Raw genomic sequence first — 115,343 nt, forward strand, 5'->3', positions numbered from 1 at the left:
CCCTTTTGCCGGTTGTTGTTTCATAGTGTTTCGGTGGTCATAGCGTGAGGGAAACGCCCGGTTACATTCCGAACCCGGAAGCTAAGCCTCACAGCGCCGATGGTACTGCAGGGGGGACCCTGTGGGAGAGTAGGACGCCGCCGAACAATCATTGGGAAAGCCCCCGCACCTTGGTGCGGGGGCTTTCCGCATTTCCGGGCGGGGAGAACGGCCAGGCCGCCCGCAGCCGCGACCGCGGTCGCACAATTCCGGGCAATTGTGGGCGGAAGTCCACGTCGCCGGGCCGGCGCTCCGTCCGGAGTTGGAGTCCCCGCAGGTCGTGGGTTAGTATTCATGTGTCGCCGCGAGGGAAACCTCAAAACGACAAGGCCCCTATAGCTCAGTCGGTAGAGCGTCTCCATGGTAAGGAGAAGGTCAACGGTTCGATTCCGTTTGGGGGCTCAGCCAAGAAGAGGCCCCGCCCATTCGGGCGGGGCCTCTTTTGCGTTTCCGGGAGGGGCGAGCCGGCTCGCGCCGACCGGCCCCCGGGTCAGTCGGCCTGCAGTCCCGGTACCCGCATCGCCAGGATGGCCATGTCGTCCGACGGCGGCTCGGAGGCGAAGCGCTCCACGGCCCGCAGGACCCGGGCGGCGACCGCACCGGCGGTGAGCCCGGTACAGGTCGTCAGGACGTCCGCCAGACCGTCGTCGCCCAGCATGCGCATCCCCTCACGGCGCTCGGTGACGCCGTCCGTGACGCACAGCAGGACGTCGCCCGGGTCGAGGACCCGGGTCTCCTCGTAGAGCTCCAGGTCGTCCATGACGCCGAGCAGAGGCTGCGGCTCCGCCGCGGGCTCCACCGTGCCGTCCTGGCGCAGACGCAGCGGGAGCGGGTGGCCGGCACAGACCACCTTCAGCAGGGCGCTGCCGTCCTCCTGCGGCCACAGCTCGCCGTAGAGCAGCGTGAGGAAGCGGCTGCGTTCGCCCTCGTCGAGGATCGCGGAGTTCAGCCGCTGCAGCACGGCGGGGCCGCTGAGGCCCTCACGGGCCAGCAGGCGCAGCGCGTGCCGGGCGAGGCCGGTGACGGCCGCCGCGTTGGGCCCGGTGCCGCAGACGTCGCCGATGGCGAAGCCGTAGGCGCCGTCCCGGATGGGGAAGAGGTCGTAGAAGTCGCCGCCGACCTCGTTGCCCTCGCCGGCCGCCTGATAGATGACCTCCACCTCGACGCCGTCGATCCGGGGGAGCTCCGGCGGGAGGAGGCTGCGCTGAAGGGACTGGCTGATGGCCGTGCGCTCCGAGTACAGGCGCGCGTTGTCCAAGGCCAGGGCGGCCCGGCGGCTGAGGTCCTCGGCCAGCTCCAGGGACTCCTGGCGGAAGTGCTCGTCGGTGGGCTTGCCCAGGGTGAGCATGCCGATGACCCGGTTGCGGGCGACCAGCGGCAGGACGACCGTCTCGCCGCCCACCGCGGAGGCGGTGGCGAGGGTGGGGCCGATGCCGGCGGAGACCGTGGTGGGCCCGCCCAGGCCGAGGCTGCGCATGGAGGTGCGCAGGGCGGCCTCGTGGGCGGCCTCGAACGGGGCGGTCCAGACGCGGGCGCCGGGGGTCGGCACCGGGTCCGGGGGAGAGATCTTGGAGAGCAGGGCCTTCAGGCCGTCGATCCGGTCCTCGTCCTCGTGCAGGACGTACGACAGGTAGGGGTCGGAGGACGGGTCGTTGATCGTGTAGACGGCGCACCAGGTGGCCAGCGTCGGCACGGTCATCTGGGCCATCAGGGCGAGCGTCTGGTCGCGGTCGAGGGTGCCGGCCAGCAGGTCGGAGGCCTCGACGAGGAAGCTGAGCGAGCCGCGGCGGAGCCGCTCCAGCTCGCCCAGGCGCGCCGACTCGACGGCCAGGGCGATGCGGTCGGCGGCGAACTGGAGGCGCAGGGCCTCCTCGTTCGAGTAGCGGCCGGAGGACTCCGCGGCGACGCCGAGGGAGCCGGTCAGGCGGCCCTCGACCTTCAGTGGAACCGTCACCACGGAGCGCATGCCGGTGCCGTCGAGCAGCGGGATGGAGCCCGGGGTGGCGGTGAGGTCGTCGTGGACGGCGGGCATGCGGGCCGAACCGTAGCGGCCGGGGCCCGCCTCGACGGGGACGCGGGCGAAGCGCTGGCGGGCCGACGGCAGGCCGGTCGACGCGCGCACCTCCAGCTCGGTCTCGTCGTCGGTGGCCAGCAGCAGGAAGGCGGCGTCGGCGTCGAGCATGTCGCGGGCCCGCTCGACGGTGCGCTGCAGGAGGCCGTCCAGGTCGTCGGGGGCGGGGGAGCCGATGAAGACCTCGAAGGGATCGGCGTCCCGGCCGTCGTGGTGGGCGGTGTCGCCCGCGGCGCCGCGGGAGGGGCTCTGGAGGACCGCGCGCTCCTCGTTGCGGACGAGGAGGCAGACGGTGGAGGGGGCGCCCTCGGGGTCCCGGACGCGCAGGTGCGAGGCGTACACCGGGACGACGCGGCCCACCGCGTCGCGGATGCCGTAGCTGCCTTCCCAGCGGGAGAGCTGGAGGGCCTCGACGATGCCGGTGCTGGTGCCGGGGGTGTGCGGCCAGGCGGCCAGGTCGGTCAGCGGCTTGCCGGTGACCGCGGAGGCCGGGTAGCCGAAGAGCTCCTCGGCGTCCTCGTTCCACGAGCTGACGGCGCCCTCGTGGTCGATCTGGACGACGGCCACCCTGACCCGTCCGTCGGCGGCGGGCAGCAGGTCGACGGGGAGCGCGGGGCCCGCGGAGCGGGTGCCGACGGCGCGGTCGGGGAGGTCGAGCTGGAACCAGACCTGCTTGCGGGTGGTTGTGTAGTCGACGCCCCAGCGGGCGGCGAGGGCGGCGCAGAGCTGCAGGCCGCGGCCGCCCTCCTGGTCCGGGCTGCTCACCGGGAGCGCGGCGGACTGGAGCGGGACCTCCCGCTCGGGGTAGTGGTCGGCGACCTCGACACGGACGCCGTCGTCGGTGCGCAGGCAGGCGACGTCGGCTGCGGTGCCGGCGTGGACGACGGCGTTGGTGACCAGCTCGCTGGTGAGGACGACGGCGTCGTCGATGATGTCGGCGAAGCCCCAGCCCTGGAGGGTGTCGCGGACGAAGGAGCGGGCCAGGGCGACGGAGCGCCCCACTGGCTCGAAGCTGGCGGACGCCCGCGCGGTGATCACAGAACTCCTCGTGCGCTCGTGGGCGGGGGTGCCCGGCGGTGCGTCCTGCGCCTGCCGCTGCTGAGCGGGGAACGCGTCCGTCGGTCCGGTGTGCTCCGGGGTCGGGTCCCCCGAGATCAGTCCGGTCGTCATGTTCTCCGAGGCCGCCCCTCCGATGCCCACACTTCGTCTTACCACCGCCCAGTGCCGGACGGGACCGTTCGGCCGGGACAGCCTCCTGCAAGGTTACTTACCTGAGAGGTCCGCGCGGATGCCGGTTGACGCCGATCACGTCCGCAGTGTGTGCGGACGGTGTGCGGGCTTGCCGAACTGTTATGGCCTGGTTCGGCCGAAGTGAAACACTGGGCAGGCTTGATGCATACACCCCCGGCGCGTGGTTGTGACGGGAGGGCGAAGTGAGCGTGGCCCAGGTTGCGGGCACGTGAGCGGCAGTGGTTGGTCGATCCCTGCGGGAGGGACACAGTGGAGGCTGGCGCGGCGACGCGGGGCACGAGGACGCGTGCGAAGGGCGGAGGCACCACCCAGGTGGACACGGCCGCGCTCAACAGGCTGCTGTCCGGCCTGGTGGCGATGCGGGACGGGAACTTCCGCAAGCGGCTGACGGTGTCCGGCGACGACGTCATGTCGGAGATCGCCGCCGTGTTCAACCAGGTCGCGGACCGCAACCTGCACCTGACGGGCGAGCTGGCCCGGGTGCGGCGGATGGTCGGGCGTGAGGGAAAACTCACCGAGCGGCTGGAGACGGGAGCCTGCGAGGGCTCGTGGGCCTCCGCGATCGACGCGTCGAACGCGCTGGTCGACGACCTGGTGCGCCCGGTTTCCGAGGTGGGCCGGGTGCTCTCCGCGGTGGCGGAGGGTGACCTGTCGCCCCGGATGGAGCTGCGGACCCGCGGGGCCGACGGCAGCGGGCATCCGCTGCGCGGCGAGTTCCTGAAGGTCGCCCGCACGGTGAACAACCTGGTCGACCAGTTGTCGCGGTTCACCGACGAGGTGACGCGGGTGGCCAGCGAGGTGGGCACCGAGGGCAAGCTGGGCGGCCAGGCCCAAGTGCGCGGCATGTCGGGTTCGTGGAAGGACCTGACCGAGTCCGTCAACACGATGGCGCACCGGCTCACCCTTCAGGTGAGGGACATCGCACTCGTGACGACCGCCGTCGCCAACGGTGACCTCTCCCGCAAGGTCACCGTGCACGTCGAGGGCGAGATGCTCGAGCTCAAGAACACCGTCAACACGATGGTGGACCAGCTCTCCGCGTTCGCGGCCGAGGTGACGCGGGTGGCCCGTGAGGTGGGCACCGAGGGTGAGCTGGGCGGTCAGGCGCAGGTCCCGGGTGTGGCCGGCGTGTGGAAGGACCTCACCGACTCCGTCAACCTGATGGCGGGCAACCTCACCGCGCAGGTGCGCGGCATCGCCGAGGTGACCACGGCGGTCGCCAACGGCGACCTGTCGCGGAAGGTGACGGTGAGCGCGCGCGGCGAGGTGGCGCAGCTGGCCGACACGATCAACCAGATGACCGAGACGCTGCGGATCTTCGCGGACGAGGTCACCCGGGTGGCCAACGAGGTCGGCGCCGAGGGCCGGCTGGGCGGCCAGGCGAACGTGCCGGGCGCCGCGGGCACCTGGAAGGACCTCACCGACTCGGTGAACACGGTCTTCCGGAACCTGACGACGCAGGTGCGCGACATCGCAGCGGTGACGACGGCGGTGGCGAACGGCGACCTGTCGCAGAAGGTCACGGTGGACGTGGCCGGCGAGATGCTGGAGCTGAAGAACACCGTCAACGGGATGGTGGACCAGCTCTCGGCGTTCGGCGCCGAGGTGACGCGGGTGGCGCGTGAGGTCGGCGTCGAGGGCGAGCTGGGCGGCCAGGCGCAGGTGCCCGGCGCGGCCGGTACCTGGAAGGACCTGACGGACTCGGTCAACACGGCGTTCCGGAATCTCACCGGTCAGGTGAGGAACATCGCGCAGGTGACGACGGCCGTGGCCAACGGCGACCTGTCGCAGAAGGTCACGGTGGACGTCTCGGGCGAGATGCTCCAGCTGAAGAACACCGTGAACCGGATGGTGGACCAGCTCTCCAGCTTCGCCGACCAGGTGACGCGGATGGCGCGGGACGTGGGCACGGAGGGCCGCCTGGGCGGTCAGGCCCGGGTGGACGGGGTGTCGGGCACCTGGAAGGAGCTCACCGACTCCGTCAACAGCATGGCCGGCAACCTCACCTCGCAGGTGCGCAACATCGCGCAGGTGACGACGGCGGTGGCGCGCGGTGACCTGTCGCAGAAGATCGACGTGGACGCGCGCGGCGAGATCCTCGAGCTGAAGAACACCATCAACACGATGGTCGACCAGCTGTCCGCCTTCGCCGACCAGGTGACCCGGGTGGCCCGCGAGGTGGGCACCGAGGGGCGCCTTGGCGGTCAGGCGCAGGTGCCGGGCGTGGCCGGCGTGTGGCGTGACCTGACGGACTCGGTGAACGGCATGGCCGGGAACCTGACGGCGCAGGTGCGCAACATCGCGCAGGTGGCGACGGCGGTGGCGCGCGGTGACCTGTCGCAGAAGATCGACGTGGACGCGCGCGGCGAGATCCTGGAGCTGAAGAACACCCTCAACACGATGGTGGACCAGCTCTCGAACTTCGCGGAGCAGGTGACGAGGGTGGCCCGTGAGGTGGGCACGGAGGGCATCCTGGGCGGTCAGGCCGAGGTGCAGGGGGTCTCCGGCACCTGGAAGGACCTGACCCAGTCGGTGAACTTCATGGCGAACAACCTCACCATCCAGGTGCGGAACATCGCCGAGGTCACCACGGCGGTCGCCAAGGGCGACCTGTCGAAGAAGATCACCGTCGACGCCAAGGGCGAGATCCTGGAGCTGGTGACCACCGTCAACACGATGGTGGACCAGCTGTCGTCGTTCGCGGAGCAGGTGACGCGGGTGGCCCGTGAGGTGGGCACCGAGGGCATCCTGGGCGGTCAGGCGCACGTGCCGGCTGTCACCGGCATCTGGAAGGACCTGAGCGACAACGTCAACCTGATGGCGAAGAACCTCACCACCCAGGTGCGCAACATCTCGCAGGTCGCCTCGGCGGTCGCCAACGGCGACCTGACGCGGCAGGTGACCATCGAGGCGCGCGGCGAGGTCGCGCAGCTCGGCGACACCATCAACATCATGGTGAAGACGCTGTCGTCGTTCGCCGAGCAGGTCACCAAGGTGGCCCGTGAGGTGGGCACGGACGGCATCCTGGGCGGTCAGGCACACGTGCCGGGTGTGGCCGGCACGTGGAAGGACCTCACCGAGTCGGTGAACCAGATGGCGTCGAACCTGACGGGTCAGGTGCGCAACATCGCCATGGTCACGACGGCGATCGCCAAGGGCGACCTGACCAAGAAGATCGACATCGACGCCCGCGGCGAGATCCTCGAGCTGAAGACGACCATCAACACGATGGTCGACCAGCTGTCGTCGTTCGCCGAGGAGGTCACCCGGGTGGCCCGTGAGGTGGGCACCGAGGGCCGCCTCGGCGGTCAGGCGCGGGTGCGGGACGTGGACGGCACCTGGCGTGACCTGACCGAGTCGGTGAACGAGATGGCCGGGAACCTGACCCGGCAGGTGCGGGCGATCGCCCGGGTCGCCACCGCGGTGACGCGCGGCGACCTCAACCTGAAGATCGACGTCGACTCCTCGGGCGAGATCCAGGAGCTGCAGGACAACATCAACAAGATGATCGCCAACCTGCGCGACACCACCATCGCGAACAAGGAGCAGGACTGGCTGAAGGGCAACCTGGCCCGGATCTCGGCGCTGATGCAGGGCCGCCGGGACCTGGACGACGTGGCGTCGCTGGTGATGAGCGAGCTGACGCCGGTGGTGTCCGCGCAGCACGGGGCGTTCTTCCTGGCCATTCCGCCGGGGGACACCCAGGAGGTCGGCGCCCTCGACGGGGACGCGTTCGAGCTGCGGATGTTCGGCAGCTACGGCTACTCGATGGGGTCGATGCCGACGTCGTTCCGGCCCGGTGAGGGTCTGGTGGGCACGGCCGCGCAGGAGCGGCGGGCGATCCTGGTGGAGAACGCGCCCAGCGGCTACCTGAAGATCGCCTCCGGTCTCGGGGAGGCGCCGCCGGCTCAGGTGATCGTGCTGCCGCTGCTCTTCGAGGGCACGGTGCTCGGCGTGATCGAGCTGGCGTCGTTCACGCCGTTCACGCAGATCCAGAAGGACTTCCTCAACCAGATCGCGGAGATGATCGCGACCAGCGTCAACACCATCTCGGTGAACAGCAAGACCGAGGTGCTGCTGAAGCAGTCGCAGAAGCTGACCGAGCAGCTGCGGGACCGTTCGGCGGAGTTGGAGCAGCGGCAGCTGGCGCTGCAGGCGTCCAACGCCGAACTGGAGGAGAAGGCCGAGCTGTTGGCGCGGCAGAACCGCGACATCGAGGTGAAGAACACCGAGATTGAGGACGCGCGGCAGGTGCTGGAGGAGCGCGCCGAGCAACTCGCCGTTTCCATGCGGTACAAGAGCGAGTTCCTCGCCAACATGTCGCACGAGCTGCGGACCCCGCTGAACTCGCTGCTGATCCTGGCGAAGCTGCTCGCGGACAACGCGGACGGCAACCTCTCGCCGAAGCAGGTGGAGTTCGCCGAGACGATCCACGGGGCGGGCTCGGACCTGCTGCAGCTGATCAACGACATCCTGGACCTGTCGAAGGTCGAGGCGGGCAAGATGGACGTCTCGCCGACGCGGATCGCGCTGGTGCAGCTGGTGGACTACGTCGAGGCGACGTTCCGGCCGCTGACCGCGGAGAAGGGACTGGACTTCTCGGTGCGGGTGTCACCGGAGCTGCCGGCGACGCTGCACACCGACGAGCAGCGGCTGCTGCAGGTGCTGCGCAACCTGCTGTCGAACGCGGTGAAGTTCACCGACAGCGGCGCGGTGGAGCTGGTGATCCGGCATGCCGGGGCGGACGTCCCGTCGGCGATCCGGGAGCAGTTGCTGGAGTCGGGCTCGCTGAGCGAGCCGAACGCGGAGATGATCGCGTTCTCGGTGACCGACACCGGCATCGGCATCGCGGCGAGCAAGATGCGGGTGATCTTCGAGGCGTTCAAGCAGGCCGACGGCACCACCAGCCGCAAGTACGGCGGCACGGGCCTGGGCCTGTCGATCTCGCGGGAGATCGCCCGGCTGCTCGGCGGCGAGATCCACGCGCAGTCCGAGCCGGGGCGGGGGTCGACGTTCACGCTCTACCTGCCGCTGCACCCGAACGAGGTCCCGCAGCAGGGGCCCGGGGAGGGTGAGGCGCTGGAGGGCTCCCCGGCGCGGGCGGAGCTGCCCGCGGGGGAGACGCCGGCGGAGGTGAACTCCTACCGGGAGACGCAGAGCGGTCCGGCGGCCCTCTTCCGGCGCCGGCGCCGGGAGGAGCAGCCGCCGGCGCGGCCGGCGGAGGAGCCGAGGGCGGCGTTCGACGAGGGCGGGGCGGAGCGGTCCGCGGCGCCGTCGGCGGGCGCCCGGCCGGGCGTGCGGTTCCACGGTGAGAAGGTGCTGATCGTCGACGACGACATCCGCAACGTCTTCGCCCTCACCAGCGTGCTGGAGCAGCACGGGGTGGCGGTGCTGTACGCGGAGAACGGCCGCGAGGGCATCGAGGTGCTGGAGCAGCACGAGGACGTCACGATCGTCCTGATGGACATCATGATGCCGGAGATGGACGGTTACGCGACGACCACGGCGATCCGGCGGATGCCGCAGTTCGCCGGGCTGCCGATCATCGCGCTGACCGCGAAGGCGATGAAGGGCGACCGGGACAAGGCGATCGAGTCGGGTGCGTCCGACTACGTCACCAAGCCCGTGGACCCCGATCACCTGCTCGAGGTGATGGAGAGCTGGATGGGGCGGAAGTGATCCGCGCCGGGAGGTGAGAAACCGGCCGGCGCGGGTAAGCGGGCCACGGAGGGTGGCGGAGGCCGCGTGCTGCCCGGTGGGCGAACCGTACGACCGGGAACCATTCGGTCCTGGACCGCGTTTCCGCTGCATGCACAGTGACATCGCGGTGACAGGGTGTGGTGGCACCCGGGGTGCGGCTACGATGACCGGCACAAGGACGGACGGCGCAAGGGAGTCGTCCTCGCGGGCGGCGTCCCAGGACGTCGCCGCGAGTCCTGCGAACAGGGGCGGCCCCAAGCCGGGGCGAGGAGGACGGGCCATGGTGCAGAAGGCCAAGATCCTCCTGGTCGATGACCGGCCGGAGAATCTGCTGGCGCTGGAGGCCATCCTCTCCGCGCTCGATCAGACGCTGGTCCGGGCATCGTCCGGGGAGGAAGCGCTCAAGGCGCTGCTGACGGACGACTTCGCGGTCATCCTGCTCGACGTCCAGATGCCGGGGATGGACGGTTTCGAGACCGCGGCGCACATCAAGCGGCGGGAGCGGACGCGGGACATCCCGATCATTTTCCTGACGGCCATCAACCACGGGCCGCACCACACCTTCCGCGGGTACGCGGCGGGAGCGGTGGACTACATCTCCAAGCCGTTCGACCCGTGGGTGCTGCGCGCGAAGGTCTCCGTCTTCGTCGACCTGTACATGAAGAACTGCCAGCTCAAGGAGCAGGCGGCGCTGCTGCGGCTGCAGTTGGAGGGCGGCGGCGAGCGGCCCGAGGGCGAGGCCGTCAAGGACGGCGTGGCGGGCTCCGGTCTGCTGGCCGAGCTGTCGGCGCGGCTGGCGGCGGTCGAGGAGCAGGCGGAGGCGCTGTCCAAGCAGTTGACCGACGAGGCGGCCGACGCCGCGGCGGTCGCCACGGCGGCGCATCTGGAGCGCAAGCTGAACGGCCTGCGCCGTGCCCTGGACGCGCTGGAGCCGGGTACGGGCACGGCGGCGCCGAGGCTCCCGCAGCAGAGCTGAAGAACTTCGGCCGCCACGGTCGCTGAGGGGGCGTCACCGATGCCCCGCACACCGCCGGCCGGCGGCGTGTCGACCTCGAGGACGACACGAACGGGTGAAGGCCCGTGCAGGCGTGTCCCCGGGCGTCTCCCCCGGTAACCTCACCCTCATGGCCTCACGACCTTCCGCCGCCAAGAAGCCGCCCGCTCCCGCGAAGGCGTCCTCGGCCGCGAGGGCGCCGAGGCCCGCCAGGTCCGCCAAGGCGGGCAAGCCGGTGGCCGGGAAGGTCGCCGCGAAGAAGGCCCCCGCGAGGAAGGCGCCGGCGAAGAGGGCGGCCGCCAAGGCCGCGCCCAAGCCCGCCCCGAGCCCCACCAACGGCGTCTACCGGCTCGTGCGCGCCCTGTGGCTGGGCGTCGCCCACGCCGTCGGCGCCGTGCTGCGGGGCATAGGGACGGGGGCGAAGAACCTCGACCCGGCCCACCGCAAGGACGGCGTCGCCCTGCTGCTGATCGCGCTGTCCCTGATCGTGGCGGCCGGCACCTGGGCCGACCTCCAGGGGCCCGTCGGGGAGCTGGTGGAGATCCTGGTCACCGGCGCGTTCGGCCGCCTGGACCTGCTGGTGCCGATCCTGCTCGCCGTGGTCGCCGCCCGGTTCGTGCGTCACCCGGAGCAGCCGGAGGCCAACGGGCGGATCGTGATCGGACTGTCCGCCCTGGCGATCGGCGTGCTCGGCCAGGTCCACCTGGCCTGCGGGTCGCCCGCGCGCAGCGGCGGCATGCAGGCGATAAGGGACGCCGGCGGGCTGATCGGCTGGGCCGCCGCGACGCCGCTGGTCTACGCGACCGGCGCGGCGCTCGCCGTCGCGCTCCTGCTGCTGCTCACGGTCTTCGGTCTGCTGGTGGTCACCGCGACCCCGGTCAACGCCATCCCGCAGCGGCTGCGCGCCCTGGGCGTCAGGCTGGGCGTGGTGCAGGCGCCCGCGGCGGCGCCCGGCTTCGCCGAGGACGACGTGCTGGGGGAGGACGACGAGCGGTACGAGGAGCAGTGGCGCGAGGCGCTGCCCCGCTCCCGGAGCCGGCGTCAGCTGCCCCCGGCGGACGAGGACGCGGCCGAGGCGGCCGGCCTCGACACGCCGGCCCGCGGCCGGGGCCGCTCCCGCCGTGGCGCCCGCCGCCCCGACCCGAACCGGCCGATGGACGCCGTCGACGTCGCCGCCGAGGCAGCCGCCGCGCTGGACGGGGCGATCATGAACGGGCTGCCGCCGTCGCCGCTGGTCGCCGGGCTCACCCAGGGCGTCACCGAGCGGGGCGGGCGCGGGGAGGACACCGAGCGGTCCGAGCCGTCCGTGCCGACCGCGCGGCCCGAGCCGGAGAACCTGCCGGTGCCGGCGCCCGAGCGGCTTCCGGCCGCCGCCGGTACCGTCCCGGACCTGACCAAGGCGCCGCCGGTCCGCGAGCACGACCTGCCGCCGCGCGCCGAGCAGCTGCAGCTGGCCGGCGACATCACCTACGCGCTGCCCTCGCTGGACCTGCTGCACCGGGGCGGTCCCGGCAAGTCCCGCACCGCCGCCAACGACGCCGTCGCCGCCGCGCTGGGCAACGTCTTCAAGGAGTTCAAGGTCGACGCGGCCGTCACCGGCTTCACCCGGGGGCCGACGGTCACCCGGTACGAGGTCGAACTCGGGCCCGCCGTCAAGGTCGAGCGGATCACGGCGCTCACCAAGAACATCGCGTACTCCGTCGCCAGTCCCGACGTGCGGATCATCAGCCCGATCCCCGGCAAGTCCGCGGTCGGCATCGAGATCCCCAACACCGACCGCGAGATGGTCAACGTCGGCGACGTGCTGCGGCTGGCGGACGCCGCCGAGGACGACCACCCGATGCTGGTGGCGCTGGGCAAGGACGTCGAGGGCGGCTACGTGATGGCCAACCTGGCGCACATGCCGCACATCCTGGTGGCCGGCGCGACCGGCTCCGGCAAGTCGTCCTGTATCAACTGCCTGATCACCTCGATCATGATGCGGGCCACGCCGGAGGACGTCCGGATGGTGCTGGTCGACCCCAAGCGGGTCGAGCTCACCGCCTACGAGGGCATCCCGCACCTGATCACCCCGATCATCACCAACCCCAAGCGGGCCGCCGAGGCCCTGCAGTGGGTGGTGCGCGAGATGGACCTGCGCTACGACGACCTCGCGGCCTTCGGCTACCGGCACATCGACGACTTCAACGAGGCCGTCCGCACCGGCAAGCTGAAGACGCCGCCCGGCAGCGAGCGCGAACTGCAGCCCTACCCGTACCTGCTGGTGATCGTGGACGAGCTCGCCGACCTCATGATGGTCGCCCCGCGCGACGTCGAGGACGCCATCGTCCGCATCACCCAGCTGGCCCGCGCCGCCGGCATCCACCTGGTGCTCGCCACCCAGCGGCCCTCGGTGGACGTCGTCACCGGTCTGATCAAGGCGAACGTGCCCTCCCGGCTCGCGTTCGCGACCTCCTCGCTGGCCGACAGCCGGGTCATCCTCGACCAGCCCGGCGCCGAGAAGCTCATCGGCAAGGGCGACGGCCTGTTCCTGCCGATGGGCGCCAACAAGCCGATCCGCATGCAGGGCGCGTTCGTCGCCGAGGACGAGATCCGCTCCGTCGTCGAGCACTGCAAGGAGCAGATGACCCCGGTCTTCCGGGACGACGTGGTGGTGGGCACCAAGCAGAAGAAGGAGATCGACGAGGAGATCGGCGACGACCTCGACCTCCTCTGCCAGGCCGCCGAACTGGTCGTCACCACCCAGTTCGGCTCCACCTCGATGCTGCAGCGCAAGCTGCGCGTCGGCTTCGCCAAGGCGGGCCGTCTGATGGACCTGATGGAGTCCCGTCAGATCGTCGGCCCCAGCGAGGGGTCCAAGGCCCGCGACGTGCTGGTCAAGGCGGACGAACTCGACGAGGCGCTCGCCCGGATCCGCGGCGAGAGCACCGGGGAGTAGCGGTGCGCCCCACGCTTACGCCGCGGCGCCGCGGCGGAAGCGTGGGGCGGGCGAGCGACCTTCGGGTGGTTTGGCGAGAGCCGGACGTGGAAGGGGACGGGGAATGGGGGATCATCTAGGCGGATGCCCCGCCCGGCACACCGTTCGGCCGTGACCCTCCTGTAACGGGAGGCAGCGCAACCGTTCCCCGCTCACGCACGTCAAACCGGTCACAGGCGGGAGCCCACCGGCGGCCTACAAACCGTCGTCGCCCGCTTGCCCCACCCTTTCGCACCCCCCCTAGACTGAACCTCCAGCACAGGTGGCTACACGCTCGAAAGGCGCCCCCGTGTCCCTCGGCAACCCCCCTGAAGACGAGCGTCCGTTCGAGGACGACACCGACAAGGACCGCCACGACCTGCCGTCGATCGGCGACGCCCTCCAGCGGGCGCGCACGGCGGCCGGACTGTCGGTCGAAGACGTCAGCAACGCCACCCGGGTGCGCGTCGCCATCGTGCGGGCCATCGAGGAGGACGACTTCGGCCCCTGCGGCGGCGACGTCTACGCCCGCGGTCACCTCCGCACCCTGGCCCGCGCGGTCGGACTGGATCCGGAGCCGCTGGTCGCCGCCTACGGCAGGAAGCACGGCGGCCGCCCCGCGCCCACCCCGGCGGCGCCGATCTTCGAGGCGGAACGCATCCGCCCCGAGCGGCGCGGCCCGAACTGGACGGCGGCCATGGTCGCCGCCATCGTCGCCGTGATCGGCTTCGTCGGCTTCACCGCCTTCGGCGGGGACGACGACGGCGCCGACCGCGCCCAGGTCGCCGAGGGCCCCGAGCCCAGCGTTTCGGTGACCGATAAGCCCACCCGTGAGCCCGCCGCGCCCGAGCCCACCGAGTCCGCCATCGCCGCCGCGCCGCGCGACAAGGTCGTGGTGAGGGTGAGCGCCCCCGACGGGCGCAGCTGGATCTCCGCCAAGGACCACAACGGGCGCGTCCTGTGGGACGGCGTCCTGGAGCAGGGCGCCTCGCGCACCTTCCAGGACGACACCCGCGTCGACCTGGTCCTCGGCAACGCCGGTGCCCTCGAGCTCCACGTCAACGGCGAGAAGATCGAGGACGACTTCCGAAACGGCCAGGTGGAACGCCTGTCCTACACCAAGGGAGACCCCGCCGCCGGATAGCCGCCGTGCGGAGGACCGAGGGGAGTGCGCAGACGGGGTTGGTCCGGCCGGGCCAACCCCGTCGGCGTGGGACGCCGACGGAACGAAGTAGTCTAGAGCCCATGCCTGAACGCCGTACCGTCGCACTCGTCACCCTTGGCTGCGCCCGTAACGAGGTGGACTCGGAGGAGCTCGCAGGCCGCTTGGAGGCGGACGGCTGGGCCCTCGTGGAGAACGCCGAGGACGCGGACGTCGCCGTCGTCAACACCTGCGGCTTCGTGGAGGCCGCCAAGAAGGACTCCGTCGACGCCCTCCTCGAGGCCAACGATCTCAAGGGCCACGGCCGGACCCAGGCGGTCGTGGCCGTGGGCTGCATGGCCGAGCGGTACGGCAAGGAGCTCGCCGAGGCGCTCCCCGAGGCCGACGGCGTGCTCGGCTTCGACGACTACGCCGACATCTCCGACCGGCTGCAGACCATCCTCTCCGGCGGTGTCCACGCCGCCCACACGCCGCGCGACCGGCGCAAGCTGCTGCCGATCAGCCCCGCCGAGCGCCAGGCGGCCACCGACGTCGCCCTGCCCGGGCACGGCGCGGCCGCCGACGCCGAGCCGGCCCCGGCCGACCTCCCCGAGGGCGTGGCCCCGGCCTCCGGTCCCCGCGCCCCGCTGCGCCGCCGGCTGGACGGCGCCCCGGTGGCGTCGGTGAAGCTGGCCTCCGGCTGCGACCGGCGCTGCTCCTTCTGCGCCATCCCGTCCTTCCGTGGCTCCTTCATCTCCCGCCGCCCCGGCGACGTCCTGAACGAGACGCGCTGGCTGGCCGAGCAGGGCGTCAAGGAGATCATGCTGGTCTCCGAGAACAACACCTCCTACGGCAAGGACCTGGGCGACATCCGCCTGCTGGAGACCCTGCTGCCGGAGCTCGCCGAGGTCGACGGCATCGAGCGGGTGCGCGTCAGCTACCTGCAGCCCGCCGAGATGCGCCCCGGCCTGATCGACGTGCTGACCTCCACGCCGGGCGTCGTGCCGTACTTCGACCTCTCCTTCCAGCATTCCGCGCCCGCCGTGCTGCGCGCGATGCGCCGCTTCGGCGACACCGACCGCTTCCTGGAGCTGCTGGACACCATCCGCTCCAAGGCCCCCGAGGCCGGCGTGCGGTCCAACTTCATCGTCGGCTTCCCCGGTGAGAGCGAGGCGGACCTCGCCGAGCTGGAGCGTTTCCTCAACCACGCCCGTCTCGACGCCATCGGCGTTTTCGGGTACTCGGACGAGGAGGGCACCGAGGCCGCCGGGTACGACGGCAAGCTCGACGAGGACGTCGTCGCCGAGCGGCTCGCCCGGGTCTCCCGGCTCGCCGAGGAACTGGTCTCGCAGCGCGCCGAGGAACGCGTGGGTGAGACGGTCCGGGTGCTGGTGGAGTCCGTCGACGAGGAGGACGGTGTGTACGGGCGTGCGGCGCATCAGGCGCCGGAGACCGACGGCCAGGTCCGGCTCACCGAGGCCCAGGGCCTGCGGGTCGGAGAGTTCGTCGAGGCGAAGGTGATCGCCACCGAGGGCGTCGACCTGGTCGCCGAGCCGGTGGGCGGCGCGCTGCCGGCCGCCGGCGCCTTCCCGGGCGGCCGGGCGGAGCGCGCGGAGGCGACCGGATGAGCGGCGTACCGGCGTCCGCGGCGGGCGCCTCGCCCGAGACGGAGGTCCTGATGGACGAGCCCGTCGAGCCTCTGGGCGCCCGGCCGGCGGCCAAGGGCGGCAAGATCGCGGCGGCCGCCGTCAACCAGGCCAGCCTGTGGAACGTGGCCAACCTGCTCACCATGTTCCGGCTGGTGCTGGTGCCCGGGTTCGTGATGCTGATGCTGGCCCAGGGCGGGTACGACCCCGCCTGGCGCTCCTTCGCCTGGGCGGCCTTCGCGGTGGCCATGTTCACCGACCTGTTCGACGGCCACCTGGCCCGCACCTACAACCTGGTCACGGACTTCGGCAAGATCGCCGACCCGATCGCCGACAAGGCGATCATGGGCGCGGCGCTGGTCTGCCTGTCCTGGCTGGACGAGCTGCCCTGGTGGGTCACGGCGGTGATCCTGGGCCGGGAGCTCGGCGTCACGGTGATCCGCTTCCTGGTCATCCGGTACGGGGTGATCCCCGCCAGCCGGGGCGGCAAGCTCAAGACGCTCGCCCAGGGCATCGCGGTGGGCATGTACATCCTGGCGCTGACCGGGTGGCTGGCCACCCTGCGCTGGTGGGTGATGGCGGTGGCGGTCGCGCTGACCGTCGTCACCGGTCTGGACTACGTCCGTCAGGCGATCGTGCTGCGCCGGCAGGGAATGGCCGAGCGCCGGGCCGCGTTGAGGGGGAGCAAGGCATGACGTCCGCGGCTGCCGAGGCCGTCCTGATGCTCACCTACCACGGGGAGACCGTCGCTGTCGCCGAGTCCCTCACCGGAGGGCTGGTCGCGGCCGAGCTGACGGAGGTCCCGGGGGCCTCGAAGGCGTTCCTCGGCTCGGTGACGGCCTACGCCACCGAGATCAAGCACCGGATCCTCGGCGTCGACGAGCAGCTGCTCGCCGAGCGCGGGGCGGTGGACGCGCAGGTCGCGGAGCAGATGGCGCGGGGCGTGCGGGAGGCGCTGCGCGCCGACTGGGGCATCGCCACGACCGGAGTGGCCGGGCCCGAGCCCCAGGACGGGCAGCCCGTCGGCACCGTCTACGTCGCTGTCGTGGGCGGTGCGACCGACGGGGAGGATGCGTCCGAGGGCGGGAAAGTGCGCGCTCTGCGGTTGAACGGCACACGGGCGGAAATTCGTATGGAGAGTGTTCGGAGCGTTCTCGCGCTGCTCGTGGAAGCGCTCCTCGACGCCAAGGGAACCGAGCAGACGGGTCAACGGCAAGGAAACGAGCGGACGCAGGATACGGAACGGAACGGGGGGATCTGATGTTTGCAGCCCTGAGTGAACACGACATCGCTCCCCGCACGGCCGCGGCGCGAGGCGGTACGGTGGGGCGAGAAGGATGCGGCTACGCGGTCCGAGGAGGGAGCCACCGATGATTCTGCTCCGTCGCCTGCTGGGTGACGTGCTGCGTCGGCAGCGGCAGCGCCAGGGCCGTACCCTGCGCGAGGTCTCGTCCTCCGCCCGGGTCTCACTCGGTTACCTGTCCGAGGTGGAACGCGGGCAGAAGGAGGCGTCCTCCGAGCTGCTCAGCGCGATCTGCGATGCGCTGGACGTGCGCATGTCCGAACTGATGCGGGAGGTGAGCGACGAGCTCGCTCTCGCCGAACTGGCCCAGTCCGCGGCCGCAACCGACTCCTCCGCCGTACCGGCCCCGGTACGCCCGATGCTGGGTTCCGTCTCGGTGACGGGCGTCTCCCCGGACCGGGTCACCATCAAGGCCCCCGCGGAGGCCGTCGACGTGGTCGCAGCCTGAGCCTGGCCCGAGTCACCGGACGGGGCGTACACGCACCTTGTGCGTGTACGCCCCGTTTGCCGTGCCGCCTGGGCGGGGTCATCGTGAAGTGACACGTCGGCTGACGAGGAGCTGCGCATGTACGTCGTGAAGAGCCCTTTGCCGGATGAGGACCTCAAGGTGGTCGGGGGCGCGCTGCAGGGCGCGCTGGTCGACCTGGTGGACCTGTCGCTGGTCGCCAAGCAGGTCCACTGGAATGTCGTGGGCCCCCGCTTCCGCTCGCTGCACCTGCAGCTCGACGACGTGGTGACCAGCGCCCGCGCTCACTCCGACTCGGTCGCCGAGCGGGCCTCGGCCCTCGGCGTCTCCCCGGACGGCCGTGCGGCCACGGTCGCGTCCGGGTCGGGCATCTCGACGGTCGCGGACGGCTGGATCAAGGACGGCGACGCGGTGCGCGCCCTGGTGGACGCGCTGGGCGCCGTCATCGGGCGCATGCGCGCACGGGTCCAGGAGACGGAGCAGCCCGACCCGATCACGCAGGACCTGCTGATCGGCATCACCGCGGACCTCGAGAAGCACCACTGGATGTTCCAGGCGGAGAACGGGTAGGCCTCCGGTCCGGGCGGCCGCGGGCAGCGGGCTCGCCGTGTCGGGGCGTGAGCCGCCGTCCGGGCGGAGCGGGAGGTGCCGCATGGGCGTGGCGGTGAGGGTGACGCTGGGGCTCCTGTGGTGGTGGGCCGCCCTGCGGCTGGCCCTCGCCCCGCGGGCGTCCGGCGCGGTGGAGGCGGGAGTGGTGCTGGGCGGGTGGACCGTGAGTCTGCTGCCGGTGCACTGTGTCGCCAAGGAGCGGGCCACGGGCGTCGTCGCCACGGGGCGGTGGCTGCGGGCGTGGCGCGGGCGGCGGGCGGGGGACGCGGGAGGATGACGCCCGGGCCCCGGAGCCGGGGGTGCGGTGCAGGGGGCCGACGCCAAGGGCTCGGCAGGCGTGAGGTTCCGTGCGGTGCGGGTGGTCCCGCGTCGGCGTGCGGTGCGGGCACGGTCCGTACGGTGGGGTGCCGGCTCGGGGTGGGGCTCGGGGTGCTAAGGCGTCGGGCCCGACTGGCAGTGGGGGCACCAGTAGCTGGGACGGTCGTCCTGGTCCGCGAGCCGGATCGGCGTGCCGCAGCGCAGACACGGGCGCGAGGCCCGGCCGTAGACGTAGAGGTTCTGCCCCGCCTGGCGCCCCGCGGGCACGGCCGGGCGCGACGGCGGCGTCGTGCGCCTCTGGTGGCGGTTCCGGTTGGCCACCAGCAGCCGTCGCGCCATCTCCGGCAGGGCCGCCGCCCGGTCGGCAGGCAGCATCCCGTACGGCAGCCACGGTGTCACCCCGAGCAGGAAGCACAGCTCGCACTTGTACACGTTGCCGATGCCGGCGAGGTTGCGCTGGTCCAGCAGGGCCTCGCCCAGCGGGCGGTCCGGCTCACGCGCCAGGTTGGCCAGGGCGACGTCGGGGTCCCAGTCCGGGCCCAGCAGGTCGGGCCCCAGATGGCCCACGGCCTTGTCCTCCTCGGCGGTGCGCAGGAGCTCCAGCACCGGCAGCCGGTAGCCGACGGCGGTGTTCTCCGCCGTGCCCAGCACCGCACGGATCTGGTGGTGCGGCCCGGGCAGCCGCAGCCGGGGGCCCGCTCCGGGCAGGACCTTCCAGGAGCCGTCCATCCGCAGGTGCGAGTGGAGCGTGAGATCGCCCTCCAGCCGGGTCATCAGGTGCTTTCCTCGGGCGACGACCTCCAGCACGGTCCGCCCCGTCAGGTCCGAGGTGGCGAAACGGGGCACCCGCAGGTCGCTGCGGAGCAGCACGCGGCCCGCGAGGGCGTCGTGCAGGTGCTTCGCGGTGAGCCATACGGTGTCGCCTTCGGGCATGCCTCAAGGGTGCCCCAGCGGAGGCCGCTCAAGGGGGCCGGCCGGGGGCGCATCGTCACGGGCGTCCGCGGTGAGCCGTGCGCGCGTGCGGCCGCCCTGACGGGTCGGGTCCGCGTGCGCGGCGGCGGCGGGTCGGTTCGGACGCACTGCTGCGGTTGCCCGGGCCGCGGCCGCCTTGATGGGCCGGGTCCGCGTGCGCGGCGGTGGCGGGTGGGTTCGGACGCACTGCTGCGGTTGCCCGGGCCGCGGCCGCCTTGATGGGCCGGGTCCGCGTGCGCGGCGGCGGCGGGTGGGTTCGGACGCACTGCTGCGGTTGCCCGGGCCGCGTTCGCCGCCGCGGGTCGGGTCCGCGTGCGCAGCAGTGGTGGGTGGGGTTAGCAGGTACCGCCGTGGCTGCTCAGGGCGTGTCCGCGTCGCCGTGGGACGGGCCCGCACACGCAGGCCCGACCCGGCGGGAGTCGCACGCACCGTCGCGGTGAGGTCAGGCCCGCATCCGCAGCCCCCGCGGGGTGGCGACGAAGCCGGCGCCCTCCAGGACCGCACCGGGCGGCGCGCTCAACGCGGGCTCACCGTTGACGCGCTCCACCGTGACCGTGCCCAGGGACCCCGCCCGGGCGGCCCCGGCGAGCGCCTCGGCGGCCTCCCGCAGCCGTGCGTCACGGTCGGCGGGGAGGTCCGGCTCGGCGGGCCAGGCGAGCAGGCTCTTGCCGCCGCGCTCCATGTAGAGGACCAGCTCGCCGTCGACCAGGACCACCAGGGAGCCGGCCTTGCGGCCCGGCTTGTGCCCCGCGCCGCCCGGCGGCTCGGGCCAGCCGAGGGCGGCGCCGTAGGCGTTGGCGGGGTCGGCGGCGGCCAGCACCACGGCGCGGGAGGCGCCCGCGTCACGACGGCCGCCCGGACGTCCGGCGAACGTGCCGGGGCCACCGGACGGGCCGGCGATCGGCGCGGGACCCCACGGCTGCGGGAACCCGTCGTCGGAGCCCCCGTCGCCGTCGGTGGCCCCGGGGGCCGTGCCGCCCCACGGGTCGGCGGGCGGGGACGCCTCGCCCCGCTCGCGGGCATTGGCCGTGGCGCGCAGCCGGTCGACGGCGCCCTCCATGGCGAACTGGGCGGCGCCGAGCCCTTCGACCACGTAGCCGCGGCGGGCCTGGCCGACCTCCTCCAGGGCCGCCAGCACCCGGTAGACGGCCGAGAAGCCGCCCTCGACGCCCTCCGCGCCGACCGCGCCCCGCGTCACCACGCCGTGCCGGTCCAGCAGCGTGCGGGCCAGGGCGGTGGAGCGGACGGTGGCGTCGCCCTCCCGCTCGGGCAGCAGCGACCAGCGGCCCGCCACCGTGGGCGGACCCGTGCGGGAGGCGGGACGGTGGGCCGACGCGGCGAGCGAGCCGTACCGCCCCCGGGGCACCGACCGCCTGGCCCGGTGCGCGGTCGACCCCGCCGTCCGCCCCGAGCCCAGCAGCGCCCGCATGGGGGCGAGGGTGTCGTTGGTGAGCCGGCCCGACCAGGCGAGGTCCCACAGGGCGTCCGCGAGCTGAGGGTCCGTGACGTCGGGGTGGGTGGTGGCGCGGACCTGGTCGCCGATCTGCCGGAAGAACAGGCCGTACCCGCCGGACAGGGCGGTCAGCACCGACTCGTGAAGGGCGGTCAGCTCCAGCGGATGGGCGGGCGGGAGCAACAGGGGAGCCGTGTCGGCGAGGTAGAGGGAGACCCAGCCGTCCTTGCCGGGCAGCGAGCCGGCGCCCGCCCAGACCAGCTCACCGGCCGAGGTCAGCTCGTCGAGCAGCGCCGGGGTGTACCCGCTGACGCGGGAGGGCAGGACCAGCTTCTCCAGCGCGGAAGCGGGCACGGAGGCGCCCTGGAGCTGTTCGACCGCCCGGACCAGCCCGTCGACCCCGCGCAGCGTGTGGCCCCTGCCGATGTGCTGCCACTGGGGCAGGAACTGGGCGAGGGCGGCGGGCGGGGCCGGCTCGAGCTCCTCGCGCAGCGCGGCGAGCGAACGGCGCCGCAGCCGCCGCAGCACCGTGGCGTCGCACCACTCCTGGCCGATGCCCGCCGGATGGAACTCGCCCTCGACGACCCTGCCGCTCGCCGCGAGGCGGCGCAGGGCGCCCTCGGTGACCGCGACGCCCAGCCCGAACCGGGCGGCGGCCGAGGCCGAGGTGAACGGGCCGTGGGTGCGGGCGTAGCGGGCCAGCAGATCGCCGAGCGGGTCCTTGACCGGCTCGGTGAACGCCTCGGGGACGCCGACCGGCAGGGCGGTGCCCAGGGCGTCGCGCAGCCGGCCCGCGTCCTCCACGGCGGCCCAGTGGTCGGCGCCGGCGATCCTCACCCGGATCGCGCGGCGGGCCGAGGCCAGCTCCTCGGCCCAGCCCGGCTCGGCTCCCCGCTCGGCCAGCTCCGCGCCGGTGAGCGGGCCGAGCAGCCGCAGCAGGTCGGCGACGCCCTCGCTGTCCTTCACCCGCCGGTCCTCGGTGAGCCACTGCAGCTCCCGCTCCAGCTCGGCGAGCACCTCGGCGTCGAGCAGCTCGCGCAGCTCGGCCTGGCCGAGGAGCTCGGCCAGCAGCCGCGAGTCCAGGGAGAGCGCGGCGGCCCGCCGCTCGGCGAGCGGCGAGTCGCCCTCGTAGAGGAACTGGGCGACGTAGCCGAACAGCAGGGAGCGGGCGAACGGCGAGGGCTCGGGGGTGGTCACCTCCACCAGGCGGACCTTGCGGGACTCGATGTCGCCCATCAGCTCGGTCAGGCCGGGCACGTCGAACACGTCCTGCAGACACTCGCGGATCGTCTCCAGGACGATCGGGAAGGAGCCGAACTCGCCGGCCACCGACAGCAGCTGGGACGCCCGCTGACGCTGCTGCCACAACGGGGTCCGCTTGCCGGGGTTGCGGCGGGGCAGCAGCAGGGCGCGGGCCGCGCACTCGCGGAACCGGGAGGCGAACAGGGCGGAGCCGCCCACCTGGTCGGTGACCAGCTGCGGGACGTCTCCCTTGTCGAAGACGACGTCGGCCGCGCCCACCGGGGCCTTCTCGCCGTCGTACTCCGTGCCCGCCCGGGAGGGCTCCTGGTCCAGCAGGTCCAGGCCCATCAGGTCGGCGTCCGGCAGGCGCAGCACGATGCCGTCGTCGGCGTGCATCACCTGGGCGTCCATCCCGTACCGCTCCGACAGCCGCGCGGACAGGGCAAGCGCCCAAGGGGCGTGGACCTGCGCACCGAAGGGGGAGTGGACGACGACCCGCCAGTCGCCGAGCTCGTCGCGGAAGCGCTCCACCACGATGGTGCGGTCGTCGGGCACGTGGCCGCAGGCCTGGCGCTGCTCGGTGAGGTACGCGATGACGTTGTCCGCCGCCCACGCGTCCAGGCCGGCCGCCAGCAGCCGCAGCCGGGCGTCCTCCTCGGACAGCGCGCCGACCTCGCGCAGGAACGCGCCGACCGCGCGCCCGAGTTCGAGCGGGCGGCCGAGCTGGTCGCCCTTCCAGAAGGGCAGCCGGCCGGGCACGCCGGGCGCGGGGGAGACCAGCACCCGGTCCCGGGTGATGTCCTCGATCCGCCAGGAACTGGTGCCCAGCGTGAACACGTCGCCCACCCGCGACTCGTAGACCATCTCCTCGTCGAGCTCACCGACCCGGCCGCCGCCCTTCTTCGGGTCGGAGCCCGCGAGGAACACGCCGAACAGGCCGCGGTCGGGGATGGTGCCGCCCGAGGTGACGGCGAGCCGCTGGGCGCCGGGGCGGCCGGTGACCGTGCCGGTCACCCGGTCCCAGACCAGGCGGGGCCGCAGCTCGGCGAAGGCGTCCGAGGGGTAGCGGCCGGCCAGCATGTCGAGGACGCCGGTGAACGCGGACTCGGGCAGGGAGGCGAACGGCGCGGCCCGGCGGACCACGGCCAGCAGGTCGTCCACCTGCCAGCCGTCCACCGAGGTCATCGCCACGATCTGCTGGGCCAGTACGTCGAGCGGATTGGCCGGCACGCGCAGCGACTCGATGGACCCGGTCCGCATGCGCTCCGTCACCACGGCGGCCTGCACCAGGTCGCCCCGGTACTTGGGGAACACCACGCCGGTGGAGACGGCGCCCACCTGGTGGCCCGCGCGGCCCACGCGCTGCAGGCCGGAGGCGACCGACGGGGGCGACTCGACCTGGACGACCAGGTCGACGGCGCCCATGTCGATGCCCAGCTCCAGACTGGAGGTGGCGACCACCGCCGGCAGCCGCCCCGCCTTCAGGTCCTCCTCCACCTGGGCGCGCTGCTCCTTGGAGACCGAGCCGTGGTGCGCCCGCGCGATCACCGTGGGCGCGCCCTGCGCGGCGCCCGAACCGCCCATCAGCTCGGCGGGGGCGTGCTGTTCCGGCAGCGGCTCGCCGGTGGCGCGCTCGTAGGCGATCTCGTTGAGCCGGTTGCACAGCCGCTCCGCCAGACGGCGGGAGTTGACGAAGACGATGGTCGAGCGGTGCGACTGGACCAGGTCGGCGATGCGCTCCTCCACGGAGGGCCAGATCGACGGCCGTTCGCCGTCCTTGCCGGCGTCCGAGGCGGGCGAGCCGCCCAGCTCGCCCATGTCCTCCACGGGGACGACCACCGACAGGTCGAACTCCTTGCCGGACGGCGGCTGGACGATCTCCACCCGGCGCTGCGGGGAGAGGTAGCGGGCGACCTCGTCGACCGGGCGGACGGTGGCCGACAGGCCGATCCGGCGGGCCGGGCGCGGCAGCAGCTCGTCCAGCCGCTCCAGGGAGAGCGCCAGGTGGGCGCCGCGCTTGGTGCCCGCCACCGCGTGCACCTCGTCGAGGATCACCGTCTCGACGCCGGTCAGCGCCTCCCGGGTGGCCGAGGTCAGCATCAGGAACAGGGACTCGGGCGTGGTGATCAGGATGTCCGGCGGCCGGTTGGCCAGCGCGCGGCGCTCGGCGGGCGGGGTGTCGCCGGAACGGATGCCCACCCGCACCTCGGGCTCGGGCAGACCGAGGCGCACCGCCTCCTGCCGGATGCCGGTCAGCGGGCTGCGCAGATTGCGCTCCACGTCCACCGCGAGGGCCTTCAGCGGCGAGACGTACAGCACCCGGCAGCGCTTCTTCGGCTCGGCGGGCGGTGGGGTGGACGTCAGCTGGTCGAGGGCGGCGAGGAAGGCGGCCAGGGTCTTGCCGGAACCGGTGGGCGCCACCACCAGCACGTCCGACCCCTCGCCGATGGCCTGCCAGGCGCCCGCCTGGGCGGAGGTGGGCGCGGTGAAGGCGCCCGTGAACCAGCCGCGGGTCGCGGGGGAGAAGCCTGCCAGAGCGGGGTGGGGGGTGCCGGCCATGGATCCATCCTGCACCCCGGCACCGACAGTCGCCGCCCGCCTGCCCGGACGACCGCCGCCGCGCACCTGCCCGAATATCGAACACATCGACCCGCTCGGGGCGCACCTGCCTAGGCTGCGTGTGTGGCACACGAGACAGCACATACGGAACGTCCCGAGCCCGCGGACACCGGCGGCGGCAAGGCCGACGCGGCGGTGGTCCGGGACGCGCTCGGGGTCGGCGTCGCCGTGGGGCTGTCCGGCTTCGCCTTCGGAGTGACCTCCGCGGGCGCCGGACTGACCCTGCTGCAGACGTGCGTGACGAGCCTGCTCATCTTCACCGGGGCGTCGCAGTTCGCCCTGGTGGGAGCGCTGGCGGCGGGTGGCAACCCCTTCACGGCGGCGGCCGGGGCCTTCTTCCTGGGCGTGCGCAACGCCTTCTACGGGCTGCGCCTGTCGCAGTTGCTGGCGCTGCGGAGGCCGGTGCGGCCCGTCGCGGCGCAGTGGGTGATCGACGAGACGACCGCGGTGGCGCTGGCCCAGCCCGACCGGCGTTCGGCCCGGCTCGGCTTCACGGTCACCGGCGCCACCCTCTACGTGCTGTGGAACGTCACCACGCTGCTCGGCGCGCTGGGCGCGGAGGCCATCGGGGACACCGACGCCTGGGGGCTGGACGCCGCCGGTCCCGCCGTCTTCCTGGCGCTGCTGGCGCCGATGCTGCGGGGCACGGTGGAGCGGGCGGTGGCCGTGGTCGCGGTGGTGCTCGGGCTCGGCCTGCTGCCGGTGCTGCCGGCCGGGGTGCCGGTGCTGGTGGCGGGGCTGGCCGCGCCCCTGGTGCTGTACGTCCAGGGGCGACGGGGGGCCCGGCGTGGTGCCGCACCGCCGGCCGCCGGCTCCCGGGGCGCGGTGGACGACGAGGCCGCCGTCGGCTCCGGCGGCGCGGACGAGACCGGAGCAGGACGCGGGGAGGAGCGGGAGTGAACGTCTGGATCGCGATCGGGCTGACGGCGGTGGGCTGCTACGCCGTGAAGCTGGCCGGACTGCTGGTGCCGGGCGCCGTGCTGGAGCGGCCGCTGGTGCGGCGCCTCGCGGCGCTGCTCCCGGTGGCCCTGCTGGCGGCGCTCACGGCGCAGCAGACGTTCGGCGACGGGCGGGAGCTGGTGCTGGACGCCAGGGTGCTGGGCGTGGGCGCGGCGGGGGTGGCGCTGCTCCTGCGGGCGCCGTTCCTCGTGGTGGTGGGGGTCGCGGTGGCCGTCACGGCGGGGGTGCGGGCGCTGGCGTGACCTCGGAGGGCGGATACTGGAGGCATGCGGTTGACGGTCTTCTGGCAGCGGATGGCGGATCACTTCGGTCCGGGGTACGCCGACTCCTTCGCGCGCGACCATGTGATGACGGAGCTGGGCGGGCGCACCGTCCACCAGGCTCTGGACGCCGGCTGGGAGGCCAAGGACGTGTGGCGGGCGGTGTGCGCCGCGATGGGCGTCCCGCCGGAAAAGCGCTGAATCGCCGAGAGGTGTTCCCACCCTCGCGGGGTGGGCGAGACTTGACGCGTGACAGGGCCTGAGGGGACAGAGAGCAGCAAGGGGACGGACGCGACGGCGGCCGCCGCGGACCCCGGAGTACCGCCCCAGCGGCCCGAGGCGCCACCGCCCTCCGCCGAGGTGCCACCGCCCTCCGCCGATGTGCCGCCCGCCGCCCGCGAGGCGTCGCCGGCCGTCCCCGGGGTGCCGCGGGACGCGGTCGCCGCGTCGCGGCCCGCCGGTGGCGAGCCGGGCGCGGCGGACGGGACGCGTGCCGCCCGGATGCCCCGGTGGCTGCCGCGGGCCATGGTGCTCGCGCTGGCCCTGGTCGCCGTGTTCCAGCTGGGCAGCTGGGCCTTCCACCGGCTGACCGGCCTGCTGATCAACGTGCTGATCGCCTTCTTCCTGGCGCTCGCCATCGAACCCGCGGTCGGCTGGATGGCGTCCCGCGGGATCCGGCGGGGCGTGGCGGCCTGCCTGGTCTTCCTCGGCGTGCTGGCCGGCACGGCCGGCTTCGTCACCCTGATGAGCACGATGCTCGCCGACCAGGTCATCCGGATCATCGAGGACTTCCCCGATTACCTGGACTCGGTGATCAACTGGATCAACGTCCACTTCGACACCGAACTGCGCCGGGTCGACGTCCAGGAGAGCCTGCTCAGCTCGGACCGGCTGCGCGCGTACGTCGAGGACAGCGCCAGCGGGGTGCTGGACGTGTCCGCGCAAGTGCTCGGCGGCCTGTTCCAGCTGCTGACCGTCACCCTGTTCTCGTTCTACTTCGCCGCCGACGGCCCTCGCCTGCGGCGCGCGCTGTGCTCCGTGCTGCCTCCCGCCAAGCAGGCCGAGGTGCTGCGCGCCTGGGAGATCGCCGTCGACAAGACCGGCGGCTACATCTACTCGCGGGGCCTGATGGCGCTGATCTCCGGACTGGCCCACTTCTTCCTGCTGCAGGCCATGGAGGTGCCCTACGCGCCGGTGCTGGCGGTCTGGGTGGGCCTGGTGTCGCAGTTCATCCCGACCATCGGTACCTACCTCGCGGGCGCGCTGCCGATGCTGATCGCCTTCACGGTGAACCCCTGGTACGCGTTGTGGGTGCTGGTCTTCGTGGTGGTGTACCAGCAGTTCGAGAACTACCTGCTGCAGCCGAAGCTGACCGCGCGGACCGTGGACATCCACCCGGCGGTCGCCTTCGGCTCGGTGATCGCCGGCACCGCGCTGCTGGGCGCGGTCGGCGCGCTGATCGCGATCCCGGCCGTGGCGACCCTGCAGGCGTTCCTGGGGGCCTACGTGAAGCGGTACGACGTGACGGACGACCCGCGGGTGCACGGCCGTCCGCGGAGGGCCGCGGACGAGGCCGCCCGCGGGCTGTTCCGCCGGGTCCGGGGGCTCCGGCGCGGTTCCCGGGTGTGAATCCGGTGGGGCCGGGCACGCCCTCGTCATGATTTGACACGAAAATCGAACAAGCATTCTCATGGGGATGCCGGTGGTCCTCGGGCATCCGTCTCGCAACGGTACTTCTGTACGGTTTGAGGTGAGATGCGCCCGAGTTTTCCACAGGGTGGACGGGCGTCGGGGCGCGTTGTCAGTGGCAGGCGTTAGCGTCTTTGACGTGAAGCGATCGACTCAAGCAAACCGGGTGGAACCCATGGCAGGAACCGACCGCGAGAAGGCGCTGGAAACAGCCCTCGCGCAGATTGAACGGCAATTCGGCAAGGGCGCGGTCATGCGTATGGGCGACCGCACCCAGGAGCCCATCGAGGTCATCCCGACCGGCTCGACCGCCCTGGACGTGGCGCTCGGCGTCGGCGGCCTGCCGCGCGGCCGGGTGGTGGAGATCTACGGCCCCGAGTCCTCCGGCAAGACCACGCTGACCCTGCACGCGGTGGCGAACGCGCAGAAGGCCGGCGGCCAGGTGGCGTTCGTCGACGCGGAGCACGCGCTCGACCCCGAGTACGCCCGCAAGCTCGGCGTGGACGTCGACAACCTGATCCTCTCGCAGCCCGACAACGGCGAGCAGGCGCTGGAGATCGTGGACATGCTGGTCCGCTCCGGCGCGCTCGACCTGATCGTCATCGACTCCGTCGCGGCGCTGGTCCCGCGTGCGGAGATCGAGGGCGAGATGGGCGACAGTCACGTGGGTCTGCAGGCCCGTCTGATGAGCCAGGCGCTGCGGAAGATCACCAGCGCGCTCAACCAGTCCAAGACCACGGCGATCTTCATCAACCAGCTCCGCGAGAAGATCGGCGTCATGTTCGGCTCCCCGGAGACCACGACCGGTGGCCGGGCGCTGAAGTTCTACGCCTCGGTGCGCATCGACATCCGCCGCATCGAGACCCTGAAGGACGGCACGGACGCGGTCGGCAACCGCACCCGCTGCAAGGTGGTCAAGAACAAGGTGGCCCCGCCGTTCAAGCAGGCCGAGTTCGACATCCTCTACGGCCAGGGCATCAGCCGCGAGGGCGGCCTGATCGACATGGGCGTCGAGCACGGCTTCGTCCGCAAGGCCGGTGCCTGGTACACGTACGAGGGCGACCAGCTCGGCCAGGGCAAGGAGAACGCCCGCAACTTCCTCAAGGACAACCCCGCCCTGGCGGAGGAGATCGAGCGGAAGATCAAGACCAAGCTCGGCGTCATCAAGCCGACCGAGGAGGAGGCCGCCGCGGCTGCCACCGAGCCGGCCGCCGCCGGCGAGGGCGCGGACGCCGCCAAGGCCGTCCCGGCTCCCACCACCCGGGCCACCAAGGCCAAGGCCGCGGCGGCCAAGGGCTGATCCGTGACGCGCCGAACCGAATGGGCCGGTGAGGCCGGCCCCGACGACGAGGCCGGCCCGCCCGGTCCGGCCCGTCGTCCCGGTCGCGGCAGTCGCAAGAGCCGCGGGACGCGCGGCGAGCAGGTCGATCGCATCGCTCACGACGGTGACCGCGGGGATCCGGCCGAGCGGGCGCGGGGCATCTGCCTGCGTCTGCTCACCGGGTCCCCGCGGACCCGCAAGCAGCTCGCCGACGCCCTGCGCAAGCGGGAGATCCCCGACGACGTCGCCGAGGAGGTGCTCACCCGCTTCGAGGAGGTGGGCCTGATCGACGACGGCGCCTTCGCCGGAGCGTGGGTGGAGTCCCGCCACCACGGCCGGGGTCTGGCCCGGCGCGCCCTCGCCCGCGAGCTGCGGACCAAGGGCGTGGATTCCTCGCTGATCGACGAGGCGGTCTCCCGGCTCGACAGCGACCAGGAGGAGGCCACTGCCCGCGACCTGGTCGCCCGCAAGCTGCGCTCCACCCGGGGTCTGGACCGCGACAAGCGGATGCGCCGTCTCGCCGGGATGCTCGCCCGCAAGGGCTACCCGGAGGGCCTGGCCCTGCGCGTGGTCCGCGAGGCGCTGGAGGCCGAGGGCGAGGAGCTGGAGTTCGACGAGTACGCCGGGGCGTCCGGGGACGACGCCTGCTGACCGGGCGCCCGACGTCCATTCGACCCGACGCCCTCCGCCCCGCCACCCCCCCCGGATCCGGCCGCGCCGCAGGGCGGGCCACCGCCCTGGACAGCGGGTCCCCAGGCGCTGACGGCGATGCACAGGCCGACGCCCCGCCCGCTCCGGCCGGGGCCCGCAGGCGACGCCTAGCGCGCCCCCGCCCGTTCCGTCTCCGGCTCCGGCGTGGACGGACCCGGAACCGTCAGGTTCACGCCGGTCGCCGCCTCGGCCGCCGCGCGCAGTTGCTGCGGGCGGACTCCGGACAGTGCGGTGACCAGACGGCCGTCCGGCCGCACCAGCAGCACCGTGTGCGCCGGGGCCCCCGGATACGTCTCGGTCACCAGCAGCTCCGCGGGCGCCGGCAGCGTCCGCACCGCCTCGGCCAGGGCGGGCATGATCCCGGCGCCCGCCCAGTGGCGCCGCTCCCACACCCCGGTGCCCGGCGCGACCAGCACCACCGACAGCGTGCCGCGGCCCAGCCGCTCCCACAGGCCGGTGGCGGAGCCGTCCTCCGCGGTGACCCGTACGTCCCGCACCAGTTCACCGGGGGCCGTGTCCACCACCACGTCCGCGTCCGTCGGCGTAGGCAGCAGCGGTGACGACCCGTAGCGTCCCGGTCCGCCGAGGGCGCCGCGTCCGAGGTGACCGTCGACCAGCAGGGCGTCCTGGGCACGCGCCGTCCCCGGCACATAGCTGCGCAGCCCACCGCCGCGCAGTATCGGCAGCGCCTGGTCGGCCGCGCGCAGCCGGGCGGACACCGCCGCCCTCCGCTCGGCCTGGTAGGTGTCCAGCAGTGCCTCGGGGGCCTCGCCGCGCCGCACGAAGGCCAGCTTCCAGGCGAGGTTCTCCGCGTCCCGCAGACCCTCCTCGAGGCCCTGGCCGCCCAGTGAGCCCAGCAGGTGGGCGGCGTCCCCGGCCAGGAAGGCCCGGCCCCGCCGCCAGCGCCGGGCCAGCCGGTGGTGGACCGTGTGCACCCCGGTGTCCAGCAGTTCGTAGGGCGGCGGCAGGTCGGCGTCGTCCCAGCCGGCCAGCGTCTCGCGCACCAGCGCCACCAGCACGTCCGGGGTGACCAGGTCCGCCGCGGGGTCGCGGGGCGGTGGCATCAGCCAGTCCAGCCGCCACGCCCCGTCCGGCAGCGGCCGCCCCACCACCTCACCGGCGAACGGCGCCGACGACCGCCACGGCGGGGTGCGGTGCAGGATCCCGGTGCCCGGCAGGGGCAGGTCGACCCGCAGGGTCGCCACCGCGTGCCGCTCCACCGCGGTACGGCCGGGGAAGCGGATGTCGAGCAGCTTGCGCACCGTGGACCGGGCGCCGTCACAGCCGACCAGGTGGGAGCCCTCCCACCAGGTGCCGTGCGCGGAGCGGGCCCGTGCGCGGACCTGGGAGGCGTCCTGTTCCAGGGCGTCGAGCCGGCTCTCCGGGACCAGGGTGACCAGCGGTTCCCGTACGGCCGCCGCGCGCAGCGCACCGGTCAGCGCGTGCTGGGGGAGGTGCAGCGGGGCGCCGTCGGCGACGGTCCCAGGAGCCGTGCCGAAGGTCGCCTCGAAGGCGGTCCGGCGGCCGCGCAGCGCGCGCCAGCCGCTCCAGCGCAGCCCCAGCCGGTCGAGGCCCCCGCCGGTGACCCGGGTGATCAGCGCCGCGGTGTCCGGATGCAGCACCACCGTGCGGGCCGGACGCGGCTCCGCGCCGCCCTGCCCCTCGTCGAGGACCACCGCGTGGACTCCCTGGCACGCCAGTGCGAGCGCGAGGGTGAGCCCCACCGGTCCCGCGCCCACGACGAGCACCGGGGCGGAGGGGGGTGGAGCAGAGTGCGCGATCACATGGTTATGCAACCCATTGCAGGTGTCCGCGTCAAGCGACGGAGGCAGTGGCGAGCCCGCCACTGCCTCCGTCGGATGCTTCCCGCGTCACCTGGGACGTCACGGAACTGACGTGGTGTCAGTTCGCCGCGGCGCCGAAGCCCGACTGGTCGACGCCTCCGTCAGGTGCAAGGGGCACGCCGGTGGACTTCTTGCCGCGCCGCAGACGCTTCTCCAGCCAGCTCGCGAACGAGGTGAGGGCGAAGTTGACCACGATGAAGATGAGCGCCGCGACCGTGAGGCAGGCGATGATGTTGGCGCCGTAGTAGGAGCTCGCCGTCGTGGCGTTGGACAGCATCTCGGGGAAGGCCAGCATGTAGCCGCCGAGCGCGGTGTCCTTCACGATGACCACGATCTGGCTGACGATGGCCGGCAGCATCGCGGTGACCGCCTGGGGCAGGAGCACCATCCGCATCATCTGGTTCTTGCGCAGACCGATGGCCAGGGCGGCCTCGGACTGCCCCTTCGGCAGGGAGAGGATGCCGGCCCGGACGACCTCGGCGAGAACCGAGGCGTTGTAGAGCACCAGACCGGTGACCACCGCGTACAGCGGCCGGGCGTCGCTGCTGACGCCGGTGTACGCGACGTACACCTCCCGGCAGAAGAGCATCAGGATCAGTACCGGGATCGCGCGGAAGAACTCCACGACCACCGTGGCCGGTACCCGGACCCACGCGTGGTCCGAGAGCCGGGCGATACCGAGGACCGCGCCCAGCGGCAGGGCTATCACCAGGGACAGGGCCGCGGCGAGCAAGGTGTTCTTCAGGCCCGGCAGGAAGTAGGTCGTCCACGCCTCGCTGCCGAAGAAGGGCGACCACAGCGACCAGTCGAGCTGGCCCTTCTCGTCCAGCGAGGTGTAGACCCACCACAGCAGCACGGCCACGGAGACCAGGAAGACGGCTGTGTAGATGACGTTGCGGGCCTTGGCACGGGGGCCCTGGGCCTCGTAGAGAACCGACGCGCTCATCGCTTCACCGCCACCTTCTTGCCCAGCAGACCCATCAGCACGCCGGTGGGCAGCGTCAGGCACACGAAACCGAACGCGAAGACCGCGCCGATCAGCACCAGCTGCGCCTCGTTCTCGATCATTTCGTTCATCAGCAGCGAGGCCTCGGCGACGCCGATGACCGCTGCGACCGTGGTGTTCTTGGTCAGCGCGATCAGCACGTTGGCCAGCGGGTTCACCGCCGCGCGGAACGCCTGCGGCAGCACGATGAGCCGGAGTACCTGGCCGAAGTTCAGGCCGAGGGCGCGCGCGGCCTCCGCCTGGCCGAGGGGCACGGTGTTGATGCCGGAACGCAGCGCCTCGCAGACGAACGCCGAGGTGTAGAGGATCAGGCCCAGCACGGCCAGCCGGAAGTTGATGGTGTCGAAGTCCTCACCGCCCCCGAGCTTCACCCCCAGCGTCTGGTTCAGGCCCAGCGAGCTGAACAGGATGATCACGGTCAGCGGGATGTTGCGTACGAGGTTCACGTACGCGGTGCCGAAGGCGCGCATCAGCGGCACCGGGCCCACCCGCATGCCGGCCAGCAGGGTTCCCCATATGAGGGAGCCGATCGCTGAGTAGACGGTGAGTTGCACCGTCGCCCAGAAGGCCCCCAGCAGGTCGTAACCTTCAAGAAAGTCGAACACGATCTCCCGCGCTTCCGCGTGTCGGTTGGCTCAGGGCAGGCGGCCCGCCCTCCTGGCCGGAGCCGGGAGGACGGTGCCGCCGTGGTGAGGCCGCTGGACGTTACTTCTTGATGTCGCCGATCGACGGCGCGGGCTCGTACTCGTAGTTCGCGGGGCCGAAGTTGGCCTTGACCGCCTTCTCCCACGAGCCGTCGGAAACCATCTTCTCGAGGGCCTTGTTGATCTTCGCCTTGAGGTCGCTGCCCTCCTTGACGCCGATGCCGTAGTTCTCGTTCGACAGCTCGAGGCCGGCGAGCTTGAACTTGCCCTTGTGGGAGTCCTGCGCGGCGTAGCCGGCGAGGATCGAGTCGTCCGTGGTCAGCGCGTCGACGGCACCGTTCTGCAGGCCGGTCAGGCAGGCGGAGTAGGTCGGGTACTCCTGCAGCTGGGCCTTGGGGGCCAGCTTCTGCTTGACGTTCTGCGCGGAGGTCGAGCCGGTCACCGAGCAGAGCTTCTTGCTGTTCAGGTCCTCGGCCGACTTGATGGAGTCGTCGTCGGCGCGGACCAGCAGGTCCTGGTGGGCCAGCAGGTACGGACCGGCGAAGTCGACCTTCTGCTCACGCTCGTCGTTGATCGAGTAGGTGGCGGCGATGAAGTCGACGTCGCCACGCGCGAGCATGTTCTCGCGGTCCTGGCTCTTCGACTCCTTGAACTCGATCTGGCCCTCGGAGTAACCGAGCTCCTTGGCGACGTACTTCGCCACGTCGACGTCGAAGCCGGCGTAACCCTGCGGCGTCTTCTGGCCGAGGCCCGGCTGGTCGAACTTGATGCCGACGGTGATCTTGCCCTTGCCGCCCTCGGAACCACCCTTGTCGTCCTTCTCGCCGGAGCCGCAGGCGGTGGCGGTCAGGGCCAGGGCGACGACGGCCGCGGAGGCGGCGGTGATCTTGCGAAGCTGCATGGTGAACATCCTTTGCGTGATGACGAGATGCGACCCGCCCCCGGACGGATCCGGCGGCGGGAGGTGGCGCGGGCGCCTCGAAGTGATCCCGGCGGGAGCGCCGGCGGTGGTGTCAGTGATGCAGGATCTTGGACAGGAAGTCCTTGGCCCGGTCGCTGCGGGGGTTGCTGAAGAACTGCTCCGGAGCCGCCTCTTCGACGATCCGTCCGTCCGCCATGAACACGACCCGGTTCGCGGCCGAGCGGGCGAAGCCCATCTCGTGCGTGACGACGATCATGGTCATGCCGTCGCGGGCGAGCTGCTGCATGACCTCCAGCACCTCGTTGATCATCTCCGGGTCCAGGGCCGAGGTGGGCTCGTCGAAGAGCATCACCTTCGGGTCCATGGCCAGCGCCCGCGCGATGGCGACGCGCTGCTGCTGGCCGCCGGAGAGCTGGGCCGGGAACTTGTCCGCCTGCGCGCCGACGCCGACCCGGTCGAGCAGGGCCCGCGCCTTCTCCTCGGCCGCCTTCTTGTCGGCCTTGCGGACCTTGACCTGGCCCAGGGTGACGTTCTCGAGGACCGTCTTGTGGGCGAACAGGTTGAACGACTGGAAGACCATGCCGACGTCGGCGCGCAGCCGCGCCAGCTCCTTGCCCTCCGCGGGCAGGGGCCGGCCGTCGATCGTGATCTCGCCGGAGTCGATGGTCTCCAGGCGGTTGATGGTGCGGCACAGAGTGGACTTGCCGGACCCGGAAGGTCCGATGACCACGACAACCTCACCGCGGGCGATGGTCAGATCGATGTCCTGGAGCACGTGCAGAGCGCCGAAGTGCTTGTTGACGTTCTTCAGGACCACGAGATCGCCGACCGGGGCCGCATCTTCCTTGGCCACCGTTACATCGGTCATCGTTTGCTGGCTCCGTCCTCCTCGGTTTCGGAGGACCTTAATAACCCGGTCCTACCAGCGCATTACTTCTGAGCGGAAATTGAGCATCACGATCGGATAGCAATCGGACACAAGCCGTAGTTGGGACGTCCTGCTGCGTACCGGGTGGGTAACGAATCCCTTCGCGGCGCTCCACAACGTGTCGGAGGGGTGGTACCCGGTAGGAGTTCCGGTCGCGAGGCCGCACCGGACGGGACGGCCGAAGGGAGGGCCGGACATCATGAGACTGCTCCTCGTCGAGGACGACAACCACGTGGCGGCGGCCCTGACCGCGGTCCTCGCCCGGCACGGGTTCAGCGTCACCCACGCCCGCAACGGCGAGGAGGCGCTGCGCGCGCTGGTGCCCGGCGGCCCCGCCTTCGCCGTCGTCCTCCTCGACCTCGGGCTGCCCGACCAGGACGGCTTCGAGGTCTGCGGACGCATACGCAGGCGGACCACCACCCCGGTGATCATGGTGACCGCCCGGGCCGACGTCCGCTCCCGCATCCACGGCCTCAACCTGGGGGCCGACGACTACGTCGTGAAGCCCTACGACACCGGTGAGCTGCTCGCCCGCATCCACGCGGTCAGCCGCCGGCACGCCTCCGAGGAGAGCACCGGCGGCGCCGACGCCTCCGTGCTCGACCTGGGAACGGTGCGGATCGAGCTGTCCACCCGGCAGGTCACCGTCGACGGCGCGGTGGTGGCCCTCACCCGCAAGGAGTTCGACCTGCTCGCCCTGCTCGCGCAGCGACCCGGCGTGGTCTTCCGGCGCGAGCAGATCATCAGCGAGGTCTGGCGGACCAGCTGGGAGGGGACCGGGCGTACTCTCGAGGTGCACGTCGCCTCGCTCCGCTCCAAGTTGCGCCGGCCGACGCTGATAGAGACCGTTCGCGGCGTCGGGTACCGACTCGTCGCCCCGGCCGCCTAGGGGACGGGTGCGCACCAGGCTTCTTCCGCTGCTGATCGTTCTGATGGCGGCCGTGCTGCTCGCCCTGGGCGTGCCCCTGGCGGTGAGCGTGGCCGCCGCCGAGCAGCAGCGGGTGGTGGTCGACCGGATCGACGACACCGCCCGCTTCGCCGCCCTGGCCCAGTTCGTCCGCACCCTGGCGCCCGGCGACGTGCCCGACGGGGCGGCCGGCGAGCGGGCCGAGAGCCTCGCCCGCGAGCTGCGGACCTACCACGACGTGTACGGCATCCGGGCCGGCGTCTTCAAGCGCAACGGCGCCCTGCTGACCTCCGCCCCCGACGACTGGAAGCTGCCGCGCGGCGGCGAGGTGCGCACCGCGTTCGAGGAGGCGCGGCTGAGCCGTCGCAGTCACGACCCGGCGCAGGTGTGGCCCTGGCAGGACCGGCGGCTGGTGGTCGCCTCCCCGGTGATCCGCGACGGCGACGTCGTCGCGGTGGTGGTCACCGACTCGCCCACGGACGGGATGCGCGACCGCACCCTGCGGGGCTGGCTGCTGATCGCCGCCGGGGAGCTGGCGGCGATGCTGGTCGCCGTCGGCGCCGCGCTGCGCCTGACCCACTGGGTGCTCAGGCCGGTCCGGGTCCTGGACGCCACCACCCACGACATCGCCACCGGACGCCTCAAGTCCAGGGTCGCCGCGGCCGGAGGACCGCCCGAACTGCAGCGGCTGGCCGAATCGTTCAACGAGATGGCGGACCACGTGGAGCAGGTGCTCGAGCAGCAGCGGGCGTTCGTGGCCGACGCCTCGCACCAGCTGCGCAACCCGCTGTCCGCCCTGCTGCTGCGGATCGAGCTGCTGGCGCTGGAACTGCCCGAGGGCAACGAGGAGATCGCCTCGGTGCGCGTCGAGGGCAGGCGGCTCACCCAGGTCCTCGACGACCTGCTGGACCTGGCGCTCGCCGAGCACGCCGAACCCGAGCTGGGCCTCGCCGACATCGGCGCGCTCGCCGACGAACGCGTCGCCGCCTGGGCGCCGGCCGCCGAGGCCAAGGGGGTCACGTTGACCGGCACCTGCCCCCCCACCACCGCCTGGGCCGATCCGGTCACCCTCTCCAGCGCGCTGGACGCCGTGATCGACAACGCGGTGAAGTTCACTCCCGAGGGCGGCGAGGTGCACGTCTCGGTGGCCGCGAACGGGCGGACCGCGAGGGTGGTCGTGGTCGACGAGGGGCCGGGCCTGACCGACGAGGAACTCCAGCGCGTGGGGGACCGGTTCTGGCGCAGCGGCCGCCACCAGAACGTCAGCGGGTCCGGCCTCGGCCTGTCGATCTCCAAGGCGCTGCTGGCGGCGGCGGGCGGCTCCCTGGAGTTCTCGCACAACGCGCCGCACGGCCTCGGGGTGACGGTGACGCTGCCCCGCACCGGGCCTAGGGCTTGACCGAGCGGTAGTACGTCCGCGCGCCCTCGTGCAGCGGCAGGGGGTGGGTGTCCACGGCGGTGCGCACGTCGACCACCTGGGCGGCGTGGACCTCCTCGCCGATCTGGTCCCGGCTGCGGATCACCGTGCGGGTGAACCACTCGATGAGCTCCGGGTCCACGTCCTCGCGGGTGATCAGCAGGTTGGAGACGGCCAGGGTCTGCACCGGCTCGCCGTCCATCGCCCGCGGGTAGGCGGACTCCGGCATGGTGGCGGGGCGGTAGTGGTGCCCGACCATGTCGTCCTGCCGGTGCAGGGCGGTGACCAGGGTGCTCTCGATGGGCACGAAGCGGTAGTCGAACCTTTTGGAGAGGTCCACCAGGCCGCGGGTGGGCAGGCCGCCCGACCAGAAGAAGGCGTCGATCTCGCCGCGTTCCAGCTTGCCCGGCCCGGTGTCGATGCCGTCGCGGTGCGGCACCACGTCCTCGGCCGGGTCCAGCCCCGCGGCCCGCAGGACGCCGTTGGCTATCAGCTGCACGCCGGAGTGGTCGGGGCCGATCCCCACCCGCAGCCCCTTCAGGTCGTCGACGTGGTGGACCCTGGAACCCACGGGCACGATCAGCTGGAGGTAGTCGTCGTACAGGCGCGCCACGCCCCGCAGGTCACGCGCCCCCGGCTTGCCCTCGTTGCGGTAGTTCTCCACGGCGTCCGCGGCGGCGATGGCGAACTGGGTCTTGTCCAGGGCCACCATGGCCACGTTCTGCTGGGAGCCCAGCGAGGTCTTCAGCTCCACCGACAGGTCCGGCATGTCCACGGCCAGCTCGCCGCGCAGCTTCTCGCCGTACAGCTGGTACACGCCGGCCCTGGTGCCGGTGCCGAAGACCACCTTCCCGCTCGGAGGGGTCCTGCTGAAGGGCTGCACCCACCACACCAGGACGGCCAGCACGACGAGCGCGACGGCGGAGCCCGTGAAGGCCCGTCGTCTGCCGATTCGGGTCGCAGCCGGGAACATGGCAGCGATCCTGCCAGCGGTCGTGGCCCGCCGGTAGGCCGGAGGTCACCCCGGCGGCCCGCCGGCCGTGTGCGACGCGTCACCGTCGCGGGCCGCGGAGGGGCGCGAACCGTTGACCGGCTCCCGGGGTGATGGTTGGCTCCGGCCTTGTGTCCGCCTCCCACGAGCCCGCCGCTGCCGCCGCTCTCCCGCTCCTGGTCGAGGGCGGGGTCCGCCGGTACGGCCGGCTTTCCTCGCGCCCGGCCCGCGTCAACCCGCTCGACGAGTTCACCGGGCTCGCGCGCCTGATGCGGCGGCCACGGCTGAAGGAGTGGGCCGGGTTCACGCTGCTGCACCCGGACGTCTGGTCGTCCCTGATCGTCCAGGACGCCCAGTACCTGGCCTCCTGCGAGATGTACGCCCACGACCGGCGCACCGGCGTCCTGCACCAGCACGCGGCCAACGCCCGCGGCGGCTGTGCCGAGCTGCCCGCGAACCTGCTGGACGGCGGGCACTGCTCCTTCGACCGGCCCGGCCACCGGATCGTCTACGACTTCGACGCCCGGGCCGGCCGGCACACGATCCACGTCGACATCGCCGCCACCGGGTCCGCCCCGGCCTTCGGCGCCGAGCTGACCCTGGACGCCCGCGCCGCGAGCGCGCCCCTGTCGGTGAGCTCCCGGCTGCCGGGCGGCGGACGGATGTACACGCACAAGGCGGCCTTCCCCGTCGAGGGCGTGCTCCGGGCCGGCTCCGCCGAGTACGTCTTCGACGCAGGACGCGACCTCGCCGTCCTGGACGAGCACCGTTCCTTCCTGGCCTACCGCACCCGCTGGCTGTGGGGCACCTTCGCGCTGCCCACCGCCGACGGGGTGATCGGCGCCAACTTCGCCGACCGCCCCGAGCTGCCGGGCGAGCCCGAGGAGTCGGCGATCTGGGGCCCGGGCGTCTGCGAGCCGCTGGGTGAGATCTCCTTCACCCCCGAGCGCCCGGACGACGCCACCGCGCCCTGGCGGATCACCTCCCGGGACGGACGGCTGGACGTCTTCTTCGAACCGGAGGGCCGCAAGGAGGTCCGCCACCAGCTGGGGCTCCTGGCCATCGACTACTTCCAGATGTACGGCCGTTACCGGGGGGTGCTCCACGCGGGCGGCGCCGAGCACCGGATCGACGGGGTGCACGGCGTCTGCGAGTCGATGCGCGCCCGCCTGTGACCGCGCGTCCCCGGGAGGCGTGCGGGGCGGGTCCGGCGCACCTTTACCCTTGTGTCCCATGAGCAGCATGGACCGGAGCGACGCGGTGAGCGGGGCAGTGGACGAGGCCGTCGTGGACACGGCGGTGGGTCTGAAGACCTACGAGGTACGCACCTACGGGTGCCAGATGAACGTCCACGACTCCGAGCGGCTCTCCGGGCTGCTCGAGGGCGCCGGTTACGTCCGCGCACCCGAGGGGTCGGACGGCGACGCGGACGTCGTCGTCTTCAACACCTGCGCCGTCCGCGAGAACGCCGACAACCGCCTCTACGGCAACCTCGGCCGCCTCGCGCCCCGGAAGGCCTCGCGCCCCGGCATGCAGATCGCCGTCGGCGGCTGCCTCGCCCAGAAGGACCGCGACACCATCGTCAAGAAGGCGCCCTGGGTGGACGTCGTCTTCGGCACGCACAACATCGGCAAGCTGCCCGTCCTGCTGGAGCGCGCCCGCGTCCAGGAGGAGGCGCAGGTCGAGATCGCCGAGTCGCTCGAGGCGTTCCCCTCCACGTTGCCCACCCGCCGCGAGAGCGCCTACGCGGCCTGGGTGTCGATCTCCGTCGGCTGCAACAACACCTGCACCTTCTGCATCGTCCCGGCGCTGCGCGGCAAGGAGAAGGACCGCCGCACCGGCGACATCCTCGCCGAGATCGAGGCGCTGGTCGCCGAGGGCGTCTCGGAGATCACCCTGCTCGGCCAGAACGTCAACGCCTACGGCTCCGACATCGGCGACCGCGAGGCGTTCAGCAAGCTGCTGCGGGCCTGCGGGAAGATCGAGGGCCTGGAGCGGGTCCGCTTCACCTCGCCGCACCCGCGGGACTTCACCGACGACGTGATCGCCGCGATGGCCGAGACGCCGAACGTGATGCCGCAGCTGCACATGCCGCTGCAGTCCGGCTCCGACACCGTCCTCAAGGCGATGCGCCGCTCCTACCGGCAGGAGCGGTACCTGGGGATCATCGAGAAGGTGCGGGCCGCGATCCCGCACGCGGCGATCACCACCGACATCATCGTGGGCTTCCCCGGCGAGACCGAGGAGGACTTCGAGCAGACGCTGCACGTGGTCCGCGAGGCGCGGTTCGCGCAGGCCTTCACCTTCCAGTACTCCAAGCGGCCCGGCACCCCGGCGGCCACCATGGAGGACCAGATCCCCAAGGAGGTCGTCCAGGCGCGCTACGAGCGGCTGGTCGCCCTGCAGGAGGAGATCTCCTGGGACGAGAACAAGAAGCAGGTCGGCCGGACGCTGGAGCTCATGGTCGCCGAGGGTGAGGGCCGCAAGGACGGCGCGACGCGGCGGCTGTCCGGGCGGGCGCCCGACAACCGGCTCGTCCACTTCACCAAGCCGGACGAGGAGGTGCGGCCGGGTGACGTGGTGACCGTCGAGGTCACCTACGCGGCGCCGCACCACCTGCTGGCGGAGGGGCCCGTGCTGGCGGTCCGCCGGACGCGGGCGGGCGACGCGTGGGAGAAGCGGAACGCGGCCGAGGCCGCCAAGCCGGCGGGCGTCATGCTCGGCCTCCCCGGCATCGGCGCCCCCGCCCCGAGCCCGGCTCCGGCATCCGCCTGCGGCTGCGACTGACCCCTCACGGTCACGAGGCCACCGCGCCGCGGCCCGGCGTTCGCGACGCCCGCGGTGCGGGGAGGCCTCGGCGCGGGGGGAGGGCGAGGGTTACGCTGCGATCATGCTTGTCGCCGCCGCCGTGTGCCCCTGCCCCCCGCTGCTCGTGCCCGACGTCTCCCAGGGCGCCGCGCCCGAGCTGGAGCCGCTGCGCGCCGCCTGCGACGAGGCGGTGACCGCACTGGTCGAGGCGAAGCCCGACCTGGTCGTCGTGGTGGGCCCCGGAGAGCGCGACGCCGTGCACGAGGCCGGCGCCACCGGCTCCTTCCGCGGCCACGGCGTTCCGCTGGACGTCACGCTGGGGGAGCCGGACCGGCACCCGGGCGGTGCGGACACGCCGCTGCCGCTTTCGCTCACCGTCGGCGCCTGGCTGCTGGCCCGCTCCGCCTGGCGCGGGCCCGTCCGCGCGTTCGAGGCCGCCGCGACGGGCGACCCCGCCACGCGTCGCGCCCACGGTGCGGAGATCGCCGGGTGGGCGGGCCGTGTCGGCCTGCTGGTGATGGGCGACGGCAGCGCCCGCCGGGACCTCAAGGCCCCCGGTTACCTGGACGAGCGCGCCGCGCCGCTGGACGCCCGGATCTCCGCCGCGCTCGCCTCGGGCGACAGGGAGGGCTTCCTCGCCGGACTCGACGAGGAGACCGCCCGCGACCTGATGGTCTCCGGCCGCCCCGCCTGGCAGGTGCTCACCGGCGCGGGCGCGGGCGGCGGCCTTGGCCGCCACCGCCTGCTGCACGACGACGCCCCCTACGGGGTGGGCTACTTCGTGGCGTCCTGGACCTGAGGGTGCCTTGGACCTCGCGGCGTTCCGGACCTGACGGCGTCCCGGACCTGACCGATCCGGCGCACCCGGCGGAACTGGTCAGGAGGCCGACCGGGACCTGACCGGTCAGTACCCCGGCGGCGGCGAGGACGGCGGCGTCGTGCCCCCGTCGCCGCTCTCCGGGCGCCGCACCGGACCCGGACCCTCCTCGCCGGTCATCCCGGTGGCCGGCCCGGCGCCGTGTCCGTGGTGGCCCGGCCTCGGCTCCGCCATGCGGGCCGCCGCCTCCTTGGCCTTGCCGGTACCCCGCTCGATCTTGTCCGCGTACTTGCCCTTGGTGCGCTCGTCGACCTTCCGCGCGGCCTTGTCGATGCCGTCCTGGATCTTCTCCTGGTTCCGCGAGGCGAGGTCGTTGACCTTCTCCTTCGCGGGACCGAGCTTGTTCTTCAGGTTGTCGAGGAAACCACTCATCGTCCGCCTGCCCGCCTTCCGTGGGGTCGGTACACACCTGTCCGTTTCACACCGTACGTATGCCTCCCGGGACCGGCCGGATGCGCGCGTCCGACCGAGGCACCGCGGTCCGGAGCGCCGCCGGGGTTTGGGAGACTGGGGCCGTGAGCAGTACTCGTCCCACCCCGCGCGTCATCGCCGTCGTCGGTCCCACCGCCGCCGGCAAGTCCGACCTGGGCGTCTTCCTCGCCCAGCGGCTCGGCGGCGAGGTGATCAACGCCGACTCCATGCAGCTCTACCGGGGCATGGACATCGGCACCGCCAAGCTGACGCCCGAGGAGCGCGGCGGGATCACGCACCACCTGCTGGACATCTGGGACGTCACCGTCGCCGCCAGCGTGGCCGAGTACCAGAAGCTGGCCCGCGCGCGCATCGACGCGCTGCTCGCCGAGGGCCGCTGGCCGGTCCTGGTCGGCGGCTCGGGGCTGTACGTGCGCGGCGCGGTCGACCGCATGGAGTTCCCCGGCACCGACCCGCGGGTCCGGGCCCGTCTCGAGGCGGAGCTGGAGCAGCACGGCCCCGGCCCGCTGCACGCACGGCTGGCCGCCGCCGACCCCGACGCCGCCGCCGTGATCCTCCCCTCGAACGGCCGCCGGATCGTCCGCGCGCTCGAGGTCGTCGAGATCACCGGGAAGCCCTTCACCGCCAACCTGCCCGGCCACGAGTCGGTGTACGACACCGTGCAGATCGGCGTGGACGTGCCCCGGCCGGAGCTGGACGAGCGGATCGCCCGCCGTGTCGACCGGATGTGGGACGCCGGACTGGTCGCGGAGGTGGAGGCGCTGGAGGCACAGGGGTTGCGTGAGGGGCGCACGGCGTCCCGGGCGCTCGGCTACCAGCAGATCCTCGCAGCGCTGGCGGGGGAGTGCGCCGAGGACGAGGCGCGCGCCGAGACCGTCCGCGCGACCAAACGCTTCGCGCGCCGCCAGGATTCGTGGTTCAGGCGCGACCCGCGGGTGCATTGGCTCAGTGGGGCAGCCGCCGACGCCGCCGAGTTGCCCGGGCGGGCGCTCGCCCTGCTCGAACGGCCGGTTACAGCCTGATCACGTGATGGCATCGGGACGCTCCGGGCGTCATCGGGGCCCCGGGCGGCGTGCCATCATCGTGATCCGATCGACCAGTGAAGTCCCAGTCAGGAGGGCGCGTGGCGATGGAGGCCGGCCCTCGCGACACCGCACACGGGAGGCAGGTCGCCGATGGTGACCGGGGGCGCGACGACGCCCCGGCGCCCGGTGCGACGGACCTGCCCGGTGCGCCGTCCGCGCGCGCCACGGACGACCTGTTCCCCACCCAGGGGCTCGGCGAGCCGACGGCTCCGGACGCCGACGACGACGGCGTGGGCGACGAGGACGGCGTGAGCGACGACGGCCCGCCGCCCGAGGAGATGTTCTCCGGCCCCGAGGTCGAGATCGAGCTGCGCCCGCGCCGGCGGCTGAGCGCCTGGCACCTCGCCCCCGTGGTGGGGCTGGCGGCCGCGGGCTCCCTGATGTTCGCCTTCCCGCTCGCCTTCGACTTCGGCGACAGCGGTGCGGTGATCGCCATGCTGGGCGTGCTGATCTGCTCCTGCGCGGCCGGCTGGGGCCTGGTCGCCGCCCGCAGGGTCGGCCAGAACTGGCCCGGCCTGCCGCCGCGCGGCTCCGGCCGCCGGCCCGACTGGCGGGTCGCTCTGGCCTACGCGGTGATCGTGGCCGCCGTGGTCCTGCTCGCGGTCTGGCGCGTCGCCCGCCTGCGGTGAACGCACCCGCCGTCCGGCCCCGGACACCCGGCGGCCCCGGCCGTCAGGCGTCACCGGCCGCGGCCAGGCCGTACGATCGAAGGATGAGCACGCGGATCGCCTTCCTCAAGGCCCACGGCACCGAGAACGACTTCGTGATCGTGCCGGACCCCGAGAACTCCGTGGACCTGCCCCCCGCCGCCGTCGCCGCGCTGTGCGACCGCCGGGCGGGGATCGGCGGGGACGGGCTGCTGCACGTGGTGCGTTCGGCCGCCCACCCGGAGGCGCGGGAGATGGCCGGCGAGGCCGAGTGGTTCATGGACTACCGCAACGGCGACGGCTCGGTCGCCGAGATGTGCGGCAACGGCGTCCGCGCCTTCGCCCGCTACCTTCAGCACGCCGGGCACGTCACGGCCGGCGAGCTGGCGGTGGCCACCCGCGGCGGGGTGAAGACCGTGCACCTGGCCAAGGACGGCGACGTCACCGTGCGCATGGGCCGCGCGGTGCTCCCCGAGGGAGAGGTGACCGTCTCGGTCGACGGCCGCAGCTGGCCCGCCCGGAACGTCAACATGGGCAACCCCCACGCGGTCGCCTTCGTGGAGGACCTCGCGCACGCCGGAAGCCTGTTCACCGCGCCGCCGTTCGCCCCGGCCTCCGCCTATCCGGACGGCGTGAACGTCGAGTTCGTGGTCGACCGAGGACCACGCCACGTCGCCATGCGGGTGCACGAGCGCGGCTCCGGCGAGACCCGCTCCTGCGGAACCGGCGCCTGTGCCGTGGCCGTCGCCACGGCCCGCCGGGACGGCGCGGACCCGGCCGTCACCGGCACCCCCGTGACGTACACGGTGGACCTGCCCGGCGGCCGCCTGGTGATCACCGAACATCCGGACGGCGAGATCGAGATGACCGGCCCCGCGGAGATCGTCGCCGAGGGGCAGATCGACGCCGACTGGCTCGAACGGGCCACCGCCGCGAAGACTCCGGAGGTCCGGAACGCATGAAACCGGGTGGAAGGGGACAGTCGGAGGCGGTGAGGGTGTTCGCGGCCCGCACGGGGCGCACCACGCCGCAGAGTCCGTCTCCTTCCCTCGAACGGGTGATCCCGTTCACGCTCGGCGAGAGGCGGTGAACCGCACGTGGTGGGCTCGATAGCATCAAGCACCGGTCCGGACGGGGGATCGACACCGCACCCCTGGCCGTGTCGCCTCTCGGGCTTCCCGTCCGCCGGTCGACGCAGCCGGAGGTGCCGATGAGCGCGGAGGCCACGAACGCCGCGACCCCAGGGGCCGTGACGCCCGTACCGCAGAGCCCGCCGGCTCCCCGCCGGCGCTCCAGGTCCAGACTCGACCTGAGGCGGCTCGGCCGGGCCGCCCTACTCGGCCCCACCGGCCGCGACCGGCTGCCCGACGCCATCGGCCACGTCGCCGAGGCCCACCGCGCGCACTTCCCCGAGGCCGACCTCGAGCCGCTGCGCCGCGCCTACGTGCTGGCCGAGTCCTCGCACCGCGGGCAGATGCGCAAGAGCGGCGAGCCGTACATCACCCATCCCCTCGCGGTGACCCTGATCCTCGCCGAACTCGGCGCCGAGACGACGACGTTGACGGCCTCGCTGCTGCACGACACGGTGGAGGACACCGCCGTCACCCTGGAGCAGGTGCGCGCCGAGTTCGGCGAGGAGGTCTCCTACCTGGTCGACGGCGTCACCAAGCTGGAGAAGGTCGACTACGGCGCGGCCGCCGAGCCCGAGACCTTCCGCAAGATGCTCGTCGCCACCGGCAACGACGTCCGCGTGATGTCGATCAAACTCGCCGACCGGCTGCACAACATGCGCACCCTCGGCGTGATGCGGCGCGAGAAGCAGGAACGCATCGCCAAGGTCACCCACGAGGTGCTGATCCCGCTCGCCGAACGACTCGGCGTGCAGGTGCTCAAGACCGAGCTGGAGGACCTGGTCTTCGCCGTCCTCCACCCCGAGGAGTACGAGCGCACCCGGGAGCTGATCGCCGGCAACGCGGCCGCCGCGGAGGACCCGCTGGCCGAGATGGCCGAGTCGGTGCGCGCGGTGCTGCGCGAGGCCGACATCCCCGCCGAGGTCGTCATCCGGCCGCGGCACTCCGTCTCGGTGCACCGGGTGTCCGTCAAACGCGGGCAGTTGAGGGGCACCGACTTCGGACGGCTGCTGGTCCTGGTGAACGAGGACGCCGACTGCTACGGCGTGCTCGGCGAGCTCCACACCTGTTTCACCCCGGTCGTCTCGGAGTTCAAGGACTTCATCGCGGTCCCCAAGTTCAACCTCTACCAGTCGCTGCACACCGCGGTCGCCCGGGAGGACGGCCAGGTCGCCGAGGTCCTCATCCGCACGCACCGGATGCACCAGTTCGCCGAGGCGGGCGTCATCGCCCTGGGCAACCCCCATGTGGCGCCCCCCGGTTCGGACGACCAGGGCGAGGGCGGCGAGCGCGACCGGGCGGACGGGGAGCGTCCTGACGGCGAGCGGGCGGACCCGACGCGTCCGGGCTGGCTGGACCGGCTGCTGGCCTGGCAGGCCGCCGCCCCCGACACCGACATCTTCTGGTCCACGCTCCGGCAGGACCTCGCCCAGGACCGCGAGATCACCGTCTTCCGCGCCGACGGCGGCGCCCTGGGCCTCCCCGAGGGCTCCACCTGCGTGGACGCCGCCTACGCCCAGTACGGCGAGGACGCCCACTCCTGTATCGGCGCCCGCGTCAACGGACGCCTCGCCGCCCTCGGGACGGTGCTGCGCGACGGTGACCGGGTGCAGCTGCTGATGGGCCAGGACCCGGCCTCCGAACCCTCCCGCGAATGGCTCGACCACGCCCGGACGCCGACCGCGCGCATCGCCATCCAGCGCCGGCTGGCCGCCCGGGCCGCCGAGGCACCCGCCGGCGAGACGCCCGCCGACGCCCGTGCCGACGAGGCGATCCGCGAGGTCCCGCCCGCCCCCGAGCCCTCCGTGGAGCCGGACGCGTCCTTCCGCGGCACCGGCGTGCTCAGCGACCGACCGGGCCTCCCCGTCCGGCTGGCGGGCTGCTGCACGCCCGTCCCGGGCGACGAGATCGTCGGCTTCACCGTGCGCGGCGGCGCCGTCGCCGCGCACCGGGCGGACTGCGCCACCGCGGTGCGGATGCTCGGCACGGGCCGTGAGCAGGTCGCCGTCCACTGGGGCGAGACCACCGCCGCCCGGGTCACCCTGGTCGCCGAGTCCTTCGGCCGGCCGCACCTGCTGGCCGACCTCACCGAGGCGATCGCCGCCGAGGGCGTGGACATCGTCTCCGCCACCGTGGAGCCGCCGGTCCGCCAGCGGGTCCGCCACACCTACACGCTGCACCTGCCCGACGCGGGCCACCTGTCCGCGCTGATGCGGGCCATGCGGGACGTGCCCGGCGTCTTCGACGTCAGCCGCGCCGCCTCCGCCGCGCAGTGAGCCGGCCCGGCCGGGCGAGGCCGCGGGCGTCGCGTGTGTGACACGGCCGGAACCCGTTCGGGTGGGAAGGACGCGAGTCGTTCCCGCGGCGGGTACCGGTCCTGGTAGCCGTGGGGGATGCTCACGCCCCGCCGCGCAGCCCGCGCCGCCCTGCTCGCCTCGGCCGTCTCCGTCTGCCTGGTGGCCGCCGCCGCGCCCGACCCGATCCCCGCCGAGCCCCTCGGCGTCGGCGACCGCCTCTTCCCCCAGTTGGGCAACCCGGGATACGACGTCCGCTCCTACGACCTGCGCTTCGCCTACCCGGGCTCCAACACCCGGCCGATGAAGGCGGTCACGACGATCAAGGCCGAGGTGACCCACCGCCTGGAGCGGATCAACCTCGACTTCGCGCACGGCAAGGTCTCCTCGGTGACGGTGGACGGCGCGAAGGCCGCGTTCGCCACCGCCGGCGAGGACCTGGTGATCACGCCCCGCCGGATGCCCGGCCCCGGCGACACCACCCGGATCGTCGTCCGGCACACCAGCGACCCCCGGCCGCCGAAGGACCAGCAGCACGGCTGGGTGGTGACCAAGGACGGCCTCGCCATGGCCAACCAGGCCGACGCCGCCCACCTGGTCTTCCCCTGCAACGACCACCCCTCCGACAAGGCGCTCTACACGATCCGCGTCACCGCGCCCGCCGCGCTGACGGCCGTGGCGAACGGCCTGCCGGACAAGCGGCCCAGGGACGCCCGCCGGGCCGCCGGAAGCCGTACCTGGACCTACCGGAGCAAGCACCCGATGGCCACCGAGCTGGTCCAGGTCTCGGTGGGCCGCTCCACCGTGGTCGGCCGGAAGGGGCCGCACGGGCTGCCGCTGCGGGACGTCGTCCCCGCCGCCGACCGGGAGAAGCTGGAGCCCTGGCTGGCGAAGACGCCCGCCCAGATCGCGTGGATGGAGAACAAGGTCGGTCCCTACCCGTTCGAGACGTACGGGGTACTGATCGCCGACACCGCCACCGGGTTCGAGCTGGAGACCCAGACGCTCTCCCTCTTCGAGCGCTTCCTGTTCACCGAGCCCGCCATCCCCGCCTGGCTGGTCGAGTCGATCATGGTGCACGAACTCGCCCACCAGTGGTTCGGCGACAGCGTCACCCCGGCCACCTGGTCCGACGTCTGGCTCAACGAGGGACACGCCACCTGGTACGAGGCGCTCTACGGCGAGGAGACCGGGCACCGCACCCTGGAGGAGCGGATGAAGGCCGCGTACGCCTCCTCCGACAAGTGGCGCGCCGCCGGGGGACCGCCGGCCGCCCCCAAGCGGCCCGGGGACGGGCAGAAGATCGGCATCTTCCGGCCGGTGATCTACGACGGCGCGGCGCTGGTCCTGTACGCCCTGCGGCAGGAGATCGGGCGGCACGCGTTCGAGCAGGTCGAGCGCGCCTGGGTGCACCGCCACCAGGACGCCACCGCGACGACCGCCGACTTCGTCCGGCTCGCCTCCGAGGTCGCCGGGCGGGAGCTGGACGGCTTCTTCCGGGCCTGGCTCCAGGACACCCGGACCCCGCCGATGCCGGGGCACCCGGACTGGAAGGCGGAGGCCCCCACGGCCGCGGACAAGCCGGCCGAGGGCCGCACGGTGATCCCCGCCCCGGGCCTCGGCCACGGAGGGAACCGGCACACGGGATACGGGGCCATGGGGCACGGGGCCATGGGGCACGAACACGTGGGGCACGGACACATGGGACTCACGTACATGGAGCGCGGCCACGTGCGGTGACAGCACCGGACCCCGCGCGCGGGTGACCGCCGCGCGGGTGCACCCCCGTCGCGGCGGCACATAACCCGGTGACGTGACCGCGGCGCCGTGGGACCATCGGGGGGCACGGGCGGGTTGCCCGGGAATCTCCCGGGGCACCCTGACGTTGTGCCCAGTGACGGACCGTACGGCCTGTCATCCTCCCTTTCGACGTAAGGACCCAATGACCTCCTCTTCATCCACTTCCCAGGACTCTCAGCGCGCCGCGCACGCCCTTCGGGCCGATGCCCTGATGGAAGAGGACGTCGCCTGGAGCCACGAGATCGACGGTGAGCGGGACGGCGAGCAGTTCGACCGCTCCGAGCGCGCGGCCCTGCGCCGCGTCGCGGGCCTCTCCACCGAGCTCGAGGACGTCACCGAGGTCGAGTACCGGCAGCTCCGCCTGGAGCGGGTGGTACTCGTCGGAGTGTGGACCTCCGGTACGGCGCGCGACGCGGAGAACTCGCTGGCCGAGCTGGCCGCCCTCGCCGAGACGGCGGGCGCACTGGTGCTCGACGGCGTCGTCCAGCGGCGCGACAAGCCCGACGCGGCCACCTACATCGGCTCCGGCAAGGCCAACGAACTGCGCGACATCGTCATCGAGTCGGGCGCGGACACCGTCATCTGCGACGGTGAGCTGAGCCCCGGCCAGCTGATCCACCTCGAGGACGTCGTCAAGGTCAAGGTCATCGACCGGACCGCGCTGATCCTCGACATCTTCGCCCAGCACGCCAAGTCCCGCGAGGGCAAGGCACAGGTCGCGCTGGCGCAGATGCAGTACATGCTTCCGCGACTGCGCGGCTGGGGTCAGTCCCTGTCCCGCCAGATGGGCGGCGGCAAGGGCGGCGGCCTCGCCACCCGTGGTCCCGGTGAGACCAAGATCGAGACGGACCGGCGGCGGATCCGCGAGAAGATGGCGAAGATGCGCCGGGAGATCGCGGAGATGAAGACCGGCCGTGACGTGAAGCGTCAGGAGCGGCGCCGCAACAAGGTGCCGTCGGTCGCCATCGCCGGTTACACCAACGCCGGCAAGTCGTCCCTGCTCAACCGCCTCACCGGCGCCGGCGTCCTGGTCGAGAACGCGCTGTTCGCGACCCTGGACCCGACCGTGCGCCGGGCCGAGACGCCCAGCGGGCGGGTGTACACGCTGGCCGACACCGTCGGCTTCGTGCGCCACCTGCCGCACCACCTGGTCGAGGCGTTCCGCTCCACCATGGAGGAGGTCGGCGACTCCGACCTGATCCTGCACGTGGTGGACGGCTCGCACCCGAACCCGGAGGAGCAGCTGGCCGCGGTCCGCGAGGTGATCCGTGACGTCGGCGCCACCGGCGTGCCGGAGATCGTCGTGATCAACAAGGCGGACGCCGCGGACCCGCTGGAGCTGCAGCGGCTGATGCGGGTCGAGAAGCGCTCCATCGCGGTGTCGGCCCGTACCGGGCAGGGCATCGACGAGCTGCTGGAGCTGATCGACGCCGAGCTGCCCCGCCCGGCCGTCGAGGTCGAGGCGCTCATTCCGTACACCCACGGCAAGCTCGTGGCGCGGGCGCACGCCGAGGGCGAGGTGCTCTCCGAGGAGCACACCGCCGAGGGCACCCTCATGAAGGTCCGGGTGCACGAGGAGCTGGCGTCGGACCTCGCTCCGTACACGCCGGCCGCCGCCTGACCCCGCGGCCGTGACCTCCGGGTCACCGCACCGTGGGAGCCGTCTACGACGAGGGCCCGCCTTCCCGTTCGACCGGGAGGGCGGGCCCTCGGCTCGTGGGGGCCGGCGCCACTACTCGGCGCTGACCGCCTGGTAGAGCTTCTCGGCCTGGGCGTCGAGGCGCGGACCGGCCAGCCAGCCCGCCGAGATCGGGCCGATGGAGGTGTTGGAGACCAGCGCCTGCTTGCCGTCGGAGCCCTTCGCGACCCAGCCGCCACCGGAGGAACCGGCCGTCATCGAGCAGCCGATCCGGTACATGGTCGGGTCGCTGGCCACCACCGACAGACGGCCGGGCTCGTCCTGGCACCGGAACATCCGCTCACCGTCGTACGGGGCGGCCGCCGGGTAGCCCGTGGCGGTGATGCTGTCGACGTCCGGCACGGCCGGGGCGTCGAACTCGACCGGCAGCGCCGCGCCCACCGTCTCCTCCAGCGACTTGCCGCCGCCGTTCTCCGGGGTCACCTTCAGCACCGCGTAGTCGAACGGCGCGCCGTTGCCGCCGGTCTGGCCGCCCTGCGAGATCCACTGGTCCGAGGTCATCGCGACCTGGGCCCACCACAGGCCGTGCGGGGCGAGCTGCCCGGGCGCGGCGTCGGCCAGCTCCTGGCCGCTGAGGCCCTTGTCGTTGTAGGCGGGCACGAAGGCGATGTTGCGGTACCAGCCGCCCTTCTCACCGGCGTGCACGCAGTGGCCCGCCGTCCACACCAGGTTCGACTTCCCCGGGTTGGCGGGATCCTTCACCACGGTGGCCGAACAGACCATGGTGCCCTGCGGCCCGTCGAAGAAGAGCTTGCCCGCGGCGGGCGCGGACCTGCTGTACGGCGTCGCCACCGCGGCGGCCTTCACCACCGCGGGCGTCGGGTCGGTCACGCCCTGGTCCCCGGAGAGGTCGCTCTCCTCGACGGTGTTCGCCGGGTCCTCGGCCCCCCGCATGCGGTCGGAGTTCCAGAGGTCCTCGATGATCGGGTTGATGAACTGGTCGGCCTCACGCAGCCAGTCGTCCCTGTCCCAGTTCTTCCACGCGCCGCCCCGCCACTCGTCGAGGTCGATCCCGTGCTCCTTGAGCTTGTCCGTCAGCTCCTGGGGGATCTTGATCTCTCCGTCGCCGACGTCCGGCAGGGACACCTTCGGCTTGTCACCGGCGGTGACGTCCTCCGGACCGCAGGCGCCGGCCGTCAGCGCCAGGGCGGACGCGAGGACGACCGCCGCGAGGGGGCGGAAGCCACCGCGACGGGCGCGAGGGGACCCGCCCCCGGTCGTTCCCCGGCCGTTCGGAAAGGGCGGGCGTATGGGTCGCATTGCGGAACTCCCCCTGGCGTGAGTGCGTTCGGACGTGTCGGGACCGGTCACCCACGGTGCCCGATCAGCCACCGCCACCCTAGGCGGTGGCTGTGGGTGACTGCCGACGGATCGGCAACGGTTCCGTCACGAGGGGCAGTCGGCTCACCCTGCGGCTTTCCCGGAAATCGGGTTTCACCCGTGTCCCCCGCGAAGGCCCGGAAGTTGTAGCGGTGAGGGGACGGCTGTCCGTGCGCCGGCCTCGACGACGTGGGCGGCGGGAGGACCAGAGGGTGACCTTGACCGAATCCGTGCGCAGGCAGCCGCTGCGGGAGGCGTCGGCGCGGACCTACGCGCGCGCCCTGCCGATCGTGCCGGTGCGTGCCCGGGGCATGACCGTCGAGGGCGCCGACGGCCGCCGCTACCTGGACTGCCTGTCGGGGGACGGGGCGCTGGCGCTGGGGCACAACCACCCCGTGGTGCTGGCGGCGGTGCGCGAGGTGCTGGACTCCGGCGCGCCCATCGGCGTGCTGGACCTGAGCACACCGGTCGAGGAGCGGTTCGTCGCCGAACTGCTCGCCACGCTGCCGCCCGAGCAGGCGCGGGGCGCGCAGGTCCGCCTGTGCGGGCCCACCGCCGCCGACGCCCTCGCCACGGCCTCCCGTCTGGTCCAGGAGGCCACCGGGGTCGCCGGGCCACCGGCGTCCGCCGACCCCTCGGGGGAGGGCCGCGAGGGCGTGGAAGGGCTGCTGGAACGCTGCGGTGCGGGAGGCCCGCGGCCCGCCGCGGTGGTCGCCGAACCCCTGGACGACGTGCGGCTACGCGGGCTGAGGGAGACGACGCGGGCGCTCGGGGTGCCGCTGATCGTCGACGAGACGGTGACCGGCGTCGGGCGGACCGGCGCGTTCTGGGCCGTCGAGCACAGCGGCGTGACCCCGGACGTGATGGTGCTGGCCAAGGCCATCGGCGGCAGCCTGCCGCTGGCCGTGGTGGTGCACCGCGCCGACCTGAGCCCCGCCGCCACGCACAGCGCGGCCGGCTCCGCCGTCCGGGCCGCGCCCGCCGACGAGGCGCGAGGCAACCAGCTCGCCATGGCGGCGGGTGCGGCGACCCTCGCCCACGTCCGCGAACACCGACTGGCCGAGCGGGCCGCGGTGGTGGGGGAGCGCATGCTGGCCCGGCTGTGCGACCTCGCCACCCGTTTCCCGTGCGTCTCGGGCGTCCGCGGGCGCGGGCTGATGCTGGGCCTGGACTTCACGGACCCCGGGCACAGCTCCGTTCCCGGGGAGCCGCGCGGTGTCCGTGGGCTCGCGGCGGCGGTGCGGCGGGAGTGCCTGCGGCGGGGGCTGATCGTCGGGCTCGGCGGCCCGCGAGCCGAAGCGGTGCGGCTGCTGCCGCCGCTGACGGTCAGCGACGAACAGGCGGACGCCGTACTGGAGCGGCTGGCCGACGCGGTGGGGGCCGCGGCGGACACCGCACGCTCCTGAACCGTCCACGGGGGGCACCGCGCGACGGGACCGTGCCGCACTGTCCGCCGGGGCTCCGGCCCGCCCGGCAGCTTCGTACCGGACGCCACGGCCGCGCGGTGTCCGCTGTCCTGCTCCGCCCGTGTTCCCTGCCCACCCGCAGTCCGTACCGCCCGCAGTTCTGCACTCCCCCTGCTGTGAGGAACAGTTGAACGTCACCCCGCCCACCGAGCCGACCCTCCTGCCCCGCGCCAGGACCACCGGCGGCGACGCCGACGTGGACGGCGGCGCGGTCGCCGACCCGCTGGACGGCGCGGCCCCCCTGACCGTGGCCGACGCCGCCACCGTGGAGAACCTGCTGCGCTGCTGGGTGAGGGAGCGGAACCTGCCCGCCCCACCGCCCGGGGCACCGCTGCGGGTGCCGCTGCCCGCGTGCGGCACCGAGCTCGTCGTGCCGGTCCGGTACTGGTCGCCCACCGGCCTGCACCGCTTCGGCGCGCCCCGGCCCGCCACCGTGCCCGCGTCCACGCCCGCCGTGGACGCCACCCTGCTGGCCGCCCTGCTGGCGCGGGAGACAGCGGCCCACGAGGAGACGGCTCCGCACGAGGGGACCGCGGCCCCCGGCCGACCGGGGGCGGCGCCCGGCGAGGGCCCCGACCTGGTCGCGCGGGTGATCGACTCGGTCCGCCGCACCGCCGTGTTCCTGACCGAGCGCACCCACGGCCCGGCCCCCGCTCCCGCTCCCGACCTCTTCCTCGACGCCGAACAGGCCCTGCTCCTCGGGCACTCCTTCCACCCGGCCCCCAAGAGCCGCGAAGGACTGACCGAGGAGGAACTCGCGCGGTACTCCCCGGAGACCCGGGGCGCGTTCCCCCTGCGCTGGGTCGCGGTCGCCCCCGGCGCCCTGGCCGCCGACTCGGCGTGGACCGAGGGCGGCAGAACCGTGCCCGCCCAGGACCTGACCGCCCGGCTGCACGGCCCGGCCCCCGACGCCCCGACCGGGCACGCGCTGCTTCCCGTGCACCCCTGGCAGTGGCGGCGGCTGCGCGACGACGGCCGGGTGACGGCGCTGCTGGACGCCGGCCTCCTCACCGACCTCGGCGCCCGGGGCGAACCCTGGAGCCCCACCTCGTCCGTCCGCACCCTGTACCGCACCGGCGCCCCCACGATGCTCAAGCTGTCACTGGGCCTGCGCGTCACCAACTCGCTCCGGGAGAACCTCCGCAAGGAACTCCACCGGGGCGTCGAGGTCCACCGGCTGCTGCGCGGCGACCTCGGCGCCCGGCTGCGCGCCGCCCACCCCGGCTTCGACGTCGTCCGGGACCCCGCCTGGCTGGCCGTGGACGCCCCGGACGGCAGCCCGCTGCGCGGGCTCGACGCGGTGCTGCGGCACAACCCCTTCGGCCCGGCCGACGACGTGCTGTGCGTCGCCGCGCTCTGCGCCCCCCGGCCCGCCGGCACGCGCCGCCCCGGCCGGCCCGTCTCCCGGCTCGCCGGCCTGGTCACCGGCCTCGCCGAACGCACCGGACGGCCCCTGGACGCGGTCTGCGCCGAGTGGCTCCTGCGGTACCTGCACGCCGTCGTCCGCCCGGTGCTGTGGCTGGACGGGGAGGCGGGCGTCGCGCTCGAGGCCCACCAGCAGAACACCCTGGTCGTCCTCGACGCGGACGGCTGGCCGGCCGGCGGCCGCCACCGGGACAACCAGGGCTACTACTTCCGCGAGTCCCACCGGGCCCGGCTGGAGGCCCTGCTGCCCGGCGTGGGCCGCCGCAGCGACACCTTCGTCGCCGACGCCGTCACCGACGAACGCCTCGCCTACTACCTCGGCGTCAACAACGTCCTCGGCCTGATCGGCGCGTTCGGCTCGCAGCGGCTCGCCGACGAGCGCCTGCTGCTCGCCGCGTTCCGCCGCTTCCTGTCCGACGTGAGCACCGGGCCCGGCCGCACCCGCTCCCCGCTGCCCGCCCGGCTGCTCGACGAGCCGCTGCTGCGGTGCAAGGCCAACCTGCTCACCCGCCTGCGCGGACTCGACGAACTCGTCGGCCCGGTCGACACGCAGTCGGTGTACGTGACCGTCGCCAACCCGGTGTACGCCGGATGACCGCCGCCGCGACCGCCCAGGCCTCCCCGGGCCTGGCCCGGCCCCGTCACCCGGGCCCGGCCGACGAGTGGTCTGCGGCCGCCACCCGGGCCGGGGAGTTCAGGCTGCTGCCCGTGCGTGTCGCGGAACACCTCGGCCTCGTCCACCGGTGGATGAACGACCCGGTGGTGGCGGCGTTCTGGGAGCTCGCCGGGCCGCCCCGGCGGACCGAGGAACACCTGCGCGCGCAGTACGCCGGCGGCGACCGGAGCCTGCCCTTCCTCGGCCTGCTCGACGGGCGGGCGATGAGCTACTGGGAGATCTACCGCGCCGACCTGGACCCGCTCGCCGACCACTACCCCGCGCGCCCCCACGACACCGGCGTGCACCTGCTGATCGGCGAGGCCGCCGACCGGGGCCGCGGGCTGGGCGCGGTGCTGCTGGACGCGGTGGCCCGGCTGGTCCTCCAGGAGCGTCCGGCCTGCCCGCGGGTGGTCGCCGAGCCCGACGTCCGCAACCACGCCTCCCTTGGCGCCTTCCGGAAGGCCGGTTTCCGCCGGGCCGCCGAGCTGGCGCTGCCCGGCAAACGCGCCGCCCTGCTGATCCGCGGGCGGAGCGTTGTCGGAGGGACGCACTAGGGTTGGTGGGGCTATGACGAAGCCCTCACTCCCCGAACTCCTGCACGCCGCGGTCGCGGCCGTCGGCGGCACGGAGCGTCCCGGTCAGGTAACCATGGCCGAAGCCGTCGCGGAGGCCATCGACGACGGAACGCACCTCCTGGTCCAGGCCGGCACCGGCACCGGAAAGTCGCTCGGCTACCTGGTGCCCGCCCTCGCGCACGGGGAGCGCGTGGTCGTCGCCACGGCCACCCTGGCCCTGCAGCGCCAGCTGGTCGAACGCGACCTGCCCCGCACCGTGGACTCGCTGCACCCGCTGCTGCGCCGCCGGCCCGAGTACGCGATGCTCAAGGGCCGCTCCAACTACCTGTGCCTGCACCGGCTGCACGAGGGCGTGCCGCAGGAGGAGGACGAGGGCCTCTTCGACCAGTTCGAGGCCGCCGCACCTACCAGCAAGCTCGGCCAGGACCTGCTCCGGCTGCGTGACTGGGCCGACGAGACCGAGAACGGCGACCGGGACGACCTCACCCCGGGCGTCTCCGACAAGGCCTGGCAGCAGGTGTCGGTCTCCTCCCGCGAATGCCTGGGCGCCACCAAGTGCGCCTACGGCGCCGAGTGCTTCGCCGAGGCCGCCCGCGAGCGGGCCAAGCTCGCCGACGTGATCGTCACCAACCACGCGCTGCTGGCCATCGACGCCATCGAGGGAGCCCCCGTCGTCCCCCAGCACGAGGTGCTGATCGTCGACGAGGCGCACGAGCTGGTCTCCCGGGTCACCGGCGTCGCCACCGGGGAGCTCACGCCCGGCCAGGTCGGCCGTGCGGTGCGCCGCGCCGCCAAGCTGGTCGACGAGAAGTACGCCGACCAGCTGCAGACCGCCTCGGAGGGCTTCGAGCGGGTCATGGAGCTGGCGCTGCCGGGCCGCCTGGAGGAGATCCCCGAGGACCTGTCCTACGCGCTCACCGCGCTGCGGGACGCCTGCCGGTCGGTGATCACCGCCCTCGGCAACACCCGGGACCGGTCCGTCCAGGACGAGGACGCCGTCCGCAAGCAGGCGCTGGCCTCCGTGGAGAACGTCCACGCCGTCGCCGAGCGGATCACCCACCACAACGAGTGGGACGTCGTCTGGTACGAGCGGCACGACCGGTTCGGGGCCTCGCTGCGCGTGGCGCCGCTGTCGGTGGCCGGACTGATGCGGGAGAAGCTGTTCGCCGACCGCAGCGTCGTGCTGGCCTCGGCGACGCTCAAGCTGGGCGGGGACTTCAACGGCGTGGCCGCGTCCTTGGGGCTCGGCCGCGAGGGTGCGGAGGGCGACGACCTTCCGCAGTGGAAGGGCGTCGACGTCGGCTCGCCGTTCGACTACCCGAAGCAGGGCATCCTGTACGTCGCCAAGCACCTGTCCCGGCCCGCCCGGGACGGTGACCGGGCGGACATGCTGGACGAGCTCACCGAGCTGATCCAGGCCGCGGGCGGGCGCACGCTTGGCCTGTTCTCCTCGATGCGGGCCGCACAGCTCGCGGCCGAGGAGCTGCGCGAACGGATCCCGGAGTTCCCCGTCCTGCTGCAGGGTGAGGAGACCCTCGGCGAGCTGATCAAGAACTTCGCGGCCGACCCGCGGACCTGCCTGTTCGGCACGCTCTCCCTCTGGCAGGGCGTGGACGTGCCGGGGCCCAGCTGCCAGCTGGTGGTCATGGACAAGATCCCGTTCCCCCGGCCCGACGACCCGCTGATGAGCGCGCGGCAGAAGGCCGTGGAGGAGGGCGGCGGCAACGGCTTCATGGCGGTCGCCGCCACCCACGCGGCGCTCCTGATGGCGCAGGGCGCCGGCCGCCTCGTCCGGGCCACCGGTGACCGCGGCGTGGTCGCCGTCCTCGACCAGCGGCTGGCGACGGCCCGGTACGGCAGCTTCCTCAAGGCGTCGATGCCGGACTTCTGGTACACGACCGACCGGAACCAGGTGCGCCGCTCGCTGGCGGCGATCGACGCCAAGGCGCAGGAGGAAGGCCGCTAGCGGGAACCGCACGGCGGCCCGGTGCCCGGTGGGCCGCCGCCCCGCGTCACCCGCCCGTAGCCGCCGGGCCCGAAGGCGCCCACTTGCGGCTGCCGGGTAGCGCCGCAGGGCCCGACGGCGCCCCCTGCGGCCGGGTAAGCACCCTGCCCGGCCCCTGGGGCCCCTGCGCACTCATAGGCGCCCTGCCAGGGGCCCAGGGGCCGCACCCGGACACGGCAGGGCCCCGGAACCGGCGCAGGGGTTCCGGGGCCCGGTCGAACGCGACCTGACGGCCGCCTGCCTCAGACGCGGCGCAGGACCGCGACCACCTTGCCCAGGATGGTGGCGTCGTCGCCCGGGATGGGCTCGTAGGCGGCGTTGTGCGGCAGCAGCCACACATGGCCGTCCTCACGCTTGAAGCGCTTGACCGTGGCCTCGCCGTCCAGCATCGCGGCGACGATGTCGCCGTTCTCCGCGACGGGCTGGCGGCGGACCGTGACCCAGTCGCCGTCACAGATCGCGGCCTCGATCATGGAGTCGCCGACGACCTTCAGCACGAACAGCTCGCCGTCGCCCACCAGCTGGCGGGGGAGCGGGAACACGTCCTCCACCGACTCCTCGGCCAGGATGGGCCCACCGGCGGCGATGCGGCCCACCAGGGGGACGTAGGACGCCGCCGGCTTGCCCGCGGTGTCCGTGGGCTGGACGGGAGCCGCCTGGTCCGACGCACGGACCTCGTAGGCGCGCGGCCGGTGCGGGTCGCGGCGCAGGAAGCCCTTGCGCTCGAGCGCCATCAGCTGGTGCGCCACGGAGGAGGTGCTGGAGAGGCCGACGGCCTGCCCGATCTCCCGCATGGACGGCGGGTACCCCCGGCGCTGCACCGAGTCACGGATCACCTCGATGACGCGCCGCTGGCGGTCGGTGAGGCCCGAGCTGTCCGCCCGGATGCCGGGAGGTCGGCCCGGCAGGGACCGCTTTGGCCCCTCGGGGTGCGCGGCTTCGTTCATCGCGGTGTTGATCCCGGCGTTGTTCACCGCGTGTGGCGGCTCGAGACGCCCCTGGGAGCGGTCCTGGGCGGTGATGGTGGCGCTGTCTGCGGTGGTGGTCACGTCGGCCCCTCTCGATGGTCTCCCTGCTGCACAACGGTAGAGGCTTTCGAAAGGTTGCGCCAAACACACGTTCGAGTGAAAAATGCCGATCCCTCTGACACGCGTTCGTGTTCGGGTGTAAGGCCGCACGCCACCCCGTTCCGGGACGAAAGAGGGCATCGGTATACGCTTCACACCGGTCCGCGCCCGCCTCGTCGGCGCCTCGTCCGTGCCCGGCCCGGACGGCCCACAGTCTGCCATCCGGTACCCCGGCCGGCCGACCCCATGGCATCCTCCGGCCCGGCATCTTCCCAGGAGTCGCGCGCCGTGTCCGCCGGGTGCTCACGGTACCTCCCCGACCGGCTCCGGGCGCTCCCCGCGGGCGTGCCCTCGGCCCGCTCCCCGCGGCCTGGCGCGGCCCGGCGCGGCCCGGCGCACGGGGCGGACGCGCCGGAGGGGCGCATTCCGCCGATTCCCCCCGCGGCCCCACATGTAGTGGTTGTGTTTCCGGCGCGACCCAGAAGTTGTGGTGGGGGTGGTCTGCGGGCCTCACGCCATCGCCTATGCTGGTGCTCGCTTCGAGGGGCCCAAGGGGTCCTTGAGGCCGTTGTTTCTGCCTGCGAGGAGGGTTGGAGAACCATGCACTGCCCCTTCTGCAGGCACCCCGACAGCCGGGTCGTCGACAGTCGTACGACCGACGACGGCACGTCGATCCGCAGGCGCCGGCAGTGCCCCGAGTGCACCCGGCGGTTCACCACCGTCGAGACGTGTTCACTCATGGTGATCAAGCGCTCCGGGGTCACCGAGCCGTTCAGCCGCAGCAAGGTCATCAGCGGCGTCCGCAAGGCATGTCAGGGCAGGCCGGTGACCGAGGACGCGCTGGCGAAGCTGGGACAGCGGGTCGAGGAGGCGCTGCGCGCCACCGGCAGCGCCGAGCTCACCACGCACGACGTGGGGCTGGCCATACTCGGTCCGCTCCAGGAGCTCGACCTGGTGGCCTACCTGCGCTTCGCGTCCGTCTACCGGGCCTTCGAGTCCCTGGAGGACTTCGAAGGCGCGATCGTGGAGCTGAGGGAAGCGAGGCGGCATCCCGCCTCCGGAGCGCCCGACGACGGCGCCGCGGGCGAGGACGCTTCGGGCGAGCGGGCCCGGGAAGACGACCGCGGGCAGGTGGAGCCGGTGAGCGCTCCCGTGCCCGTGAGCACCGCCGACTGAGCGAGCGGGCCGGAGCCGGGACAGCGGCCCGGACCGGCCCGGGACGGCGGTGGAAGGAAGACCGGCCGTGGGCGACGGCGTGAGGGCGGCCCACGGCTTACAGGACAGATACGTGCCCTATGGGAAGAACTGGGCACTTCAGGGCGTTTTGCCCGGTACAGGGAGGCGGCATGACAGAGACGGCGAGCGGTCCGGCACGAGGTTCCCGGGCCAAGGGTTCCAAGGCTGCTGCGGCCCGGCAGGGACTGCGCATCGAGCGCGTCCACACCACCCCCGGCGTGCACCCGTACGACGAGGTGGTCTGGGAGCGCCGTGACGTCGTCATGACCAACTGGCGCGACGGCTCGATCAACTTCGAGCAGCGTGGCGTCGAGTTCCCCGACTTCTGGTCGGTGAACGCGGTCAACATCGTCACCAGCAAGTACTTCCGCGGCGCGGTCGGCACGCCGCAGCGGGAGACCGGCCTCCGGCAGCTGATCGACCGGATCGTGAAGACGTACCGCAAGGCCGGCGAGGACCACAAGTACTTCGCCTCGCCCGCGGACGCCGAGATCTTCGAGCACGAGCTGGCCTATGCCCTGCTGCACCAGATCTTCAGCTTCAACAGCCCGGTCTGGTTCAACGTCGGCACGCCGCAGCCGCAGCAGGTCTCCGCCTGCTTCATCCTCTCCGTCGACGACTCCATGGAATCGATCCTGGAGTGGTACAAGGAAGAGGGCATGATCTTCAAGGGCGGTTCGGGCGCGGGCCTGAACCTGTCCCGCATCCGCTCCTCCAAGGAGCTCCTCTCCTCCGGCGGCAACGCCTCCGGCCCGGTCTCCTTCATGCGCGGCGCCGACGCCTCCGCGGGAACCATCAAGTCCGGCGGCGCCACCCGCCGCGCGGCCAAGATGGTCATCCTCGACGTCGACCACCCCGACGTGGAGAACTTCATCGAGACCAAGGTGAAGGAGGAGGAGAAGATCCGCGCCCTGCGCGACGCGGGCTTCGACATGGACCTGGGCGGCGACGACATCACGTCCGTCCAGTACCAGAACGCCAACAACTCGGTCCGCGTGAACGACGAGTTCATGAAGGCCGTGGAGTCCGGCTCCAAGTTCGGCCTGCGCGCCCGCATGACCGGCGAGGTCATCGAGGAGGTCGACGCCAAGGACCTGTTCCGCAAGATGGCCGAGGCCGCCTGGGCCTGTGCCGACCCCGGCATCCAGTACGACGACGTCATCAACCACTGGCACACCTGCCCGGAGTCCGGCCGGATCAACGGCTCGAACCCGTGCAGCGAGTACATGCACCTGGACAACACGTCCTGCAACCTCGCCTCGCTGAACCTGATGAAGTTCCTGAAGGACGACGGCAAGGGCAAGCAGTCCTTCGACGTCGAGCGCTTCCAGAAGGTCGTCGAGCTGGTCATCACCGCGATGGACATCTCGATCTGCTTCGCGGACTTCCCCACCGAGAAGATCGGTGAGAACACCCGCGCCTTCCGCGAGCTGGGCATCGGCTACGCCAACCTCGGCGCCCTGCTGATGGCCACCGGCCACGCCTACGACTCGGACGGCGGCCGCGCCCTCGCCGGCTCCATCACCTCCCTGATGACCGGCACCGCCTACCGCCGCTCCGCCGAGCTGGCCGCCGTCGTCGGCCCGTACGACGGCTACGCCCGCAACGCCGAGCCGCACCAGCGCGTGATGAAGCAGCACTCCGACGCCAACGCCGTGGCCGTCCGCATGGACGACCTGGACTCCCCGGTGTGGGCCGCCGCCACCGAGGCCTGGCAGGACGTCCTGCGCCTCGGTGCGCAGAACGGCTTCCGCAACTCCCAGGCGTCCGTCCTGGCCCCGACCGGCACCATCGGTCTGGCCATGGGCTGCGACACCACGGGCGTCGAGCCGGACCTGGCCCTGGTCAAGTTCAAGAAGCTCGTCGGCGGCGGTTCGATGCAGATCGTCAACGGCACCGTGCCGCAGGCCCTGCGCCGCCTGGGCTACCAGGAGGAGCAGATCGAGGCGATCGTCGCCCACATCGCCGAGCACGGCAACGTGATCGACGCGCCGAGCCTCAAGCCGGAGCACTACGAGGTCTTCGACTGCGCCATGGGCGAGCGCGCCATCTCCCCGATGGGCCACGTCCGCATGATGGCCGCGATCCAGCCGTGGATCTCGGGCGCCATCTCCAAGACGGTCAACATGCCGGAGACGGCGACCGTCGAGGAGGTCGAGGAGATCTACTTCGAGGCGTGGAAGCTGGGCGTCAAGGCGCTCGCCATCTACCGCGACAACTGCAAGGTCGGCCAGCCCCTCTCCGCCAAGAAGAAGGAGGAGGAGAAGAAGGCCGAGCCCGTCGCCGAGGCCCCGGCCAAGGTCGAGAAGGTCGTCGAGTACCGCCCGGTGCGCAAGCGCCTGCCGAAGGGACGGCCCGGGATCACCACCTCCTTCACCGTCGGCGGCGCCGAGGGTTACATGACCGCCAACTCCTACCCGGACGACGGTCTCGGCGAGGTCTTCCTGAAGATGTCGAAGCAGGGCTCGACCCTTGCCGGCATGATGGACGCCTTCTCGATCGCCGTCTCGGTGGGCCTGCAGTACGGCGTGCCGCTGGAGACCTACGTCTCGAAGTTCACCAACATGCGCTTCGAGCCGGCCGGCATGACGGACGACCCGGACGTGCGGATGGCGCAGTCGATCGTCGACTACATCTTCCGCCGCCTGGCGCTGGACTTCCTGCCCTTCGAGACGCGGTCCGCGCTCGGCATCCACACCGCCGAGGAGCGTCAGCGCCACCTGGAGACCGGTTCCTACGAGCCGATCTTCGAGGAGGACGACATGGACACCGAGACCCTCGCCCAGTCGGCGCCCGTGGTGACGCCGAAGGCCGAGGCCCCGGTCGCCAAGCCGGCGCCGCGTGAGTCGCACACCAACGCGGAACTGGTCGAGATGCAGCTGGGCATCCAGGCCGACGCCCCGCTGTGCTTCTCCTGCGGCACCAAGATGCAGCGGGCCGGTTCCTGCTACGTCTGCGAGGGCTGCGGCTCCACCAGCGGCTGCAGCTGACACGGCCGACGGGCCGCGTGACCACCACAGGTGACGCGGCCCGCCGGGCGAACCGACGGCAGGAGGCGCTTCCCGCTCCTCCTGCCGTCGCGTGCGTTGCAGGTCAGGCGTCGGGCGCGGCGCCCATGGCCCGGGGGAAGCCCTCCGCGTCGTCGAAGCCGCGCACCGCCGGGCGGAAGCTCCAGCGGCCGCCCTCGCGGACGAACTCGGCCAGCGTGGCGGCGCGGGCGCCGGGGACCGCCGCGAAGTCCTCCTCGGCCAGCGCCGTGTACCCCTCGGCCACCCGGTAACGCGCGTGCGGGACCTGGGAGAAGACGCGCTCCCCGTTGCTCTGCTGTATCACCGTGCCGACCACGACGCGGCCGAACTCCTCGGCGAGACGGCCCAGTTCGAGGGTCATCACCTCGTCCCAGCCGAACCCCTTGCCGTCCCGGCTGTCCCGGCTCAAGGTGATCGTGCCGTCCGGCGAGCGGCTGTCGAAGTGCACCAGGTACACGGGCGTGCCGTGGGGGTCGGCATGCCGGTAGACACCCGCCACCAGGTCGAGGTCGATGGCCGGTTGCCCCATCGGGCTGGGGTCCCACTTCAGTGACACCTCGACCTTGGCGATTCCCTTGCCGATGCCGGAAACGCTGCCGGACATTGTCTCCCCTTCCCTGGGCCTGGGTCCGTGCGGCCTTCCGACGCCCGTGACGCCGAGGTCGGTTGATCACCCCACAGGTCCAACCGGACCGCCCAGAAGGCCGGTTGTCCATCCTGCCACGCCTGTGCGAGCCACCACCGGTGAGTGCGCCGGTAGTTCGCGCCCTCCAGCGCCGCTCCCCGTGGCCTTACGATGGCGCGGTGCTGGTCAAGTGGATTCGCTGCACGGTCACGGACCCCCGGGGGTTCGAGCAGGGGCAGCGAAAATGGGCGGGTCTGCGCGGCGAGTCCGGCTTCCAGGGGCAGGGGGGTGGGTGGAGCCGGGTGCGGCCGGGTGTCGTGCACCTCTTCTCCTTCTGGGAGAGCCGGGTGCTCTACGACTCGTTCATGGCGCTCTCCCACGACCGGCTGGCCACCGCCCAGGCCGGAACCTTCCGCGACCCCCGGGTCCGGCTCTTCACCCACCGGTTCGACGTGAAGACCGGCTTCCGGCCGCGGTTCGCCGAGGCCGACCGGGTCCGGGTGGCCCACTGCCGGGTGCACGAGGAGCGCGCCGAGCACTTCGCGTTGATGCAGGAGAAGGTGTGGAACCCCGCGATGGCGGGTTCCCCCGGCATGGTGCGCGGGCTGTTCGCCGAGGCGCCAGGACCCGAGTTCATGATCCTCTCGATGTGGCAGTCGACCGCCGAGCGGGCCAAGTACCGCACGGAGCGCATCGAGCGGCTCGCCCTGCGCGCCCAGCTCGAGGCGGACGTGGCGGACCTCGACGGCGACATCGTGGAGCTGGAGCCCACCTGGACGGTGATTCCGGCCCAACGTCCCTGAAGGGCCGGCAGGCCGTCGCGGGTGCCCCCGGCCGATCTAGGGTTGCCGTATGCCCCGACCACGTCGCATCGTCCTCGTCCGGCACGGCGAGTCCTCCGGCAACGCCGACGACTCCGTCTACGAGCAGACCCCGGACCACGCCCTCCCCCTCACCGCCCAGGGCTGGAAGCAGGCCGAGCAGACCGGCCGCCGGCTCCGCGAGCTGTTCGGCGAGGAGCGGGTGAGCGTCTACGTCTCGCCCTACCGCCGGACCCACGAGACCTTCCAAGGGCTCGGTCTCCACCCTGCGCGGGTGCGGGTCCGCGAGGAGCCCCGGCTGCGCGAGCAGGACTGGGGCAACCTGCAGGACCCGAAGGACGTGGCGCGCCAGAAGGAGAACCGTGACACCTACGGTCACTTCTTCTACCGCTTCGCCCAGGGGGAGTCCGGCGCCGACGTCTACGACCGGGTCGGCGGCTTCCTGGAGAGCCTGTTCCGCAGCTTCGAGCACCCCGACCACCCGCCGAACGTCCTGCTGGTCACCCACGGCCTGGCGATGCGGCTCTTCTGCATGCGCTGGTTCCACTGGACGGTCGACGAGTTCGAGTCGCTCTCCAATCCCGGGAACGGCGAGACGCGCATGCTCGTTCTCGGGGAGAACGGCAAGTACACCCTGGACCGGCCCTTCGACCGCTGGCGCGAGCCCGTGCCGAAAGCCCCTGGCCGGAGGCGGGGGCAACCTGCAGGATGGCAGCGTGACGACCGCGACCACTGACCCCTCTTCCTCCTCGGGAGCACGCCTGGACCGTGCCCTCGCCTCCCTGACCGGCCTCGCCGTGGGTGACGCCCTCGGCTCCCAGTTCTTCGTCCCCGCCAACGGACCGCTGCTGCGCGGCGGCGACCTCCCGCCCGGCACCTGGGGCTGGACCGACGACACCGAGATGGCCTGCTCGGTGGTGGCCGTCCTCGCGGCGCGCGGCGGCGTCGACCAGGACGAGCTCGCCGCCGCCTTCGCCCGGCACCACGACTTCGACCGCGGCTACGGCCCTGCGGTCAACCGGATGCTCCGCCTCGTGCGCGAGGGCGGGGACTGGCGTGAGCTGTCCGCCGCGCTGTTCGAGGGCCAGGGGTCATGGGGCAACGGGGCCGCCATGCGGGTCGCCCCGCTGGGCGCCTGGTTCGCCGACGACCCGGAGCGGGCGGTCCGCGAGGCCACCCTGTCCGCGGTAACCACCCACCGCCACCCCGAGGGGGTGGCCGGGGCACAGGCGGTCGCCGCGGCCGCGGCACTGGCCTCGCGGTCCGGGGGCGCGCACCGGCCGGAGGAGCTGATCGACGGGGTGCTGGCCCTGCTGCCGGCCCGGAGCATGGTCGGCCTCGGGCTGGAGCGGGTGCGCACGCTGCTCGACTACGAGGACTCCGCCACCGTGGCCGCGGTGGTCGGCTGCGGGCGGCGCAGCACCGCGCAGGACACGGTGCCGTTCGCCCTGTGGTCCGCGGCGCGGGCGGGCAACGACTTCCGCAAGGCCTTCTGGGCCACCGCCCGGGCCGGCGGGGACGTGGACACCACCTGCGCGGTGGTGGGCGGCGTCGTCGCGGCGGCGGGCCCGGCCGGAGCGCCGCCCGCGGAGTGGACCGGGCGCACCGAGCCGCTCCCGGCGTGGGTACCGGAGTCGGCGGGGCTCGAGCCGGTGGGTCCGGAGTCGGTGGGTCCCGAACCGACGGGTACCGAGCCGGCGGGTCCTGAGTCGGTGGGTCCGGAGTCGTTGGGCCTGGAGTCGGTGGGCCTGGGATCGGCGGGTCCGCGGGAGGCGGTCGGGCCGGCTGCCGGGTGACGGGCTCCCCTGGCTCGTTTCCCGACCGCTGTGCGCCGGTGGGTCCCCCCGTGCCGCGAAGCGCCCCGTGTCAACGGACCCGTGTCGACGGACCCGTGTGTCACAGACATGCCACAGGGTTGCCACAGACTCCTCCGTTCCGGTCCGCCCCCGCCGGGCGGTACTAGCGTGAGCCGCCGCTGCCTGGTGATCATGCGGCGCTCATCACGACACACCGCACCGGGACCGGCCCCGTACCGACCCGCGCCGCACCGGCGTGCGTTCCGGCAGGACCGTCGGGCCTCGTCCGTCGTGCGGTGGGGGAGGGGTCCCGGTTGTCCGACATACCACCTCAGGAGCCTCAGGACGGGTCCGCCGAGAAGCCGGAGGGCGTGACTCGGGGCGGTGACGACTCGGGGGCGCCTCATCCGCCCCCCGCTGCGGCCGCGGCCGACGGGGACAGGTCCCGGGCCGGTGCCACCGGTCCGTGGCCGCCGCCGTCCGGCGCCTGGGCGCCCGGCCCGCGGGTCGCCGGACCGCCGCCGGTCCCGGGCTGGTTCGACAAGGTCAGGGGCGGAGCCCCGGCCCCCGTGACCACGGTGACGCTGTGGGCGGCGCTCGCGGCGGGACTCGTCGCCGCCCTGGTGCTCGCGGAAGGGCTCGGGGTCAATCTGCTCCTGGCGGCCGTTCCCGCAGCCGTGGCCGCCTGGGCGGCTGCCCGCCGGGCGAAGCGCGGGCCCCGGCCGTGGACGGTGGTGTGGGCGGCGGCCGGACTCGCCCTGCTGGTGGTGCCCGCGCTGCGGGACGCCGGCTGGCCGGTGTTCCTCGCGGTGGCCGGAGCCTTCGCCATGGGCGCGCTGGCCCTCAACGGAGGCCGTTCCTGGGCGGCGGTGCTGCTCGCCCCGCTCGGACTGTGCGGGGCCACCGTCCCGGGTCTCGCCTGGGCGGCCCGCGGGCTCAAGGAGCGGGCCGCGGGCACCTCGGGCCGACTGGGACCGGTGCTGCGCGGGACCGGCGTGGCCGTCGTGCTGCTGGTCGTCTTCGGTGCGCTGTTCGCGGGTGCCGACGCGGCCTTCGCGGACCTGCTGAGCAACCTCGTGCCGGACCTGGAGGAGCCCGCCGACGGGCCGCTGCGGCTGGTGACCTTCGTCCTCGGCGTCGTCGGCGCGCTCGCGGCCGCCCGCACGGCGGCCGCTCCGGTGCCCTGGGACCGCACCCGCGTCCCCGCGGGACGGCCCCGTGGCCGCACCGAGTGGGCGCTGCCGCTGATCGTGCTGACCGTGCTGTTCGCGGCGTTCAACGCGGTGCAGTTGGCGGTGCTGTTCGGCGGCTACGACGCGGTGCTGGACAAGACCGGCCTGACCTACTCCGAGTACGCGCGCCAGGGCTTCTGGCAGCTGCTGATCGTCACCCTGCTGTTCCTGGTCGTGGTGATCGTCGCCGCCCGCACGGCGCCCCGGTCGGGGCCGCGTGACCGCGTGCTGGTGCGCGGCGTCCTGGGGGTGCTCTGCGCGCTCGCCCTGGTCGTCGTGGCCTCCGCGGTGCGGCGCATGGACATGTACGTCGACGCCTACGGACTGACCCGGCTGAGGATTTCCGTGCTGGCCATGGAGTTCTGGCTGGGCCTGGTGATCGTCCTGGTCATGGCGGCGGGGGTCTGGGGCGCCCGGTGGCTGCCCCGCGCCGTCGCCGTCTCGGCCGCCGCGGGCGTGCTGGCGTTCGGCCTGATGTCCCCCGACGCGTTGATCGCCGAACACAACGTCACGCGGTACACGGCGAACGGGAAGATCGACCGGGCGTACCTCGAGGGCCTGTCCGTCGACGCGGTGCCGGCCCTCGACCGTCTCGAGGAGCCCCTGCGCAGCTGCCTGCTCGCCGAGTACACCGACGAGCTGGACGACGCCCCGCCCTGGTACGCGACCAGCTGGAGCGAGCGGGAGGCCCGCCGGATCCTCGCCGACCGGCCGGCCGACCCGGATCCCGTGTCGTGCGACGTCGGTTCCCGCTGGGAGGACGACCTGTACGAGTAGATCACCGGTGCCACGCGGGGTCTTTGGCTCCGCGCGGCACCGGTGGGCGTGGGGTGGGCCCTCCGGGTCGCTGCGGGATGCGCGCGAGCCTTCGCTTGTGCGTATCCCGTGCGGGTGGCGGTCGTGGAGCGTCGACCAGTGAGGCGGGGACCAGGGTGCCGAACTGCGGTCCCCGGTCGTCGTGAAGCCGCCGGAAGGGCGTTCCCGGGCCGACGGAGCCCTGCCCGTCCGTGCGGTCGCCCCGCCGTGTGCGACGTGCGCGAACGCGAACACGAGCAGGAGCGGCCGGGTCTGAGCGGGACCGGGGGTCCCGGCCGCCCGAAGGCGGCGTAGGCTAAGAGCGTCATGCCCTACGAACCGCCTACACACACCGTCGAGCGCTCCCTGCGCGCCACGACCGGAGCCAAGGTCGTCGCCGGTGTCGACGAGGTGGGCCGAGGCGCCTGGGCCGGCCCGGTCACCGTCTGCGCGGCCATAACGGGCCTCCGGCGTCCTCCCCAAGGCCTCACCGACTCCAAGCTGCTCACGGTGAAGCGGCGCAACGAACTCGCCGGAGAACTCCGCGACTGGGTCACCGCCTACGCACTGGGGCACTCCTCGCCGGAGGAGATCGACGAACTGGGCATGACCGCCGCGCTGCGGCTCGCCGCGGTGCGCGCGCTGGAGGCCCTTCCGGTCCGGCCGGACGCGGTGATCCTCGACGGCAAGCACGACTACCTGGGCGCCCCGTGGCAGGTACGCACGGTGATCAAGGGCGACCGGAGTTGCGTCGCCGTCGCCGCTGCCTCGGTGATCGCCAAGGTCGAGCGGGACGCGATGATGGCGGAACTGGGCGCAGGTCACGAGGACTTCGCCTTCGCGGCCAACGCCGGCTATCCGTCCCCCGTCCACCGCGCCGCGCTGGAGGAAAGGGGACCCACCCCTCACCACCGTCTGTCGTGGGCGTATCTTGATGCGCTGCCACGGTGGCGGCACCTGAAGAAGGTCCGCACCTGGGCGGAGGCGAGTGTGCCGGAGATCGAGGGCCAACTGGGCTTCGACTTCTGACCGCTCCGCTTCCCGCGGCACCACCCCATGACGTGCCCCCGACACACTGGGGCGCACCGACACCGATGGACAACCGACCATGCCTCTCAGTCCCGAGGAGCCCCAGATTCCCGAGAGCGCCCAGGGCGGCACCGCTGCGGCCCCCAGCCGTAACGTGCCGACCCCCCGCCCCGTCCCCGGCCCGCGCCCCGCGGCCGCCGCGCGTCCCGGCCGACCGGGTCCGCGTCCGGTCACGCCCACGCAGCGCACGGCCCCCAAGCCCGGTCCCAAGGCCGCCCCGTCGGCGCCGGCCGCCGGCGCCCCGCAGGTCCAGCTGATCCCCGCCCCGCTGGACGGTGCGCTGGACGCCGCGGAGGAGGCCGTCGACCTGCTGCTCGACTCCGGTCGTGCTCCCGGCGAGATCCTGCTGATCACCACCGGCGACCCGCACCCGTGGGCCGTCCACGAGCTGTCCTTCGGCGAAGCCGCCTACTGGGCGCAGCACGACGCCGGTGACGACGTCTTCTACGCCGGCGCGACCGTGCTGGACCGGCTCGCGCCGCGTCCGGTGGCCGTGATCGCCGTCAACGGCGGCACCGACGCCGAGGTGGCCGAGGCGCTGCCTGCCGCGCTGCGCCGGGCCGGTTCGCTGCTGATCGTCTGCGGCGAGCGGCAGCGGGTCGACGCGGTGCTGGGCGCCGGGGTCTGATCCCTGGTCCGCCCGCGCCGCGGGCGGACCAGGGACGGTCGTCCCGTGCGGGCCCGACGGCCCCGCCGTCAGCGGGCCGCCGCGCGCCGCAGGATCTCGGACGCCGCTCCACCCGTGCGGGGCAGCGGGATGGTCGCCGTGCCGCCGAACAGCTCGGGCGGCGACTCAAGATGAGGGCGCCGCCCGCCGCGTCCCTCGCCCTGGACCTGCCAGCCGTCCCTGGTCAGGGTGATGTAGGCGCCGCAGCGAAGCCCGTGCAGCGTGCAGGCGTCACGAAGGCCCCACATCCAGGCGCCGTCCTCCTCGGTCCAGCGGCTGTCGCCCTCCCGGCAGTACAGCAGCACCGCTGTGCGCACCGGACTGCGGCGGCGCAGGTCGTGGGGGATCACCCGGCGCAGCTGCGCCAGCAGGGCGTTGCGGAACATCCAGCCGTCCGCCGGTGTGCCGGGCCGGCGGGCGAACGAGGCGCTGGCGCGCAGCCGTTCGTCCGGGTCGAGGACGGCGACCACCGCCGTGTCGGGCTTGGGCAGGTGCCTGGAATGCAGGCCGTTGACGACCTCGCGAGGGTTGCGCAGCAGTGGCACCTCGGCGGCGCTCCACTCCGCGGGCTCGAGCAGGCGACTGGCGGACACGGCGGACGGGTCGGCGGACGTCGACGCGGCTGCCGCGGAGGACGGGGCGAATCCGAAGGTCACGGTCCTCCCTTCGGCAGGTACGCCCACAACGCGGGCGGGGTCGGATTCGGGGGAGCGCACCACGAGGCTCCCGGCCGTTCGACGGCGGGTCAACGCGGGGGCGGATCTCAATTCTCGCCCTCGAACTGAGCGTCGGCAACGAGCAATTGAGGTCGCTGACCGCTTTCTGGTGTTCCGTCTTCAATATCCCCACGGCGCAGGCGCGCCAACCGGCGCACAGAGTAATCAGGACGCTCCGGTTCCGCCTGCCGCTCCGGTGAACCGCGAGTTCCGCGTTCCTGGGGACACGCTGCGTGTTCGTCGCCTGCGACACGCTGCGTGTCCGTCGCCGCGCGGGAGCCGCGCAGACCGTTGGCCGGGAACGGCGCGGGCCGTGGCCCGGGAGGCCCGGGCCGCCTTGCTCACGCCTGGACGGCCAGCACCAGTGGCAGCACCCCCGGCGCCCCCGCCCGGCGCAGGAGCCGGGCCGCCACCGCCAGGGTCCAGCCCGTCTCCGTCCAGTCGTCCACCAGCAGTACGGGGCCCGGAGCGCCCTCCAGCGCGGCGGCCAGGGCGGGCGGTACGACCAGGGAGTCGTGCAGCGCCTTGAGCCGCTGCGCGCTGTTGCTCCGGTGCGGCGGCGGGGCGTCCTGGGTGTACTCCACAGAGCCCAGCAGCGGCAGCCGCCCCACCTCCGAGATCCGGGCGCCCAGCGAACCGACCAGCTGCGGGCGGGACCGGGAGGCCACCGTCACCACGCCCACCGGCCTGGCCAGTGCCCGCTCCACCCCGGGGGCCCAGCCGCCGGCACCCTTCGCCCAGTCGGCCAGCACCCCGACCACCGCGCGCGCCACGTCGTCCGGGACCGGTCCGTCGGGGCTCCGCGGAGCCAGCAGCGGGCGCAGGCGGTTGCCCCACCCGATGTCCGACAGCCGCCCGAGGGCCCGGCCCTCGCCGGCCTGCTCGGACGCCGGGATGCGCCCCTTCAGGTCGACGCCCACGGCCGTCATGCCGGTGGGCCACATCTTGCGGGGCTCCACCTCTACACCGGCCCGGCCCAGGTCCGAGCGGGCGGCTTCCACCGCCCCGGTGGAGGCGTCGGCGGTGAAGCGCGCCCCGGCGCAGTTGTCGCACCGGCCACAGGGCGCGGCCTGCTCGTCGTCCAGCTGACGCCGGAGGAACTCCATTCGGCAACCGGAGGTGGTGGCGTAGGCGCGCATCGCCTCCTGCTCCGCCTCACGCTGCCGGGCCACCCACGCGTACCGCTCCGTGTCGTAGGCCCACGGCCGGCCGGTGGCGATCCACCCGCCCTTCACCCGGCGCACCGCGCCGTCCACGTCGAGGACCTTGAGCATCGTCTCCAGCCGGGACCGGCGCAGCTCGACCAGCGGTTCCAGCGCGGGCAGGGACAGGGGGCGGTCCGCGCCGGCCATCACGTCCAGGGTGCGGCGCACCGTCTCCTCGGGCGGGAAGGCGAGCGAGGCGAAGTAGTGCCAGATCGCCTCGTCCTCCTTCCCCGGCAGCAGCAGCACCTCCGCGTGGTCCACCCCGCGGCCCGCCCGGCCGACCTGCTGGTAGTAGGCGATCGGCGAGGAGGGCGAACCGAGATGGACGACGAAGCCGAGGTCGGGCTTGTCGAAGCCCATGCCGAGGGCCGAGGTGGCGATCAGCGCCTTGACCTTGTTGTGCAGCAGGTCGTCCTCCGCCTGCTGCCGGTCCGCGTTCTCCGTCTTCCCGGTGTACGAGGCCACCGTGTGCCCGCGGCGGCGCAGGAAGGCCGTCACCTCCTCGGCCGCGGCGACCGTGAGGGTGTACACGATGCCGGAGCCCGGCAGGTCGTCCAGGTGGTCGGCCAGCCACGCCAGACGGTGTGCGGCGTCCGGCAGTTCGAGAACGCTCAGGCTCAGGCTCTCCCGGTCCAGCGGGCCGCGCAGCACCAGCGCGCCGGAGTCCGCCCCGGCCGCTCCGGTGCCGAGCTGCTCGGCGACGTCCGCCGTCACCCGGGCGTTGGCGGTCGCCGTCGTCGCGAGCACCGGCACGCCCGCGGGCAGCTCCTGCAGCATCGTGCGCAGACGGCGGTAGTCGGGGCGGAAGTCGTGGCCCCAGTCGGAGATGCAGTGCGCCTCGTCCACCACCAGCAGGCCGGTCGTCGCCGCCAGGGCGGGCAGGACGTGGTCGCGGAAGTCGGGGTTGTTCAGCCGCTCGGGGCTGACCAGCAGCACGTCCACCGAACCGGCCGAGATCTCCGCCTGGACGGTCTCCCAGTCCTCCTGGTTGGCGGAGTTGATGGTCCGGGCGTGGATGCCGGCACGGGCGGCCGCCTCCACCTGGTTGCGCATCAGCGCCAGCAGCGGCGAGACGATCACCGTCGGGCCGCTGCCGCGCGCGCGGAGCAGCGACGTCGCCACGAAGTACACCGCCGACTTGCCCCAGCCCGTGCGCTGCACCACCAGGGCGCGGCGGCGGTGGGCGACCAGCGCCTCGACGGCCCGCCACTGGTCCTCGCGCAGTCTCGCCCGCCCCGTGGGGTCGCCGACGAGCCGGGCGAGGACGGCGTCGGCCTCGGTCCGCAGTTCCGTGGTGTCGTGGTGCTGGTCCATGGCTCCATCAAACAGGACGGCGACGGCAGGCGCGGTTTGTCCACAGGCCGGTCGTCCACAGCCGAACGGGTGAGGCTTTACGGATCACCGGTACCGCCCGCATTGTCGCCGTATGACACATCGCGAAGAAATCACCGATTCGTCCCGGAACAAGGCGGACAAGGCGGACGGGGCGGCCGTGGCCCCGGAAGGCGCCGCACCGGACTCCCTCCTGCCCCGGATCACCCTGCGCAGCACCGGCGAGCTCGCCGACGCGCTGCCCTACCTGCTCGGGCACCGGCCGGAGGACAGCATGGTGCTGGTCGCCCTGCACGACTCCGGGAAGCAGGGGCGTTTCGGCGGCAGGGCGCGACTGGGCATCCCGGCCGAGCCGGCGAACTGGCAGGCCGCCGCCGGTCAGCTCGCGCGGGGCCTGGTGACCGGCAGCGCCCGGCGGGGCTCCACCGTCACCGGCATGGTCGCCTACGTGTGCCAGGAGCCCGGCCCGGGTGAGACCGGGCGGGAGGTCATGGAGCGCCTGCGGCCACTCGCCCAGCTGATGCGCACCGAGTGCGGACGGCTGGACGTGCCGGTGGTCGAGGCGCTGTGCCTCTCCGGGGGCCGCTACTGGAGCTACTGCTGCTCGGACCAGGCCTGCTGTCCCGCGGAGGGCAGACCCATGGGCCTGCCCGGCACCTCGGTGCTGGCGGCGGCCTCGGCCTTCGCCGGGATCCGCGTCAGGGGCTCGCTGGAGGAGGTGCGGGTGCGGCTGCGCCCCTGGGAGGGCACCTCGGCGGTGGCGGCGCAGGAGGCCGCGCTGGACGCGACGGCGGCTGCGTTGCTGCCCCGCCTGGTCGTGACGGACGGACGTGCCCAGGTGGAGGAGCAGACCATGGAGCTGGCCGAACGGGTCCATGAGCGGTTCGCCGGCGTGCAGCCGGAGGCGGACGCGCTGGACGCGGACCTCCGCGACGACCGACTCCTCAGCCACGAGGAGGCGGCGACGCTCGTCCACGGCCTGCAGGACCGCGTCACCCGGGACCGGGCAGCGGAGTGGATGGAGGGGGAGGACGCCGCCCCCGCCCTCCGGTTGTGGCGGGCGCTCTCCCGTCGCTGCGTCGGGTCCTACGGGGAGCACGCCGCGCCCCTGCTGACCCTGGCCGGCTGGGTGGCCTGGTCCACCGGCGACGACGTGGAGGCGCGCGAGGCACTGGCCATGGCGCTCGCCGCCGATCCGGCTCACCTCTTCGCCCGGCTGCTGCACCGCGCCATCGACGAGGGCCTGGACCCCGAGTCCGTCCGGCGCTGCCTCCGGGCGGAGCGGGCCCGCCGGACCGCCGCGAAGAGCTCCGCCGCCCGGCCCGCGGCGGACGCGTCTCCGCTCGTGAGCGGCGAAGCCGAGGTGGACGGGCCTCCGCCCTTGAGCGGCGAAGCCGAGGTGGACGGGCCTCCGCCCTTGAGCGGCGAAGCCGAGGTCCCCGGTGAAGCCGACGGGGACCGGGTGCCCGAGGGTGAGGCGCGTGGGGCCTGCTCGGCAGGGGACACCGCGCCTGCGGGAAGCCCGGAGGGTGCGGTGGGGGCGTCCGACGGCACGGGCACGACGGGGCCTTCCGGTGACGCGGGCACGGAGGGGGCGTCCGGCGGCGCGGGCACGGCGGCGTCCGGTAGCGCGGGCCCGGCGGCTTCGGAGAGCGAGGGCGCGGGGTGTGCGGGCCCGGGGGGTGCGGCCGGGACCGTCGCCGTCGGAGGGGTCGAGCGGCGCTCTGCGTCCTGCCGCGTACCCGCGCGGCTGCGGACCGGTGTCAACCGGCGTGGTCCGGGCCGGGCCGACCCGCGGCTCAGTCGCCCCGGCAAAGGCGGCGGACCCGTGGGCGGGCCGGGGCTGAGGGGGCGCGCCCACGACGGAAGGAGGCGCGGCAACAGGTGAAAGGCGGCGGGGGTGTGCCGAGGGTGCGGTGAGGCTTGAAGAGGGCAGGGGAGCGTCGCCCCTGAGCCGCACCTGGACGGGCAGGACTCGCACGGGGGCCGCGTGTCCCGCCGTGGCTCTCCCGCTCGGCGTGTGAGCGAAGCGGTGTTTATCGTCAGTGAGACGACTATGATCGCCGCATGTCCTACGACCCGTCAGCATTCCCGCCCTTCGCCGTCACCGTCGACCTGGTGGTGCTGACCGTGCGCCGTCACTCGCTGTGCGCGCTGGCGGTCCGCCGTGGCGAGCCTCCGTTCCAGGGGCGCTGGGCCCTCCCCGGAGGCTTCGTGCGCGAGGACGAGGACCTGACCCAGGCCGCGGCACGCGAACTGCTCGAGGAAACCGGTCTGCGGGCCCACGACCCGGCCGTCCCCGCGGAGCCCCCGCAGGACAACGGCGCCCACCTCGAGCAGCTCGCCACCTACGGCGACCCGGGGCGGGACCCCCGGATGCGGGTGGTCAGCGTCGCCCACCTCGCCCTGGCGCCCGACCTTCCCGCGCCGCGCGCCGGCGGCGACGCGGGGGAGGCCCGCTGGGCCCCCGTCGAGGAACTCCTGCATCCCTCCGGTCCCGAACAGGACGCCCCGTTGGCCTTCGATCACGCGGGCATCCTCGCCGACGGGGTGGAGCGGGCCCGCTCGAAGATCGAGTACTCCTCGCTCGCCACGGCCTTCTGCCCGCCGGAGTTCACCGTCGGCGAGCTGCGCCGCGTCTACGAGGCGGTCTGGGGCGTCGCGCTCGACCCGCGGAACTTCCACCGCAAGGTCACCGGCACGCCCGGCTTCCTGGTCCCCACCGGAGGCACCACCACCCGGCAGGGCGGCCGGCCGGCCCAGCTGTTCCGGGCCGGTGGGGCGACGCTGCTCAACCCGCCGATGCTGCGTCCCGAGGTCTGACCCAACCCCCGGATGTGGCCGTACCCGAGCGGGAGCAGCAGGGCGACCGCCTGGCCAAAACGGGCAAATGGTAAGGAAATAGAGCTCGTCGCGCTATCTTGCTTCGGGTGATCAAGGCCATCGGACTCACCAGCGCCCCGCGTGAGCAACTCCCGTCCGTCGTGGACGACGTGTCCTTCGAGGTGCTCCCCGGCCGCGTCACCGCACTGCTGGGCGCGCGAGGGTCGGGCAGGACCACGGTCCTCCAACTCATGCTGGAACTTCGGCCCGGGCGCGGCGTGACCCACTTCCGCGGTCGCCCCCTGCACGCCTCGCCGGCCCCGCTGCGCGAGGTCGGGGCGCTCCTCGGCGACGTCCCGGGCCACCCCGCCCGCACGCTCCGCGGCCACCTGCGCATGCTCTGCGCGGCCGCCGGTGCGCCGGCCGCCCGTGCCGACGAACTCCTGCGGGACGTCGGCCTGATGGACCTGTGCGGCCACCGGCTCGACTCCCTCTCCCGAGGCGGTGACCGACGGCTGGGCATGGCCTGCGCCCTGCTGGCCGACCCGCACGCCCTGCTCCTCGACGAACCCGCCGCGGGGCTCACCCCCGACGACGCCCGCTGGCTCCACTCCACCCTGCGTCGCCGTTCCGACGACGGCGGCGCGGTGCTGTTCACCACCGCCGACCCCCGCGAGGCGGCCCGGTTCGCCGACCACGTCGTCACCCTTCACCGGGGGCGGGTGGCGGCCGACCAGGGCGTCGCGGAGTTCGCCCGGACCCGGCTGCGTCGCCGCGTCGCCGTGCGCAGCCCGCACGCCGAACGCCTCGCGGAGCTCCTCGCCAAGGAGGCACGCGTGACCCGGCGGCCGGTCGACGTGGTCCGGGAGGGCGGCACCCGCCTGTCGGTCTACGGCGGCGACTGCGCCGAGATCGGCGAGGCCGCCTACCGGCACCGCATCCTCATCCACCAACTCTCCGAGGAGACGGCCGACATGGGCCCGGGGGCGCGCCTGGGCGGGGGCGTCGGGCTTGGCGTCGACGCCCCCGGTGCCGACGTCCCCGGTGCCGACGGACCCGGCGTCGACGGCTGTGCAGGCGCAGGCGTCACCGGCGTCGACGGCCGTGGAGGCGGCGGTGCAACCCCCCGCGTCGGCCGCGGTGTCGACGGCCCTGGGCGCAGGGGAGGAGACGCGCAGGGGCGGCGGGCCGTGACGAACCCGGCCGTCCTCGCGCCCGCCCCCGGTTCCGCCCCCGTCCCCGGTCCCGATGGGCTTGCGGCGGACGGCGACGGTGGCCAGGAGCAGCCCCGACAGCGATGGCAGCCCCGACAGCGGCGGCAGCCTCGGCAGCCCCGTCCGGCCCCCCCGGCCCCCCGCCCGCCACTCCGGGTGCGCCGCTCCTTCTCGCCGACGCGCCCGCTGCGTTACGAGTTCCGGCGTGCCCGCGGCACCGGAGTCTGGTCCCGCACCTGCGTCGCCGTCGTCCTGGTCTCCGCCGCGCTCACCCTGCTGCTGGCCCGGGTCGGGCACACCCCGCAGACCCGGCTGCTCGCCGCCTGGCCCGACGAACTGCCCCTTCCCCCCGCCGCGCTCGGCGCTGCCCTGCTGGGCGCCCTCTCCTTCGGTCAGGAGTTCCGCTACCCCGCCCTCGCGGTGGACCGCGGCACGGTTCCCCGGCGACTGGGGCTGCTCGCCGCCAAGCTGCTGGTCTCGGCGGCCATGGCGACGGCCCCGGCGATCGCCGCCGTGGGCGTCGACGCCCTGGTGCTGCGCCTGCTGCTCGGCGAGGAGTACGCGGCCCTGCCGCCGCGGTGGCAGGCGTCGGCGGCGGTCTGGCTCGCGCTGGTCACCGCCTGTGCGTGGGCGGGCGTCCTGGCCGCCGGGCTCTTCCGGTCCGTGACCGGGGGCCTGGCCGCGGTCCTCGCGGTCCCGCTCGTCGCCGCCCCGGTGGTCGAGCAGGCCGCCGGACTCCTGACCCCCGGGTCCGGGCGTGGCGAGGCGTCGCGGCCCGCCGGTGAACTCCTGGTCCGGTGGCCCGTCGTCCGTGACGAGGTGACCGCCGAGGTGCTCCGGACGATCGGCCAACCCTTCGGCGTGGCAATGGTGTTGTCACTGGCCGCCCTGCTGTGCGGGTACCTGTGCACGACCCTGCGGGCCGTGGCCGGACCGCGCCCGTTCCGCGGGCGAAGGTGGCCCTTCGACAACATCAGGAACTCCCGCACGCCCAACTCGCCTTGGAACGTCACATTTCTTTCCGATAAGGCGTCAATTGAGACGGAGTGAGCGATCACCCTTTCGTGTGCTTTTCACCAAAGCGCTCAAGGGAGTTGGAGCCAGCGCCGACAAAAGAGACGTGAGTACCCTTGCGCACACCATGATGACCGCCGCCCGCTCCGCCGACTCCGGCCTGGCCGGGACGGGCGAACTCGACCGCTACCCCTACGCCGAAGGCCCCGCGGGCGACCGCGTCGGCGCGCCCGCCTGGGAGACGGAGCCGGAGCTCGGCCGGGTCGGCGGCCGCCGCGCCGCCGGAAGCCGCGGCCGCGGGCTGCACGGACAACTCGTCCAGCAGCTCGGACAGATGATCGTTTCCGGTGACCTGGGCGCGGACCGCCCGCTGGTTCCCGAGGAGATCGGCCAGCGCTTCGAGGTGTCCCGCACCGTCGTCCGCGAATCACTGCGCGTGCTGGAGGCGAAGGGCCTGGTCAGTGCCCGGCCCAACGTCGGCACCCGGGTGCGCCCGGTCAGCGACTGGAACCTGCTCGACCCCGACATCATCGAATGGCGCGCCTTCGGCCCTCAGCGCGACAACCAGCGCCGGGAGCTGACCGAGCTGCGCTGGACGATCGAGCCGCTCGCCGCGCGCCTCGCCGCCGGGCACGGGCGTGAGGACGTCCAGCAGCGCCTTGTCGACATGGTCGAGATCATGAACCATTCGGTCGCGCAGGGAGACGCCCTCACCTTCTCCCGGGCCGACGCCGAGTTCCACTCCCTGCTGATCCATGTCGCCGGCAACCGGATGCTGGAGCACCTGTCCGGCATCGTCTCCTCCGCCCTCCAGGTCTCCGGCGGACCGGTCACCGGATGTGACCGGCCGAACGAGGCCTCCCTCGGGCACCACGCCCGGATCGTGGACGCCCTCGCCGCGGGGGACGGCCCGGCGGCCGAGGCCGCGATGCGGCAGCTGCTGAGCGTGCACCCGGAGGCGATGCACACGGAGGCCGTGCTCCCGGAGATGGAACGCGTGGTTCCGGCGCCCCGCGAGCACTGAGGGGGAGAGGGTGCGGTACCGCCGGAGTGCGATTCCGGCGGCCCCTCCCTCCGCCGCCCTTCCTCCTCCCCGCCCCTCGCCTCCACGGTCCCGCCCTTCCCTCGCCCCAGGGTTCCGGGGGTGAGGGGTGTCCTGCATCACGGCATCTGTGGAAAACCGTCGCTCCGTGACCGGTAACGACCGACTATCTTCGGTATTGCACCGATTCGCGGTGTGACTCGGGCCACGCAGATTGGGCGTAACGCTCGGCGGAGCAGCGCGATGACCTAAGAGGTGACAGCCGAGGAAGGAATACGGACGCCGCACCGGCGCTTGTTCTTCCCGGCCCGAGCCCGCGCCGTTGGCTCATCCCCAGGCCGGCGGTCGTCGGATCCTGTCCTCACGGACGGGGCCGGAAGCCGTTTTCCAACGTTCCGAGAGGTTGTTCGTGTCGGCCAGCACATCCCGTACGCTCCCGCCGGAGATCGCCGAGTCCGTCTCTCTCATGGCGCTCATCGAGCGTGGGAAGGCTGAGGGGCAGATCGGCGGCGACGACGTGCGTCGCGCTTTCGAAGCCGACCAGATTCCGGCCACTCAGTGGAAGAACGTTCTCCGCAGCCTCAACCAGATCCTCGAAGAAGAGGGTGTGACGTTGATGGTGAACGCGGCGGAGCCCAAGCGCGCCCGCAAGAGTGTCGCCGCCAAGAGCACGGCCAAGCGCACCACCACCCGCTCGGTCGCCGCCAAGCCGGCGGTGACCAAGAAGGCCGCCGTGGCTCCCACGGCACCCGTCGAGGAGGGCGAGGAGGCGGAGGCCGCCGCGCCCGCCAAGAAGGCCGCGGCCAAGAAGACCACCACCGCCAAGAAGACGGCGGCCAAGAAGACCACGGCGAAGAAGACCGCGGCCAAGAAGACGGCGTCCAAGAAGGACGACCCGGAGCTGGCCGAGGAGGAGCTCGAGGAGACCCCGGGCAAGGCCGCCGACGAGCCCGAGGGCGCCGAGAGCGCGGGCTTCGTGCTGTCCGACGAGGACGAGGACGACGCCCCCGCCCAGCAGGTCGCCGCCGCCGGTGCCACCGCGGACCCGGTCAAGGACTACCTCAAGCAGATCGGCAAGGTCCCGCTGCTCAACGCCGAGCAGGAGGTCGAGCTCGCCAAGCGCATCGAGGCCGGCCTGTTCGCCGAGGACAAGCTGGCGAACTCCGACAAGATCGCGCCCAAGCTCAAGCGCGAGCTGGAGATCATCGCCGAGGACGGCCGCCGCGCCAAGAACCACCTGCTGGAGGCCAACCTCCGCCTGGTCGTCTCGCTGGCCAAGCGGTACACCGGCCGCGGCATGCTCTTCCTGGACCTCATCCAGGAGGGCAACCTCGGTCTGATCCGCGCCGTCGAGAAGTTCGACTACACCAAGGGCTACAAGTTCTCCACGTACGCCACCTGGTGGATCCGTCAGGCGATCACCCGCGCCATGGCCGACCAGGCCCGCACCATCCGTATCCCGGTGCACATGGTCGAGGTCATCAACAAGCTGGCCCGCGTCCAGCGTCAGATGCTCCAGGACCTGGGCCGCGAGCCCACCCCGGAGGAGCTGGCCAAGGAGCTCGACATGACCCCGGAGAAGGTCATCGAGGTCCAGAAGTACGGCCGCGAGCCCATCTCGCTCCACACGCCGCTCGGCGAGGACGGCGACAGCGAGTTCGGTGACCTGATCGAGGACTCCGAGGCGGTCGTCCCGGCCGACGCGGTCAGCTTCACCCTGCTCCAGGAGCAGCTGCACTCCGTCCTGGACACGCTCTCCGAGCGCGAGGCGGGCGTGGTCTCCATGCGCTTCGGCCTCACCGACGGTCAGCCGAAGACGCTCGACGAGATCGGCAAGGTCTACGGCGTGACGCGTGAGCGGATCCGCCAGATCGAGTCCAAGACGATGTCGAAGCTGCGTCACCCGTCGCGTTCGCAGGTCCTGCGCGACTACCTCGACTGATCGGACCCGATCATCCGGCCGGTCACGACCGGTCGTGAAACGACGCGAAGGCCCGGCTCCTCCTCGGAGGAGCCGGGCCTTCGCGTCGTTGGACCTGTGGAGGAAGCCCCGGCTGGATTACTTTGGGTCGACACATGGTCGACCCGGAGTGAGGGATGTTATGCGTTTTCTCCCAGCCGTGGGGGTCGCGGCGGTGGCCTCGTCGCTGGCGGCGCTGGTGCCGGCCGCGCCGGCGGCGGCCGACGCCGAGTCGGTCCGTGGGGCCGCCTCGCGTGTCGTCGTGGGCGGGTTCCCGGTGGAGGTGGAGCAGGCCCCGTGGACCGTGGCGATCTCCAGCCGGACGCTCTTCGGCACGACGCGGGCGGGGCACTTCTGCGGCGGCGCGGTGATCGGGGCCAGGACCGTCCTGACGGCCGCCCACTGCCTCGGGGAGAGCGTCCTCGGCAGAGCGCCGGGACAGGTTCCCGACCTCACGGTGATCGCGGGACGGTCCGAGCTGACCGGCCGAGGGGGCCAGGAGATCCGGGTGCGGGACACCTGGGTGAATCCGGAGTACGACGACGTCACCAACGCCGGCGACTTCGCGGTGCTCACGCTGACGGAGCCGTTGCCGCGCGGCACCGTCGTCAAGGCGGCGCCCGCCGGGGACGGCGCCTACCGGCCGGGGACGGCCGCCACGGTCTACGGCTGGGGCGACGTCACGGGATCGGGCGCCTACGCGCGGTCGCTGCGCGCGGCACGGGTGCACGTGCTGGAGGACGCCTACTGCCAGGAGGCCTATCCGGGGGGCGCGGAGGGCGCCTACACGCCCGGCGCGATGCTCTGCGCCGGAGAGCCCGAAGGGGGTCCCGACGCCTGCCAGGGGGACAGCGGAGGCCCTCTCGTGGCCAAGGGCCGGCTGATCGGGCTGGTCTCCTGGGGCAGCGGGTGCGGGCAGTCCCGCAAGCCCGGGGTCTACACCAGGGTGTCCAAGGTCGTACGGGCGCTGGCACGGCAGCGCTAGCGCCCTGACGGGCAGCCCTCAAGCGGACCGGGACCGGGGCCGGGACAGGCCTGTGCCGGGGGACCCTCGGCGGGGCCCGGACCGGAGCAGGCTCCAGCCGCGGGTCCCGAGCGTGCCGGGCAGGGCCGGAAGTCCGAGCGTGCCGGGCAGGGCCGGAAGGGGGACGGCAGGGCCCGGAACGAGCAGAGGCGGCCGACCTCCCTGGTGGGGGAGGCGGCCGCCCTTGTCACCCGGCCTGTGCCGGGTTAGCTCGTCGTGGGACGGAGTGTCGGCGCTCTCAGCGCTCTCCGTCGGGGTCGGCTGCCGGGCCGGAGGACGTCAGTCGCTCCGTCTCGTCCTGTATCTCGGCGGCGATCTTCTTGAGTTCCGGCTCGAACTTGCGGCCGTGGTGGGCGCAGAAGAGCAGTTCTCCGCCGCTCAGCAGGACGACGCGCAGGTATGCCTGGGCGCCGCAGCGGTCGCAGCGATCGGCGGCCGTCAGCGGGCTCGCGGGGGTCAGAACAGTAGTCACGTCGCCTCTTCTCTAGCTCGACGAGCTGTCGTACCAGGGTCAACATCCAACCAGGCCGAAAACGTTCCCGCTCGCGGCATTTCCTCGAAAGATTTCTCGGCGAGGCGGCTGTCTGCTGGCGGTTGGCGGCGAATGTGCCGTAGTGCGTGTCTTCGTGTCGTACGGGTTCGCGCTTCTTCCAGTGTCGGTCCTCCGGCGACCGAACGCCGCTTGTTGAGGAGGACGTGCCCGGAGCCTAAAGGGTTCATGCCTGCCGCGGAACGTGATGTGTGCTTCACTCCTCCGAGGTATCGAACGGGCATACGATTCTGGATTAGGGTTTGACCGGGGACGAGGGTGGCGTTACACCGGCCTCATCAGGCATCGGTACTCTCTGGAGCGGCGACCGAGCCGTGGCGCGTCCCCTGGCGACGCCAAGACATGCCCAGAAAAATTCAGCGAGGAGCGAACCGCGTGACCGCCGACACGACCGTGCCGTCCACAGCGTTGCTGACCGGAGCAGATCGGGACGGTTCCAACTACACCGCGCGGCACCTGCTCGTCCTGGAAGGACTCGAGGCCGTCCGCAAGCGCCCCGGCATGTACATCGGCTCCACGGACAGCCGTGGCCTGATGCACTGCCTGTGGGAGATCATCGACAACTCGGTCGACGAGGCCCTGGGCGGTTACTGCGACCACATCGAGGTGATCCTGCACGACGACGCCTCGGTCGAGGTCCGGGACAACGGCCGCGGCATCCCCGTGGACGTCGAGCCCAAGACCGGCCTGTCCGGCGTCGAGGTCGTGATGACCAAGCTGCACGCCGGCGGCAAGTTCGGCGGCGGCTCCTACGCCGCCTCCGGCGGCCTGCACGGCGTCGGCGCCTCCGTGGTGAACGCCCTCTCCGCACGGCTGGACGTGGAGGTCGACCGCAACGGGCACACCCACGCGATCGGTTTCCGCCGCGGTGTCCCGGGCGAGTTCTCCGGGCGGGGCGAGAACGCGAAGTTCGAGCCCGGCAGCGGCCTGCGCAAGGCGCGCAAGATCCCCAAGAGCCGCACCGGCACCCGCGTCCGCTACTGGGCGGACCGCCAGATCTTCCTCAAGGACGCCAAGCTCTCGCTGGAGAACCTGCACCAGCGCGCCCGCCAGACCGCCTTCCTGGTGCCCGGCCTCACCATCGTGGTGCGCGACGAGTTCGGTCTCGGCGAGGGCGGCAGCAAGGGCGAGGAGTCGTTCCGCTACGACGGCGGCATCAGCGAGTTCTGCGAGTACCTCGCCTCCGACCGCCCGATCTGCGACGTGCTGCGCTTCTCGGGCCAGGGCACCTTCAAGGAGACCGTGCCGGTCCTCGACGACCACGGGCAGATGACCCCGACCGAGGTCACCCGGGAGCTCGGGGTGGACGTCGCGCTGCGCTGGGGCACGGGCTACGACACCACGCTCCGGTCGTTCGTCAACATCATCGCCACGCCCAAGGGCGGCACCCACGTGGCCGGATTCGAGCAGGCCGTCGCCCGCACGATGAACGAGGTGCTGCGCTCCAAGAAGATGCTCCGCGTCGCCGAGGACGACATCGTCAAGGACGACGCCATGGAGGGCATGACCGCGGTGGTCACGGTCCGGCTCGCCGAGCCGCAGTTCGAGGGGCAGACCAAGGAGGTGCTGGGCACCTCGGCGGCCCGCCGGGTGGTCAACCAGGTCGTCGCCAAGGAACTCAAGGCCTTCCTGACCTCGGCCAAGCGGGACGCGGCCCAGCAGGCGCGCGCGGTCCTGGAGAAGGCCGTGGCGGCCGCGCGCACCCGCATCGCGGCCCGCCAGCACAAGGACGCCCAGCGCCGCAAGACGGCCCTGGAGTCCTCCTCGCTCCCGGCGAAGCTGGCCGACTGCCGCAGCGACGACGTGGACCGCAGCGAGCTCTTCATCGTCGAGGGCGACTCCGCCCTCGGCACCGCGAAGCTCGCCCGCAACTCCGAGTTCCAGGCGCTGCTGCCCATCCGGGGCAAGATCCTCAACGTGCAGAAGTCGTCGGTCAGCGACATGCTGAAGAACGCCGAGTGCGGCGCGATCATCCAGGTCATAGGGGCCGGGTCGGGGCGCACCTTCGATATCGACGCGGCGCGCTACGGCAAGATCATCATGATGACCGACGCCGACGTGGACGGCTCGCACATCCGCTGCCTGCTGCTGACCCTCTTCCAGCGCTACATGCGTCCCATGGTCGAGGCCGGCCGGGTCTTCGCCGCGGTGCCGCCGCTGCACCGGATAGAGCTGGTCCAGCCCAAGCGCGGTCAGGACAAGTACGTGTACACCTATTCGGACCGCGAGCTGCGCGACACGCTGCTCGAGTTCGAACGCAAGGGTGTCCGGTACAAGGACTCGATCCAGCGCTACAAGGGCCTGGGCGAGATGGACGCCGACCAGCTCGCGGAGACCACGATGGATCCGCGTCACCGCACGCTGCGGCGGATCAACCTCTCCGACCTCGAGGCGGCCGAACAGGTCTTCGATCTGCTGATGGGCAACGACGTCGCCCCTCGCAAGGAGTTCATCTCCAGCTCGGCCGCGACCCTGGACCGCTCCCGGATCGACGCCTGACGGGGTCCGCTCCGCACGGCCCGCCCGTGGTCCGCCCCCGCCCGGACGTCCTTGGACGCCCGGGCGGAGGCGTGTCCGGCCCGGACCGGCTCCCACCTCGTGCATCACCCGTGCGGGAGCAACTCCTGTGGCCGTTGACCTTTCGGTCACCTGATGGGGTGAGAGATCTGCCGAAAGAGTCCGGGAAGTTCACGGTCTGTCCATCATTGTTCCTACGGCCGAATGGAGCCGTGGGACAAGGAGATCTCGGTGAACAAGCACGACGGTCGCGACACCGGAGAGGTGCGGTTCGACGACCCCTGGTACGACGCACTCGCCTTTGGCTGGAGCGAGACGGACGGCACGGGGGAGCAGGCTCCCGCGGTGCCGGCCGCGCGCCAGGCGCAGGAGGAGAGCAGCGACCGCGCGGCCGCCGACGTCTACCTGGAGGTGCAGCGCAGCGCAGCCTTCCAGGAGGTGCGCAGCCGTTACCGGAAGTTCGTGGTTCCCGCCTTCGTCTCCTTCTTCCTCTGGTACGTCGCCTACGTCGTCACCGCCACCACGGCGGCGGACTTCATGGCCACCCCGGTGGCGGGCGCGGTGAACGTGGCGATGCTCGCCGGCCTCGGTCAGTTCCTCACCACCTTCGTCCTGACCTGGGCGTACGCCCGCCACGCCCGGCTCCGGAGGGACCGTGCGGCCCTCCAGCTGCGCTGGGACACCCAGGAGCTCACCCGCGGAGCCAGGGGCGGTGCGGCATGACGGGCAACCACCAGTCCCTCGTCCTGGTCCTCTTCAGCGTCTTCGTGGCGGTCACCCTCGGCATCACCACCTGGGCCGGCCGTAACCGGCACGGCTCGACGGAGGAGTTCTACACCGGGAGCCGCCTCTTCTCCCCGGTGGAGAACGGCCTCGCCATCGCGGGCGACTACATGTCGGCCGCGTCGTTCCTCGGCATCTCCGGGCTGATCGCGCTCTTCGGCTACGACGGCATGCTCTACTCGGTCGGCTTCCTGGTCGCCTGGCTGGTCGTCCTGCTGCTGGTCGCCGAGCTGGTCCGCAACTGCGGCCGGTTCACGCTGGCCGACGTGCTCGCGGCGCGGATGCGCGAGCGTCCGGTGCGGATCGCGGCCGGCACCTCTTCGGTGATCGTCTCGGTCCTCTACCTGGTCGCCCAGATGGTCGGCGCCGGCAGCCTGGTCGCCCTGCTCCTGGGCGGCACGGGCAGCGCTGCCCAGACCTGGACGGTCATCGGTGTCGGCGCCCTCATGGTCGTCTACGTGTCCCTGGGCGGCATGCGGGCCACCACCTGGATCCAGATCGTGAAGGCCGTCCTGCTGCTGGTGGGCACGCTGGTGCTGGGCGTCCTGGTGCTGGTCCGCTTCGGCGGCGACGTCAACGCGCTGCTCAGGTCCGCCGCCGACAACAGCGGCTTCGGCGCGGCCTTCCTGGCCCCCGGCCTGGAGTACGGCGGGAGCTGGACGGACCGGCTGGACTTCATCAGTCTCGGCCTCGCCCTGGTCCTCGGCACGGCCGGCCTCCCGCACATCCTGTCGCGCTTCTACACCGTGCCCACGGCCCGCGCCGCGCGCCGCTCCGTGGTGTGGGCGATCGGCCTGATCGGCGGCTTCTACCTGATGACGATCCTGCTGGGCTTCGGCGCCGCGGCGATCGTCGGCAGCGACGAGGTTCGCGAGTCGAACGAGGCCGGCAACACCGCGGTGCCCCTGCTGGCCCTGAACCTGGGCGGCGGTCCGGACTCGACGGGCGGTCCGGTGCTCTTCGCGGTCGTGGCGGCGGTCGCCTTCGCCACCATCCTCGCGGTGGTCGCCGGCGTGACGCTCTCCTCGTCCGCGTCGGTCGCGCACGACCTGTACGCCTCGTTCCGCCGCAAGGGCGCCAAGCAGCGCAGCGAGGTGGCGGTGGCCCGGGTCGCCGCGGTGGGCATCGGCGTCGTGGCGATCGGCCTGAGCCTGCTGTCCGGAGGGCTGAACGTCGCCTTCCTGGTCGGTCTCGCCTTCGCCGTGGCGGCCTCCGCCAACCTTCCGGTGCTCCTGTTCACGCTCTTCTGGCGCCGCTTCACCACCCGGGGCGCGGTCTGGTCGGTGTACGGGGGCCTCGTCCCGGCGGTGGCGCTCGTCGTCTTCTCGCCGGTCGTCTCCGGCCGGCCGACGTCCATGTTCCCCGGCGCGGACTTCGCGTTCTTCCCCCTGGAGAACCCGGGCCTGATCTCCATCCCGCTGGGCTTCGTGGCGGGCTGGATCGGCACGGTGTCCTCCTCCGAGGAGCCGGACGAGGCGAAGCACGCCGAAACCGAGGTGCGATCGCTGACCGGAGCGGGAGCGGTCTGACCTCGCCGCCCCCCGGGGCGCCCCCTGGCCGCCTCCGGTGTGCCGAAGACCTGCCGGGAGCCCGGCGCACCCGTGCGCCGGGCTCCCGGCTGTCCGCTCCGGGCACGGCGGGTCAGGGCGTTTCGCGCACCCCGACGACGTCCATCCGGGCGGGGGAGCCGAGCGGTGCCCCGCAGCTCTGGGGGCGGGGCGGAGTGGCCGCCGTCTCGGCGACAACCACACGCCACCGGCGGCCGTCGGCGTGCGTCACGACGACCTCCCACAGCGGCGGGTCCTGCGCGGCGGCGCCTGCCGGGACCCGGTGCACGCCGGTGACGTCCAGGGCGTCCGCGGAGGTCTCCCCGATCCGGGTCCGCACGGCCAGCTCGGCCGCCTGCCCCGGCCGCGCCCAGGCCGAGCGGCCCCGGCAGTGCTCGGTGACCACCTGACCGTCCCTGGTGCGGTGCAGGATCTCCTTCACGGTGGGTGCGTCGACCCGGCCGTACGCGTAGCCGTGCGGCAGGACCAGCAGGGTGGGCGAGAAACGGTGGCCGCCGAGGTGGGTGATCTCCCAGGTGCCCGCCACGTTGGAGGCGGCCAGTTCGGCGGCGAGCGGCCGGCCCAGCAGGGCGCAGCAGCGGTCGCGCCGTCCGTTGGTGCACACGAACGCCAGGGGGAAGCCGGTGTGCGGCGCGGCGTCGGGCAGGGCGGCGTCGAAGGCCCCGGGCTCGCCGCGGCCGAGCGCCGCGAAGTCGATGTCCAGCAGTCGCTCGGGCTCGCGGGTGAGGGCGCCGTGCACCCAGTCGTTGCGGGGGGCCGTGTGCGCGGCGTACACCCGCCGCACCGGGGGAGTCCCGTGGTCCGCGTGCGGCCCGGGCCGCCGGATGAGGGCGATGCGCACCCCGCTGCCCTCCGCGGCGTCCTCCAGGGCGCGCCCCAGCGCGGGGTCCAGCCGGCTCTCCGTGAGCGCCTTGGGCCCCCAGGGACCGGGCTGCTCGATCAGCAGCCACGTCCGCGCGTGCACTGCTGTCCCGGCGATCGGCTCGTCCAGGACCCGTGACACGGTTGCGCACCTACTCACACAGGTGAGCCTAACCTGACTGGTGGGACGCGTGCGGTTCGGCGGGGCGCGTTCGGGGGACGGAAGCGGCAGCGGGCGGCTCCGGTGCGGCCCACCGTGTGCTTGTGCCGCCGGTCAGCGTTCCGCATGCGGTTCTTGTGGCGGGACCTCTCCGGCTGTCCCGTTGGCGAGCTCAGCGCCTCCGAGCAGCCAACCGCTGAGCATGACGGAAACGGCTTCCAGGGCCGCAGTTGCCGGGAGCAGCCCACCGAGTCGCAGCACGTTTGCCCGGCGGGGGGTGTGAACAAGCGTTGAGCGGTAGCCGTGTCACGGTCTTCTTATGCTGACCTGGCAGACGGAAGCGAGCAGCGTGCGCCGGGGCGCGCGGTGCGATGAGAGAGGGCGCGTCATGAGCAGTGGGACCCCGCATACCCCGCAGATTCCGGTCGTCGTACTGGCGGGGTTCCTGGGGGCGGGGAAGACCACCCTCCTGAACCACCTGCTGCACAACAGCGGCGGCAGCCGCATCGGCGTGGTGGTCAACGACTTCGGTGCCATCGAGATCGACGCCCTGGCCGTGGCGGGAGCGCTGGGCGACTCCACCGTGTCGCTGGGCAACGGCTGCCTGTGCTGCGCCGTGGACGTCGGGGAGCTGGACGAGTACCTGGGCAAGCTCGCCCGGTCCCCCTCGGGGATCGACGTGATCGTGATCGAGGCGAGCGGGCTGGCGGAGCCGCAGGAGCTGGTGCGGATGGTGCTGGCGAGCGAGCAGCCGGAGGTCGTCTACGGCGGGCTGGTGGAGGTGGTGGACGCGGCCGAGTTCGGGCAGACCCGCGAGCGTCACCCGGAGATCGACCGGCACCTGGCCCTCGCCGACCTGGTGGTGGTCAACAAGACCGACCGGGCCGAGGACGTGGAGGCCGTGCTGCGCACGGTGCGGGAGGCCGCCGACGGGGCCGCCGTGGTGCGGGCGAAGCACGGCAGGGTCGATCCGGAGTTCCTCTTCGACTGCCGGCCCTCGCAGGAGCGGGTCGGGCAGCTGTCCTTCGACGACGTGGACCTCTACGGCGACGGGGACGGCAGCGGCGGCGAGCACGGCGGAGGGGACGAGCAGCGCGCCGAGGGGAACGGGCACGGCGGGCACCTGCACGCCGGGTACGAGAGCGTGTCGTTCGCGTCGGCCCGGGCGATGGACCCGCGGCGGCTGATGCGGTTCCTCGACGAGCGGCCGGAGGGGCTGTACCGGATCAAGGGGTACGTGGACTTCGGCGCGTACGACCCGAGGAACCGCTACCTGGTGCACGCCGTGGGACGGTTCCTGCGCTTCTATCCCGAGCCGTGGGGGCGGCAGGAGGAGCGGGGGACCGCCCTGGTGCTCATCGGGGCCGGAATCGACGCGGCGGGGCTGGAGAAGGAACTCGCCGGCTGTGTGAGCGGGACGCCCGGGGAGGCGGACGAGCACGGGATGTGGGGCGTGCTGCGGTACGTGCAGGGGGAGGACGACGCGGACCTGGTCACGCCCGAGGACGACGCGGACCTGGTCACGCCCGAGGACGACGCGGACCTGGTCACGCCCGAGGACGAAGCCGAGCTGGTCGCGCCCCAGGAGTAGCCCGGGGAGGAGCCCCCGCACCGGCCGCGGTGCCGGTTGCGCCCGGGGACAGCGGAGGCCTCGAGGCCCGGGGACAGCCGAGGCCAAGGGACGGCGGAGGCCCGGAGACAGCCGAAGCCCGGGTGGCAGCGGGAACGCGGCAGGGCCCTCCGCGGAGGTGGCGGAGGGCCCTGTGGTGGCTGTCAGGTCACGCGGGACCGGCGACCACCGCGACCGTCTTCGGCAGGCCCACGCCCGAACCGTCGCGCCGCGGGTCCATCTCCGGCACCTCGGCCGGCATGCCGTTCTTCTGCGCGGCATGGGCCGGGGCCGGGCCCGCCCAGGCGAGGGAGAGGCAGTCCTCGCCCTTGAGGAAGCGCTGGCAGCGCACGCCGCCGGTGGCCCGGCCCTTGCGCGGGTACTGGTCGAACGGCGTCATCTTGGCCGTGGTCTGCACCGAGTCGTCGAGCGTGCCGCGGGAGCCGGCGACGGTCAGGACCACCGCCTCCTGGCCCGGGTCCACCGCGGTGAACGAGATGACCTTGGCGTCGTCCGTCAGTTTGATGCCGGCCACGCCGCCCGCCGGCCGGCCCTGCGGGCGGACCAGGGAGGCCTGGAAGCGCAGCAACTGGGCGTCGTCGGTGATGAAGACCAGGTCCTCCTCGCCGGTGCGCAGCTCCACCGCCCCGACGATCCGGTCGCCCTCCTTGAGGGTGATGACCTCGAGTTCGTCCTTGCCCGCCGGATAGTCCGGCACCACGCGCTTGACGATGCCCTGCAGGGTGCCGACCGCGAGACCGGGAGAGGACTCGTTCAGCGAGGTCAGGCAGATCACCGTCTCGTCGGCCTCGAGGGAGACGAACTCGGCGAGCGGCGCGCCTCCGGAGAGGTTGGGCGAGGTGCCCGCCGCGATCTCGGGGAGCAGCGGCAGGTCGACCACGTTGACGCGCAGCAGCCGCCCCGAGGAGGTGACCACGCCGACCTCACCGCGCGCGGTGGTGTCCACCGCGGAGACGATCACGTCGTGCTTGACCCGCTTGGCGCCCTTGAGGGCGGGGAAGGGGTCGGCGTTCGCCGTGCGGGCCAGCAGACCGGTGGAGGAGAGCAGCACCCGGCACGGGTCGTCCGCCACCTGGAGCGGCAGGGCGGCCGGGGTGTCCGCGGACTCCAGCAGCACCGTGCGCCGAGGGGTGCCGAACTTCTTCGCCACGGCCGCCAGTTCGGCGGAGACCAGCTTGCGCAGCTCGGCGTCCGAGTCCAGGATCCGGGTCAGCTCCTCGATCTCCGCGGTGAGCCGCTCCTTCTCCGCCTCCAGCTCGATGCGGTCGAACTTGGTGAGGCGGCGCAGCGGCGTGTCGAGGATGTACTGCGTCTGGATCTCCGACAGCGTGAAGCTCTCCATCAGGCGCTGCTTGGCCTGGGCGGAGTTGTCGCTGGAGCGGATCAGCCGGATGACCTCGTCGATGTCGATGAGGGCGGTCAGCAGACCCTCGACCAGGTGCAGCCGGTCGCGCTTCTTGCCGCGGCGGAACTCCGAGCGGCGGCGCACCACGTCGAAGCGGTGGTCGAGGTAGACCTCGAGGAGCTCCTTGAGCCCGAGCGTGAGCGGCTGGCCGTCCACCAGGGCGACGTTGTTGATGCCGAAGGACTCCTCCATCGGCGTCAGCTTGTAGAGCTGCTCCAGCACGGCCTCGGGGACGAAGCCGTTCTTGATCTCGATGACCAGGCGCAGGCCGTGCTCGCGGTCGGTGAGGTCCTTGACGTCGGCGATGCCCTGGACCTTCTTGGAGCTCACCAGGTCCTTGATCTTGGCGATGACCTTCTCGGGGCCCACCGAGAAGGGCAGTTCGGTGACGACCAGGCCCTTGCGGCGGGCGGTGACCTGCTCGACGGCGACCGTCGCGCGGATCTTGAAGGTGCCGCGGCCCTTCTCGTAGGCGTCACGGATCCCGGACAGGCCGACGACCCGGCCGCCGGTCGGCAGGTCCGGGCCGGGGACGTGCTTCATCAGCGCGTCGAGGTCGGCGTGCGGGTACCGGATCAGGTGCCGGGCTGCGGCGACGACCTCGCCGAGGTTGTGCGGCGGCATGTTGGTCGCCATGCCCACGGCGATGCCGGAGGCGCCGTTGACCAGCAGGTTCGGGAAGGCGGCGGGCAGCGCCACCGGCTCCCGCTCTTGGCCGTCGTAGTTGGGCTGGAAGTCGACCGTGTTCTCGTCGATCGACTCCGTCATCAGGCTCGTCGCGTCGGCCATCCGGCACTCGGTGTACCGCATGGCGGCCGGCGGGTCGTCGTTGCCGAGGGAGCCGAAGTTGCCGTGGCCGTCGACCAGCGGGACGCGCATCGAGAACGGCTGGGCGAGCCGGACCAGCGCGTCGTAGATCGAGGTGTCGCCGTGCGGGTGGAGCTTGCCCATGACCTCGCCGACGACGCGGGCGCACTTCACGTAACCGCGGTCGGGACGCAGGCCCATCTCGTTCATCTGGTAGACGATCCGCCGGTGCACCGGCTTGAGACCGTCGCGCGCGTCGGGCAGGGCGCGGGAGTAGATGACCGAGTAGGCATACTCGAGGAAGGAGCCCTGCATTTCGTCCACGACGTCGATGTCGAGGATCCGCTCCTCGAAAGCATCGTCATCGGGTCGCGCTGTCTTCGTGCTGCGGCGGGCCATCGCTGCCGGGCTCCTTCACGGTCTTGCGAGCATGAACGGGGACTGTCGCGCACCATTGTGGCCCTCGCCGCCGACACCTCGGACCGCGCCCCCGCCGGTGGCGCCCCTGGACGGGCGCCCGGAGCTCAGCCCCGGCGCAGGCTGTCGATCATTCCTCCCCATTCCTGCCCGTCCCACTCGATCACGACGGCCGAGCCGTCGGACTTCGTCTTCAGGCTCCCCTTCGTGCGGTCGGGGTCCGGCTTCGCGCAGTCCAGGGTGATCCGCGGCTTGGCGGTGCCGACGCCTTCGAGGGAGCCCGGGCAGGCGAGCTCACCGGTGGTGGTGACCGTGTCCCCGGTGATCTTCAACGTGTCGATGGGGCTGTCGTTGATGGGGCGCCAGGTGCCGTCGAGCCCCTTCTCCGGGGCCGCGGCCTCCGAGGACTTCTCGGCCGGCTGCGAGGCCTTCGGGACGGCGGTGCCCTTCGCCGCGTCGTCGGCGCCGGAGCCCGAGCAGCCGGAGAGGAGCAGAGCGCCCAGTCCCAGAAGGGCGGCGGCGGTCAAGGCCTTGCGCATGGAACGTCCTTTCACTTCATTCACGGCGGACGACGCCGGTCGGTGGACGGCGCCCATCCCAGCACACCCGCCCGTCCCGGGGCGATCGGGGTCGCGGGGCGGACTATCCCCGGATCGGGCGGCAATGCGACGTATCGGGAACCTCACGGCAACCGTCCCAGGTTGCATAGAGTGACAGGCAGTCCGGACAGACAAGTTTCAGGCGAGCGAAGGGACGTACATGCCCATGGGTCACACGGCCACAGCCGAGGCAGGCTCAGGAGGCCTCACAGCTACCGAGCACCGCCTTGCCAACGGGCTCCGCGTGGTGCTCTCGGAGGATCACCTGACCCCGGTCGCCGCGGTGTGCCTCTGGTACGACGTCGGCTCCCGGCACGAGGTCCAGGGCCGCACGGGCCTCGCCCACCTCTTCGAGCACCTGATGTTCCAGGGCTCGGCCCAGGTGAAGGGCAACGGTCACTTCGAGCTGGTGCAGGGGGCCGGAGGTTCCCTCAACGGCACCACCAGCTTCGAGCGCACCAACTACTTCGAGACGATGCCGGCCCACCAGCTGGAGCTCGCGCTCTGGCTGGAGGCCGACCGGATGGGCTCCCTGCTCACCGCCCTCGACGACGAGTCGATGGAGAACCAGCGCGACGTCGTCAAGAACGAGCGCCGCCAGCGGTACGACAACGTCCCCTACGGCACGGCCTTCGAGAAGATCTTCGCGCTGGCCTACCCCGAGGGCCACCCGTACCACCACACCCCGATCGGCTCCATGGCCGACCTGGACGCCGCCACCCTGGAGGACGCCCGTGCGTTCTTCCGCACCTACTACGCGCCCAACAACGCGGTGCTGTCGGTGGTCGGCGACATCGACCCGGAGCAGACCCTCGCCTGGATCGAGAAGTACTTCGGCTCCATCGCCTCCCACGACGGCAAGCCCGCCCCGCGGGACGGAGCGCTGCCGGAGGTCATCGGCGGGGAGATCCGCGAGGTGGTCCGCGAGGAGGTCCCGGCCCGCGCCCTGATGGCCGGCTACCGCCTGCCCGAGGACGGCACCCGCGCCTGCGACGCCGCCGACGTGGCGCTGACCATCCTCGGCTACGGCGAGTCCTCCCGCCTCTACAACCGCCTGGTGCGCCGCGACCGCACCGCGGTGACGGCCGGGTTCGGCCTGCTGCGACTGGCCGGCGCCCCCTCGCTGGGCTGGCTGGACGTCAAGACCTCCGGCGACGTCGAGGTGCCGGTGATCGAGGCCGCCGTCGACGAGGAGCTCGCCCGGCTCGCCGCCGAGGGCCCGACGGCCGAGGAGATGGAGCGCGCCCAGGCCCAGCTGGAGCGCGAGTGGCTGGACCGCCTCGGTACGGTCTCCGGCCGCGCCGACGAACTGTGCCGCTACGCCGTCCTGTTCGGCGACCCGCAGCTCGCGCTGACCGCCGTGGAGCGGGTGCTGGAGGTGACGGCGGAGGAGGTCCAGGAGGTCGCCAAGAACCGCCTGCGCCCCGACAACCGCGCGGTCCTGGTGTACGAACCGATCACTCCCGAGGGCGCGGACGCCGACGGCGACGAGGACGAAGAGGAGGAGGCCAAGTGACCGACCTGGCCACGATGGAGTTCCACCCCCGGCCGCAGGCCGGCGAGCCCAAGCCGTGGGCCTTCCCCGCGCCCGAGCGCGGCGCCCTCGACAACGGGCTGACGGTCCTGCGCTGCCACCGCCCCGGCCAGCAGGTCGTGGCCGTCGAGGTGCTGCTCGACGCCCCGCTGGACGCCGAGCCGGCCGGGCTGGACGGCGTCGCCACCATCATGGCGCGCGCCTTCGCCGAGGGCACCGACAAGCACTCCGCCGAGGACTTCGCCGCCGAACTCGAGCGCTGCGGCGCCACGCTGGACATGCACGCCGACCACCCCGGCGTGCGGGTCTCCCTGGAGGTGCCCGCCTCCCGGCTGCCCAAGGCGCTCGGTCTGCTGGCCGACGCGCTGCGCGCCCCGGCGTTCGCCGAGGACGAGGTCTCCCGCCTGGTGCGCAACCGGCTGGACGAGATCCCGCACGAGCTGGCCAACCCGGCCCGCCGCGCCGCCAAGGAGCTCTACAAGGAGCTCTTCCCGGCGAACTCGCGGATGGCGCGCCCCCGTCAGGGCACCGAGGAGACCGTCGAGAAGATCGACGCGGCCGCCGTGCGCGCCTTCTACGACCGGCACGTCCGCCCGGCCACCTCGACCGCCGTCGTGGTCGGCGACCTCACCGGCGTCGACCTCGACGCCCTGCTGGCCGAGACCCTGGGCGCCTGGAAGGGCTCCCCGGCCGCCCCGCGCCCGGTGCCGGCGGTGTCGTCCGACGACACCGGCCGCGTGGTGATCGTGGACCGTCCCGGTTCCGTGCAGACGCAGTTGCTGATCGGCCGCACCGGCCCGGACCGCCACGACCGGGTCTGGCCGGCCCAGGTGCTCGGCACCTACTGCCTGGGCGGCACGCTCACCTCCCGCCTGGACAAGGTGCTGCGCGAGGAGAAGGGCTACACGTACGGCGTGCGCGCCTTCGGGCAGGTCCTGCGCTCCGCCCCCGACGGTTCGGGCGCCGCGCTGCTGGCCGTCAGCGGCTCGGTGGACACCCCCAACACCGGCCCCGCGCTGCAGGACCTGTGGCAGGTGCTGCGCACCCTCGCCGAGGGCGGCCTGACCGACGCCGAGCGGGACACCGCCGTGCAGAACCTGGTGGGCGTGGCCCCGCTGAAGTACGAGACGGCGGCCGCGGTCGCGGGCACGCTGGCCGACCAGGTGGAGCAGCACCTGCCGGACGACTTCCAGGCGACGCTCTATCAGCAGCTCGTCGCCACCGGCACGGTGGAGGCCACCGCGGCCGTGGTGAACGCCTTCCCGGTGGACCGTCTGGTGACGGTCCTGGTCGGCGACGCCGCGCAGATCGCCGGCCCGGTGCGTGAGCTGGGCATCGGCGAGGTCACGGTGGTGAGCGCCGAGTAGCGGCCCGCGGAGGGCGGGTTCGGGCCCCGGTGCGCCTTACGGCCGCCGGGGCCCGCTTCGTTCACCCGTGTTCGCCCGCGTTCGATGCGCGTAGATGCGTCCGGTTTTGCCCTGTGGCATGCGCTACAAAAGTCTTGATCCGTTTGTTATCCGAATGATCACCCAACTAGCTTCGATCCGGCTGCCCGCCACACCTGTGCTCCGCACCCGCGGCGCCGGGCAGTCATCGCCTAATCCCCGTACGGCGCGAGCCAGGGGAGCCGGGGACCCACACGAGCGGTACCCCTGGGGTGAATCGGGCGCCTTCCGCACCGCGGGAGGAACCCGTAGGAGACCTTCCTGCTCCGAACCCGACAGCTAACCCGGCCGGCGAGAGGGAAGGAAAGGACTCAGCCACTTCATGGCGTTCAACTGCGCCTCCGGCAGGCATCGTCGTCCCGGCCGGACCAGCCGCACCACCGCCGGCCTGGCGGGCCTCGCCGCCCTCACCACCACCGGCGTCGTCGGCACCCTGGCAACCCCCGCCACCGCCGCGGAGGCCCCCGCCGAGACCAGCGGCCTGCTTCCGGTCGTCACCATCGGCGACCGCGTGGCCGAACAGATCGACGAGCAGGCCGAGGCCCAGGAGCGGGCCGCCGTCGAGGCCGCCGCCCGTGCCGCGGCCGCCGAGAAGGCCCGCGCCGAGCGCGAGGCCGCCGAGGAGCGCGCCGCCCGCGAGGCCGAGCGCGAGCGGCTCCGCCGCCTCAACATGTTCGTCAGCCCGATCGCCGGGTCGTACGTCTCCACCTCCTACCAGGCCGGCGGCGGCATCTGGTCCTCCGGGAGCCACACCGGCATCGACTTCCACGCCGCCTCCGGCACCCCGGTGCGGTCCGTGGGCCGCGGCACCGTCGTCGAGGCCGGCTGGGGCGGCGCCTACGGCTACCAGGTCGTCATCAAGATGCACGACGGCACGTACACCCAGTACGGCCACCTGTCCTCGGTCAGCGTGGCCGTCGGCCAGGCGGTGACCCCGAGCACCCACATCGGCCGCTCCGGCGCCACCGGCAACGTCACCGGCCCGCACCTGCACTTCGAGGCCCGCAGCGGCGCGGAGTACGGCAGCGACATCGACCCCGTCGCCTACCTCCGCTCCCACGGCGTGAACCTCTGACGCCGTGAACCTCTGACGCCGTCCACGCGAAAGCCCTCCGCCCGGTTTCCGGGACGGGGGGCTTTTTCGTCGTTCCGGACGGTATCCGGGCGCACCGGGCGGGGGAGCGGCCGAAAATTCCCTCTCCCGTGCGACTTCCCGTCGGAAATTCACGCCCATTGCCTTAGAGTCGCCTTATTCATCGAGGCGGAGGTCGGCATGCGTATTCCCGCGCATTCGGTATGCACGGCGATCCGGGACGACATCGTCGCCGGGGTCCACGAGCGCGGGAGCCGGCTGACCGAGGAACTCCTCGCCCGCCGCTACGGCGTCTCCCGCGTCCCGGTGCGCGAGGCGCTGCGCACCCTGGAGGCCGAGGGGTTCGTGGTCACCCGGCGGCACGCCGGGGCCTGCGTGGCGGAGCCGACCGAGCAGGAGGCGGCCGACCTGCTGGAGATGCGGCTGCTGCTGGAGCCGCTGGGCGCCGCGAGAGCCGCCCAGCGGCGCACCGAGGCCCACCTGAAGGTGCTCCGAGGCCTGGTCAGGCTGGGTCAGGAGCGGGCCCGGCGAGGGTACGGGGAGGAATTGCGGTCGTTGGGCGGCTGGTTCCACGAGACGCTGGCCCAGGCCTGCGGGAGCGCCGCGCTGACCGCCACGCTCACCCAGTTGCGGCACAAGATCGCCTGGATGTACGCGCTCGATCCGCTGCCCGCGCCCGTCGAGACCTGGGCCGAGCACGGCGCCATCGTGGACGCCGTGGCCCGGGGTGACGGCGAGCGTGCCCGGCAGGTGACCGCCCTGCACACCGAACGCTCGGCCGTGCTGTACCGGCTGCGCATTCCCGGCCAGAACCGCGGGGCGGCGGCGCGCCCGGACGGCGTGAGGACCTCGCAACATGCCGTAAACATGAATGGCCTCCGCAATTAACAAGGGGGCCGTATACAAGAGGCGGGAACAATTCCCGTCCGGTCGTCCGGCGTTCCTTTCCGGCGGGTCGGACGATTTCGACTGTGCGCTGCATTTACGCCGGTGGTGCATTCACGCCGATGGTGCATTCGTGCCGGGCGGTGATTCATGCCGGGCGGCGCATTGCGGGCACGGCGCATATCGGCCGCGGCCCCCGTTCCCGTCCCGCTCACAGCTCCGCCTCACCCGGTCGCTCCGGACGGTCCACGGAGAGCAGGTCCGCCAGTTCCCCGAGCAGCCTCTCGGCGCTCTCGGCCCCCGTGCCGGCCGCGCCGGCGCCCTCGCAGGAGAGCACCACCTCCTCGCCGCGGCGCACCCCCAGCCCCAGCACCCCGAGGATCGACGCGGCGTTCACCGGCCCCGTCCCCGCGCCGTCCGCCCGGGCCACCCGTACCGGCAGCCCGGAGTCCCGCACGGCCCGTACGAAACGTGCGGCCGGCCGCGCGTGCAGACCTTGCGGCGCCGCCACCCTGACCCGGCGTTCGGGCATCTCCGGTACCTCCTGTCCTCACCGTCACCGTCACCGTCCGCGTGCTTCATGCGCATCGCCCCGCACCCCGTTCGGGGCCGGGAGCCGTAGGCTTGCCGCATGCAGAGCCCGTCGGACCGTCACGAGTACCCCGCACACTGGGAAGCCGACGTGGTGCTCCGCGACGGCGGCATCACCCACGTCCGGCCCATCACCGCGGACGACGCGGAGCGCCTGGTCAGCTTCTACGAGCAGGTCTCCGACGAGTCGAAGTACCTGCGCTTCTTCTCGCCGTACCCGCGCCTGTCCGCCAAGGACGTGCACCGCTTCACCCACCACGACTACGTGGACCGGGTCGGCCTCGCCGCCACCGTGGGCGGCGAGTTCATCGCCACCGTCCGCTACGACCGGGTCGACGCCGCCGGCATGCCCGCCTCCGCGCCCGCCGACGAGGCCGAGGTCGCCTTCCTGGTCCAGGACGCGCACCAGGGCCGCGGGGTCGCCTCCGCGCTGCTGGAGCACATCGCCGCGGTGGCCCGGGAGCGGGGCGTGCGCCGCTTCGCCGCCGAGGTGCTGCCGGGCAACACCAAGATGATCAAGGTGTTCACGGACGCCGGGTACGCGCAGAAACGCAGCTTCGAGGAGGGCGTGGTCCGCCTCCACCTCGACCTCGAACCCACCGGCCGCTCGCTCGCCGTCCAGCAGGCCCGTGAACAGCGTGCCGAGGCGCGCTCCGTGCGCCGGCTGCTCGCGCCCGGGTCGGTGGCCGTGATCGGAGTGAGCCGCTCGCCCGGCGGCGTCGGCCGCGGCGTGCTGGAGCACCTGCGCGAGGGCGGCTTCACCGGCTCGTTGCACGCCGTCAACGCCTCCTTCCCCGAGGACCTCGCCGACGTCGACGGCGTCCCCGCGCGCCGTTCGCTGGCCGAGATCGACGGACCCGTCGACCTCGCCGTGGTGGCCGTGCCCGCCGACCGGGTGCCCGAGGTGGTCGACGAGTGTGGGGCGCACGGCGTGCAGGGGATGGTGGTGCTCTCCGCCGGGTACGCCGAGCTCGGACCCGAAGGGCTCGAACGGCAGCGCCAACTCGTGCGCCGGGCACGCGCGTTCGGCATGCGCGTGATCGGCCCCAACGCGTTCGGCGTGGTGAACACCGCCGACGGGGTCCGCCTCAACGCCTCCCTCGCCCCCGAGATGCCCCGGGCCGGACGGATCGGCCTGTTCACCCAGTCCGGGGCCATCGGCGTCGCCCTGCTGTCCCGCCTGCACCGGCGCGACGGCGGGGTCACCGGCGTCACCGGCGTCTCCACCTTCGTCTCGGCGGGCAACCGCGCCGACGTCTCCGGCAACGACGTGCTGCAGTACTGGTACGACGACCCGGAGACCGACGTCGCGCTGATGTACCTCGAATCCATCGGCAACCCGCGGAAGTTCAACCGCCTCGCGCGGCGCACCGCCGCCGCCAAGCCGCTCGTCGTGGTGCAGGGCGCGCGGCACAGCGGCGTGCCGCAGGGGCACGCCGTGCGCGCGACCCGGCTGCCGCACGACACCGTCTCCGCGCTGCTGCGCCAGGCCGGGGTGATCCGCGTCGACACCATCACCGAACTGGTCGACGCCGGGCTGCTGCTGGCCCGCCAGCCGCTGCCGGCCGGGCCGCGGGTGGCGATCCTCGGCAACTCCGAGTCGCTGGGCCTGCTCACCTACGACGCCTGCCTCGCCGAGGGCCTCGAGCCGCTGCGCCCGCTGGACCTCACCACGGCCGCCACCCCGGACGACTTCCACCGGGCGCTCTCCCGCGCCCTGGCCGACCCGGGCTGCGACGCCGTGGTCGTCACCGCCATCCCGCGCATCGACGAGGCGACCGGCGTCGGCGGCGCGGCAGCCGATGCGGAACTCGCCGAGGCGCTGCGCAGCGCGGGGGCGCAGGCGCCCGACAAGCCCGTCCTGGTGGTGCACGTCGAGCTCGGCGGTCTCGCCGAGGCGCTCTCCGCCGCCGCGGTCACCGCGCCCCGGCCCCTCTCCGGCGAGGGAGCCCGGCTCGCCGGAGAGGCCGCACCGCCGCGGACCCCGGCGGACGCGGAGGCCGGGGGAACGAAGCCCGACGAGACGCGCCAGCGGCTGATCCCCGCCTACCCCGCCGCCGAGCGCGCGGTCCGCGCCCTCGCCGAGGCGGTCCGTTACGCCGACTGGCGCCGGTCGGCCGCGGACTCCGGGAGGGTGCCGGAGTTCGAGGACATCGACGAGAAGGAGACCGCGGCCTTCGTCGAGACCCTCCTCGCCCGCACCGCCGTCACCGCCCCGGCCGAGGGAAGCGGCCCGGACGCCCGCATCGCCGTCCCGGACACCCGCATCGCCGTCCCGGACGCCCGGCCGGCCGTCCCGGACGCCCGGACCGCCGTCGCGTACCCCCGGATCCCAGGGCCGGACGCCGTCCCCGGAGCCCTGGGCCCCGACCTCGGTCCCGAGGACACCCGCGCCCTGCTGCGCCGCTACGGCATCCCGGTGCGCCGCGCCGTCCCCGCGCCCACCGCGGACGAGGCCGTCGCCGCCGCCGGACGGCTCGGCTTCCCGGTGGCGCTCAAGACCACCGCCCCCCACCTGCGGCACCGCGCCGACCTCGGCGGCGTCCGCCTCGACCTCGCCGACGAGGAGCAGGTGCGCCGCGCCTTCGCCGAGCTGGCCGAACTGTTCGGCGGGGCCGACGAGGTCCGGCCGGTGGTCCAGCAGATGGCGCCGCGCGGCGTGGACACCGTGGTGCGCGCGGTCATCGACCCCGCCGCCGGGCCGGTCCTCTCCTTCGGCCTGGCCGGCGCCCCCTCCCAGTTGCTGGGCGACCTCTCGCACCGGCTGATCCCGGTCGCCGACCGGGACGCCGCCTCGATGATCCGTTCGGTGCGCACCGCCCCGCTCCTGTTCGGCTGGCGCGGAGCCGCCCCCGTGGACACCGACGCCCTGGAACAGCTGCTCCTGCGGGTGTCCCGGCTGGTGGACGACCACCCGGAGGTGGTGGCCGTCACGCTGGAGCCCGTGGTCGTCGCCCCCCGCGGCGTGAGCGTGCTCGGCGCCTCGGTACGGCTGGCGCCGCCGCCCGCCCGTGACGACCAGGGACCGCGTACGCTGCCGGAGTACTGACCGGCCGGGCCCAGGACCCCGCGGGGACGGACCGGAGCGCTCCAGGGCGGTCCGGACAGTCCGTGCGCCGCCGTAGGATGGACGGCATGGCCAAGACCAGTACGACGACCCAGGGGCTGCGCGCGGCGATCGAGCGCAGCGGCTACTACCCGGCCCTCGTGGCCGAGGCGGTGGAGTCCGCCGTGGGCGGCGAGCCCGTCCGGTCGTTCCTGGTCCATCAGGAGACCACGTTCGACGCCAACGAGGTCCGCCGCCACGTGACGGTGCTGGTGCTCACCGGCAACCGTTTCATCGTCAGCCACACCGACGAGCAGAACGCCGACAGCACCTCGCCCTCCCCGTACGCGACGACGTCCACCGAGTCGGTGAAGCTGGAGAAGATCGCCTCCGTGGTGGTCAGCCGCGTCGTCGCCGACCCGGAGACGTACACGCCGGGCCGGATGCCCCGCGAGGTCGTGCTGACCATCGGCTGGGGCGCGGTCGCCCGCATCGACCTGGAGCCCGCCGCCTGCGGCGACCCCAACTGCGACGCCGACCACGGCTACACCGGCAGCTCCACCGCCGACGACCTCACCCTGCGCGTCAGCGAGGCCGGGGACGGCCCGGAGACGGTCGCCCAGGCCCTCGCCTTCGCCCAGGCGCTCTCCGAGGCGATCGCGGACACCGCCCGCTGATGTCCCACGCCGCATGGGACGACTGGGAGCGGGCCACCGCCGCCTCCGCCCCCGGCCATCCGGAGCCGTTGCCCCTGTCCTCCGCGCCCGTCCCGCAGTACGGCAGCGGATCGCTGGCCGACCTGCTGCCCACCCTGGCCGCCGGGATGGGCGTGCCGGACGTCGCGGCCGCCATACCGGAGCTGGCGCCGGCCGACCGGGCCTGCGTCTTCCTGATCGACGGCCTCGGCTGGGAGCAGCTGAAGGCGCACCCGGACGAGGCGCCCTTCATGACGTCCCTGCTGGCCTCCTCGCGCGGCGGCACCGGCCGCCCGCTGACGGCCGGCTATCCCGCCACCACCGCCACCTCCCTGGCGTCGGTCGGCACCGGCCTGCCGCCGGGGGCCCACGGCCTGCCGGGCTACACGGTCCGCAACCCGGAGACCGGCGAGCTGATGAACCAGCTCCGCTGGAACCCGTGGACGTCCCCCGCGGACTGGCAGCCCCACCCCACCGTCTTCCGGATGGCGGAGGCGGCCGGCGTGCACACCGCGCAGGTGTCGTCGCCGGCCTTCGCCTCCACCCCGCTCACCCAGGTCGCGCTCAGCGGCGGCACCTTCCACGGCCGCCTCGCCGGCGAGGAGCGGATGGACCTCGCGGCCGAACAGCTCGCCGCGGGCGACCGCGCCCTGGTCTACACGTACTACTCCGAGGTGGACGGCGCCGGGCACCGGTTCGGCGTCGACTCCGACACCTGGCGCGGGCAGCTCGGCTACGTCGACCGGCTGGTGCAGCGCCTCGCCGAGCAGTTGCCGGCCCGCAGCGCCCTCTACGTCACCGCCGACCACGGCATGATCGACGTGCCCTTCGACGAGGAGCACCGCATCGACGTCGACGAGGACTGGGAGCTCAAGGCGGGCGTCGCCCTGCTGGGCGGCGAGGGCCGCGCCCGGCACGTCTACGCGGTGCCGGGTGCGGCCGGCGACGTCCTCACCGTGTGGCGCGAGGTCCTCGGCGAGCAGTTCTGGATCGCCTCCCGGGACGAGGCGATCGAGGCCGGCTGGTTCGGCCCGCGGATCGACGAGCGGGTGTACGCCCGCCTCGGCGACGTGATCGCGGCCGCCCGGGACGACGTCCTGCTGATCGCCTCCCGGCGTGAGCCGAAGGAGTCGCTGATGACCGGGAACCACGGCTCGATGACCCCGGCCGAGCAGCTCGTCCCGCTCCTGGAAGTCCGCACCTGACGGCCGCACGCCGTCCCCCGTTCCCCCGCCTCCCCATCTCCTCGCCCCCCGCCACCGTCCCCCTTCCCGGCGCGCCGACCTGACCGAAAGGCCCTCGACCTGTCATGCCAGAGCTGGTGTTCTTCTCCGGGACGATGGACTGCGGCAAGTCGACCGACTCTCTTGGGTATTCGCCACAGGTTGGTCGGGCGGCGGACGGTGCTGGCCGGTTGGGCTGCGGTCTTGTCCGCGCTGACGGCGTTGTCCACGTAGGTTCGTCGGGGAAGGACCCGCGTTGCTGATGTCTGAGTTGGTCTTCTTCTCCGGAACGATGGACTGTGGAAAGTCAACTTTGGCGCTACAAATAGCACATAATCGTTCCGCTCGCGGGCTGGAGGGGCTGATCTTCACCCGTGACGACCGGGCAGGTGAGGGCAAGTTGTCGTCGCGTCTGGGGCTGGTGACCGACGCGGTCGAGGCGGGGTCCGGGTTCGACCTGTACGGGCACGTGGTGGACCGGCTCCAGCGCGGTGGCCGGGTCGACTACGTGATCGCGGACGAGGCGCAGTTCCTCGCCCCCGAGCAGGTCGACCAGCTCGCGCGGATCGTGGACGACCTGGAGATGGACGTCTACGCCTTCGGCATCACCACCGACTTCCGCACCCGTCTCTTCCCCGGTTCGCAGCGGCTGATCGAACTCGCCGACCGGGTCGAGACGTTGCAGGTCGAGGCGCTGTGCTGGTGCGGCGCCCGGGCCACGCACAACGCGCGCACGGTGGGCGGCGTGATGGTGGTCGAGGGCGAGCAGGTCATGGTGGGCGACGTCGCCAACCAGCCCGACGAGATCGGCTACGAGGTCCTGTGCCGGCGTCACCACCGCAAGAGGATGACCAGTGTGACGGCACAGGCGGGGACGCTGTCGCCGGACGTGCTGCCTGTAGGTTCTGCCGACTGCCTTTGAGGATGATGCGTGGGCGTCAGACTCCAAGAGCGGAACCATTGGACTGGTTGTCCGTCCCGGTCGATACGCCCTTCCGGGCCGCACGGAACCGACCCCAGGCCCTGATCCAGCTTCGCGCGATTGCGCGTTCCCCCGATCCGGTCGTCAGGCCACGGCCGGGTAGGGCTTGGCCGTGAGGCCGCCGAGCCAGGGACCCTGGAGGTGTTCGGCGCGCAGCCCGGTGCCCGTGACTGCCTGAGCGGCGAGCAGAGCGAGGGCGCCCTCGCTGGGGGCGACTGATGCCGGGTGCTCCGGGGGCGTGTGGTCGTCAGGGAATCCCTCCTCGTGCAGGACCTGCCGGGTGCGGTCACCGAAGTGGCCCCAGCGACGGTTGGCGAGCGGTTCCATGCCGCCGACGGGACTAGGGGGTGTCTGACCAATGCCCGCGGCGTCGCGGCGTCTGACACGCACGCTCGCGGCGTTGCCGAACCGCCCTGGCAGCTCCGCTACGAGGGCGCCGGTGCCTTGCGATCGCACGCACCGGACGCCGCTCCTTCTCCCGCGCTCATCGGTCGGACACTCCCTAGCTGTATTGCCTAGCGCGTTCCCGGAAGACGACCTGCGCCTTGTTCGGGGCCGAGGAGGCGGTGCAAGCGGGCGCCTTCGGTGAGGCGAGCAGCTCGAGAACGTCCGGGTGGGTGCCGACCCAGGTGCCGCCGATCTCCGGCTGAGGTTCGTCTCCGGGCCGGGCCGCCCTCGCCCACGGTGGTACAGCCCACGGTGGGAGAGCTCGCGGCGGGGAAGAGGCCGCGGGTACCATCCTCCAGGTCCCGCAACGGGCACCCGCACGACGCGACACAGGGAGCATGACATGACGGACGCCGAGCGGCCCGGTACCGGGGACCCGATCCGGATCTTCCTGCTGGACGACCACGAGGTGGTACGGCGAGGGGTGCGCGACCTGCTGGACGACGAGCCGGACCTGTCCGTGGTGGGCGAGGCCGGCACGGTCGAACAGGCGCTGATACGCGTACCGGCCCTGCGACCGGACGTCGCCGTGCTCGACGTGCGTCTCCCGGACGGCGACGGGGTGACCGTCTGCCGCGAACTGCGGTCGCGCATGCCCGAGCTGGCTTGCCTGATGCTGACCTCGTTCGACGATGAGGAGGCGCTGCTGGACTCGATCATGGCGGGCGCGTCCGGTTATGTTCTGAAACAGATCCAGGGCTCCGACCTGCTGTCGGCCGTGCGCGCGGTCGCCCGGGGCCAGTCGCTGCTCGACCCGAGCGCCACCGCCAGGCTGATGGCCCGCCTGCGGAGCGGACCGGAGAAGAAGGAGGAGGAGCAGCAGGACGAGCTGGCGGGGCTGACCGAGCGGGAGCGGGAGATCCTGGCCCTCATCGGCGACGGGCTCACCAACCGGCAGATCGGCCAGCGGCTCTACCTCGCCGAGAAGACGGTGAAGAACCACATCTCCCGACTGCTCGCGAAGCTCGGCGTCGAGCGGCGCATCCAGGCCGCCGTCATCGCCACGCAGGCGAAGGACCGCCTGCGGCAGCGGACCGACTGACCCCACCGCACCCGGCGGCCGCCGAGGCCGGGGACCCCGGGCCCACGGGCAGGACCCCCGGGCCCACGGGCGGGGACCCTCGGCCGTCGAGGTGGGACCAGTGGCCCCTGCCGACGGTGGGGTGGTGAAGCGAAGACTCGGAGGAGTCTGAAGGAGGTCCCCATGACCCGCACCATCACCGTCGGCCTGGACGGCTCACCGGAGAGCCTGGCCGCCGCCGACTGGGCTGCCCGCGAGGCGCTCCGGCGTGACCTGCCCCTGCTGCTGGTCAACGCCGAGGACTGGCAGCCGGCCGTCCACGTCTCCGTGACCCTGGCTGCGCCGATGCCGCCGAGTGACCTGCGGCAGGCCTACTCCGCGCGGCTCCTCGACGAGGCGCGCACCTATCTCGTCCGCCGTCACCCCGAGCTGCGGGTCGAGAGCCGGCAGACCACCGGACAGCCTGTCTCGTCGCTGCTGGATGCCGCGGAGGACGCCGAGCTCCTGGTGCTGGGCTCGCGTGGTCTGGGGAGGATCGCCGGATTCCTGCTCGGTTCCTTCTCCCAGGCGGTGCTGGCCCGCAGCGAGCGGCCGGTGGTCGTCGTGCGGCCGGGCGTGTACGCGGAGGAACCGGCGGAGCGGCCGGCGGGCGACGGAGCCGGCGTCCCGGCCACGGGGGAGATCGTCCTGGGCCTTGACCTGGAGAAGCCCGGTGACGAGGTGATCGCCTATGCCTTCGAGGCCGCCGCACGGAGCGGGGCGCCCCTGCGGGTCGTGCACGGCTGGACGATCCCGCCCTACTTCTACGGCGGAGACCTCATGCCCGAGATGCGCGAGGGCATGGCCGCGCGGGCTCCGCGCGAGCTGTCCGAGGTGCTGCGGCCGTGGCGGGAGAAGTTCCCCGACGTCGAGGTGATCGCGCAAGCCGTCGTCGGCGGAGCCGGATCCCACCTGATCGAGGCGTCGGGCGACGCGGCGCTGGTCGTCGTCGGCCGTCGGATCCGCCGGGCGGCGGCCGGCGCCCACATCGGCCCGGTCGCCCAGGCACTGCTGCACCACGCCGCCGCCCCGGTGGCCGTGGTTCCGCACGACTGACCGGCGTTCCGGCCGCACACGAGATCGACCAGGGGTGACGGGGGAGGGCCGTCGGGCCGCCACGCCCGCGCGGGCCGGACGCCGCATGGCCGAGGACCGCCCGCGCCGGGGACCCTTGCCCTCACCGTGCCGGCGCCGGACCTGCTGCCGGCCCGGCCCGCGCGAACTCGCCAGTGGTCCCACGCCGCACGGTGACCAGCCCACAGGCCGAGCCCGAGCCCTGCGGGCCTGGCGTCGGACGAACGCCTGCCGCGGCCCCGACGACACCCGCCCCGGACGTCGTCTACGCCCACCCGTCCACGCCTTCCCCGACCCCGCCCACCCCCAGCCCGACCCTCGCGCCGCCCGGCCCCGCCGGGCGGCGCTTCACGTTGTGGCGGGGCCGGCCCGGCGCGTGAGTGCGCCGAACGTCCCGGCCGGCAAGGGACGTTCAGCACCCCGCCGTGGCCCCTGCGGCACCCGGTGCGAGGAGCGGACGGGCGGGAGAGTGAGTGGCGTCAGGAACGACCGGACCCCACGAAGGGAAACCCATCATGGCCGTGCACCAGCACACGAACGGCAGCGCCGGCCGGCACCTGCCGTCCCTGCGCCGCCGCCGGAACTCCGCCGCCTCCGGCACCGCCCCGGCGGCACGCACCGAAGCGCGCGTCGAGGTGCTCACCGCACGGGCCTACGCCTTCGCCGCGGCCCGCGTGCTGATGGGCTTCGTCTTCCTGTGGGCCTTCCTCGACAAGACCTTCGGCCTCGGCTACGCCACCCCGTCCGGCAAGGCATGGGTCGACGGCGGTTCGCCCACCGAGGGTTTCCTGGGCCATGTCTCCGTCGGGCCGATGGAGACCACCTTCCACGCGTGGGCCGGAGCCGCCTGGGCGGACTGGCTGTTCATGCTGGGCCTGCTGGGCATCGGCCTCGCGCTGACCGCCGGAGTCGCGATGCGCCTCACGGCCCTCGCCGGGACCGTGATGATGGCGCTGATGTGGGTGGCCGAGTGGCCGCCCGCCCAGTACCTGTCGGACGGCTCCCCGAGCATGTCGACGAACCCGTTCGTCGACTACCACCTGATCTACGCGCTGCTGCTCGTCGCCCTGGCCGCCGCCTCCGCAGGCGACGCCCTCGGCCTCGGCCGGCTGTGGGCCCGGCTCCCCGTCGTCCGCGACCACGGGTGGCTGCGCTGAACCCCGCCGGTGCGGTGGAGAGGGCACGGCCCACCGCACCGGCCCGTCACACCGGCCCGTCACACCGGTCCGCCGACCGGAACACCCGTACAGAACACGCACCACACCTTCAGGAGGTGGGCTCCATGCCCGGAACGATCATTGTGGGATTCGACGGCTCGGCCGAGAGCCGCGCCGCCGCGGACTGGGCCGCCCGGGAGGCCGCGCTGCGCGGCTCGGAGGTGAGGCTGGTCCACGTCCGGCAGCCGATGCCCGAGCCGATGGGCGAGTCCCTGCGCCAGGCGCTCGAGACGCACCGCCACTGGGCGGAACGTCTGCCCCGCGAGGCCGCCCAGGACCTGAAGGCCAGGTACCCCGGTGTCGAGGTGGGCACCGAGCAGCCGAGCGGCTCCTCGGGAGAACTGCTCGTCGACGCCGCCCGTGGCGCGGAGCTGCTGGTCCTCGGATCCCGGGCGCTCAGCGGGATCGGCGGCTTCCTCGTCGGGTCCGTCGGCCGCTCCGTCGTCGGTCGTACCGGGACACCCGTGATCCTGGTCCGGGCCGGGGAAAAGGCCGCCGACGAGCACATCGAGGACGCCACCGGCAGGCCGTCCGAGGCCACCGGCTTCCGGCCCGTCGTGCTGGGACTGGCCACGGGCGGCCCCGACGAGAAGCTGATGACCTTCGCCTTCGAGGAGGCGCTGCGCCGACGGGCCCCGCTCGTGGTCGTCCAGGGCTGGAACCTGGCGCCCTACTACGTGTACAGCGCCTCTCCCGCGGTCGTGCCCTTGGAGGACATCACCCGGGAGCAGGCCGCCGCGCTCAGCGAGACGCTCCGGCCGTGGCGCGAGAAGTACCCGGACGTCGAGGTCGTCGAGGCGTGCCGCCTGGGCAGCCCCGCTGAGCACCTGATCGACGCCTCCGACGAGGCCTCGCTGGTCGTCGTAGGCCGCCGGATCCGCCGCGGCCCGCTGGGCGCGCACATCGGGTCCGTCGCCCAGGCGGTCATGCACCACGCCGTCGCACCCGTCGCCGTCGTCCCCCACGACTGACGCGGCCGGCAAGTAAGGAGAGAGAACCATGAAGGCAGCAGTGGTCAAGGAGTTCGGGGCGCCGCTCGTCATCGAGGAGCGCCCGGACCCCGAGCCGGGGCCCGGACAGGTCCGCATCCGCCTCGAGGCGTCCGGACTGTGTCACACCGACATCCACGCCGCGCACGGCGACTGGCCCGTCAAGCCGGTCCCGCCGTTCGTACCGGGCCACGAGGGCGTCGGCATCGTCGAGAAGCTCGGCGAAGGCGTCACCCATCTGTCGGTGGGCGAACGCGTGGCCGTCCCCTGGCTGGGCAGCGCGTGCGGGCGGTGCGAGCACTGCCTGTCCGGCTGGGAGACCCTGTGCGGGAGCCAGGTCAACACCGGTTACGGCTGCGACGGCGGGTACGCCGAGAAGATGCTCGCCCGCGCCGACTTCGCCCAGGCCGTGCCCGACGGCGTCAGCGCCCTCGACGCCGCCCCGCTGACCTGCGCGGGCGTCACCACCTACAAGGCGCTGAAGGTCGCCGGCGTCGGCCCCGCCCAACTCGTGGCCATATCCGGCGTGGGCGGCCTCGGCCACCTCGCCGTGCAGTACGCGAAGATCGCCGGCGCCACCGTCGCCGCGATCGACGTCACCGACGACAAGCTGGAACTCGCCCGGGAACTCGGCGCCGACATCGTCATCGACGCCCGCACCCAGGACGTCGCCGCCGAACTCAAGCGGCACGGCGGCGCCCACGCCGCCCTCGCCCTCGCTGTGAACCCGGCCGCCTTCGCGGCCGTCAACTCCGGCCTGCGACGCGGAGGAAAGCTCGTCATGGTGGCCCTGCCCGCCCACGGCACGCTCGAGATCCCGATCTTCGACACCGTCCTCAACGGCACCTCGGTGATCGGCTCCATCGTCGGCACCCGCCAGGACCTCGACGAGGTCTTCCGCCTGCACGCCGCAGGCCGTACCCGGGTCGTCCACGAGACCCGGCCGCTCACCGCGGTCAACGAGGCCGTCGACGAGGTCCTGCGAGGCGAGGTCAAGGCCCGCATAGTCTTCGACCTCGGGACCGGAGGATGAGCACCATGCGCCTGCCCCTGGTCGTCGGCGTCGACGGCTCCGAGCAGAGCCTGCGGGCCGTCGACTGGGCGGCCGACGAGGCCGCCCTGCACGGCCTGCCCCTGCGGCTCGTCCACGCCTCCCTCTGGGAACGCTACGAGGGGCCGGCACTCGCCGAGGACGTCCGCGAGCTGCCTGGAGAAGTGAGCGGCGAGGACATTCTCCGCGTCGCCGCGCTGCGGGCGGGGCGACGCCGGGCGGGCCTCTCCGTCACCACCGAGGTGACCGTGGAGGAACCGGAGTACGTTCTGATCCACGAGAGCCGCTCCGCCTTCGCCGTGGTCGTCGGCACCCGCGGGCGCGGCGCCGTCGCCGACGCCCTGCTGGGGTCCGTCAGCCTCAGCGTGGCCACCCGCGCGCACTGTCCGGTCGTCGTGGCCCGCGGCGACCGGAACCCTGACGCGCGACACACCGGCGTCGTCGTCGGGGTGACCGAGACTCCGACGGCCGCGCTGCGCTTCGCCTTCGAGGAGGCACAACTGCGCCAGGTCCCGCTGACCGCCGTACGGGCCTGGCGCTGCCCCTCTCACCGGACGGCCGACCACCCGCTGCTCGCGGGTGACCCGGAGCGGATGCACGCGGAACGCGCCGCCGGCCAGCTGCGCGCCGCACTCGCCGACGCCCCACCGGACCTTGAGCTGCGACGGCGGACCGTCGAGGGTTCGGCAGGAAGGATGCTGCTTGCCGCTTCCCAGGAGGCCGGCCTGCTGGTGATCGGCCGCCGCCGTCCGAAACACCTCGGTCCCCATCTGGGGCGCGTCGCCCACCAGGTCCTGCACCACGGCCAGTGCCCCGTCGTCGTCGTGCCCGACCCATGATCGGCGGATCGCGGTCCTGGTCCCGGACCCGTCCGTCGCCTCCGCCGTCAGCAGGACCCGCCCAGGGTGGCGTCCTCGCTGAGGCGACTTCCGTCCCGTCCCCGCCGTTCCCGGCCGGGGTCACCGTGCTCGACGTGCGGACACGGCCGGCGCCGAACCGGCGATGACCCGTCTCGGCACCGCTCACGTCCAGGAGGAACCGCAATGAAGCAGACCAAGGTCGGTGCGGTCATGACCGCCGACGTCGTCCGGGCCGGGTACGACACCCCGTTCAAGGAGGTCGCCCGGCTGCTCGCCGAACACCGGATCGGCGGACTGCCCGTGGTCGACGAGGAGGCGCACGTCATCGGCGTCGTCTCCGAGTCGGACCTGATGGCCCACCAGGCGAAGGCCCCCCTTCCCTACGAACCGGCCCGCAGGTTCCGGTTCCCTTCCCTGACGCCCGCCGCCCGGCGGTACGCGGCCAAGGCCCGGGCTCGTACCGCGGGCGGCCTGATGACCCCCTCGCCGGTCACCGTGCGCGCCGACGAGAGCGTCGCCGAGGCCGCCCGGACCATGGTGCGGCGGCACGTCGACCGGCTGCCGGTGCTGGACGAGGACGACAGACTGGTCGGCATCGTCACCCGACGCGACCTGCTGAAGGTCTTCCTGAGCACCGACGAGGCCCTCAGGGAGAAGGTGATCCGTGAGGTGGTGGAGAACGGACTGTGGCTGTCCTCCCGGGCCGTCGACGTCTTCGTGGCCGAGGGCGTCGTCACCCTGCGGGGACGCCTGGAGCGCCGGAGCGAGGCGGAGGCCGCCGTGTCCATGGCCCGGAAGATCGACGGTGTCGTCGCCGTCGTCGATCAGCTCGGCCACCGCGTCGACGACTCCCGGTTGAAGCCCGAGAGTGCGGCTGCCCACGGAGGCGGCGAAGATTGGCTGCGCCGGCTGTGAAGGAGGGACCGTCATGACGGCCAAGGTGCTGGTCGCCTACGGGACGACCAACGGATCGACGACACGCATCGCCGAGAGTGTGGCCAGGACACTGCAGGAGGCGGACCTGGACGCCGAGGCGCTGCCCGCCGCATCGGTGACCGACGTGGCCGCGTACAACGCCGTGGTGGTCGGCGGCGCGCTGTACCTCGGCCAATGGCACAAGGACGCCCGCCGCTTCGTCCGCCGCCACCGCCGGGCGCTGGCGGCGCGTCCGCTGTGGTTCTTCAGCAGCGGCCCGCTCGACTCCACGGCCTCGCAGCGGGAGATACCTCCCGTGCCCTGGGTCCACAGGGCCATGACACGGCTGGACGCCTACGGACACGTCACCTTCGGGGGCTGCCTGCAGGAGGGCGCGCAGGGGTGGATGGCTCGTATGATCCTGCGCAACGGGCAGGGCGGGGACTTCCGCGACTTCGACGCCGTGGAGAGCTGGGCGGCCGACGTGGCGAAGGCGCTCGCCGTAGTGCCCGGCCGGTGAGGCAAGGGCGCTACCGTGCACGGCCGGCCGAGCCTCCTCGACCCGCCCTGGACGACATGACGGCCCTGGCCGTCACACGGCCGCCCGTGGTGCCGCGTCATCCCGAGCCGGCCATGGCCGTGAACCCGTGGCCCTACCCGGCTGCTGGCGCGGTTGCCCTCCTCGAAGAAGGCGCGGCGTCCGTAACGGCGACGATTCGCCCGTCGAGCCGCCCGCTCTCTGCCTGGTTGTAGGCAGACCTCCCGGCCACCGCCGACACCGGCACAGAGCGCGCCGCCTCGTGAAGCCGCATGCCCGGCCGCCCGCTGCGGCGCCGGGAACCGTCTGCAGAAGTCTCCATGGCATGAGGGGCCGTGCTTGTCATGGTGCGTCGTCATGAGTTTTCGGTTGCCGAGTGGGCGGTGTTGTCGCGGTTACCGCCGAGTTCGGGGGTCGCGGGACGGCCTCGTTCGGACGACCGGGTGGTGCTGAACGGGATCGCGTGGAAACCGGGGACCGGATCGGCCTGGCGCGATGTGCCGGAACGGTACGGCTCCCGGCAGACCTTGTGCACGCCTTTCCGCAGGCCGGGGCTCTGGACGGAGCCTTCTCGCGCATGCTGCGGGTCGTCCAGGCCGAGAAGGACACGGCCGGGGACATCCAGTGCTGGTTGTCGGTCGCTCCACCATCAGCGGGTCCATCAGCACGCTGCCGACGGCTCCTGTCTGTGCGGATGTTTGCCGCGGCGGACCGGAGCCTGGGGGGCGGGGACCGCGTCAGTCGCCCATGCTGCCGCGCGTGAGGTCGTCGGCGATTCGCCGTGCCCAGTCGTCGACGATTCCACCGGCGCCGCCGGGCGCCCATTGCGGCCGCCTCCGACCCCGGCTTCCAGGATGCCCTGCTCGACGAGCTGAACCTCCTCACCGGAGTGCGGTTGCCCTGACGTGCGCACAGTGTCGTGCAGGGGAGCGTCGGGGGTTACTGCCTATGGAGGTAACAGCAGGGTCTCTCAGGGAACGCGCGGCACGCCTACTGTGGCCGTATGGACAACCGGGAAGAAATCCGCGCCTTGAAGAAACTCAGCCCGTACCCGCTGTCTCCGTCAGCTTCTCAAGCTGGGCGGTGATCACCTCGTCCGGGGCCTCGCCCGCG

At 72.9% G+C, this 115,343-nt stretch carries 87 protein-coding genes, 1 tRNA gene, 1 rRNA gene, 1 pseudogene and 1 riboswitch (1 of these 91 running past the window's edge); of the genes and pseudogenes, 68 read left to right on the forward strand and 22 right to left on the reverse strand.

Translation table 11 applies throughout. The features are described 5' to 3' along the window. Positions 1-29 precede the first annotated feature (29 nt). Together rrf and Sfr03f_RS02110 are read left to right on the forward strand one after the other, a co-directional pair. A 5S ribosomal RNA gene (gene rrf, locus Sfr03f_RS02105) occupies positions 30-146 on the forward strand. A gap of 222 nt (positions 147-368) precedes the next feature. Beyond that, positions 369-441: transfer RNA gene (locus Sfr03f_RS02110), tRNA-Thr, on the forward strand. A gap of 88 nt (positions 442-529) precedes the next feature. Here Sfr03f_RS02110 and Sfr03f_RS02115 read toward each other — a convergent pair. After that, positions 530-3,280, reverse strand: coding sequence for a SpoIIE family protein phosphatase (locus Sfr03f_RS02115; protein WP_108953382.1), 2,751 nt, complete (start codon positions 3,278-3,280; stop codon positions 530-532). A 330-nt stretch (positions 3,281-3,610) separates the two neighbouring features. On the opposite strand from Sfr03f_RS02115, the gene Sfr03f_RS02120 reads away from it, so the two are divergent. From Sfr03f_RS02120 to Sfr03f_RS02165, 10 genes are all read left to right on the forward strand, one after another. Further along, positions 3,611-9,040, forward strand: coding sequence for a HAMP domain-containing protein (locus Sfr03f_RS02120; protein ID WP_108951969.1), 5,430 nt, complete (start codon positions 3,611-3,613; stop codon positions 9,038-9,040). A 301-nt stretch (positions 9,041-9,341) separates the two neighbouring features. Next, positions 9,342-10,037, forward strand: a complete 696-nt coding sequence (locus Sfr03f_RS02125; RefSeq protein WP_108951970.1) for a response regulator — start codon at positions 9,342-9,344, stop codon at positions 10,035-10,037. Between the two features lie 148 nt (positions 10,038-10,185). Further along, positions 10,186-12,993: a DNA translocase FtsK gene (locus Sfr03f_RS02130; RefSeq protein WP_245967360.1), complete on the forward strand. Its 2,808-nt coding sequence runs from the start codon at positions 10,186-10,188 to the stop codon at positions 12,991-12,993. 328 nt (positions 12,994-13,321) lie between these two features. Next, positions 13,322-14,155: a helix-turn-helix domain-containing protein gene (locus Sfr03f_RS02135; RefSeq protein ID WP_108951972.1), complete on the forward strand. Its 834-nt coding sequence runs from the start codon at positions 13,322-13,324 to the stop codon at positions 14,153-14,155. A 101-nt stretch (positions 14,156-14,256) separates the two neighbouring features. Next, positions 14,257-15,780, forward strand: coding sequence for a 30S ribosomal protein S12 methylthiotransferase RimO (rimO, locus tag Sfr03f_RS02140; protein ID WP_108951973.1), 1,524 nt, complete (start codon positions 14,257-14,259; stop codon positions 15,778-15,780). Then, positions 15,777-16,493 (forward strand): CDP-diacylglycerol--glycerol-3-phosphate 3-phosphatidyltransferase, encoded by a 717-nt coding sequence (pgsA, locus tag Sfr03f_RS02145; RefSeq protein ID WP_108951974.1) that lies wholly within the window; start codon positions 15,777-15,779, stop codon positions 16,491-16,493. Before rimO ends, pgsA begins: the two co-directional genes overlap by 4 nt. Beyond that, complete coding sequence (locus tag Sfr03f_RS02150; RefSeq protein WP_108951975.1) at positions 16,490-17,059, forward strand: CinA family protein; 570 nt, start codon at positions 16,490-16,492, stop codon at positions 17,057-17,059. The genes pgsA and Sfr03f_RS02150 overlap by 4 nt, the downstream gene beginning before the upstream one ends. A 109-nt stretch (positions 17,060-17,168) precedes the next feature. After that, complete coding sequence (locus Sfr03f_RS02155) at positions 17,169-17,549, forward strand: helix-turn-helix domain-containing protein (RefSeq protein WP_108951976.1); 381 nt, start codon at positions 17,169-17,171, stop codon at positions 17,547-17,549. 117 nt (positions 17,550-17,666) lie between these two features. After that, entirely contained in the window at positions 17,667-18,137 is a 471-nt protein-coding gene (locus Sfr03f_RS02160; RefSeq protein WP_108951977.1) for a Dps family protein, read from the forward strand. Between the two features lie 82 nt (positions 18,138-18,219). Continuing rightward, positions 18,220-18,453, forward strand: a complete 234-nt coding sequence (locus tag Sfr03f_RS02165) for a hypothetical protein (protein ID WP_108951978.1) — start codon at positions 18,220-18,222, stop codon at positions 18,451-18,453. A 155-nt stretch (positions 18,454-18,608) separates the two neighbouring features. Here Sfr03f_RS02165 and Sfr03f_RS02170 read toward each other — a convergent pair whose 3' ends face one another. Next, the gene (locus Sfr03f_RS02170; RefSeq protein WP_108951979.1) at positions 18,609-19,427 is read right to left on the reverse strand and encodes an Fpg/Nei family DNA glycosylase; all 819 of its coding nucleotides are present in this window, start codon (positions 19,425-19,427) and stop codon (positions 18,609-18,611) included. A 481-nt stretch (positions 19,428-19,908) separates the two neighbouring features. Then, positions 19,909-24,720, reverse strand: a complete 4,812-nt coding sequence (locus Sfr03f_RS02175; protein ID WP_108951980.1) for an ATP-dependent helicase — start codon at positions 24,718-24,720, stop codon at positions 19,909-19,911. 123 nt (positions 24,721-24,843) lie between these two features. Here Sfr03f_RS02175 and Sfr03f_RS02180 point away from each other — a divergent pair, with 123 nt between their 5' ends. From Sfr03f_RS02180 to recX, 6 genes are all read left to right on the forward strand, one after another. Then, positions 24,844-25,680 carry an AzlC family ABC transporter permease gene (locus Sfr03f_RS02180; RefSeq protein ID WP_108951981.1) on the forward strand — a complete coding sequence of 279 codons (837 nt, stop codon included), beginning with the start codon at positions 24,844-24,846 and terminating at the stop codon, positions 25,678-25,680. Next, positions 25,677-25,982, forward strand: coding sequence for an AzlD domain-containing protein (locus Sfr03f_RS02185; RefSeq protein ID WP_108951982.1), 306 nt, complete (start codon positions 25,677-25,679; stop codon positions 25,980-25,982). The genes Sfr03f_RS02180 and Sfr03f_RS02185 overlap by 4 nt, the downstream gene beginning before the upstream one ends. Positions 25,983-26,006: 24 nt before the next feature. Next, on the forward strand, positions 26,007-26,201 hold the full coding sequence (locus tag Sfr03f_RS02190) for a DUF3046 domain-containing protein (RefSeq protein WP_108951983.1): 195 nt from the start codon (positions 26,007-26,009) through the stop codon (positions 26,199-26,201). Between the two features lie 300 nt (positions 26,202-26,501). Then, positions 26,502-27,629 (forward strand): AI-2E family transporter, encoded by a 1,128-nt coding sequence (locus Sfr03f_RS02195; protein ID WP_174721552.1) that lies wholly within the window; start codon positions 26,502-26,504, stop codon positions 27,627-27,629. A gap of 235 nt (positions 27,630-27,864) precedes the next feature. Continuing rightward, complete coding sequence (gene recA, locus Sfr03f_RS02200; RefSeq protein ID WP_108951985.1) at positions 27,865-28,989, forward strand: recombinase RecA; 1,125 nt, start codon at positions 27,865-27,867, stop codon at positions 28,987-28,989. A 3-nt stretch (positions 28,990-28,992) separates the two neighbouring features. Further along, the gene (recX, locus tag Sfr03f_RS02205; RefSeq protein ID WP_108951986.1) at positions 28,993-29,661 is read left to right on the forward strand and encodes a recombination regulator RecX; all 669 of its coding nucleotides are present in this window, start codon (positions 28,993-28,995) and stop codon (positions 29,659-29,661) included. Between the two features lie 167 nt (positions 29,662-29,828). On the opposite strand, the gene Sfr03f_RS02210 is transcribed toward recX, so the two are convergent. From Sfr03f_RS02210 to Sfr03f_RS02230, 5 genes are all read right to left on the reverse strand, one after another. After that, the gene (locus tag Sfr03f_RS02210) at positions 29,829-31,505 is read right to left on the reverse strand and encodes an FAD-dependent monooxygenase (protein WP_245967361.1); all 1,677 of its coding nucleotides are present in this window, start codon (positions 31,503-31,505) and stop codon (positions 29,829-29,831) included. A gap of 118 nt (positions 31,506-31,623) precedes the next feature. Then, a complete protein-coding gene (locus Sfr03f_RS02215; protein ID WP_108951987.1) occupies positions 31,624-32,511 on the reverse strand; it encodes an amino acid ABC transporter permease in 888 nt (295 codons plus the stop codon). After that, a complete protein-coding gene (locus Sfr03f_RS02220) occupies positions 32,508-33,176 on the reverse strand; it encodes an amino acid ABC transporter permease (protein WP_108951988.1) in 669 nt (222 codons plus the stop codon). The genes Sfr03f_RS02215 and Sfr03f_RS02220 overlap by 4 nt, the downstream gene beginning before the upstream one ends. 100 nt (positions 33,177-33,276) lie before the next feature. Next, positions 33,277-34,116: a glutamate ABC transporter substrate-binding protein gene (locus tag Sfr03f_RS02225; RefSeq protein ID WP_108951989.1), complete on the reverse strand. Its 840-nt coding sequence runs from the start codon at positions 34,114-34,116 to the stop codon at positions 33,277-33,279. 112 nt (positions 34,117-34,228) lie between these two features. Continuing rightward, positions 34,229-35,005: an amino acid ABC transporter ATP-binding protein gene (locus Sfr03f_RS02230; protein ID WP_108951990.1), complete on the reverse strand. Its 777-nt coding sequence runs from the start codon at positions 35,003-35,005 to the stop codon at positions 34,229-34,231. A 259-nt stretch (positions 35,006-35,264) separates the two neighbouring features. Between Sfr03f_RS02230 and Sfr03f_RS02235 the strand changes: the two genes are divergently transcribed. Together Sfr03f_RS02235 and Sfr03f_RS02240 are read left to right on the forward strand one after the other, a co-directional pair. Beyond that, positions 35,265-35,954 (forward strand): response regulator transcription factor, encoded by a 690-nt coding sequence (locus Sfr03f_RS02235; RefSeq protein ID WP_108951991.1) that lies wholly within the window; start codon positions 35,265-35,267, stop codon positions 35,952-35,954. A 7-nt stretch (positions 35,955-35,961) separates the two neighbouring features. Then, positions 35,962-37,371: a sensor histidine kinase gene (locus Sfr03f_RS02240; protein ID WP_108951992.1), complete on the forward strand. Its 1,410-nt coding sequence runs from the start codon at positions 35,962-35,964 to the stop codon at positions 37,369-37,371. Here the strand turns inward: Sfr03f_RS02240 and Sfr03f_RS02245 are convergent. Then, positions 37,361-38,362, reverse strand: coding sequence for a TAXI family TRAP transporter solute-binding subunit (locus Sfr03f_RS02245; protein WP_108951993.1), 1,002 nt, complete (start codon positions 38,360-38,362; stop codon positions 37,361-37,363). The two genes, Sfr03f_RS02240 and Sfr03f_RS02245, sit on opposite strands and share 11 nt — an antisense overlap. 149 nt (positions 38,363-38,511) lie before the next feature. Here Sfr03f_RS02245 and Sfr03f_RS02250 point away from each other — a divergent pair, with 149 nt between their 5' ends. The 3 genes from Sfr03f_RS02250 (at position 38,512) to Sfr03f_RS02260 (ending at position 41,987) form a co-directional block, all read left to right on the forward strand. Continuing rightward, positions 38,512-39,555 (forward strand): DUF2804 domain-containing protein, encoded by a 1,044-nt coding sequence (locus Sfr03f_RS02250; RefSeq protein WP_218028120.1) that lies wholly within the window; start codon positions 38,512-38,514, stop codon positions 39,553-39,555. A 58-nt stretch (positions 39,556-39,613) separates the two neighbouring features. Next, positions 39,614-41,167 (forward strand): tRNA (N6-isopentenyl adenosine(37)-C2)-methylthiotransferase MiaB, encoded by a 1,554-nt coding sequence (gene miaB, locus Sfr03f_RS02255; protein ID WP_108951995.1) that lies wholly within the window; start codon positions 39,614-39,616, stop codon positions 41,165-41,167. A gap of 103 nt (positions 41,168-41,270) precedes the next feature. Further along, on the forward strand, positions 41,271-41,987 hold the full coding sequence (locus Sfr03f_RS02260) for a class III extradiol dioxygenase subunit B-like domain-containing protein (protein ID WP_108951996.1): 717 nt from the start codon (positions 41,271-41,273) through the stop codon (positions 41,985-41,987). Positions 41,988-42,092: 105 nt separating this feature from the next. Here the strand turns inward: Sfr03f_RS02260 and Sfr03f_RS02265 are convergent, their stop codons facing one another. Continuing rightward, on the reverse strand, positions 42,093-42,437 hold the full coding sequence (locus Sfr03f_RS02265) for an antitoxin (protein WP_108951997.1): 345 nt from the start codon (positions 42,435-42,437) through the stop codon (positions 42,093-42,095). Between the two features lie 143 nt (positions 42,438-42,580). Here Sfr03f_RS02265 and miaA point away from each other — a divergent pair, with 143 nt between their 5' ends. The 6 genes from miaA to hflX all read left to right on the forward strand — a co-directional run bounded on the left by miaA (position 42,581) and on the right by hflX (position 51,074). After that, positions 42,581-43,519 carry a tRNA (adenosine(37)-N6)-dimethylallyltransferase MiaA gene (gene miaA, locus Sfr03f_RS02270; protein WP_108951998.1) on the forward strand — a complete coding sequence of 313 codons (939 nt, stop codon included), beginning with the start codon at positions 42,581-42,583 and terminating at the stop codon, positions 43,517-43,519. A gap of 101 nt (positions 43,520-43,620) precedes the next feature. Continuing rightward, positions 43,621-44,211 (forward strand): hypothetical protein, encoded by a 591-nt coding sequence (locus Sfr03f_RS02275; protein WP_372514442.1) that lies wholly within the window; start codon positions 43,621-43,623, stop codon positions 44,209-44,211. 83 nt (positions 44,212-44,294) lie between these two features. After that, positions 44,295-45,191, forward strand: a complete 897-nt coding sequence (gene dapF / locus Sfr03f_RS02280; protein WP_108952000.1) for a diaminopimelate epimerase — start codon at positions 44,295-44,297, stop codon at positions 45,189-45,191. 248 nt (positions 45,192-45,439) lie between these two features. Then, the gene (locus Sfr03f_RS02285; protein WP_108952001.1) at positions 45,440-47,635 is read left to right on the forward strand and encodes a RelA/SpoT family protein; all 2,196 of its coding nucleotides are present in this window, start codon (positions 45,440-45,442) and stop codon (positions 47,633-47,635) included. A 117-nt stretch (positions 47,636-47,752) separates the two neighbouring features. Next, a complete protein-coding gene (locus tag Sfr03f_RS02290; protein WP_108952002.1) occupies positions 47,753-49,393 on the forward strand; it encodes a M1 family metallopeptidase in 1,641 nt (546 codons plus the stop codon). A 202-nt stretch (positions 49,394-49,595) separates the two neighbouring features. Then, entirely contained in the window at positions 49,596-51,074 is a 1,479-nt protein-coding gene (gene hflX, locus Sfr03f_RS02295) for a GTPase HflX (RefSeq protein ID WP_108952003.1), read from the forward strand. Between the two features lie 111 nt (positions 51,075-51,185). On the opposite strand, the gene Sfr03f_RS02300 is transcribed toward hflX, so the two are convergent. Then, positions 51,186-52,412, reverse strand: coding sequence for a trypsin-like serine peptidase (locus tag Sfr03f_RS02300; protein WP_245967362.1), 1,227 nt, complete (start codon positions 52,410-52,412; stop codon positions 51,186-51,188). Between the two features lie 272 nt (positions 52,413-52,684). Here Sfr03f_RS02300 and Sfr03f_RS02305 point away from each other — a divergent pair, with 272 nt between their 5' ends. From Sfr03f_RS02305 to Sfr03f_RS02320, 4 genes are all read left to right on the forward strand, one after another. After that, positions 52,685-53,878 carry an aminotransferase class III-fold pyridoxal phosphate-dependent enzyme gene (locus tag Sfr03f_RS02305; protein WP_245967363.1) on the forward strand — a complete coding sequence of 398 codons (1,194 nt, stop codon included), beginning with the start codon at positions 52,685-52,687 and terminating at the stop codon, positions 53,876-53,878. A gap of 187 nt (positions 53,879-54,065) precedes the next feature. Then, positions 54,066-55,958 carry an IucA/IucC family protein gene (locus tag Sfr03f_RS02310; protein ID WP_108952004.1) on the forward strand — a complete coding sequence of 631 codons (1,893 nt, stop codon included), beginning with the start codon at positions 54,066-54,068 and terminating at the stop codon, positions 55,956-55,958. Then, entirely contained in the window at positions 55,955-56,575 is a 621-nt protein-coding gene (locus Sfr03f_RS02315) for a GNAT family N-acetyltransferase (RefSeq protein WP_108952005.1), read from the forward strand. The genes Sfr03f_RS02310 and Sfr03f_RS02315 overlap by 4 nt, the downstream gene beginning before the upstream one ends. Positions 56,576-56,588: 13 nt before the next feature. After that, positions 56,589-58,562 carry an ATP-dependent DNA helicase gene (locus tag Sfr03f_RS02320; RefSeq protein ID WP_108952006.1) on the forward strand — a complete coding sequence of 658 codons (1,974 nt, stop codon included), beginning with the start codon at positions 56,589-56,591 and terminating at the stop codon, positions 58,560-58,562. A gap of 281 nt (positions 58,563-58,843) precedes the next feature. Here the strand turns inward: Sfr03f_RS02320 and lexA are convergent, their stop codons facing one another. Then, positions 58,844-59,650, reverse strand: a complete 807-nt coding sequence (gene lexA, locus Sfr03f_RS02325; protein WP_108952007.1) for a transcriptional repressor LexA — start codon at positions 59,648-59,650, stop codon at positions 58,844-58,846. Positions 59,651-60,268: 618 nt separating this feature from the next. Between lexA and nrdR the strand changes: the two genes are divergently transcribed. Beyond that, positions 60,269-60,844: a transcriptional regulator NrdR gene (gene nrdR / locus Sfr03f_RS02330; RefSeq protein ID WP_108952008.1), complete on the forward strand. Its 576-nt coding sequence runs from the start codon at positions 60,269-60,271 to the stop codon at positions 60,842-60,844. Positions 60,845-61,014: 170 nt separating this feature from the next. Further along, entirely contained in the window at positions 61,015-63,894 is a 2,880-nt protein-coding gene (locus Sfr03f_RS02335; protein WP_108952009.1) for a vitamin B12-dependent ribonucleotide reductase, read from the forward strand. Positions 63,895-63,997: 103 nt separating this feature from the next. Here Sfr03f_RS02335 and Sfr03f_RS02340 read toward each other — a convergent pair whose 3' ends face one another. Further along, positions 63,998-64,537 (reverse strand): TerD family protein, encoded by a 540-nt coding sequence (locus Sfr03f_RS02340; RefSeq protein ID WP_108952010.1) that lies wholly within the window; start codon positions 64,535-64,537, stop codon positions 63,998-64,000. A 200-nt stretch (positions 64,538-64,737) separates the two neighbouring features. Here Sfr03f_RS02340 and Sfr03f_RS02345 point away from each other — a divergent pair, with 200 nt between their 5' ends. The 6 genes and pseudogenes from Sfr03f_RS02345 to Sfr03f_RS02370 all read left to right on the forward strand — a co-directional run bounded on the left by Sfr03f_RS02345 (position 64,738) and on the right by Sfr03f_RS02370 (position 70,919). Beyond that, entirely contained in the window at positions 64,738-65,361 is a 624-nt protein-coding gene (locus tag Sfr03f_RS02345; protein WP_108952011.1) for a YdbC family protein, read from the forward strand. Between the two features lie 49 nt (positions 65,362-65,410). After that, complete coding sequence (locus tag Sfr03f_RS02350) at positions 65,411-66,115, forward strand: histidine phosphatase family protein (RefSeq protein WP_108952012.1); 705 nt, start codon at positions 65,411-65,413, stop codon at positions 66,113-66,115. Beyond that, positions 66,096-67,016, forward strand: a pseudogene (locus Sfr03f_RS02355) (ADP-ribosylglycohydrolase family protein); the annotation flags it as partial. The gene Sfr03f_RS02350 and the pseudogene Sfr03f_RS02355, both read left to right, overlap by 20 nt. Before the next feature lie 728 nt (positions 67,017-67,744). Then, positions 67,745-69,184 carry a DUF4153 domain-containing protein gene (locus Sfr03f_RS02360; RefSeq protein WP_245967364.1) on the forward strand — a complete coding sequence of 480 codons (1,440 nt, stop codon included), beginning with the start codon at positions 67,745-67,747 and terminating at the stop codon, positions 69,182-69,184. Between the two features lie 345 nt (positions 69,185-69,529). Further along, positions 69,530-70,231, forward strand: a complete 702-nt coding sequence (gene rnhB / locus Sfr03f_RS02365) for a ribonuclease HII (RefSeq protein ID WP_108952015.1) — start codon at positions 69,530-69,532, stop codon at positions 70,229-70,231. Between the two features lie 79 nt (positions 70,232-70,310). Continuing rightward, positions 70,311-70,919, forward strand: a complete 609-nt coding sequence (locus Sfr03f_RS02370) for a hypothetical protein (protein ID WP_108952016.1) — start codon at positions 70,311-70,313, stop codon at positions 70,917-70,919. Between the two features lie 68 nt (positions 70,920-70,987). On the opposite strand, the gene Sfr03f_RS02375 is transcribed toward Sfr03f_RS02370, so the two are convergent. Beyond that, entirely contained in the window at positions 70,988-71,614 is a 627-nt protein-coding gene (locus tag Sfr03f_RS02375; protein ID WP_108952017.1) for a hypothetical protein, read from the reverse strand. A 401-nt stretch (positions 71,615-72,015) separates the two neighbouring features. Further along, entirely contained in the window at positions 72,016-74,193 is a 2,178-nt protein-coding gene (locus Sfr03f_RS02380) for a RecQ family ATP-dependent DNA helicase (protein ID WP_108952018.1), read from the reverse strand. 112 nt (positions 74,194-74,305) lie between these two features. Between Sfr03f_RS02380 and Sfr03f_RS02385 the strand changes: the two genes are divergently transcribed. The 6 genes from Sfr03f_RS02385 (at position 74,306) to Sfr03f_RS02410 (ending at position 83,249) form a co-directional block, all read left to right on the forward strand. Continuing rightward, positions 74,306-76,099: a DUF4192 domain-containing protein gene (locus Sfr03f_RS02385; RefSeq protein ID WP_108952019.1), complete on the forward strand. Its 1,794-nt coding sequence runs from the start codon at positions 74,306-74,308 to the stop codon at positions 76,097-76,099. Between the two features lie 179 nt (positions 76,100-76,278). Continuing rightward, positions 76,279-77,034, forward strand: a complete 756-nt coding sequence (locus tag Sfr03f_RS02390) for an NUDIX hydrolase (protein ID WP_108952020.1) — start codon at positions 76,279-76,281, stop codon at positions 77,032-77,034. Between the two features lie 107 nt (positions 77,035-77,141). Continuing rightward, positions 77,142-79,298: an ATP-binding cassette domain-containing protein gene (locus Sfr03f_RS02395; protein WP_108952021.1), complete on the forward strand. Its 2,157-nt coding sequence runs from the start codon at positions 77,142-77,144 to the stop codon at positions 79,296-79,298. Positions 79,299-79,368: 70 nt separating this feature from the next. After that, complete coding sequence (locus Sfr03f_RS02400) at positions 79,369-80,286, forward strand: FadR/GntR family transcriptional regulator (protein ID WP_108952022.1); 918 nt, start codon at positions 79,369-79,371, stop codon at positions 80,284-80,286. Between the two features lie 427 nt (positions 80,287-80,713). After that, positions 80,714-82,246 carry an RNA polymerase sigma factor gene (locus tag Sfr03f_RS02405; protein WP_108953386.1) on the forward strand — a complete coding sequence of 511 codons (1,533 nt, stop codon included), beginning with the start codon at positions 80,714-80,716 and terminating at the stop codon, positions 82,244-82,246. A gap of 160 nt (positions 82,247-82,406) precedes the next feature. Continuing rightward, positions 82,407-83,249 (forward strand): serine protease, encoded by an 843-nt coding sequence (locus Sfr03f_RS02410; protein ID WP_108952023.1) that lies wholly within the window; start codon positions 82,407-82,409, stop codon positions 83,247-83,249. Between the two features lie 277 nt (positions 83,250-83,526). On the opposite strand, the gene Sfr03f_RS02415 is transcribed toward Sfr03f_RS02410, so the two are convergent. Then, positions 83,527-83,760, reverse strand: coding sequence for a DUF7455 domain-containing protein (locus tag Sfr03f_RS02415; RefSeq protein WP_108952024.1), 234 nt, complete (start codon positions 83,758-83,760; stop codon positions 83,527-83,529). Positions 83,761-84,213: 453 nt separating this feature from the next. Between Sfr03f_RS02415 and Sfr03f_RS02420 the strand changes: the two genes are divergently transcribed. The 3 genes from Sfr03f_RS02420 (at position 84,214) to Sfr03f_RS02430 (ending at position 88,667) form a co-directional block, all read left to right on the forward strand. After that, on the forward strand, positions 84,214-86,337 hold the full coding sequence (locus tag Sfr03f_RS02420; protein ID WP_108952025.1) for a DNA gyrase/topoisomerase IV subunit B: 2,124 nt from the start codon (positions 84,214-84,216) through the stop codon (positions 86,335-86,337). A 222-nt stretch (positions 86,338-86,559) separates the two neighbouring features. After that, positions 86,560-87,078: a DUF485 domain-containing protein gene (locus tag Sfr03f_RS02425; protein WP_108952026.1), complete on the forward strand. Its 519-nt coding sequence runs from the start codon at positions 86,560-86,562 to the stop codon at positions 87,076-87,078. Beyond that, on the forward strand, positions 87,075-88,667 hold the full coding sequence (locus tag Sfr03f_RS02430; protein ID WP_108952027.1) for a monocarboxylic acid transporter: 1,593 nt from the start codon (positions 87,075-87,077) through the stop codon (positions 88,665-88,667). Before Sfr03f_RS02425 ends, Sfr03f_RS02430 begins: the two co-directional genes overlap by 4 nt. A 112-nt stretch (positions 88,668-88,779) precedes the next feature. Here Sfr03f_RS02430 and Sfr03f_RS02435 read toward each other — a convergent pair whose 3' ends face one another. Continuing rightward, on the reverse strand, positions 88,780-89,727 hold the full coding sequence (locus Sfr03f_RS02435) for a ferredoxin family protein (RefSeq protein WP_108952028.1): 948 nt from the start codon (positions 89,725-89,727) through the stop codon (positions 88,780-88,782). A gap of 388 nt (positions 89,728-90,115) precedes the next feature. Between Sfr03f_RS02435 and Sfr03f_RS02440 the strand changes: the two genes are divergently transcribed. Next, entirely contained in the window at positions 90,116-91,318 is a 1,203-nt protein-coding gene (locus Sfr03f_RS02440; RefSeq protein ID WP_108952029.1) for a CobW family GTP-binding protein, read from the forward strand. A 187-nt stretch (positions 91,319-91,505) separates the two neighbouring features. On the opposite strand, the gene Sfr03f_RS02445 is transcribed toward Sfr03f_RS02440, so the two are convergent. Both Sfr03f_RS02445 and Sfr03f_RS02450 read right to left on the reverse strand, forming a co-directional pair. Continuing rightward, the gene (locus tag Sfr03f_RS02445; RefSeq protein ID WP_108952030.1) at positions 91,506-93,968 is read right to left on the reverse strand and encodes a DNA gyrase/topoisomerase IV subunit A; all 2,463 of its coding nucleotides are present in this window, start codon (positions 93,966-93,968) and stop codon (positions 91,506-91,508) included. A gap of 125 nt (positions 93,969-94,093) precedes the next feature. Further along, a complete protein-coding gene (locus Sfr03f_RS02450) occupies positions 94,094-94,525 on the reverse strand; it encodes a hypothetical protein (RefSeq protein WP_108952031.1) in 432 nt (143 codons plus the stop codon). A 220-nt stretch (positions 94,526-94,745) separates the two neighbouring features. Here Sfr03f_RS02450 and Sfr03f_RS02455 point away from each other — a divergent pair, with 220 nt between their 5' ends. From Sfr03f_RS02455 to Sfr03f_RS02470, 4 genes are all read left to right on the forward strand, one after another. Beyond that, positions 94,746-96,101: a M16 family metallopeptidase gene (locus Sfr03f_RS02455; protein WP_108952032.1), complete on the forward strand. Its 1,356-nt coding sequence runs from the start codon at positions 94,746-94,748 to the stop codon at positions 96,099-96,101. After that, complete coding sequence (locus Sfr03f_RS02460) at positions 96,098-97,486, forward strand: M16 family metallopeptidase (protein WP_108952033.1); 1,389 nt, start codon at positions 96,098-96,100, stop codon at positions 97,484-97,486. Before Sfr03f_RS02455 ends, Sfr03f_RS02460 begins: the two co-directional genes overlap by 4 nt. Before the next feature lie 217 nt (positions 97,487-97,703). Next, positions 97,704-97,873: riboswitch (cyclic di-AMP (ydaO/yuaA leader) on the forward strand. Between the two features lie 13 nt (positions 97,874-97,886). Further along, positions 97,887-98,639 (forward strand): M23 family metallopeptidase, encoded by a 753-nt coding sequence (locus Sfr03f_RS02465; RefSeq protein WP_108952034.1) that lies wholly within the window; start codon positions 97,887-97,889, stop codon positions 98,637-98,639. 198 nt (positions 98,640-98,837) lie between these two features. Beyond that, on the forward strand, positions 98,838-99,545 hold the full coding sequence (locus Sfr03f_RS02470) for a GntR family transcriptional regulator (RefSeq protein ID WP_108952035.1): 708 nt from the start codon (positions 98,838-98,840) through the stop codon (positions 99,543-99,545). A gap of 208 nt (positions 99,546-99,753) precedes the next feature. Here Sfr03f_RS02470 and Sfr03f_RS02475 read toward each other — a convergent pair whose 3' ends face one another. Next, positions 99,754-100,074 (reverse strand): HPr family phosphocarrier protein, encoded by a 321-nt coding sequence (locus Sfr03f_RS02475; protein WP_108952036.1) that lies wholly within the window; start codon positions 100,072-100,074, stop codon positions 99,754-99,756. A 99-nt stretch (positions 100,075-100,173) separates the two neighbouring features. On the opposite strand from Sfr03f_RS02475, the gene Sfr03f_RS02480 reads away from it, so the two are divergent. From Sfr03f_RS02480 to Sfr03f_RS02495, 4 genes are all read left to right on the forward strand, one after another. Further along, complete coding sequence (locus tag Sfr03f_RS02480; RefSeq protein ID WP_108952037.1) at positions 100,174-103,182, forward strand: bifunctional acetate--CoA ligase family protein/GNAT family N-acetyltransferase; 3,009 nt, start codon at positions 100,174-100,176, stop codon at positions 103,180-103,182. A gap of 86 nt (positions 103,183-103,268) precedes the next feature. Beyond that, on the forward strand, positions 103,269-103,856 hold the full coding sequence (locus tag Sfr03f_RS02485) for a DUF5998 family protein (RefSeq protein WP_108953387.1): 588 nt from the start codon (positions 103,269-103,271) through the stop codon (positions 103,854-103,856). Next, complete coding sequence (locus tag Sfr03f_RS02490) at positions 103,856-105,079, forward strand: alkaline phosphatase family protein (RefSeq protein WP_108952038.1); 1,224 nt, start codon at positions 103,856-103,858, stop codon at positions 105,077-105,079. The genes Sfr03f_RS02485 and Sfr03f_RS02490 overlap by 1 nt, the downstream gene beginning before the upstream one ends. A 280-nt stretch (positions 105,080-105,359) precedes the next feature. Then, positions 105,360-106,019, forward strand: coding sequence for a thymidine kinase (locus Sfr03f_RS02495; RefSeq protein WP_108952039.1), 660 nt, complete (start codon positions 105,360-105,362; stop codon positions 106,017-106,019). 144 nt (positions 106,020-106,163) lie between these two features. On the opposite strand, the gene Sfr03f_RS02500 is transcribed toward Sfr03f_RS02495, so the two are convergent. After that, positions 106,164-106,406: a hypothetical protein gene (locus Sfr03f_RS02500; protein WP_108952040.1), complete on the reverse strand. Its 243-nt coding sequence runs from the start codon at positions 106,404-106,406 to the stop codon at positions 106,164-106,166. Positions 106,407-106,869: 463 nt separating this feature from the next. Between Sfr03f_RS02500 and Sfr03f_RS02505 the strand changes: the two genes are divergently transcribed. The 9 genes from Sfr03f_RS02505 to Sfr03f_RS31465 all read left to right on the forward strand — a co-directional run bounded on the left by Sfr03f_RS02505 (position 106,870) and on the right by Sfr03f_RS31465 (position 115,105). Beyond that, positions 106,870-107,568, forward strand: a complete 699-nt coding sequence (locus Sfr03f_RS02505) for a response regulator (RefSeq protein ID WP_108952041.1) — start codon at positions 106,870-106,872, stop codon at positions 107,566-107,568. Positions 107,569-107,730: 162 nt separating this feature from the next. Next, on the forward strand, positions 107,731-108,642 hold the full coding sequence (locus Sfr03f_RS02510) for a universal stress protein (protein WP_108952042.1): 912 nt from the start codon (positions 107,731-107,733) through the stop codon (positions 108,640-108,642). Between the two features lie 533 nt (positions 108,643-109,175). Beyond that, positions 109,176-109,817: a DoxX family membrane protein gene (locus tag Sfr03f_RS02515; RefSeq protein WP_108952043.1), complete on the forward strand. Its 642-nt coding sequence runs from the start codon at positions 109,176-109,178 to the stop codon at positions 109,815-109,817. A 125-nt stretch (positions 109,818-109,942) separates the two neighbouring features. Then, positions 109,943-110,848, forward strand: coding sequence for a universal stress protein (locus tag Sfr03f_RS02520; RefSeq protein ID WP_108952044.1), 906 nt, complete (start codon positions 109,943-109,945; stop codon positions 110,846-110,848). A gap of 28 nt (positions 110,849-110,876) precedes the next feature. Then, the gene (locus Sfr03f_RS02525; RefSeq protein ID WP_108952045.1) at positions 110,877-111,899 is read left to right on the forward strand and encodes a zinc-dependent alcohol dehydrogenase; all 1,023 of its coding nucleotides are present in this window, start codon (positions 110,877-110,879) and stop codon (positions 111,897-111,899) included. Between the two features lie 5 nt (positions 111,900-111,904). Then, a complete protein-coding gene (locus Sfr03f_RS02530) occupies positions 111,905-112,756 on the forward strand; it encodes a universal stress protein (protein ID WP_108953388.1) in 852 nt (283 codons plus the stop codon). A gap of 204 nt (positions 112,757-112,960) precedes the next feature. After that, entirely contained in the window at positions 112,961-113,692 is a 732-nt protein-coding gene (locus tag Sfr03f_RS02535; RefSeq protein ID WP_108952046.1) for a CBS domain-containing protein, read from the forward strand. A gap of 13 nt (positions 113,693-113,705) precedes the next feature. Further along, positions 113,706-114,212, forward strand: a complete 507-nt coding sequence (locus Sfr03f_RS02540) for a flavodoxin domain-containing protein (RefSeq protein ID WP_108952047.1) — start codon at positions 113,706-113,708, stop codon at positions 114,210-114,212. Positions 114,213-114,574: 362 nt separating this feature from the next. Further along, a complete protein-coding gene (locus tag Sfr03f_RS31465) occupies positions 114,575-115,105 on the forward strand; it encodes a transposase (RefSeq protein WP_281262830.1) in 531 nt (176 codons plus the stop codon). 165 nt (positions 115,106-115,270) lie between these two features. Here the strand turns inward: Sfr03f_RS31465 and Sfr03f_RS02550 are convergent, their stop codons facing one another. After that, positions 115,271-115,343, reverse strand: the 3' end of a protein-coding gene (locus Sfr03f_RS02550; protein WP_159105519.1) for a hypothetical protein. Its footprint extends 656 nt past the window's final position; only the last 73 of its 729 coding nucleotides appear in the window; its start codon lies off the right edge, out of view; its stop codon occupies positions 115,271-115,273.

The sequence above is a fragment of the Streptomyces fragilis genome (assembly GCF_003112515.1).
GTDB lineage: Bacteria > Actinomycetota > Actinomycetes > Streptomycetales > Streptomycetaceae > Streptomyces > Streptomyces fragilis.

Excerpts from the sequence above, each read along its gene's own strand:
- Sfr03f_RS02490 (WP_108952038.1), top strand. The coding sequence starts at position 103,856 with ATGTCCCACGCCGCATGGGACGACTGGGAGCGGGCCACCGCCGCCTCC.
- Sfr03f_RS02465 (WP_108952034.1), top strand. The coding sequence starts at position 97,887 with ATGGCGTTCAACTGCGCCTCCGGCAGGCATCGTCGTCCCGGCCGGACC.
- Sfr03f_RS02175 (WP_108951980.1), bottom strand. The coding sequence starts at position 24,720 with ATGGCCGGCACCCCCCACCCCGCTCTGGCAGGCTTCTCCCCCGCGACC.
- Sfr03f_RS02485 (WP_108953387.1), top strand. The coding sequence starts at position 103,269 with ATGGCCAAGACCAGTACGACGACCCAGGGGCTGCGCGCGGCGATCGAG.
- Sfr03f_RS02340 (WP_108952010.1), bottom strand. The coding sequence starts at position 64,537 with ATGTCCGGCAGCGTTTCCGGCATCGGCAAGGGAATCGCCAAGGTCGAG.
- rimO (WP_108951973.1), top strand. The coding sequence starts at position 14,257 with ATGCCTGAACGCCGTACCGTCGCACTCGTCACCCTTGGCTGCGCCCGT.
- Sfr03f_RS02190 (WP_108951983.1), top strand. The coding sequence starts at position 26,007 with ATGCGGTTGACGGTCTTCTGGCAGCGGATGGCGGATCACTTCGGTCCG.
- Sfr03f_RS02480 (WP_108952037.1), top strand. The coding sequence starts at position 100,174 with ATGCAGAGCCCGTCGGACCGTCACGAGTACCCCGCACACTGGGAAGCC.
- Sfr03f_RS02425 (WP_108952026.1), top strand. The coding sequence starts at position 86,560 with ATGGAGCCGTGGGACAAGGAGATCTCGGTGAACAAGCACGACGGTCGC.
- Sfr03f_RS02430 (WP_108952027.1), top strand. The coding sequence starts at position 87,075 with ATGACGGGCAACCACCAGTCCCTCGTCCTGGTCCTCTTCAGCGTCTTC.
- Sfr03f_RS02530 (WP_108953388.1), top strand. The coding sequence starts at position 111,905 with ATGCGCCTGCCCCTGGTCGTCGGCGTCGACGGCTCCGAGCAGAGCCTG.
- Sfr03f_RS02335 (WP_108952009.1), top strand. The coding sequence starts at position 61,015 with ATGACAGAGACGGCGAGCGGTCCGGCACGAGGTTCCCGGGCCAAGGGT.
- Sfr03f_RS02535 (WP_108952046.1), top strand. The coding sequence starts at position 112,961 with ATGAAGCAGACCAAGGTCGGTGCGGTCATGACCGCCGACGTCGTCCGG.
- pgsA (WP_108951974.1), top strand. The coding sequence starts at position 15,777 with ATGAGCGGCGTACCGGCGTCCGCGGCGGGCGCCTCGCCCGAGACGGAG.
- Sfr03f_RS02290 (WP_108952002.1), top strand. The coding sequence starts at position 47,753 with ATGCTCACGCCCCGCCGCGCAGCCCGCGCCGCCCTGCTCGCCTCGGCC.
- Sfr03f_RS02370 (WP_108952016.1), top strand. The coding sequence starts at position 70,311 with ATGCCTCTCAGTCCCGAGGAGCCCCAGATTCCCGAGAGCGCCCAGGGC.
- Sfr03f_RS02540 (WP_108952047.1), top strand. The coding sequence starts at position 113,706 with ATGACGGCCAAGGTGCTGGTCGCCTACGGGACGACCAACGGATCGACG.
- Sfr03f_RS02165 (WP_108951978.1), top strand. The coding sequence starts at position 18,220 with ATGGGCGTGGCGGTGAGGGTGACGCTGGGGCTCCTGTGGTGGTGGGCC.
- Sfr03f_RS02525 (WP_108952045.1), top strand. The coding sequence starts at position 110,877 with ATGAAGGCAGCAGTGGTCAAGGAGTTCGGGGCGCCGCTCGTCATCGAG.
- Sfr03f_RS02475 (WP_108952036.1), bottom strand. The coding sequence starts at position 100,074 with ATGCCCGAACGCCGGGTCAGGGTGGCGGCGCCGCAAGGTCTGCACGCG.
- Sfr03f_RS02195 (WP_174721552.1), top strand. The coding sequence starts at position 26,502 with ATGCCCCGGTGGCTGCCGCGGGCCATGGTGCTCGCGCTGGCCCTGGTC.
- Sfr03f_RS02160 (WP_108951977.1), top strand. The coding sequence starts at position 17,667 with ATGTACGTCGTGAAGAGCCCTTTGCCGGATGAGGACCTCAAGGTGGTC.
- Sfr03f_RS02410 (WP_108952023.1), top strand. The coding sequence starts at position 82,407 with ATGCGTTTTCTCCCAGCCGTGGGGGTCGCGGCGGTGGCCTCGTCGCTG.
- Sfr03f_RS02235 (WP_108951991.1), top strand. The coding sequence starts at position 35,265 with ATGAGACTGCTCCTCGTCGAGGACGACAACCACGTGGCGGCGGCCCTG.
- Sfr03f_RS02505 (WP_108952041.1), top strand. The coding sequence starts at position 106,870 with ATGACGGACGCCGAGCGGCCCGGTACCGGGGACCCGATCCGGATCTTC.
- Sfr03f_RS02390 (WP_108952020.1), top strand. The coding sequence starts at position 76,279 with ATGTCCTACGACCCGTCAGCATTCCCGCCCTTCGCCGTCACCGTCGAC.
- Sfr03f_RS02350 (WP_108952012.1), top strand. The coding sequence starts at position 65,411 with ATGCCCCGACCACGTCGCATCGTCCTCGTCCGGCACGGCGAGTCCTCC.
- Sfr03f_RS02440 (WP_108952029.1), top strand. The coding sequence starts at position 90,116 with ATGAGCAGTGGGACCCCGCATACCCCGCAGATTCCGGTCGTCGTACTG.
- Sfr03f_RS02385 (WP_108952019.1), top strand. The coding sequence starts at position 74,306 with ATGACACATCGCGAAGAAATCACCGATTCGTCCCGGAACAAGGCGGAC.
- miaB (WP_108951995.1), top strand. The coding sequence starts at position 39,614 with ATGAGCAGCATGGACCGGAGCGACGCGGTGAGCGGGGCAGTGGACGAG.
- recA (WP_108951985.1), top strand. The coding sequence starts at position 27,865 with ATGGCAGGAACCGACCGCGAGAAGGCGCTGGAAACAGCCCTCGCGCAG.
- Sfr03f_RS02315 (WP_108952005.1), top strand. The coding sequence starts at position 55,955 with ATGACCGCCGCCGCGACCGCCCAGGCCTCCCCGGGCCTGGCCCGGCCC.
- rnhB (WP_108952015.1), top strand. The coding sequence starts at position 69,530 with ATGCCCTACGAACCGCCTACACACACCGTCGAGCGCTCCCTGCGCGCC.
- Sfr03f_RS02265 (WP_108951997.1), bottom strand. The coding sequence starts at position 42,437 with ATGAGTGGTTTCCTCGACAACCTGAAGAACAAGCTCGGTCCCGCGAAG.
- Sfr03f_RS02150 (WP_108951975.1), top strand. The coding sequence starts at position 16,490 with ATGACGTCCGCGGCTGCCGAGGCCGTCCTGATGCTCACCTACCACGGG.
- Sfr03f_RS02450 (WP_108952031.1), bottom strand. The coding sequence starts at position 94,525 with ATGCGCAAGGCCTTGACCGCCGCCGCCCTTCTGGGACTGGGCGCTCTG.
- Sfr03f_RS31465 (WP_281262830.1), top strand. The coding sequence starts at position 114,575 with ATGGTGCGTCGTCATGAGTTTTCGGTTGCCGAGTGGGCGGTGTTGTCG.
- Sfr03f_RS02455 (WP_108952032.1), top strand. The coding sequence starts at position 94,746 with ATGCCCATGGGTCACACGGCCACAGCCGAGGCAGGCTCAGGAGGCCTC.
- Sfr03f_RS02215 (WP_108951987.1), bottom strand. The coding sequence starts at position 32,511 with ATGAGCGCGTCGGTTCTCTACGAGGCCCAGGGCCCCCGTGCCAAGGCC.
- Sfr03f_RS02510 (WP_108952042.1), top strand. The coding sequence starts at position 107,731 with ATGACCCGCACCATCACCGTCGGCCTGGACGGCTCACCGGAGAGCCTG.
- Sfr03f_RS02320 (WP_108952006.1), top strand. The coding sequence starts at position 56,589 with ATGACGAAGCCCTCACTCCCCGAACTCCTGCACGCCGCGGTCGCGGCC.
- Sfr03f_RS02470 (WP_108952035.1), top strand. The coding sequence starts at position 98,838 with ATGCGTATTCCCGCGCATTCGGTATGCACGGCGATCCGGGACGACATC.
- Sfr03f_RS02495 (WP_108952039.1), top strand. The coding sequence starts at position 105,360 with ATGTCTGAGTTGGTCTTCTTCTCCGGAACGATGGACTGTGGAAAGTCA.
- Sfr03f_RS02225 (WP_108951989.1), bottom strand. The coding sequence starts at position 34,116 with ATGCAGCTTCGCAAGATCACCGCCGCCTCCGCGGCCGTCGTCGCCCTG.
- Sfr03f_RS02515 (WP_108952043.1), top strand. The coding sequence starts at position 109,176 with ATGGCCGTGCACCAGCACACGAACGGCAGCGCCGGCCGGCACCTGCCG.
- Sfr03f_RS02170 (WP_108951979.1), bottom strand. The coding sequence starts at position 19,427 with ATGCCCGAAGGCGACACCGTATGGCTCACCGCGAAGCACCTGCACGAC.
- Sfr03f_RS02230 (WP_108951990.1), bottom strand. The coding sequence starts at position 35,005 with ATGACCGATGTAACGGTGGCCAAGGAAGATGCGGCCCCGGTCGGCGAT.
- Sfr03f_RS02260 (WP_108951996.1), top strand. The coding sequence starts at position 41,271 with ATGCTTGTCGCCGCCGCCGTGTGCCCCTGCCCCCCGCTGCTCGTGCCC.
- Sfr03f_RS02500 (WP_108952040.1), bottom strand. The coding sequence starts at position 106,406 with ATGGAACCGCTCGCCAACCGTCGCTGGGGCCACTTCGGTGACCGCACC.
- Sfr03f_RS02115 (WP_108953382.1), bottom strand. The coding sequence starts at position 3,280 with ATGACGACCGGACTGATCTCGGGGGACCCGACCCCGGAGCACACCGGA.
- hflX (WP_108952003.1), top strand. The coding sequence starts at position 49,596 with ATGACCTCCTCTTCATCCACTTCCCAGGACTCTCAGCGCGCCGCGCAC.
- Sfr03f_RS02285 (WP_108952001.1), top strand. The coding sequence starts at position 45,440 with ATGAGCGCGGAGGCCACGAACGCCGCGACCCCAGGGGCCGTGACGCCC.
- dapF (WP_108952000.1), top strand. The coding sequence starts at position 44,295 with ATGAGCACGCGGATCGCCTTCCTCAAGGCCCACGGCACCGAGAACGAC.
- Sfr03f_RS02380 (WP_108952018.1), bottom strand. The coding sequence starts at position 74,193 with ATGGACCAGCACCACGACACCACGGAACTGCGGACCGAGGCCGACGCC.
- Sfr03f_RS02445 (WP_108952030.1), bottom strand. The coding sequence starts at position 93,968 with ATGGCCCGCCGCAGCACGAAGACAGCGCGACCCGATGACGATGCTTTC.
- Sfr03f_RS02130 (WP_245967360.1), top strand. The coding sequence starts at position 10,186 with ATGGCCTCACGACCTTCCGCCGCCAAGAAGCCGCCCGCTCCCGCGAAG.
- Sfr03f_RS02155 (WP_108951976.1), top strand. The coding sequence starts at position 17,169 with ATGATTCTGCTCCGTCGCCTGCTGGGTGACGTGCTGCGTCGGCAGCGG.
- nrdR (WP_108952008.1), top strand. The coding sequence starts at position 60,269 with ATGCACTGCCCCTTCTGCAGGCACCCCGACAGCCGGGTCGTCGACAGT.
- Sfr03f_RS02300 (WP_245967362.1), bottom strand. The coding sequence starts at position 52,412 with ATGCGACCCATACGCCCGCCCTTTCCGAACGGCCGGGGAACGACCGGG.
- Sfr03f_RS02245 (WP_108951993.1), bottom strand. The coding sequence starts at position 38,362 with ATGTTCCCGGCTGCGACCCGAATCGGCAGACGACGGGCCTTCACGGGC.
- Sfr03f_RS02520 (WP_108952044.1), top strand. The coding sequence starts at position 109,943 with ATGCCCGGAACGATCATTGTGGGATTCGACGGCTCGGCCGAGAGCCGC.
- Sfr03f_RS02125 (WP_108951970.1), top strand. The coding sequence starts at position 9,342 with ATGGTGCAGAAGGCCAAGATCCTCCTGGTCGATGACCGGCCGGAGAAT.